Source organism: Neobacillus sp. SuZ13, from assembly GCF_030123365.1.
Classification (GTDB): domain Bacteria; phylum Bacillota; class Bacilli; order Bacillales; family Cytobacillaceae; genus Neobacillus.
In genome coordinates, this window is record NZ_CP126107.1 from 127,844 (window position 1) to 240,000 (window position 112,157).

Genomic DNA, 112,157 nt, shown 5'->3' on the forward strand with positions numbered 1-112,157 from the left:
TAATGGAAAAATACCTTGGTGGAGAAGAAATCTCTAAAGAAGAGCTTAAAGCAGCAATTCGTAAAGGTACTGTTAATGTAGAATTCTATCCAGTAATCTGTGGATCAGCATTCAAAAACAAAGGTGTTCAGCTAATGCTTGATGCAGTTATTGACTATCTTCCATCTCCATTAGATGTACCTGCAATCAAAGGTCATGCTATTGATGATGAAAATGAAGTTATTGAGCGTCATTCAAGCGATGAAGAGCCGTTTTCTGCTCTTGCATTTAAAGTTATGACTGACCCTTATGTTGGTAAATTAACGTTCTTCCGCGTTTACTCTGGTACTCTAGAGTCTGGATCATATGTCCAAAACTCTACAAAAGGCAAGCGTGAACGTATCGGACGTATCCTGCAAATGCATGCAAACAGCCGTCAAGAAATCTCAAAGGTTTATGCTGGTGACATTGCTGCTGCTGTAGGTTTGAAAGATACAACTACTGGTGATACTCTATGTGACGAGAAAAACCTTGTTATCTTAGAGTCTATGCAATTCCCTGAACCAGTAATCCAACTTTCAGTTGAACCGAAATCAAAAGCAGACCAAGACAAAATGACTACTGCACTTCAAAAGCTTCAAGAAGAAGATCCGACGTTCCGTGCACATACTGACCAGGAAACTGGACAAGTAATCATCGCTGGTATGGGTGAACTACACCTTGATATCATCGTTGACCGTATGCGTCGTGAATTTAAAGTTGAAGCTAATGTGGGTGCGCCGCAGGTTGCTTACCGCGAAACTTTCCGTGCTTCTGCACAAGTTGAAGGTAAATTCGCTCGTCAATCTGGTGGTCGTGGACAATACGGTCACGTTTGGATCGAATTCTCACCTAACGAAGAAGGAAAAGGATTCGAATTTGAAAACGGTATTGTTGGTGGTGTTGTTCCTCGTGAATACATCGCTCCAGTTCAAGCTGGACTTGAAGATGCTCTACAACGTGGTGTTCTTGCTGGATATCCACTAGTTGATATTAAAGCAAGACTATTTGACGGATCATACCATGATGTTGACTCCTCTGAAATGGCGTTTAAAATTGCTGCATCTATGGCACTTAAAAATGCTGCTTCTAAGTGTAGTCCTGTTATCCTTGAACCGATGATGAGAGTAGAAGTAGTTATCCCAGAAGAATATCTTGGAGATATCATGGGACAAATTACTGCTCGCCGTGGTCGTGTAGAAGGTATGGAAGCACGTGGAAATGCACAGGTAGTTCGTTCAATGGTTCCACTTTCAGAAATGTTTGGTTATGCAACTGCACTTCGTTCTAGTACTCAAGGACGTGGAGTATTCTCCATGCACTTCGATCACTACGAAGAAGTACCAAAATCAGTTTCTGAAGAAATCATCAAAAAAAATAAAGGTGAATAATTGATTTTCATCCTTTGTTAAAGTATAACTACTATGTAAGAAGTGGAAGTCGTGGGTTTGGGACAACCTTACTCACGGCTTACATAAAAATAATATTAATTAAATTTTTATAATTTAGAGGAGGATTTCCTAATGGGTAAAGCTAAATTCGACCGTTCAAAGCCACACGTTAACATTGGTACAATCGGACACGTTGACCATGGTAAAACAACTTTAACAGCTGCAATCACTTCTGTACTTGCTAAATCTGGTAAAGCAGAAGCTCGTGCATACGATCAAATCGATGGTGCACCAGAAGAAAAAGAACGTGGTATCACAATCTCTACTGCACACGTTGAGTATGAAACTGATAACCGTCACTATGCACACGTTGACTGCCCAGGACACGCTGACTATGTTAAAAACATGATCACTGGTGCTGCGCAAATGGACGGCGGTATCCTTGTAGTATCTGCAACTGATGGCCCAATGCCACAAACTCGTGAGCACATCCTTCTTTCTCGTCAGGTAGGCGTACCTTACCTTGTTGTATTCATGAACAAGTGTGATATGGTTGATGACGAAGAACTTCTTGAATTAGTAGAAATGGAAATTCGTGATCTATTATCTGAATACGATTTCCCTGGCGATGACACTCCTGTTATCAAAGGTTCTGCTCTTAAAGCATTAGAAGGCGACGCTGCTTGGGAAGAAAAAATCTTTGAACTTATGAACGCTGTTGATGAGTTCATCCCAACTCCAACTCGTGACACTGATAAGCCATTCATGATGCCAGTTGAGGATGTATTCTCAATCACTGGTCGTGGAACAGTTGCTACAGGACGTGTTGAGCGTGGTGTAGTTAAAGTTGGTGACGTAGTTGAAATCGTTGGTTTCACTGAAGAGCCAAAATCTACTACTGTAACAGGTGTAGAAATGTTCCGTAAGCTTCTTGACTTCGCTGAAGCAGGAGACAACATCGGTGCCCTTCTTCGTGGTGTAGCTCGTGAAGATATCGAACGTGGTCAAGTATTGGCTAAACCAAAGTCAATCACTCCACACACAAAGTTTAAAGCACAAGTTTATGTTTTATCAAAAGAAGAAGGTGGACGTCACACTCCATTCTTCTCAAACTACCGTCCACAATTCTATTTCCGTACTTCTGATATCACTGGTATTTGTATGTTACCAGAAGGTACTGAAATGGTTATGCCTGGCGACCACATCGAAATGACTGTTGAACTAATCGCTCCAATCGCGATCGAAGAAGGAACTAAGTTCTCTATTCGTGAAGGTGGACGTACAGTAGGTTCAGGTTCAATCACTACAATCACTGAGTAATTTGACACTGCAGCTCCTCTGGTGCTGAGTGGATAATGATCAAAGATATGAAAGCAGATGGATGACGATCCATCTGCTTTTTTTGTTCCTTATATAATGCTTTGACGTGTTTCTTCAATATATATTAACATTCGAAATTATCTTATAACTACACATCTATTTGTATATTTCTGGAGATTGATAATAACTGTTGAAAAAGTGTATATCAGCCGCTATAATAGGAAAAGTGTTCGAAACAGAAACATAAAGAAAAAAATTGTAATAAGTGTTGCGTTTGCTTTATGTTTTATGTATAATAGACAATGTTGGTCTTTGACTGCGATGATGTGAAAGGTTGCTGACACACCCGGCCGCTTTGCCATGGCGAGTGTGTGAGGGAAATTTTCACTGAGAATGTCTATTTAGAAAATAGGCGAATAAAGGAGGGAAAATAATGGCAAAACAAAAAATTCGTATCCGTTTAAAAGCGTATGATCACAGAATTCTAGATCAATCTGCAGAAAAAATCGTTGAAACAGCAAAACGTTCTGGTGCGGCAGTTTCTGGTCCCATTCCGTTACCAACTGAAAAAACTGTTTACACAATTCTTCGTGCGGTTCATAAGTACAAAGATTCTCGTGAGCAATTCGAACAACGGACACATAAGCGTCTAATCGACATCGTTAACCCAACTCCACAAACTGTTGATGCGTTAATGCGTTTAGATTTACCATCTGGTGTTGATATCGAAATTAAACTTTAATCAAAATAAATCATAAATAATTTAGGAGGTGTGACTAATGACCAAAGGAATCTTAGGAAGAAAGATTGGTATGACTCAAGTATTTGCTAGTAACGGTAACTTAATTCCTGTAACTGTAGTTGAGGTAGCTCCAAACGTAGTTCTTCAAAAGAAATCTGTTGAAAGCGACGGTTATGTTGCTGTTCAAGTTGGTTTTGAAGACAAACGTGAAAAGTTAGCTAACAAACCAGAAAAAGGCCATGTTGCTAAAGCTAATACTGCTCCTAAGCGCTTCATTCGCGAATTCCGCGGAGATGACTTAGCAAGCTATGAAGTTGGTCAAGAAGTCAAAGTTGATATTTTCGCTGCTGGAGATATCGTAGATGTAACAGGAATCTCAAAGGGTAAAGGTTTCCAAGGTGTTATCAAACGCCACGGACAATCACGCGGCCCAATGGCTCACGGTTCTCGTTATCACCGTCGTCCAGGTTCAATGGGACCTGTTGCTCCAAACCGCGTTTTCAAAGGTAAATTATTACCAGGACGTATGGGTGGAGAGCAAATCACTGTACAAAACCTTGAAATCGTTAAGGTTGATACAGAGCGTAACTTACTTTTAATCAAAGGTAACGTACCAGGCGCTAAAAAAGCTCTATTAAAAATTAAAGGTGCAATTAAAGCATAGTCACCCTTTTAGAAAGGAGGAACAAAGGAATGCCTAAAGTAGCATTATTAAACCAAACTGGATCACAAGTTGGCGATATCGAACTTAATGATTCTGTATTTGGTATTGAGCCTAACCAACACGTATTATTCGAAGCAATTGTTATGCAAAGAGCTTCATTACGTCAAGGAACTCATAAAACTAAAATTCGTTCTGAAGTACGCGGCGGTGGTCGTAAGCCATGGCGTCAAAAAGGAACTGGACGCGCTCGTCAAGGGTCTATCCGTTCTCCACAATGGCGCGGAGGTGGTACTGTATTCGGTCCAACACCACGCAGCTACGCTTACAAATTACCGAAGAAGGTTCGTCGTTTAGCAATCAAATCTGCACTTTCTTCTAAAGTACTAGAAGAGAACATCTTAGTGTTAGATCTATTAACTTTCGATGCTCCGAAAACAAAAGAATTCAAGACTGTATTAAATGGTCTATCTGTTGAGAAAAAAGCGTTAATCGTTACTGCGGATCTTGATGAAAATGTAGCATTATCTGCACGCAACATTCCTGGTGTTACAGTAGTAACTGCTGATGGAATTAACGTATTAGATGTTGTTAATCATGAGAAATTAATCATGACTAAAGCAGCGGTTGAAAAAGTAGAGGAGGTGCTTGCATAATGGATGCACGCGATATCATTAAGCGCCCCGTTATCACTGAACGTTCTACTGACCTAATGGCTGAGAAAAAATATACTTTTGAAGTAGATGTTAAAGCTAACAAAACACAAGTTAAAGATGCTATCGAAGAAATCTTTAGCGTAGATGTTGAGAAAGTAAACATCATGAACTACAAAGGTAAATTCAAGCGTATGGGAAAATTCGGTGGTTACACAAACAAACGTCGTAAAGCTATTGTAAAATTAACTGCTGATAGCAAAGAAATCGAATTCTTTGAAGCATAAGAACCTATCAAGAAGAGGAGGGAAATAAAATGGCGATTAAAAAGTACAAACCTACCTCCAATGGTCGTCGCGGAATGACTACTTCTGATTTCGCAGAAATCACAACTAGTACTCCAGAAAAATCTCTTTTAGCTCCAGTCAAGAGAAAAGGCGGCCGTAATAACCAAGGTAAGTTAACTGTTCGTCATCAAGGTGGCGGTCACAAACGTCAATATCGTATAATTGACTTTAAACGTAACAAAGATGGCATTCCAGGACGCGTTGCTACAATCGAGTATGATCCAAACCGTTCTGCAAATATCGCATTAATCAATTACGTGGATGGAGAAAAGCGTTATATCTTAGCTCCTAAAAATCTAGTAGTTGGCTTGGAAGTAATGTCTGGCCCTGAGGCAGATATTAAAGTTGGTAACGCACTTCCATTAGCAAACATTCCTGTTGGTACAGTAGTACACAACATCGAATTAAAACCAGGAAAAGGCGGCCAGTTAGTTCGTTCTGCTGGAACAAGCGCTCAAGTACTAGGTAAAGAAGGTAAATACGTATTAGTACGTTTAAATTCTGGCGAAGTTCGTATGATTCTTGCTGAATGCCGTGCTACTGTTGGCCAAGTAGGTAATGAACAACACGAATTAATCAACATTGGTAAAGCAGGTCGTTCTCGTTGGTTAGGCAAGCGCCCAACTGTTCGTGGATCTGTAATGAACCCTAACGATCACCCACACGGTGGTGGTGAAGGACGTTCACCAATCGGACGTAAATCACCAATGTCTCCATGGGGTAAACCAACTCTTGGATTCAAAACTCGTAAGAAGAAAAACAAATCAGATAAATTTATCGTACGTCGTCGTAAAAAATAACGTGATATTCCTACGGTTCAAAGAAAGAACCGTAGAACAGTCACGAAGGGAGGTTCCTTCATGGGTCGTAGCTTAAAAAAAGGACCATTCGTTGATGATCATTTAATGGTTAAGGTAGAAAAGTTGAACGAGACTGAAAGCAAACAAGTTATTAAAACTTGGTCACGTCGTTCTACAATATTCCCGCAATTCATTGGCCATACTATCGCAGTATATGATGGTCGTAAACACGTACCTGTATATGTTACTGAAGACATGGTAGGACACAAGCTTGGAGAGTTTGCTCCAACTCGTGCATACAAGGGTCATGGTAATGATGACAAGAAAACAAGACGTTAAGAGAGGAGGGCATCCAAATGCAAGCTAAAGCTGTTGCAAGAACAGTTCGTATTGCTCCTCGTAAAGCACGTTTAGTCGTTGATTTAATCCGAGGTAAGCAAATTGGTGAAGCTGTGGCGATTTTAAATCTCACTCCTAAGGCTGCTTCTCCAATCGTAGAAAAAGTATTAAAATCAGCTATGGCAAACGCTGAGCACAACTATGAAATGGACGTTAACAATCTAGTTGTAGCACAAGCATTCGTTGACGAAGGACCAACCTTAAAACGTTTCCGTCCTCGCGCTATGGGCCGTGCAAGCCAGATCAACAAACGCACTAGCCACATCACAATCGTATTATCAGAAAAGAAGGAGGGATAAGCTGTGGGTCAAAAAGTAAATCCTGTCGGTTTGCGTATTGGAATCATCCGTGATTGGGAATCTAAATGGTACGCAGGCAAAGACTTCGCTACTCTTTTACACGAAGACCTTAAAATTCGTGAATACATCACGAAGCGTTTAAAAGATGCTTCTGTTTCTAAAGTAGAAATCGAACGTGCTGCAAACCGTGTAAACGTAACAGTGCATACAGCTAAGCCTGGTATGGTTATTGGTAAAGGCGGTACTGAAGTTGAAGCACTTCGTAAAGCATTAAATCAATTAACTGGCAAACGTGTTCACATCAACATCCTTGAAATCAAGAGAGCTGACGTTGATGCGAAATTAGTTGCTGAAAATATCGCTCGTCAATTAGAAAACCGTGTATCTTTCCGTCGTGCACAAAAGCAAGCTATTCAACGTGCTATGCGCGCTGGTTCAAAAGGTATCAAAACACAAGTATCTGGTCGTCTTGGCGGTGCAGATATCGCTCGTGCTGAACATTACAGCGAAGGAACTGTTCCACTTCATACACTTCGCGCTGATATCGACTATGCTACTGCTGAAGCCGATACTACTTATGGTAAGCTTGGCGTAAAAGTATGGATCTACAAGGGAGAAGTCCTTCCTACTAAGAAGAAATCTGTGGAAGGAGGCAAATAATATGTTATTGCCAAAACGCGTAAAATATCGCCGTCAACACCGTGGTAACATGCGTGGTAACGCAAAAGGCGGTACAGAAGTGACATTCGGTGAATTCGGCCTACAAGCTTTAGAAGCTTCTTGGATCACGAACCGCCAAATCGAAGCAGCACGTATTGCGATGACACGTTACATGAAACGTGGCGGTAAAGTTTGGATTAAAATTTTCCCTCACAAGCCTTACACTGCAAAACCTCTTGAAGTGCGGATGGGTTCCGGTAAAGGTGCTCCTGAAGGCTGGGTAGCTGTTGTTAAGCCTGGAAAAATCATGTTCGAAATCGCTGGCGTTTCTGAAGAAATCGCTCGTGAAGCACTTCGACTTGCAATGCACAAACTTCCTGTTAAGTGTAAGTTTGTAAAACGAGAAGAAATTGGTGGTGAATCAAATGAAAGCTAATGAACTTCGTGACCTTACCACTGCTGAAATTGAACAAAAAGTAAAATCTTTAAAAGAAGAACTTTTCAACCTTCGCTTTCAATTGGCGACAGGACAACTTGAAAACACAGCTCGCATTCGTGAAGTACGTAAAGCGATCGCTCGTATGAAAACAGTTGTTCGTGAAAGAGAAATCAGCGTTAACAAGTGATTAATGAAGGGAGGTTCACACGATGAGTGAACGTAACCAACGTAAAGTTTACACAGGACGCGTTGTTTCTGACAAGATGGATAAAACAGTTACTGTACTTGTAGAAACACACAAAAAGCATTCATTATATGGTAAACGCGTTAAGTATTCTAAAAAGTATAAAGCTCATGATGAGCAAAACGAAGCAAAAATCGGCGATGTAGTTCGTATCATGGAAACTCGTCCGCTTTCAGCTACTAAGCGTTTCCGTTTAGTTGAAGTTGTAGAAAAAGCAGTTATTATTTAATTGTTCGGATTAAGCTTCATTCCGAAGGGAGGTTACACACATGATTCAACAAGAATCACGTTTAAAAGTTGCTGACAACTCTGGTGCACGTGAGGTACTAACGATTAAAGTTCTTGGTGGTTCAGGCCGTAAGTTTGCTGGTATTGGTGATGTTATCGTCTGCACAGTAAAACAAGCAACACCAGGTGGCGTTGTTAAAAAAGGTGACGTTGTTAAAGCAGTAATTGTTCGTACAAAGAGCGGTGCTCGTCGTCCTGACGGTTCATACATTCGTTTCGATGAAAACGCATGTGTAATTATCAAAGATGATAAGAGTCCACGTGGAACTCGTATCTTCGGACCAGTTGCCCGCGAACTTCGCGACAACAACTTTATGAAAATCGTTTCTCTTGCTCCAGAAGTATTATAATTTCAAAATCAATTGCCTTTAAGGAGGTGCTTACTGATGCATGTGAAAAAAGGTGATCAAGTCAGAGTTATTTCTGGCAAGGATAAAGGCAAAACAGGTGTAATCCTAGCTGCTTATCCTAAAGATAGCCGTGTACTAGTTGAAGGTGTTAACATTGTGAAAAAACACTCTAAACCTTCTCAGGTGAATCCACAAGGCGGAATTATCAGCTTTGAGGCTCCTATTCATGTATCAAACGTTATGCCTATCGACCCTAAAACTGGTAACCCAACTCGTGTAGGTTCCACAACGGTTGATGGTAAGAAAGTACGCGTAGCAAAATCCGGTGAAGTTTTAGATAAATAGTTTAAAATTTAGAAGGGAGGTACTATAAGTGAACCGCCTAAAAGAAAAATTTGTAAAAGAAGTTACTCCTGCTCTTATGAGCAAGTTCAACTATAAATCAGTTATGGAAGTTCCTAAACTTGAAAAAATCGTTGTGAACATGGGCGTTGGTGACGCAGTTGCAAACGCAAAAGCACTCGACAATGCGGTTGAAGAACTTTCAACAATTACAGGTCAAAAGCCTGTCGTTACACGTGCGAAAAAATCTATCGCTGGCTTCCGTCTTCGTGAAGGTATGCCGATCGGCGCTAAGGTTACTCTTCGCGGTGAACGCATGTACGAATTCTTAGATAAATTAGTTTCTGTATCATTACCTCGTGTACGTGACTTCCGTGGTATTTCTAAAAAAGCATTCGACGGTCGTGGTAACTACACTCTAGGTGTTAAAGAACAATTAATCTTCCCTGAAATTGATTACGATAAAGTAAGCAAAGTTCGTGGTATGGATATCGTTATCGTAACGACTGCTAAAACTGATGAAGAATCTCGTGAACTTTTAACTCAATTTGGAATGCCATTCCAAAAGTAATCCTTAAATAAGGGAGGCGAAAACGTGGCTAAAAAGTCAATGATTGCGAAACAACAACGCACGCCTAAATTCAAAGTACAAGAGTATACACGCTGCGAACGTTGTGGTCGTCCACACTCTGTATATCGTAAATTTAAGCTTTGCCGTATTTGTTTCCGTGAATTAGCATACAAAGGACAAATTCCTGGTGTCAAAAAAGCTAGCTGGTAAAACCCAAGTCTGGGAAGGAGGTAAAAATAATGGTCATGACAGATCCAATTGCTGATATGCTTACTCGCATTCGTAATGCGAACATGGTGCGTCACGAAAAGTTAGAAGTGCCTGCTTCTAATATGAAAAAAGAAATCGCTGAAATTTTAAAGCGCGAAGGTTTCGTACGTGACGTTGAATTTATTGAAGACAACAAACAAGGAATCATCCGTATCTTCTTAAAATACGGTGCTAGTAACGAACGTGTTATTACTGGTCTTAAGCGCATAAGCAAGCCTGGACTTAGAGTTTACGCAAAATCAACTGAGGTACCACGCGTTCTTAACGGTCTTGGTATCGCATTAGTATCAACATCACAAGGTGTTATTACAGATAAAGAAGCTCGTGCAAAACAAATCGGCGGAGAAGTATTAGCTTACGTTTGGTAATCGAGTTTTTGAATGAATGGAGGTGCACTAAATGTCTCGCGTAGGAAAAAAACCAATTGTTATTCCAGCAGGAGTAACAGTAACTTTAAATAACAACACTGTTACAGTTAAAGGACCTAAAGGTGAACTTACTCGTACTTTCCACTCAGATATCACTATCAACGTGGAAGAGAACCTAGTAACAATCACACGTCCTTCTGATGTGAAAGAACACCGCGCATTACATGGTACAACTCGTGCCGTTCTTGCGAACATGGTTGAAGGTGTATCTACTGGGTTCTCTAGAGGCCTAGAGTTAATCGGGGTTGGATATCGTGCTCAAAAGCAAGGTAACAAACTTGTATTAAACGTTGGATACTCTCATCCAGTTGAGATCGAAGCTGAAGAGGGACTTGAAATCGAAGTTCCTGCAAACACAAAGATCGTGATCAAAGGTACTGACAAAGAACGTGTTGGTGCGTTAGCAGCGAATATTCGCGGAGTTCGTCCTCCAGAGCCGTATAAAGGCAAAGGAATTCGTTACGAAGGTGAATTTGTTCGTCGTAAAGAAGGTAAAACTGGTAAGTAATGCCGCATAGGTAAACGAAAGGAGTGACGTAAATGATTACGAAGCAAGATAAAAACGCTACTCGCAAGAAAAGACATGCTCGTGTTCGTGCGAAACTTAGCGGTACTTCTGCTCGTCCACGTCTAAATGTGTTTCGTTCAAACAAACATATTTATGCTCAAGTAATTGATGACATTAACGGAGTAACTTTAGCAAGTGCTTCTACTTTAGATAAAGACTTCGGTTTAGAATCTACAAATAACGTTGAAGCTGCGCAAAAGGTCGGAGAATTAGTTGCTAAACGTGCTGTAGAAAAAGGTATCACTTCTATTGTCTTTGACCGTGGCGGATACCTATACCATGGACGTATTCAAGCATTAGCTGATGCTGCCCGTGAAAACGGCTTACAATTCTAATAGACAAAGGAGGGACACAAAAAGATGCGTCGTATTGATCCAAACAAACTTGAACTAGAAGAACGCGTAGTCACGGTCAACCGTGTTGCGAAAGTTGTTAAAGGTGGACGTCGTTTCCGCTTCACAGCCCTTGTTGTTGTAGGCGATAAAAACGGCCACGTTGGTTTCGGTACTGGTAAAGCTCAAGAAGTACCTGATGCTATTCGTAAAGCCATCGAAGATGCAAAGAAAAACTTAGTCGAAGTACCTATGGTTGGAACAACCATTCCTCACCAAGTAATTGGACGTTTTGGTGCTGGTGAAATCCTTCTAAAACCTGCTTCTGAAGGTACAGGAGTTATCGCTGGTGGACCAGTTCGTGCCGTACTAGAATTAGGCGGAGTTGCTGACATTCTTTCTAAATCATTAGGAACAAACACTCCAATTAATATGGTTCGTGCTACAATTGACGGTTTAAAACAATTAAAACGTGCTGAAGACGTAGCAAAACTACGTGGTAAATCAGTAGAAGAACTGTTAGGATACGGGGGGAAATAAAATGGCGAACAAACTATCAGTTACCCTCACTCGCAGCTTGATTGGCCGCCCAGGCGATCAACGCGAAACAGTTAAAGCTCTAGGATTACGTAAATTAAATCAAACAGTTGAGCACCCAGATAACGCTGCTATTCGCGGTATGATTACCAAAGTTGCTCACCTTGTTACAGTAAAAGAACAATAATTGATTGTTTTCTTTCATAAGGAGGTGCCAATATGAAACTTCATGAATTAAAGCCTGCTGAAGGTTCTCGTAAAGAACGCAAGCGTTTAGGACGTGGTATCGGATCTGGTCAAGGTAAAACTGCTGGTAAAGGTCACAAAGGTCAAAATGCTCGTTCTGGTGGTGGTGTACGTGTAGGTTTTGAAGGTGGTCAAACGCCTTTATACCGTCGTTTACCAAAACGTGGATTTACAAACATCAGCCGTAAGGAATATGCCATTGTAAATCTTGATGCTTTAAATCGCTTTGTTGAAGGTACAGAAGTTACTCCAGAACTTCTTATCGAATCAGGCGTTGTAAGTAACGAAAAAGCAGGAATCAAGGTTCTTGCAAAAGGGACATTAGAGAAAAAGTTGACTGTAAAAGCTCACAAATTCTCCTCTGCTGCTAAGGAAGCTATCGAAGCTGCTGGTGGAAACACTGAGGTGATCTAATGTTCCAGACATTCTCCAATTTTATGCGCGTGGGTGAGATAAGACGTAAGATCATATTCACCCTTTTAATGTTAGTCGTATTTCGATTAGGTACATTTATCCCTGTACCCAATGTAAATGCTGATGTACTAGCTAACCAAGATAAGCTAAGTGTATTCGGTATATTAAATACTTTTGGCGGTGGAGCATTAAAACAATTCTCCATCTTTGCAATGGGTATCATGCCGTACATTACAGCTTCAATCATTATTCAACTGCTTCAAATGGATGTTGTACCGAAATTCACAGAATGGTCAAAGCAAGGTGAATCAGGCCGTCGTAAGATTGCCCAAATTACTCGTTATTTTACAATCGTTCTAGGATTTATCCAAGCATTAGGAATGTCCTACGGTTTTAATAACTTAGCTAGTGGTCAGTTAATTGAAAATCCTGGAATTGGTACTTATTTATTGATTGCGGTTGTTTTAACTGCTGGTACTTCATTTTTAATGTGGTTAGGGGAACAGATAACCGAAAAAGGTGTTGGTAATGGGATTTCTATTATCATCTTTGCCGGGATCGTTGCTGGAATGCCATCCACTATTAATCAAATTTATGTGCAACAATTTGAGAATGCTGGGGAAGCATTATTCTTACGTATTGTTACGGTAATTCTAATCGCATTAGCGGTTATTGCTATCATAGTTGGGGTTATCTTTATCCAACAAGCCAATCGTAAGATACCTATTCAGTATGCAAAACGCGTGGTTGCAGGACGTAATCCAGTTGGAGGACAATCCACTCATATGCCATTAAAAGTTAATGCTGCGGGTGTTATTCCTGTTATCTTTGCTGTTTCATTTATTGTAACCCCAAGAACCGTTGCGTCATTCTTCCCAACGAATGATGTTACACTTTGGATTACTAAAGTCTTTGATTATTCTCATCCAATCGGGATGACTTTATATGCGGCATTAATTATCGCGTTCACTTATTTCTATGCTTTTATTCAAGTTAACCCTGAACAAGCAGCGGAGAATTTACAAAAGCAAAGCGGATATATTCCTGGAATTCGTCCAGGAAAGAGTACGCAAGAATACTTAACGCGTGTCTTATATCGTTTAACTTTTGTTGGTGCAATCTTCCTTGCTGTCATTGCGGTATTGCCAATGTTATTTATTTCAATAGCTAACCTTCCGCAATCAGCTCAAATTGGTGGAACTAGTTTGCTAATCGTCGTCGGTGTTGCACTTGATACGATGAAACAACTTGAAGCACAATTAGTTAAACGTCATTATAAAGGTTTTATTAAGTAAGGTTTTAGGGGCCCAAGCTCCCTAAAACCCATTTAAAGCACGAGGGGGGAACACGTGTGAATTTAGTATTAATGGGGCTTCCAGGTGCCGGAAAAGGTACTCAAGCTGAAAGAATCGTCGAGCAATACGGCATCCCTCATATCTCTACTGGCGATATGTTCCGTGCAGCGATGAAAGAAGGAACAGAACTAGGTTTACAAGCGAAATCATTCATGGATAAAGGCGAACTTGTTCCTGATGAAGTAACAATCGGCATTGTTCGTGAGCGTTTAAGCAAGGAAGATTGTCAAAAAGGTTTTCTTTTAGATGGTTTCCCTAGAACTGTACCTCAAGCAGATGCGTTGGAAAATCTATTAGTTGATTTAAATAAAACAATCAACTACGTAATTAATATTACTGTTGATAAAGAATTATTAATGGCTCGTTTGACTGGACGTCGAATCTGTAAAGAATGTGGATCTACTTATCATTTAGAGTTTAATCCTCCTAAACAAGAGGGTGTATGCGATCGCTGCGGCGGAGAGTTATACCAAAGAGCCGATGATAATGCAGAAACTGTTCAAAATCGTTTGGACGTAAATATCAAACAACAAGAACCATTATTAACTTTTTATGAAACTAAAGGATATCTTCGTACAATCGATGGTCAGCAGGATATTAACAAAGTATTCTCTGATATCGAGCAATTACTTGGGGAATTACATTAATGACCATAAGTAAATCCGTACGAACGACTCTCGACCATCTCTTCACTAAGATTCAAAAGTATGTGAAAGCAAATCGCTTTTCTATTGTACGGAGTATGTAGGACCGAGAGTTGGGCAAGACTTACATGAGGAATTAATTTATTCCTTATTATGTAGAATTTACTTGCGGACAGAAGAAGATCAATATGTTAATATTATAAGGTTGCTATTTGTGTACGAATAAGAAGAGTTGTATTGTATTAAATTCACAATTTTTGAATTGAGAAGGGAGACGAGATCGATGGCCAAAGATGATGTAATTGAAATTGAAGGTAAAGTCATTGAAACATTGCCGAATGCAATGTTTAAGGTAGAATTAGAAAATGGTCATACCGTGCTAGCGCATGTTTCTGGTAAAATACGAATGCATTTCATTCGGATCCTTCCGGGTGACAAAGTGACTGTTGAGCTTTCTCCATATGACTTAACACGCGGAAGAATTACTTACCGCTTTAAATAATGCTTGCACTCCGTACTACTAAGGAGGTTAGGATAATAATGAAAGTAAGACCATCTGTTAAACCGATCTGCGAAAAGTGTAAAGTTATCCGTAGACGCGGCAAAGTTATGGTTATCTGTGAAAACCCTAAACATAAACAAAAACAAGGTTAATTTTGAAGGAGGTGCGCATTTTCTATGGCACGTATTGCTGGTGTAGATATTCCACGTGAAAAACGTGTAGTTATCTCTTTAACATACATTTATGGAATTGGTAAAAACACTGCACAAAAAGTATTAGCAGAAGCTGGTGTTTCTGAAGATACACGTGTACGTGATTTAACAGAAGACGAATTAAACAAAATCCGTGACATCATCGACAAATTAAAAGTTGAAGGTGACCTTCGCCGTGAAATTTCTCTTAACATTAAGCGTTTAATGGAAATCGGCTGCTACCGCGGATTACGCCATCGTCGTGGTTTACCAGTTCGTGGACAAAATACGAAAAACAACGCTCGTACTCGCAAAGGTCCTCGTAAGACTGTAGCGAACAAGAAGAAGTAATCGGCAAAGGAGGTAATTTAAATGGCACGTAAAACAAATACACGTAAACGTCGTGTTAAAAAGAATATTGAATCTGGTATTGCTCATATTCGTTCAACTTTTAACAATACGATCGTAACTATTACTGATGTACATGGTAATGCAATTTCATGGTCAAGTGCAGGTGCGCTTGGATTTAGAGGTTCTCGTAAATCTACACCATTTGCGGCACAAATGGCGGCTGAAACAGCAGCTAAGACTTCTATTGAACATGGTATGAAAACTCTTGAAGTTACAGTTAAAGGACCTGGTGCAGGACGTGAAGCTGCAATCCGTGCTCTTCAAGCTGCTGGTCTTGAAGTAACTGCAATCAAAGACGTTACACCTGTTCCTCATAATGGATGCCGTCCACCAAAACGTCGTCGTGTTTAATTTTTCTGTATAGATTTTGTATCATATGTCTATAATGGGATATGATATTAATTTTTTGCACTCTTACAGAAGATTTATTCCAGTTGTTGTGCACAAAACGGGAACGTATACATGGGGACTTTAATTAGTATACAAACTAATTTGAAGTTTCGACGTTTTGAAGGAGGGTTATTTGATGATCGAAATAGAAAAACCAAAAATCGAAACGATTGAGATCAACGACGATGCCAAGTACGGCAAATTTATCGTAGAGCCACTTGAGCGTGGATATGGTACCACTTTGGGTAACTCCTTACGTCGTATCCTATTATCTTCACTCCCAGGTGCCGCGGTTACATCGATTCAAATCGATGGGGTACTTCATGAGTTCTCAACAATTGAAGGCGTCGTGGAGGATGTAACATCCATCATTTTAAACATTAAAAAACTAGCTTTAAAAATCTACTCTGATGAAGAGAAGACGCTAGAATTTGATGTGCAAGGTGAGGGACCTGTTTTAGCAGGCAATATCACTCACGATAGTGATGTTGAGGTGTTAAATCCAGATCTTCATATTGCAACTTTAGCGTCAAATGGTCATCTTCGCATGCGTTTAACAGCGAAACGTGGACGTGGTTACACTCCAGCTGTACAAAACAAAAGAGAAGACCAGCCTATTGGTGTGATTCCAATTGATTCTATCTTTACACCTGTATCACGTGTTATGTTTCATGTAGAAAATACACGTGTTGGCCAAATGTCCAATTTTGATAAATTGACACTTGATGTGTGGACCGATGGAAGCACTGGACCAAAAGAAGCAATCGCTCTTGGTTCGAAAATTTTGACTGAGCATTTGAATATATTCGTAGGTTTAACCGATGAAGCTCAAAATGCTGAAATTATGATAGAAAAAGAAGAAGATCAAAAGGAAAAAGTTCTAGAGATGACTATTGAGGAACTCGATCTTTCTGTTCGTTCTTATAATTGCTTAAAGCGTGCTGGAATCAATACTGTTCAGGAACTAGCTAATAAGACTGAAGAAGATATGATGAAAGTTCGTAACTTAGGCCGCAAATCACTTGAAGAAGTGAAGGCAAAACTAGAAGAGCTTGGATTAGGCTTACGTAAAGACGACTAGTCAATTGTTAGCTAAATATCCGACTTATGACTTCAACAAAGGAGGGAACCCTTCATGGCATACAGAAAGTTAGGACGCACAAGTGCACAGCGTAAAGCTATGCTACGTGATTTAACTACAGATTTAATTATCAACGAGCGCATTGAAACAACAGAAACTCGTGCGAAAGAAATTCGTGTGACTGTTGAAAAAATGATCACTTTAGGTAAACGCGGTGATTTACATGCTCGTCGTCAAGCTGCTTCATATGTACGTAACGAAGTTGCTGATGCTGAAAACAATACAAGTGCATTACAAAAACTTTTCGCTGATATCGCTCCACGTTATACTGAGCGTCAAGGTGGATATACTCGTATTATGAAAATTGGACCACGCCGCGGTGACGGTGCACCAATGGTTATTATCGAGTTAGTTTAATAGTTATCAACAGACAACAAGGGCGCTGGACAGTTTTGTAACAAACTTGTTCTTTGCCCTTTTTCTGTAAATGAACTCTATATCATGTTAGACTCAAGCCCAAAAGAGTGTTACGATGAGCGTAACTCCAACTAGTTGGAGAAATAAAAAAGTTTGATCGTCTTCCTTTGGTGGACAGATTTAATAAAGCTTTTATTCTGCCGCATCCGTGGATGTGTGATTTGAATTACGACTCGTCTAGCTCATGCACCTCCTCCCATTTCTTTTATGAAATTCCTTTTTTGCAGTTATAACGTTACTGCAAAGGGACGAGGTGCAGGCTTTTTTTTATATGTACAAGAAATATGAGCAGAGAATAGTCTAGCTGAGAGGAGGCATATCCTGATGAAAAATCCAATTGTGACTCTTGATGGAATATCTTTTCAATACGATACACAAGAACGCTATGCTCTTAGTAATGTCTCCTTTGATATATATGAGGGAGAATGGCTGGCAATCGTTGGCCATAATGGTTCCGGGAAGTCGACAATGGCAAAACTACTAAATGGTCTGCAATTTCCCCAATCAGGAGAAATACATGTTTGTGGTATTAAGCTTGATGAACAAACCATATGGGATATCCGTAAAAAAATTGGGATGGTCTTTCAAAATCCTGATAACCAATTTGTTGGTACGACTGTACAGGATGATGTGGCTTTTGGTTTAGAAAATAATGGCATACCTAGAAACGAAATGGTTAAGAGAGTCGAGGATTCGTTAAAGAGGGTCAAGATGGATAAGTTTCTACATCAAGAGCCCCACCATCTATCTGGAGGCCAAAAACAGCGTGTGGCAATAGCTGGTGTTCTTGCATTAAGGCCGTCGATTATCATATTAGATGAGGCAACATCGATGCTTGATCCAAAGGGCCGGGAAGAGGTATTGGAGACGGTTCGACTATTAAAAGAAGAGAAGTCTTTAACCGTTATTTCAATTACACATGACTTAGATGAAGCAGCCAAGGCGGATCGGATTATTGTGATGAATAAAGGGAAAGTTTTTCGAGAAGGGATACCTGAAGAAATTTTCTCCATGGATGAACAATTAGTTCAATTAGGTTTGGATATTCCTTTTTCAGTAAAAATGACGAAATCGTTACGGGACAAGGGTATTGAACTATCGCGACACTATTTATCGGAAGAAGAGTTGGTGACAGAGTTATGGACATCTCGCTCAAGCACGTAGATTATCGGTATCAAGCAAATACTCCTTTTGAACGATTGGCCATTGCGGACGTTTCGATTGATATTCCGACAGGGGTGTATATGGCTATAATTGGTCATACTGGTTCAGGAAAGTCCACCGTCCTCCAGCATTTAAACGCACTTTTGCAGCCAACAAAAGGATCAGTCACGATTGGTGATTATGAAATAAAGGCTGGGCAAAAAAATAAGAATTTGAAGAAGATCCGTCAAAAAGTTGGGATCGTTTTTCAATTCCCTGAACATCAATTGTTTGAAGAAACGGTTGAAAAGGACATTATGTTTGGGCCCATGAATTTTGGCGTTTCTGAGAGTGATGCAAAGGAACGGGCACGGATTGCCTTACATCAAGTGGGCTTAGGCGAAGAAGTCCTTCAAAAATCCCCATTTGATCTCTCTGGGGGCCAAATGCGGCGCGTGGCCATTGCAGGTGTACTCGCTATGGAACCCGATGTTATTGTCCTGGACGAGCCTACTGCAGGGCTAGACCCTAGAGGCCGTAAAGAGGTCATGGATATGTTTTACGATCTTCATAAAGAAAGGAAGCTTTCTACCATACTTGTCACACATAGTATGGAGGATGCTGCAAGATATGCAGACCAAATTGTCATTATGCAGCAAGGGAAGGTTGTTCAAAGAGGGACACCGGAAGAGATTTTTTCATCACCGGTTGAATTGGTTAAAATGGGACTGGATGTTCCAGAAGTGGTTCGGTTTCAACTGAAACTTGAGGACAAATTAGGTATTAAATTAGAGAAAATGTTCCTGACCATTGATGAACTGTCTGCCGCTGTCACTAAGGTGTTAAGTAGAGGTGTTCGTTTATGATGGATAAAATGATTTTTGGGCGCTATGTCCCTGTCGATTCGGTTCTTCATAAGATGGACCCTCGCTCTAAAATAATGATTATCTTTCTTTTTGTCTGTATAATTTTTCTAGCAAATAATGTGGTAACCTATGCACTTATTGGTATTTATACTTTTTTTATGCTCGGTTTGTCGCGAGTCCCTGTGCGCTTTTTGTATGGTGGGTTGAAGCCAGTTATTTGGCTCGTCCTTTTTACATTTATTCTACAGTTGTTTTTTACAAAAGAAGGTGCCCTTTTATATGAACTAGGGCCAGTTAAGATTTATGAGGAAGGGTTAAGACAAGGGATTTTTATTTCCTTAAGATTCTTCTTCTTAATTCTAATGACGTCTTTGTTGACACTGACAACCACTCCGATTGAAATTACGGATGGTCTGGAAACACTTCTACATCCTTTAAATAAAGTTCGTTTCCCTGTTCATGAGATGGCGTTAATGATGTCAATTTCACTGCGATTTATTCCCACGCTTATGCAGGAAACAGATAAAATTATGAAGGCGCAAATTGCAAGAGGAGTAGAGTTTGCGAGCGGACCGTTTATGGAACGTATCAAAGCCGTCATTCCACTGCTAATCCCATTGTTTGTCAGTTCATTTAAACGGGCAGAGGAATTAGCGATCGCGATGGAAGCAAGAGGGTATCGAGGTGGGGAAGGACGAACAAAGTATCGGGAGTTATCCTGGAAAAAAGCTGATTCCCTACAGATGGTCCTTTTAGTTCTTGTAACTATTTTGTTATTCTTATTACGTTCATAATGGAGCGAAGCTATGCCAAGGTATAAATGTATCATTTCCTATGATGGTTCAGGATTTTCCGGTTATCAGATCCAGCCAAATAAGCGGACTGTGCAGTCTGTTTTAGAATCTGTGTTAACAAAAATGCATAAGGGTGAACCAATGAAGGTTTTCGCTTCTGGACGGACAGATGCGGGTGTACATGCAAAAGGACAGGTCGTTCATTTTGATTCACCGCTCCATATTCCGGAGGAAAAATGGGGAAGAGCGTTAAATTCACTCCTTCCAGATGATATTTCTGTCCTGTCTACTGTTACGATGGATGATTCGTTTCATGCCCGTTTTGACGCAAAAGGGAAGGAATACCGCTACAAGCTTCATTTATCTTCAAATAGGGATCCCTTTTTGCGGAAATTTGCTTATCAATATCCATATGTTTTAGATTTGAATTCGATGGAACAGGCAAGTAATTTTTTCCTAGGTACCCATGACTTTACTAGTTTTTGTGCCGCAAGAACTGAAGTGGAAGATAAAGTCCGAACGATTAAAGCGATTGACTTTTCACTAGAGAATGAGTTATTGACGATCCGTTTTGTTGGAAATGGCTTTTTGTATAATATGGTTCGCATTTTAGTGGGAACTTTATTAGAAGTTGGTTCAGGTGATCGCAGCCCTGAGGATATACCAATTATTTTGGAGCAGAAAGACCGAGCGCTCGCTGGTAAAACTGCTCCTGGACATGGTTTATACCTTTGGGAAGTATATTATGAATAAAAAATTTTTAATACAACACAACCTGGTGTAACATTTTCTTGACATATAGACCCGAAGTATTTATTATATTATATGTGTGTGTTTTTAATACCACGATAAAGCCCCGGAAAGTCTTCATCGTGATTGAAAATATATGAATTGAAACTAAGCGCACAAGGGCTTAAGACGTTCATTCCCGGAACAGAATGAATACTGACAGCTTTATAAAAGTGCGAAACTCATAATCTTTATGGATTTAAATTAGGAGGGAAACTCATGCGTACAACGTTTATGGCAAATGCCAACACTATCGAGCGTAAATGGTACGTAATTGATGCTGAGGGCAAAACTCTTGGACGTCTTGCTTCTGAAGTAGCATCAATTTTACGTGGTAAAAACAAACCAACTTTTACACCACATGTTGACACTGGTGATAATGTAATCATTCTTAACGCTTCTAAAGTAGAACTTACTGGTAAGAAATTAACTGACAAGATTTACTACCGTCACACAAATCACCCAGGTGGTTTAAAACAAAGAACAGCTCTAGAAATGCGTACTAACTATGCTGAGAAAATGATCGAGCTTGCTGTTAAAGGTATGCTTCCAAAGAATTCTCTTGGCCGTCAAATGATCAAAAAATTACACGTTTATGCTGGCAGCGAACATCCGCACCAAGCACAACAACCTGAAGTTTACGAACTTCGCGGTTAATAAAGAGGGAGGGAATTAACTTGGCACAAGTTCAATATATCGGTACAGGTCGCCGTAAGAGTTCTGTCGCACGTGTGCGTTTAGTACCAGGCACAGGTAAAATTATTGTTAATGGTCGTGAAATCGAAGATTATATCCCATTTGAAGCGTTACGTGTTGTTGTAAGACAACCATTAGTAGCTACTGAAACTGTTGGAAGCTACGATGTTCTAGTAAACGTAAGCGGTGGTGGATACACTGGTCAAGCTGGAGCAATTCGTCATGGTGTTGCTCGTGCATTATTACAAGCTGACCCTGAATTCCGTCCAACATTAAAACGCGCTGGATTATTAACTCGTGATCCACGTATGAAAGAACGTAAGAAATACGGTCTTAAAGGTGCTCGTCGTGCGCCTCAGTTCTCAAAACGTTAATTTTTACGTATCAAAGACTCTCAAACCTTTTGGTTTGGGAGTCTTTTTTTGCTTGTGGTTATGTTTTTCCAATATAACCAACCTAGTTATGAATTTAAATACTTCAGTCTCTTTTTCAGATAGGCAGTTCTGTCACGAATGAATTGAAAAATTACTTCCGGTTCCCCATCAAATATTTCGATATCCTTTTTTTTGAATGGATCTTGCAGGATATGTGGCCTTAATGCTTGATGCATGGAAGTAACTTTATTTGTTAAATAAGGAACTGTGAACTTAGTTTCCAAGAGTTCTTCTAATATGTTTCTGTAAAGTTTACGAAACTCAGGTACTTGCAGAAGAAGAAAAGAAAGTTGGTTGGTTTCTTTGCCGCCAATAGGAACATAATTATACTTCATAATACTGCCGCTAATTTTCCGGCCCCAAGTGCCATCATAATCCCAAGGAATGATTTCAAATTGCTCTGTGTTGCTGTTACGATAAAGGGCATAGTTATGGGTAAATCCATCGTTATTCATGGTGCAGACTGCGCCTGCCAGCCACTGTGCGTATTTTTTTGTGTCAATGAGATTGAAAATGATCCGGGGAAAGTCAGAGAGTGGTGTGTTATTGACTTTTTTTACTAGTTCAATGAGATATTTATAATCGGATTCATTCCCAAAGGCTTTTTGGTAGCCTGAAGTAAGAGAAGCCTTACGCTTGCCATTCTTTTTATACAGTGAAAAGTTGGCACCACTTCCTACGGCATAAAAAATTGGACCTAAAGGGAGTCCTCTTCTTTTCAAGAACATTTCATCCACGGATTCTAATTTTAGATACACCCCTTTTAAAGAGCCGTTTCTTACTAAATTGATATGTTGACTATCTGGCGATAAGACACCAATGTCTTGAAAAAAGTCGAGAGAAAGTTTGTTACGGAAGAGTGAGGGATCTCTGTATTCTGCATTAAGGTGAAGGATATGGGCATCAGAAACTGTTTTTGGTTCCATGAACTTGATCATATATGACTTTTTACGGAATTCCCGGGTATATGAACCTCGGTAGCAAATCTCAACATTGTAGCGGGTATTACCCACCTGTAAACAGGCAGGAACAGGGATATCGCTCCAAATATCTTTCCTAAGATCTTTTAGATCAGCTTTTTTTATTTCTAAAAAATAAGTTTGAATTTGGTAGGGCATTTGTTCCATAAAAAACACATCCTTAATAAGCTTAATTCATCCTATTAAAGGCGTGTATAAAATGATAAAGATATTGCTCAATTCATTGCAATTTAATTTTTTAAACAAAACGGATGTGAGTTCTTCTTCACATCCGCATTAGTTGACTAGTTGGTTTTTCACTGCATAAAGAGCGGCCTGTGTCCGGTCGGCAAGCTCTAGTTTTGATAAAAGGTTCGATACGTGAGTTTTAACCGTTTTCTCGGTAATAAATAATGCGGCAGCAATTTCTTTATTGCTTTTTCCTTTCGCTATTTCTTTTAACACATCTAACTCTCTTTTCGTTAATTCCTCGAGTAAGTTCTTTGCTTGCTTACTTTTATTCGACAGATTGGCCAGTAAATGCGAGGTAGCCTTTGGGTGCAGCTGGTTTTCTCCGCTAATGATTTTTTTAATCGATGTGACCAGTTCATCAGGCTGGATATCTTTTAATTGGAATCCAGAAGCACCGGCTTCGAGCGCAGGGATGACATGATCTTGATCGGAAAAACTGGTTAACATCATGATTTTAATTTCCGGCAGCTTTTCTTTTATAATTTTTGTTGCCTGGATTCCGTCCATTTCCGGCATGATGAGATCCATTAAGATAATATCAGGTTTTAATAATTGGGCCTGTTCAATTGCTTCTCTGCCATTAGCGGCTTCCCCGATAATTTCAAGGTCTTTTTGTGTTCGAAGAAAAAAGACCAGGCCTCTTCTAACGACATGATGGTCATCAACGATTAGGATCCTTATACTCATGTGAATTCTCCTCTCTAAAAAGGAATGCGGATTTCTATCTCTGTCCCGCTTCCAAGGTTACTCTTTATTAAAAATTGTCCGTTAAGTGATTCTGTCCGCGTTCTCATATTTTTAAGTCCGAGCGTGGGAATTTCTACATTTTCTTTAAAATGGAAGCCACAGCCTTGATCCTTAATGACCATCACAACTTGGTCCTTAGCGGCATGGAATATCAAGTTAACCTCAGTGATCTGGGAATGCTTCTTACAATTAGCTAACGCCTCCTGACCGGTGCGCCACAAAGCTTCCTCGACCTTTCCAGGAATGCACGCTACTCCTGTAACCTCGGTATGAATGGTTAGGCCAAGCATTTCAGCATAACTTCTCAAGGAGCTTACGATGCCATTCTCTAGCCCAAGCGGCCGCAGCTGCCATATCAATGCTCGCATCTCCCCAAGCGCTTCCTGAGCTAAGTCCTTAATATATCCAAACGTATGTTTCACATCTTCTTGTTCAGTCATTTCCACTCCTGCCCTTGCTGTTAAACTGAGGGAAAATAACAGTTGATTTACGGAATCATGAAGATCCCTTGCCAGCCGATTTCGCTCCGCAACAAGTGCGGTTTCCTGTTCCCGCTGGGTAAGTTTAATTCTCTTTAACGCTGTGCCGATTTGATAGGCAACAGCTTCAAGTAAAGCAAGTTCATTCTTGTTGAAATGTGTCTTATAAGGCGAACCAACATTTAAAATCCCAAATCGTTCCTTTCCAGCTCCTAGCGGGACGGTGGCATGATGGGTCAGCCCGCAAGTTTCACCAGCATGTTCTTCGATTGCTTCTTCAATTCGCTTGCATTCCATAATGTTCGTTGCTTTAGTTAATTTTTTATTGTTGTATTTATTGACGCACCAACACCCACCCTGGCACATTCTTTCTTTTTGGTTAGCTGCCAAAGCAGGGGGCAGAGAGTCGTCGGCTGCAAGGTGATGGGTACCTTGCTCATCCATTAAAAAAATCCATCCAGTTTGTAAACCCGTTACTTGGAGGAGTTTTTTCAGCACTCCAGTTAAAATGTCTTTTGTATCCGTTCCTTCGTTTAATAACTCAGCGATTTCTTTTAAAATGCCAATATCTTTATTCTCCTCAGACATTCTATTCCCCTCCACTGTCTGCATTTACTGTAATTATAGCTTATGGATGGAAGTATGACGTTAAAAAGTCATAGATCAGGCTTTGCTTGTAGAAACTCAATAACTTCATTATTTGGCCCTTCATAAAAAAGGGTCTCCCATCCGTTTGTTAACTTGTAAGGACCTTCAATTTTTCGATTGCCATTAAACTGGTCGATGACTTCATTTAGATCATTTACTTCAAAGCATAAATGAGCATGTTTTTCTTCATGACGATTAGAGATCAGTTCCAGCCTGAAATTACCGGCAGTAAGGAACACAATTATTTCCCCCATGAAAAAGATTCGGCATTCTTCTTGAAGCCCTAAGTGCTTTTTGTAAAAAGCTACAGACTCTTCGAGATTATTGACTTCAAGGCCATAATGGTGGAATCGCATGTTTGGAGCCTCCTCGGATTATAAGATTAAATTCATATCTCCAAACTCATGCCATAAATAGCCCGCTTTGATTGCCTGATTATATGCTTGGAGCAAATGCTGTTCTGATACAAAGGCGGAAAGCATATCAAGGTGACTCGCTTGAGGTTCATGAAGACCTGTAATGATGCCGTCGGCTAGTTTTAAGGGATATTGCTGGTCGATGTAGAGATCGGTTGTGCCCGAGAGGACTCCACTTTTGGCTGCACTTTCAAGAGCACGAACTACGGTGGTTCCAACCGCAATGACTCGGTTCCCATTGGCCTTAGTCTGGAGAATTCGTTCCATCGTTTGTTTAGAAATATGGTACTCCTCGACATTTTCTTTAGGTGACTGATGATAGTCATCATCCAGTAAATAGCTTAATCCAGTGTGCAATTGGATAAAGTCCAGCTGGATGTTCAGCCGCTTCAATTTGAAAATTAACTCCCAGCTAAAAGCTCTGCCTGCTGAGGGCATTTCTACGGAACCGGGGTGACTGGCAAAAACGGTTTGATAGTAATCGAGGCCCCATGGCTCGTCGATATATTCATAACGGATTGGCTCGCCGAGGGCATATATCATATTAAATAATTCCGTACCTTTTTTCGTAAATTCAATGATTTTTAATGGGGAATTTCCTTTTTCGGCAATTACCATTGCGGACAAGTCTGGTGAAAATTCGAGCATATCACCCGGTTTGACTGGAGCGGCAATAATTAATGCTTCCCATATATCTTGGCGGCATCGCCTAGCCAGCCGTACTTCTACATGGGGGATGACGGAATTCTTGTTTCGTATCCATTTGGCCTGTAAGACCGCGGGGATGGTTCGACTGTTATTGGCAATGAGCAGGTCCCCGGACTGGAGATAATCTGCTAAGTGGAAAAAATGGTCATGCTTGATTTCTCCCGTAGACCGGTCGAGAACCATCATCCGGACATGATCCCTTCGTATGCCGCGTTTTTCAGGGGGAAGGGAAGCATTTAATTCATTAGGCAGGTGAAAATCTAATGCTCTTGTTGCCATCACAATTCCCCCTCTGCTTGGGCCTCAAAGCGCTTGCCGTTAATTGCCGTTGCCTTGTCTGATGCCAGATAAAGAAAAATTCCGATGACATCTTCCGGCTTAGCTAATGGATAATCGCAGTCGGGGACGGCCGATTGATGCATGTCAGTGTCCATTTCACCGGGATCGACCATGTTTACTCTTATATTTGTGTCTTTTAATTCATCTGCCCATGTCTGGGTGAGGCCTTCCACGGCAAACTTGGAAATTCCGTATGCACCCCATCCTGCATAGCCCGTATGACCGGCTTCAGAAGTTACATTGATAATTGATCCTTCGTTCCGCTCAAGCATGCCCGGAATGACCCTTCTTGTCACAAGGAATGGGGAAACAGCATTTACTCGCAGCACTTCCGCAAAATCTTCTTCTGGGTAATCGAGAAGTAAAGGCATTGGGCTAGGGCCTAGGATAGATGCATTATTAATGAGGACATCAATGTGGCCAAATGCCTCCTCTGTCATCGCGATGAATCGTTCCACATCCCGTGATCTGGAAATATCCGCGGTAACCGCGAGAACCTCAGCACCTAATTTTTGAGCTTCTTCTTTCACTTTTAAGAGCTTTTCTGGTGTCCTTGAGCAGATTGCCAGTTTAGCTCCTTCCTTTGCAAAAGCCAGCGTCAATGCTCTGCCCAATCCCTTTGACGCCCCCGTAATCATCACAACTTTATTATTCATATTGATCTCTCCCTTTGTTTCTTGATGTCTTAAGCATACAGGGTTCTGGAAAATCAGCCTTCGGAAAAAAGCTTGAAGTTTTACTACAACTTTAGGATGAGAAAAGGCGTAAATGAAGGAGATCTCGATTTACCGAGAGAAGTCAAAAAGAGTCTCTGCGGTAAATGGGGGGGTTCGATTTACCGAGAGAAGTCAAAAAGGGTCTCTGCGGTAAATGAAGGAGGTCCCGATTTACCGAGAGAAGTCAAAAAGGGTCTCTGTGGTAAATGAAAGAGGTCCCGATTTACCGAAAGAAGTCAAAAAGGGCCACTGCGGTAAATGAAAGAGGTCCCGATTTACCGAGAGAAGTCAAAAAGGGTCTCTGTGGTAAATGAAAGAGGTCCCGATTTACCGAGAGAAGTCAAAAAGGGCCTCTGTGGTAAATGAAAGAGGTCCCGATTTACCGAGAGAAGTCAAAAAGGGTCTCTGTGGTAAATGAAGGAGGTCCCGATTTACCGAGAGAAGTCAAAAAAGGCCTCTGTGGTAAATGAAAGAGGTCCCGATTTACCGAGAGAAGTCAAAAAAGGCCTCTGTGGTAAATGAAAGAGGTCCCGATTTACCGAGAGAAGTCAAAAAGGGTCTCTGCGGTAAATGAAAGAGGTCCCGATTTACCGATTAAAGGAGAAAATACCCAATAATACAAAGCGCCTCCACAAGAAATGAAAAGGCTTCACATTATCTGAACTGCATACGTATTTAATCAATACAGTTCATTCAAAATACCTATAATGTCGCTGTCCAATTGAATTATAGTTCTGGATAAGTACTCTTCGTATTGTCTTTTTAGACCCAAACCCACACCATTCAAAGACCAGATTAGTTGTAATTTTGATACCAGGAAAAAGCAACACCAATTCCTCCACACACCGTAAGACAGCAGAATCGACTTTTTCCATGTGCCCGCATGTACCACAGACAATCATCATCTTCTCTCCACCAGAAATGATCAGCGAGTGGCACATTCCACATATAATCCCCTTTTTCAGGTGACCAAAGTTATAAGGGGGAAAACGGGTAAAGGGATTGTCAGTTTGGTGCAATGAGATTAGTTGATCAGCAAGCGTTTTATGGCGGTTTGTTAGTTTTGATGGAATTTCATTTAATCTTTTCATCAGACTGTTCAGTTGAGTGGGGTGAATTATTGGCTCTTTTAATGGGGCTTGATATAAGGTGAAATTGGGGTTTACAAAGGTTACGTCGCCTTCAATAGGTAAGTGAAAGCCAAGATCTTTAAGTAAGGGACGAAGGTGCAACTTACTTCGTTTTAATTGATGTAAAGGATTACTAATTTCATCCTTTGATGATTTGGGATAGAAATTTCCTGATTCATACCGATAATCCCCCTCAAAGTTTTTAATTTCATATGGATAAATCGTATGTTGAGAAATAATAAGTGTATCAATTTGAAAAAAAGATTTGTTTTGCTCAAGGCCTAAATCATTTAATATGTATAAATCATTTTGTAACTTCGAAGTTAACTGGTCAAAAAACACTTCCCCCTGGTATCCCTTTTCAAGGTAAGCAAGTCGCTGCTTGTCCTTTAAAGATAAATCCATTCGTACATTCAATAAACTCAGAACTCGTAATTCCTTTGACCTCACACGAGACTTATAATGCGGCATGAGCCACTTCCTTTCCTAAAACACTCCATCTCTTATTTTACAAAAAACAACATAATAATGGTTTGAATTCTTTGTTAACAATTTAGAGATCCACCCGATAAAAATTGGCAACTTAAAACTTTGCATTTCTTCTGAACCCTAGATAAAGAATAGTTCTAAGAGGTGAAAAGTAGTGACAGTAATTACGACCTTTAAGGAAAAAAAACGGGAAAAACAAATAAAATATGAACGATCAGTTCTCCGGGAACTTTCGATCAATACATTAAAAGAACGAGTCCAACAATACTTTGGTTCAACAAAAATTGTTTCCAGCCTCATCATGAATACAGGAATTGAAGAAGCATGCTATGACATTGCCCTTGAAGCCTTTTTATTGGGAGCAAAATATAGCAAGTTTGGTTATCATGGCGAAAACCTTGATGATGTTCGAAAACGCTGCTACCGAGAAGAAAAACACCTTATTGATACGTTATATAACTTTTTCCTTTATTGGGGAAGCGGTGAAGAAGGCGCCATGAGTGAATCACTTTATTACCTATGTGAGCAGTATATCCATATCTGGTGGAGAGAGGGCTTTGAAAAAGGACAAAGACGCCACAAGCTCCGTCTGCACTAAGGTCTGGCATTTCTTCCTGTTCTAAATCCCCCCTTTGTCCCATATAGTTTAGAGAATAGGGACGAGCGGGAAGGAATGATTGGGGTGTCGAAGCGAAGACTGAAAATAATTAGTTTTATAGTAGGCTTATTTGTCTTATTTTTCGTTTTACAGTACGACTTTGCTGAGGATGACTCGTTGAATGCGTGGAATCTTCCATTGTCGGGAAAAATCATTTTACTTGACCCGGGCCACGGCGGGCCAGATGGCGGTGCAGGAACGGGTCAAACTTTAGAAAAAGACATTGCCTTAGAGATTACAAAAAAAGTCCGGGATTACTTGCAAATGCAGGGAGCCCTTGTCATTATGACCAGAGAAACAGATACCGATTTAGCAGCACCTGATACAAGGGGCTATAGTCGAAGAAAAGTAGAAGATTTAAAAACAAGACTAAAAATGATCAATGAGGGCGATAATGACTTTTTTGTCAGTATTCATTTAAATGCCATTCCTTCTTCGAGGTGGAGCGGGGCTCAAACCTTCTATGCACCACAATATAAGGAGAATGCAGAGGCAGCCAAGTTTATCCAAGATGAGCTGCGGACAAATTTAAAGAACACGACGCGTAGAGCGAAACCCATTAATAATGTCTATATCTTAAAAAATGCGAAGAAACCAGGTGTTTTAGTTGAAGTTGGCTTTTTGTCCAACCCTGCTGAAAAAGAAAAGTTAAAAAAGGATTCTTATCAGGAGAAAGTAGCCATTTCCATCTATCAAGGAATCACTCGATATTACACGAATGAAAAAGAACTAGTCGAACCAGAGTATTGAGGGTGAGAAATCACCTTCTATTTTTTTGAATGTCTAGCTCCAACCCCCTAGCGGCTAGTGTCCTTCGCTCTCCGCCCTACGATAAGTCAACATCAAATCGCCTCCGGCTCTTCGTGATGTCTAGCTCCAGCGCCTAGGGGCTCGGGGTCATAAGCCAATCCGTCAAGAAGGTTAAAGAGCAACCTTCTCGCCGGCTCCTCTTATGCCTGTCGCCCCTGGGCAAGGCGCTTCCGCATTTCTGCTTTCCTTTATCTCAGTTGGAGCGCTCCACAAGGGAGGCTTCGGCAGCATAAGCATCGCACGAAGATAGAGCGTTAGCTCTTTTGAGGAGGCCATACGCCGCTGACCAGGGGGCTTGCGCTTTTCTTAAATAAAGCGGATAACTAATTAAAAATACGTGTGATTCATTTAACTGTTTCTTAACTTGGTTATGATATACTGAGAGATGGAAACGAATTCAAAATGTGAGGTGCTTTTTATGTTAACAGAGGAAAGAATCTATGAGGTTCTTGGCAGCCTGAAAGAACCATTTTTACATAAAACATTAGCTGAATTAAATGCTATTGTGGAAATAAAAATCAAAGAAGAAAAAAACCATGTCAGCGTAAAAGTGGCAATCGCGAAAACTGGTACGGCGGAGCAGCTCCAATTACAAACACAAATTGTTAATTTGCTAAAAGAAGCTGGGGCAGCAACGGTTGGAATCCGCTTTAGCGAACTCCCTGAAGAAGTTTTAGCTGCTCATCGCCATGCGGAACCAGAAAGTAATGATACAAACTTACTTCATTCAAATAAAACAACCTTCATTGCGATTGCAAGTGGAAAAGGCGGTGTTGGTAAATCAACTGTGTCAGTGAACCTTGCTGTCGCTCTTGCACGCCTAGGCAAAAAGGTTGGCTTAATTGATGCCGATATCTATGGATTTAGTGTGCCTGATATGATGGGAATTACACAAAGACCTGTAGTCAGAGGAGAAAAGATTATCCCTGTAGAACGTTTTGGCGTTCAAGTCATTTCCATGGGCTTCTTTGTTGAAGACAATTCGCCAATTATTTGGCGTGGACCAATGTTAGGGAAAATGTTAAACAGCTTCTTTAGTGAAGTAGAGTGGGGCGATATCGACTATCTATTATTAGATTTGCCGCCAGGTACTGGGGATGTGGCTTTAGACGTTCATACTATGCTGCCGGCATGTAAAGAAATTATTGTTACTACTCCGCATCCAACAGCAGCCTTTGTTGCAGCACGTGCTGGTGCAATGGCACTGAAAACTGACCATGAAGTCCTTGGTGTCATTGAGAACATGGCATACTTTGAAAGTAAAGTGACCGGTGAAAAGGAATACGTATTTGGCCAAGGCGGCGGCGATAAATTAGCGGAGGAATTGAATACTGAAGTTCTTGGCCGTTTGCCACTTAACCAGCCGGATTGGAATGACGAAGACTTTGCTCCATCGATCTATCAAGAAGATCATCAGACTGGAAAAATTTATTTAGAAATCGCTGAAAAAGTAACTGCCTTACTTAAAAAATAAATTGATGCAAAAAGAGAAGCCCTTCCCTGCTGGAAAAGGCTTCTCTTTTTTAGATAAATAATTTACCTCAGCTCCCTGTGTCGGTTTTAGTGCCGCCGTCGGAACCTTGGCTTTTACTAGCGGATTTGCTATTCGCTTCTTCTGCTGCCTTTAAGAGTAATTCTTGTATTTTTGCTTTAAACAAGGGACTATCTACTGTTTCTGTTATAACTTTCTGAAGATGAGACCGGTACTCTTTACTTTTTAATGCATCTGCCATCTCTTTTTGAATTTCCGGCTCTTTAAAAACCTCAATCATCATTCCTCTATATTCGGGGTCATTCATTAATTCCTTCAGTAATTTTTTGTTTTCAGCCTTCAAGTTTTTTGAAACGCTTTGTGCGAATTTAGGATCACTAAATGTTTCTTTCCAATAATCTTTTGCTTTATCTGATGTGAGAGTTTGCTGGATCGTATCAGAGACTACTTTTTGATCCATTACCAGTTTTTCCTTCATGCCATCACTTGACATTACTTCTTGGAGTGCTTTCTTCCCATCATCCGTTTTAAGAATATCAACAACCATCTTTTTCGTTTGTTCGTAATCAACTTGCCCTCCGCCGCTGGATTCATTGGAAGAACAGCTTGTCAAGAACACCAAGATGGGCAGGAGGCACAATATGCTTTTTGCTTTCATTAATAAGCCCCTTTCACATAAAAATCCTTAAGTTTAGCATGTTGTAACTTGTGAAAGATTATTCGTATGGAATTATAAATTATGGATTTTTCAAATTTGGCTTGGTACAATCATAATGTTGATTATTTTTGTATTTTGGAGGTTTATAGTGTGACAAGCCGTAATTGGGTAAAATTATTTTTAAACACATTATTAGTGGGCGGACTCACAACGGCTATTGTGGGCTTTATTGTTCGCTGGAATGAATTTGAGCCCTATTTTACTGAATTTAAACTCATTGATATTTTGTCCACATTAATTTGGTTAATTGTCATGGGCTTTTTGTTTAGTGTCATTAGCCAAATGGGCTTTTTTGCATATTTAACAGTTCACCGCTTTGGTTTAGGGATCTTTAAATCTGTTTCATTGTGGAATGCTGTTCAAATTGTTCTTATTCTTTTTGGTTTATTTGATTTAGTGTATTTGCGATACGAAAATTTTGCTGACCCGAGTGATTCTGTTCTCCCGTACTTTGGTCCAGCTATCATCCTGTTGGCAGCTGCGTTGGCGGCAGCGTGGTATAAAGTTAAACAGACCAATCGGGATGCGTTTATTCCTGCCTTGTTCTTTATGATTGTGGTTACATTAGTTGAGTGGGTACCAGTCCTTCGTGTAAATGAACACAGCTGGCTTTACCTCATGATGTTTGCATTAATAGCATGTAATGCTTATCAGCTTTTGATTTTGCATAAATTAAACCTGCAATCACAGCAGGAAAGACAAAAGAGGGCAAGCCAAGCCCAAAATAATAAACCTTTAAATAAGAAAAAGACAAAAAAACCGTCCATATAAAAGTTGGACGGTTTTTTTCTGTTTATCTAATTTCTTTTGAACTGGCCTCACCGTTAGCGATCATTTCTGAAACGGAAACAAGCTTAAACCCTTTTTGGCGAATATCCTTTAAAATCAACGGCAATGCTTTGGCCGTTTGTTTTGCTGAATCGGAAGCATGAAGTAGAACAATATCGCCTTTGTCTGCTTTATCCACATTTTTGACAATGACTGGGATCCCGGGATTATTCCAGTCTTTTGAATCTACACTCCAATGGACTACTGTATATCCATATCTTTTGGCAATTTTTAAAGTCCGCTCATCAAAATGACCGGTTGGAGCGCGTAGTAATTTAATATCTTTCACATTTAGTTTCCGGAAGGCTTCTTGTGCTTTTGAGATATCTTGGCCAATTTTTACATCTTCTAAGTCACGATAGTCTTTGTATTCGTAACCAAGAATACCAATTTCATAGCCATCCTTTATGATGCGGTTAACAATGTCAGGGTGTCGCTCGGCCCAGGAACCAGCTAAGAAGAAAGTAGCTGCTTTTACATTTTCCTTCTTTAAGGTATCTAAAATAGGCTCTGCCTTTTCATCGCCCCAACCGATATTAAAAGTAAGTGCAAGACCCTTTTCCCCTCTATAAATGGCTTTCGGACCATCCTTTGCTGAAAAGACAGGAATTTGTGTAAGGTTCTCCATGTAGAGAAACCATGCAGTAAAGAATGCTGCAATTAAAATAAGTGAAATGCTCTTCAAAGACTTCCCATTAAATACAAAAAAGAATTTCATCGTCCCCACCTCGTCCAATACTGTCCTTGTCTCAACCTATGCGGACTTTTTTTTAAATATGATTAGAAAATCTTTTAATAAAATCTCAATAATTGGAAATTACTACAATAACTAGATAAATCGCTGGAGGTTATTCAATGTTTGGACTTCTAATAAACGAAAAAGAAGTAAAAGAAATGGAATACCTTATTAAAAGAGAGATGGATGAAATCCTTTTTGATTTAAGAGATGATCGTATCGATCATATAGTAAAGAGAGCAATGGAAGAAAGATATAAAGTATTGTTTACCCTTTTTCGCAGGGTGGCATCTCCACATGATTGTCTTAAGTATATGAGAAGAGGAAAGAAGGATAGGAAAAAGGGGTAAGGAAAAAATCATTTTTTTGTGCAAGAACCGTTGACAATAAATAAGTATCTTGGTATATTAATAAACGTCGCTGCTGACATAAAAAAACTTCAAAAAAGTTGTTGACATTATGTTTTGTGGATGATATATTAATAAAGTCGCTTTTGAGCGATTGAACAAATTGTTCTTTGAAAACTAAACAAACAAAATCGTGCAAACAAACAATAAATTTTAGTTTCTTTTAAAGAAGCTAAGCCAACGTAACAAATGAGCTAATCAACTTTCTTGGAGAGTTTGATCCTGGCTCAGGACGAACGCTGGCGGCGTGCCTAATACATGCAAGTCGAGCGAATCAATAGGAGCTTGCTCCTGTTGGTTAGCGGCGGACGGGTGAGTAACACGTGGGCAACCTGCCTGTAAGACTGGGATAACACCGGGAAACCGGTGCTAATACCGGATAATCCTTTTCCTCTCATGAGGAAAAGCTGAAAGTCGGTTTCGGCTGACACTTACAGATGGGCCCGCGGCGCATTAGCTAGTTGGTGAGGTAACGGCTCACCAAGGCGACGATGCGTAGCCGACCTGAGAGGGTGATCGGCCACACTGGGACTGAGACACGGCCCAGACTCCTACGGGAGGCAGCAGTAGGGAATCTTCCACAATGGACGAAAGTCTGATGGAGCAACGCCGCGTGAGCGATGAAGGCCTTCGGGTCGTAAAGCTCTGTTGTTAGGGAAGAACAAGTACCGGAGTAACTGCCGGTACCTTGACGGTACCTAACCAGAAAGCCACGGCTAACTACGTGCCAGCAGCCGCGGTAATACGTAGGTGGCAAGCGTTGTCCGGAATTATTGGGCGTAAAGCGCGCGCAGGCGGTCCTTTAAGTCTGATGTGAAAGCCCACGGCTCAACCGTGGAGGGTCATTGGAAACTGGGGGACTTGAGTGCAGAAGAGGAAAGCGGAATTCCACGTGTAGCGGTGAAATGCGTAGAGATGTGGAGGAACACCAGTGGCGAAGGCGGCTTTCTGGTCTGTAACTGACGCTGAGGCGCGAAAGCGTGGGGAGCAAACAGGATTAGATACCCTGGTAGTCCACGCCGTAAACGATGAGTGCTAAGTGTTAGAGGGTTTCCGCCCTTTAGTGCTGCAGCTAACGCATTAAGCACTCCGCCTGGGGAGTACGGCCGCAAGGCTGAAACTCAAAGGAATTGACGGGGGCCCGCACAAGCGGTGGAGCATGTGGTTTAATTCGAAGCAACGCGAAGAACCTTACCAGGTCTTGACATCCTCTGACACTCCTAGAGATAGGATTTTCCCCTTCGGGGGACAGAGTGACAGGTGGTGCATGGTTGTCGTCAGCTCGTGTCGTGAGATGTTGGGTTAAGTCCCGCAACGAGCGCAACCCTTGATCTTAGTTGCCAGCATTCAGTTGGGCACTCTAAGGTGACTGCCGGTGACAAACCGGAGGAAGGTGGGGATGACGTCAAATCATCATGCCCCTTATGACCTGGGCTACACACGTGCTACAATGGATGGTACAAAGGGCTGCAAGACCGCGAGGTTTAGCCAATCCCATAAAACCATTCTCAGTTCGGATTGCAGGCTGCAACTCGCCTGCATGAAGCCGGAATCGCTAGTAATCGCGGATCAGCATGCCGCGGTGAATACGTTCCCGGGCCTTGTACACACCGCCCGTCACACCACGAGAGTTTGTAACACCCGAAGTCGGTGGGGTAACCGTAAGGAGCCAGCCGCCTAAGGTGGGACAGATGATTGGGGTGAAGTCGTAACAAGGTAGCCGTATCGGAAGGTGCGGCTGGATCACCTCCTTTCTAAGGATAAAGCTGGACCTGTGAGCCAGACAAAACAGTTTGTGCATCGATCTTTGTTTGTTTAGTTTTGAGAGTGCAATTCTCTCAAACCAATCGTTCTTTGAAAACTAGATAATCGTAATGAAGAAGCAAAGTAAACATCGAGTAATCGCCATTTTAGTTTTTCTCTCTTATTCAAATTAAGAGTTATAAACCTTTTAGGTTAAGTTAGAAAGGGCGCACGGTGAATGCCTTGGCACTAGGAGCCGATGAAGGACGGGACTAACACCGATATGCTTCGGGGAGCTGTAAGTAAGCTTTGATCCGGAGATTTCCGAATGGGGGAACCCACTGTTCGTAATGGAACAGTATCTTTACCTGAATACATAGGGTATTGATGGCATACCCGGGGAACTGAAACATCTAAGTACCCGGAGGAAGAGAAAGCAAACGCGATTCCCTGAGTAGCGGCGAGCGAAACGGGACATAGCCCAAACCAAGAGGCTTGCCTCTTGGGGTTGTAGGACACTCAACATGGAGTTACAAAGGAACGGGGTAGATGAAGCGACCTGGAAAGGTCCGTCAGAGAAGGTAAAAACCCTGTAGTCGAAACTTCGTTCCCTCCTGAGTGGATCCTGAGTACGGCCGGACACGTGAAATCCGGTCGGAAGCAGGGAGGACCATCTCCCAAGGCTAAATACTCCCTAGTGACCGATAGTGAACCAGTACCGTGAGGGAAAGGTGAAAAGCACCCCGGAAGGGGAGTGAAATAGTTCCTGAAACCGTGTGCCTACAAGTAGTCAGAGCCCGTTCATGGGTGATGGCGTGCCTTTTGTAGAATGAACCGGCGAGTTACGATCCCATGCAAGGTTAAGTTGAAGAGACGGAGCCGCAGCGAAAGCGAGTCTGAATAGGGCGTATGAGTATGTGGTCGTAGACCCGAAACCAGGTGATCTACCCATGTCCAGGGTGAAGTCCAGGTAACACTGGATGGAGGCCCGAACCCACGCACGTTGAAAAGTGCGGGGATGAGGTGTGGGTAGCGGAGAAATTCCAATCGAACTTGGAGATAGCTGGTTCTCTCCGAAATAGCTTTAGGGCTAGCCTCACGTAGTAAGAGTCTTGGAGGTAGAGCACTGTTTGGACTAGGGGCCCTCATCGGGTTACCGAATTCAGACAAACTCCGAATGCCAAAGACTTATCCGTGGGAGTCAGACTGCGAGTGATAAGATCCGTAGTCAAAAGGGAAACAGCCCAGACCACCAGCTAAGGTCCCAAAGTATACGTTAAGTGGAAAAGGATGTGGAGTTGCTTAGACAACCAGGATGTTGGCTTAGAAGCAGCCACCATTTAAAGAGTGCGTAATAGCTCACTGGTCGAGTGACTCTGCGCCGAAAATGTACCGGGGCTAAACGTATCACCGAAGCTGTGGATTGACATCTTTGATGTCAGTGGTAGGAGAGCGTTCTAAGGGCGTTGAAGCTAGACCGTAAGGACTGGTGGAGCGCTTAGAAGTGAGAATGCCGGTATGAGTAGCGAAAGATGAGTGAGAATCTCATCCACCGAATGCCTAAGGTTTCCTGAGGAAGGCTCGTCCGCTCAGGGTTAGTCGGGACCTAAGCCGAGGCCGAAAGGCGTAGGCGATGGATAACAGGTTGATATTCCTGTACCACCTCTTTATCGTTTGAGCAATGGGGGGACGCAGGAGGATAGGGTAAGCGCGCTGTTGGATATGCGCGTCTAAGCAGTTAGGCTGAGAGGTAGGCAAATCCGCCTCTCGCGAAGGCTGAGCTGTGATAGCGAGGGAAATTTAGTACCGAAGTTCCTGATTCCACACTGCCAAGAAAAGCCTCTAGCGAGATAAAAGGTGCCCGTACCGCAAACCGACACAGGTAGGCGAGGAGAGAATCCTAAGGTGAGCGAGAGAACTCTCGTTAAGGAACTCGGCAAAATGACCCCGTAACTTCGGGAGAAGGGGTGCTTTTTGAGGTGAATAGCCTCGAAGAGCCGCAGTGAATAGGCCCAGGCGACTGTTTAGCAAAAACACAGGTCTCTGCGAAGCCGCAAGGCGAAGTATAGGGGCTGACGCCTGCCCGGTGCTGGAAGGTTAAGAGGAGGGGTTAGCGCAAGCGAAGCTCTGAATCGAAGCCCCAGTAAACGGCGGCCGTAACTATAACGGTCCTAAGGTAGCGAAATTCCTTGTCGGGTAAGTTCCGACCCGCACGAAAGGCGTAACGATCTGGGCACTGTCTCAACGAGAGACTCGGTGAAATTATAGTACCTGTGAAGATGCAGGTTACCCGCGACAGGACGGAAAGACCCCGTGGAGCTTTACTGTAGCCTGATATTGAATTTTGGTACAGCTTGTACAGGATAGGTAGGAGCCTGAGAAGCCGGAGCGCTAGCTTCGGTGGAGGCGTCGGTGGGATACTACCCTGGCTGTATTGAAATTCTAACCCGCACCCCTGATCGGGGTGGGAGACAGTGTCAGGTGGGCAGTTTGACTGGGGCGGTCGCCTCCTAAAAAGTAACGGAGGCGCCCAAAGGTTCCCTCAGAATGGTTGGAAATCATTCGCAGAGTGTAAAGGCACAAGGGAGCTTGACTGCGAGACCTACAAGTCGAGCAGGGACGAAAGTCGGGCTTAGTGATCCGGTGGTTCCGCATGGAAGGGCCATCGCTCAACGGATAAAAGCTACCCCGGGGATAACAGGCTTATCTCCCCCAAGAGTCCACATCGACGGGGAGGTTTGGCACCTCGATGTCGGCTCATCGCATCCTGGGGCTGTAGTCGGTCCCAAGGGTTGGGCTGTTCGCCCATTAAAGCGGTACGCGAGCTGGGTTCAGAACGTCGTGAGACAGTTCGGTCCCTATCCGTCGTGGGCGCAGGAAATTTGAGAGGAGCTGTCCTTAGTACGAGAGGACCGGGATGGACGCACCGCTGGTGTACCAGTTGTTCTGCCAAGAGCATCGCTGGGTAGCTATGTGCGGACGGGATAAGTGCTGAAAGCATCTAAGCATGAAGCCCCCCTCAAGATGAGATTTCCCATAGCGCAAGCTAGTAAGAACCCTGAAAGATGATCAGGTTGATAGGTCAGAGGTGGAAGCGTGGTAACATGTGGAGCTGACTGATACTAATCGTTCGAGGACTTAACCATTTTAAGGTGAACTCAAAGTTTACAAACTTCTTCTTCATTATCTAGTTTTGAGGGAATGAAAAAAATTAATTTTCCTCTTGAAAAATATAAAAAAGACATTATAATTAAATAGTGTCGAAAATATGGTCTGGCAATTATGGCGAGAAGGTCACACCCGTTCCCATACCGAACACGGAAGTTAAGCTTCTCAGCGCCGATGGTAGTTGGGACACGCGTCCCTGTGAGAGTAGGACGTTGCCAGGCTGTAATATTAATGTTCCGCAGTAGCTCAGTGGTAGAGCTATCGGCTGTTAACCGATCGGTCGTAGGTTCGAGTCCTACCTGCGGAGCCATTTTTATGTAAACTAAGTTTAGCTGTGCTTCCATAGCTCAGTAGGTAGAGCACTTCCATGGTAAGGAAGAGGTCAGCGGTTCGAGCCCGCTTGGAAGCTTACCTAATTTAATAATAGTACGGCCCCTTGGTCAAGCGGTTAAGACACCTCCCTTTCACGGAGGTAACACGGGTTCGAGTCCCGTAGGGGTCATCATTTATATTCGGAGGATTAGCTCAGCTGGGAGAGCATCTGCCTTACAAGCAGAGGGTCGGCGGTTCGATCCCGTCATCCTCCACCATAATTTTATTATGTAAACCATATGCCGGGGTAGCTCAATTGGTAGAGCAACTGACTTGTAATCAGTAGGTTGGGGGTTCAAGTCCTCTCGCCGGCACTTTCTTTTTTTAAATTTAATATGGAGGGGTAGCGAAGTGGCTAAACGCGGCGGACTGTAAATCCGCTCCCTCCGGGTTCGGCGGTTCGAATCCGTCCCCCTCCACCATTATATTTTTAAAAAAATTGGACATACTATTTATTATCACATCATTATTGGGCTATAGCCAAGCGGTAAGGCATCGCACTTTGACTGCGACATGCGTTGGTTCAAATCCAGCTAGCCCAGCCAGAGAGCCATTAGCTCAGTTGGTAGAGCATCTGACTTTTAATCAGAGGGTCGAAGGTTCGAGTCCTTCATGGCTCATATTAAAAAGAGTAAAAAACTTTGGATGATTTTCCAAAGTTTTTTTTTGTTCAGGAAATAATAAATAATTAATTGTGAATGAATTGAAATAGTTCTCTGAATCCAGCTCCAGCGCCCAGCGGCTAGTGTACTTCGCTCTCCGCCCTACGATAAGTCAAGCACGAATGCGCTCCGCTCTTCGTGTTGTCTAGCTCCAGCGCCTAGGGCCTCGGGGTCATAAGCCAATCCGTCAAGAAGGTTAAAGAGCAACCTTCTCGCCGGCTCGTCTTATGACTGTCGCCCCTGAGCAAGGCGCTTCCGCATTTCTGCTTTCCTTTATCTCGGTTGGAGCGCTCCAGTCCATACGCCGCTAAACGGGCGCTTACTCCTTTTGTTCCGTATATTCATACATAATTTTGTCGAGTTGAGTCATCGGTATGAAAGCGGTTAAAATAGAATCATATTGGGTTAGGAGGAATTTATATGAACAAGCTTTCGATTATTGGTATGCCGATGGATTTAGGACAAATGAGACGCGGGGTGGATATGGGGCCAAGTGCGATCCGTTATGCTGGGGTTGTTGAACGCCTAAAGCCGCTATTTGATGAAATACATGATTTAGGGGATATTCCAATTGGAAGACCAGAAGTTGTAGTTGATAAAGAATCCAATTTACGAAATTTAGATTTAGTTGCCGAAAAAAGTGCCTTACTTGCTGAAAAGGTAGATGCAGCTGTAGAGTCTGGTGCATTCCCACTCGTTCTTGGCGGGGATCATAGTATCGCAATTGGTACTTTGGCAGGTGTATCTAAACATTATAAAAATCTTGGAGTAATCTGGTACGATGCCCATGGCGATCTAAATACTGCAGAAACAAGTCCATCAGGAAATATCCATGGAATGCCTCTTGCTGTCAGTCTCGGGTTAGGGCACAGCATGTTAACCGAGATAGGCGGTTATGGACCAAAAGTAAAACCCGAGAATGTAGTTATTATTGGTGCAAGAGCGCTGGATGATGGAGAAAAAGAGTTAATTAAAGAAATAGGTATCAAAGTATATACTATGCATGAAATAGACCGGATGGGGATGGCCGCAGTAATGGAAGAAACGATCGCCTACCTTAAGGATAAGACAGATGGTGTTCATCTATCACTTGATCTAGATGGTTTAGATCCAAATGATGCACCAGGAGTAGGCACACCAGTTATTGGTGGGATTAGTTACCGTGAAAGCCATCTTGCCATGGAGATGTTAGAAGAGGCAAAAATTATTACCTCCGCTGAATTCGTTGAAGTAAATCCTATTTTAGATGAAAAAAATAAAACAGCTAAAGTAGCTGTTGAGCTAATGGGCTCATTATTCGGGGAAAAATTATTATAAACGAAAACAGCTGCACATAATCTGTGCGGCTGTTTTTTTATTTTCAGCTTATTATTAAACCTTTTAGGAGATTTTTGTTAATATTAAAGGTGTTGTAAAATTTTTTCGTTTTTAAACGAAACTTTTCTGTAATCGATACGTATTATCGGTTAGCAGCAATGGAGCTGAGTAACTTAATGGATGCAATAGTAAAAAAGAGAATAAAACAAGTAATCAAGGGTGATCAAGATGCCTTTGGTGAAATTGTTGAATTATATAAAAACAGTATTTATCAACTTTGTTTTCGCATGCTTGGAAATCGACATGAAGCAGAGGATATCGCACAGGAAGCTTTTATCCGTGCCTATGTTAATATCAAATCCTTTAACCAAGATTTGAAATTTTCTACCTGGCTGTTCAGGATTGCCACCAACCTGTGTATTGACCGAATGCGTAAAAAGAAACCAGATCATTATTTAGATGCTGAAGTTGCAGGGACAGACGGCTTAACCATGTACTCACAGATCCCTTCCAACACCCCGCTGCCGGAGACAGAGTTGGAAAGTTTGGAACTGCAGGAAACCGTTCAGAAAGAGATCTTAAAACTGCCTGACAAATATCGGTCAGCAATTGTTTTGAAATATATGGAAGAACTATCCTTACATGAAATTAGTGAAATTCTTGATTTACCCCTGGGAACAGTTAAAACAAGAATTCACCGGGGCCGGGAAGCACTAAGACAACAATTACGATATGTATGATAAGAGGTGAAACTGTCAATGTGTCCAGAGCAAATCATCGAACTAATGCATGAATACTTAGATGAAGAAATTACACCCGAACATGAACGAACCCTAAGAGAACACCTCCAAAGTTGTAAAGATTGTGAAGCGTTATTTAATGAATTAAAAAAGACGATTGCTTTTGTAAAAAGCGTCTCATATATGCAAGCGCCTGATGATTTTACCGCTAATGTATTGGCGCGTTTACCAAAAGAGAAGAAAAAGATTTGGATGCAGCGCTGGGTAAAAAACCATCCCATGCTTGCAGCTGCATCACTATTTTTCATATTAATGATGGGCAGTCTCTTTTCTACTTGGAATGAAGATCGCGAGTTTTCTGTTACAAAGCAAAAAAACTTAGTCGTTCAAAATAATACGGTTATCGTTCCTAAAGGTGAAACGGTCAAAGGCGATGTCATCGTCCGAAATGGCAAATTGAAAATTGAAGGTGAAGTCCAAGGTGATGTAACCGTCATAAATGGAGAAAAGTATTTGGCTTCTGCAGGACATGTAACGGGGCAAATTGATGAAGTAAATGAAGTGTTTGATTGGATTTGGTATCATATTAAAAAGACTACACATGATGTTGTTCAAATTTTTGAAGAGCAACCAGAAACTAAATAAAAAACAAATCACTCTAGCTGAGTGATTTGTTTTTTTACTGAGATACATATAATAGGTACAAGTGGTATTTATGATATAATAAATAGATTGTATTTTATATGTAATTAAGAAAATTACGGAGGAAGAACAATGCCGTTTGCTGATTTCGAAATATGGAAGTATTTAGCTAGTATTGTTGATATTGTCCTCGTATGGTATGTCATTTACAAGTTGATCAATGTGATTAGAGGAACGAAGGCCGTTCAATTACTAAAAGGCATTCTCGTTATTCTTTTAGGCAGAGTTGTCAGCGAGTTTCTAGGCTTCCAAACGTTGAGCTGGATGATGGAACAGGCGATAACATACGGGTTTCTTGCAATTATTATCATTTTTCAACCAGAACTCAGAAGAGCCCTTGAACAATTAGGCAGGGGGAAGTTCTTCTCGAGAAGCAGTACGGTGGCTGATGAGGATCCGGAAAAAGCAGTTGAAGCGATTGTCAAGGCAACCGATTATATGGCAAAGCGCCGTATTGGAGCGTTAATCTCAATTGAAAGAGAAACAGGGATGGGCGATTACATAGAAACTGGTATCCAGTTAAATTCAAATATTTCCTCAGAATTGCTCATTAATATCTTTATCCCGAATACACCGCTTCATGATGGTGCTGTTATTATTCAGAAAAATAATGTCGCTGCGGCCGCCTGTTATCTTCCTTTATCGGAAAGCCCGTTTATATCCAAGGAATTAGGAACGAGGCACCGGGCAGCATTAGGTATCAGCGAAGTCACAGATAGTTTAACTGTCGTTGTGTCGGAAGAGACCGGTAATATTTCACTTACAAAGAATGGAGAACTTCACCGCTCAATCAATCTTGATGAATTAAAGGAATTACTTACGAGTGAATTGTTAATTAACACCAAACCGAAACAAGCTTCTTCAGCTCGTTGGAACTGGAGGGGGAAGAATAATGGATAAATGGATGGATAATTCCTGGTTTATTAAAATTCTAGCGTTGCTATTAGCTGTTCTTCTCTATTCCTCTGTCCCACATACAGGGAAAAAGATAACAGATGTGTATGTTCCCGGAGAACAATCTACGGCGACAATTACCAATATTCCTGTCAATGTTTATTATGATACGGAAAATTTAGTGGTGTCTGGAATTCCAAGCAATGTTGAAATTACCTTAAAAGGTCCACTGACGCACATCCAGACGGCAAAGGCCTTAAAAAACTTTGAAGTATATGTAAATTTAACAAAAGCCAAAGTTGGAAAACAGAAGGTGAAAATAAAGGTAAGAAATCTGTCAGATAAATTGACTGCAACGGTGAAACCAGGCAGTGTGACTGTTTCTGTCCAAGAAAAAATCACCAAGGAATTTAAGGTAGAAGCAGAATTTAATAGGAATCAAATAGATGAAGGGTATTCAGCCGGTACTCCCGTTGTTGAGCCGAGTAAGGTGAAGATTACCGGTGCAAAAAATGTTGTCGATCGAATTAACTACGTTAAGGCAACCTTTGAGGCAAAAAATAAACTGAAAGAAACAATTACTAAAGATGCTCACATCCAGGTACTTGACAAGGACCTAAATAAGTTAAATGTTCAAGTGGAACCTGATACAGTGGAAATTACGATTCCAGTGAAAAGCAACACGAAGACTGTACCAATCAATATTGTTAGAAATGGAACTGCCCCAGAGGGAGTGACAATTGAATCGATTGAAATCGATAAAAAAGAAGCAACCGTCTACGGGAGTGAGAGTGTACTTAATAATACTGAAAAAGTCCGCGTGGAAGTAGATCTTAGTAAAATTACCGATAATACCACACTCACATTGCCTGTTATCATATCGAATGGAATTACCAAGGTAACCCCGCAAACGGTAAAAGCAACGGTTGTGGTTAAAAAAGAAGAAGAAAAAACCCTTTCGGATGTACCTGTTACCATTAAAGGATTAACCGATGAATATGAGGCAACCATTAATGATCCTGAAAATCAGTTGATTGATATCCTTGTTAATGGTCCAGCTTCTAAAGTTACTCGCGTTAAACCTGAAGACTTTAATGTCTTTATTGATGTGTCTAACCTTGAAGAAGGGGATCATGAAGTAGACATTCATGTTGACGGTCCTTCTGCTGTAGAATGGAAACCAACTAAAACATCAGCGAAAATTACGATCCATAAAATTAATGCATAATATCCAGCAATACACATGTTGAAGGAGAGATTTTTAAAATGGGAAAATATTTCGGTACCGATGGGGTACGTGGAGTAGCAAATAGTGAATTAACACCGGAACTTGCTTTTAAATTAGGACGCTATGGCGGATATGTTTTAACAAAGGATAAGGATCGTCCCAAAGTCCTCATCGGACGTGATACCCGTATATCTGGACATATGTTAGAAGGAGCCCTAGTGGCAGGGTTACTATCTATTGGAGCGGAAGTCATGCGTTTAGGGGTTATTTCTACTCCAGGTGTTTCATTTTTAACAAAAGCCTTAGGTGCACAAGCAGGTGTCATGATTTCTGCTTCGCATAATCCAGTCGCCGATAATGGAATTAAATTTTTTGGTCCCGATGGCTTTAAACTCTCCGATGAGCAGGAGTTAGAAATTGAGAAACTTATTGACATGACAGATGATCAACTGCCTCGACCAGTCGGTTCAGAACTAGGGCAAGTCATGGATTATTTCGAAGGCGGTCAAAAGTACTTGCAATACTTGAAAAATAGTGTTGATGAAGATTTTTCAGGAATCCATATTGCTTTAGATTGTGCGCATGGGGCGACGTCGTCGTTAGCCGCACATTTATTTGCTGATTTGGATGCGGATCTTTCCACCATGGGAGCGTCTCCGAATGGTTTAAATATTAATGCGGGTGTTGGTTCCACACACCCTGAAGCATTAGCCGCTTTAGTTAAAGAAAAAGGTGCTGATGTAGGTCTTTCTTTTGACGGTGATGGTGACCGTTTAATTGCCATTGATGAAAATGGTTCAATCGTGGATGGAGACCAAATCATGTATATTTGTGGTAAATATTTAAAGGAGCAAGGTCGCTTAAAACATGGAACCATTGTTTCAACCGTTATGAGCAATCTCGGCTTCTATAAAGCACTAGAAGCACATGGAATCCATAGTGTACCTACGGCTGTGGGTGACCGTTATGTTGTCGAAGAAATGAAGAAAAATGGTTTTAATCTTGGCGGAGAACAATCGGGTCATATTATCTTCCTTGACTATAACACCACTGGGGATGGCTTATTATCAGGGCTGCAGTTAGTCAATATTATGAAGGTTACAGGGAAGAAGTTATCTGAACTGGCTGGTGAAATGAAGAAATTCCCGCAAAAGCTTGTCAATGTAAGAGTTACTGATAAGCATCATGTAACCGATAATGAAAAGGTTAAAGAGGTAATCGAGCAGGTTGAAGCTGAAATGGCTGGTGACGGTAGAATTCTCGTACGACCATCTGGTACAGAACCGCTTGTCCGTGTTATGGCAGAAGCACCAACAGAAGAATTATGCGAATCCTATGTCAACCGAATCGTCGCAGTTGTTAAGGCAGAAATGGAATTAAAAGAAGAATAGAACCCATATAATATGCATAAGGGAACGGTCTCCTTCCTTTATGCATATTTTATTATGTATGAATGATGGCGAATTCCTGATTTTGGTTGACGGGGACACGTAATCATAGTAGTATTAATTTGCTTTGTTTTTTAAAGCAAAATACTGCATAATTTTAACGGAAGGTGGGCAGTGAGAGAATATATTGGTTAAAAAAAGCGCCTGAACTAACCTAATGCGGTGGGTTAGTTGACGAGGAGGAGGAGTATCGAATGTTCGGCGGATACCTCCCGGTTGAAGACGCACAACCGAAAATTTCTTCTTTAAAACACAGAGGCAACTTTGTGCACAAAGAGAAGAAAATGCGCATACTAACAGTAATGTTTTCAGGCAGGTATAGACAGATACCTAATAAAACAGAGATAAGGGGGCAAGCATTAGCCTCCAAAGCATTCTTGCCCCCTATATCAGGGAGGAAATAGAAAATGTGTGGAATCGTAGGATATATCGGAAATAATGATACAAAAGAAATATTATTAAAAGGTTTAGAAAAACTTGAGTATAGAGGTTATGATTCAGCAGGCATAGCTGTTATGAACGAAAATGGAGTTCATGTTTTTAAGGAAAAAGGTCGTATAGCTGACTTACGTAAAATCGTTGATGAAAATATCGCGTCAAATATGGGAATTGGTCATACTCGTTGGGCAACACATGGTGTTCCTAGTAAGGTAAATTCTCATCCTCATCAAAGCACATCTGGTCGATTTACTCTTGTTCATAACGGGGTAATTGAGAACTATGACCTCCTTAAGCGCGAATATTTAGCGGATGTTACATTCACAAGTGAAACAGATACTGAAGTTATTGTTCAGATGATTGAATTATTTGTCAAAGAAGGATTAGAGGTTTTAGAGGCATTCCGTAAAACACTCGCGCTGTTACACGGTTCATATGCTCTTGCATTATTAGATGCACAAGACAACGAAACCATTTTTGTAGCGAAAAACAAAAGCCCGCTTCTAGTCGGATTAGGAAATGACTTTAATGTTATTGCCAGCGATGCGATGGCTATGCTTCAAGTAACGAATCAGTACCTTGAATTAATGGACAAAGAAATTGTTCTAGTTTCAAAAGATACAGTGACCATTCAAAATCTTAACGGTGAAATCATTAGCCGAAAGCCATATACTGCGGAACTTGATGCAAGTGACATCGAAAAGGGTACGTACCCGCATTACATGTTAAAAGAAATTGATGAACAGCCGCTTGTAATGCGTAAGATTATTCAAACGTATCAAAATACTCAGGGTGAATTAACTATTGCTGAGGATATCATTAAAGCCGTGAATGAAGCAGACCGGATCTACATTGTTGCTGCGGGAACCTCTTATCATGCAGGACTTGTCGGTAAGCAGTTCATTGAAAATATTGCTAAAATTCCTGTTGAAGTTCATATTGCTAGTGAATTTGTTTACAATATGCCGCTTCTAACGAAAAAGCCGTTGTTTATTTTCATTTCACAAAGTGGAGAAACAGCCGACAGCCGTGCGGTGCTTGTAAAAGTGAAAGAAATGGGTTACCCAACTTTAACAATAACCAACGTTCCAGGCTCTACACTTTCTCGTGAAGCGGATTATACACTTTTGCTTCATGCAGGACCTGAAATTGCCGTTGCTTCTTCTAAAGCATATACTGCACAACTAGCAGTACTGGCCATTCTAGCTGAAGTAACAGCAAAGAGCCAAAACATTCCTGTTGATATGGATCTAGTTCATGAACTAGGTATTATTGCAAATGCAATGGAAGTACTCTGTGACTCAAAAGAGTTAATTGAGCATATTTCAAGAGAATTTTTATCAGTAACAAGAAATGCATTCTTCATTGGCCGCGGTGTTGATTATTATGTTGGCTTAGAAGGTGCTTTGAAGCTGAAGGAAATTTCTTATATCCAAGCTGAGGGCTTTGCAGGTGGAGAATTAAAGCACGGAACGATTGCCTTAATCGAAGAGGGTACACCAGTAATCGCTCTTGCCACCCAAGAAAGTGTAAACCTAAGTATCCGTGGAAATGTGAAAGAGGTTGCTGCACGTGGAGCAAGCACTTGTATCATTTCAATGAACGGCTTAAATATGGACGAAGATAGCTTTGTCATCCCAGAAGTCCATGAATTATTAACACCACTTATCTCTGTTATACCAATGCAATTAATTGCTTATTACGCAGCTCTGCACCGTGATTGCGACGTTGATAAACCGCGTAACCTTGCGAAATCGGTAACGGTGGAGTAAAAAGACTGTCCTAAGAAACTGTTGATGTCCGTTAAAAACAAAGTTGGAAACTTTAAAACAAAGATGGAAACCAGCACGACTAGAAAAAGGTATCAGCTAATGCTGATACCTTAATTTTTTAGACTAACTGTTTGATGACAACAACGTCGGAAACTGACTTTAAATTGTTTTCAACAATTATCATTAAGAAGATGATCAACTAAGACTCAATCCAATTTCAGGATTGGATCTTTTTTTTAATGAGAATTCGCCTAAGGTAGAAAATTGTCTTTTATAATCCAATGGTTATTTATGTTAAAAAAACTTTGCGAAAGACTGTACTTAAAGTAACGAAGCAGGGTCACAGAAGTGATTACGCTTTTTTATAAAAGAATGATTGAATTGAATATATCAAGAGCGTGTTTGGATTAATCTTTTTTTCAAACACGCTCTTTCTTTTTGTTTGTTAAACAAGGTTATTAGGTTCAATTGATCAAACATTAGTAAGTTACCTAACACTTGGCTGCACCTTAATGTTTCATTGCTATTAATACCTGTACTATCTTTTCATCGGGATTTGGCAAAGAGATTTTTTCAAACGTTACAGGTTAATTTAGGGAATATAGACAGCGATGGTATATGCTATTCGCTGTTTTTTCTTGGGGGGAATTTTTTCGAAATGGAGCATAAGGCCATGAGGTAGGTGTTTCATATCGTGGAGGAAGGCTGGGGGCGCTGACAAGAGCGCCATTTCATGTCTTGCGGGGAATCGAAATGTACCTAGGAAAATCATTTGACTCAAATTATTTTTCTAGTAAATCATTTTAACCGGCCCATATATTCTATATCATATCGATATGAGTTATTTTCCAATGATCATTCTTAATCAGGTGCTCTAAGCTATCTTTATCTTTATTCTTAAAGTAATCAATAATTTGTTTATGCTGTTCATTCATTTGTTCTAATACTGTAAAGAGTTTTTCTTCGTCTTTACTTAAATAAATCTGCCTAACAAAACTATTCTGTAAAGAATCAAGAAGATCAATTAATGTAGAGTTGTAACACTTATCAATGTATATTTTATGGAATTGGTTTTGGTATTTTTGATAATCTGTATAATTTTTCTGAGAAATGGAAAGGTCGATTTTCCTAACCAACTCTTCCATTAGTTCCATGTCATCTTCGGTCAAATTGTCCAGAGCTAAAGTGGCTGCAAAGGCATCTAGTACACCAACAACACTAAAAACATCGAGCTTTTTCTTGGTATCAATTTCTTTAACGATAAATCCTCTTCGAGGAAAGAACTCTAGTAGATTTTCAGAAGCTAGTTGGATTAAGGCTTCCCTCACAGGTGTTCTGCTTACTTCTAATTTCTCGCTTAGTGCTATTTCATTTATCTTTTGATTGGGAAGTAATGTTCCATTCTGAATTTCTGTGGCTATGTAATCGTATACATGATCTTTTAATGATCGGTACCTCTTTTTGATAGTTATTCCCCCCAAAGTTAAAAAAAGTGGAAATTCTTGCTTTTTATATTAGCATGAGCACCCAAATTCTTCAATATCTCTTCAATATCGTCCCAAAGTAACTCATTATCCTTTTTAAATCTATTGTATCCAATTCTTATATGTTATGAATCAATTCATATTAGATTCTTATTTTTGGAAAATTAAAAGAATAGGGAAGAAGCGGACGGTGTTTTTTTAGACCGGCCAATACAAATAAATCTTAATTATTAAAACTAAACAGTTAAATTTTAAAATTTAACATTGAAAATGGAAAAGGTCCATTATATAATCTTCATAGAGATATTTTTCAGACAATTCAGTGTATTATACAATATATTGTATAATTTAAAGTGTTTTAGTAAGAAGGTGTCCAAAGAACGAACCACATTAAAAATAAGATGTGTAAAAAATTTAGTGTAAAGAGGGATTTTTTTAATGAAATTTAGTGGGGATACAAAAGGACATTTTCAAAGTTATAAAAATGAGAGGTGGTAGAAACATGGGTGAAAGAAACTTTAAAGGTATAAAAGACGGTACAAAAGCTGTATGGGCAGGAGAAAAAGAATTTCTTGCTTATAATGCAACCCAAGTTCCTGTGGTGCTTAGTGTAGCCTACAATTACAATGACGTGGATGAGTGGCAAGAGGTTGCTCTCGGAAATAAACCTGGACATATTTACAATCGAATGACAAATCCAACTGTGCAAGCTTTTGAAGAAAAAGTACGAATTCTTGAGGGAGCGGAGGAAGCGATTGGTTTCTCATCAGGAATGGCCGCTATTAGCAGCACCTTATATACATTTTTAAGGCCTGGAGACCGAGTAATATCCGTAAAAGACACCTATGGGGGAACTAATAAAATCTTTACTGAATTCTTGCCGCATATCGATGTAGATGTAACGTTATGCAACACTGGAAATCATGAAGAAATTGAAGCTGAAGTGGCCAAAGGATGTAAGGTTTTATATTTGGAGTCTCCAACCAACCCTACCATGAAAATTACGGATATTAAGAGAATGGTGAGAGCCGGAAAATCGGTGGGGGCATTGGTGGTAATAGACAATACTTTTGCTACTCCTATTAATCAAAATCCAATTCAATTAGGAGTTGATATCGTCATCCATAGTGCCACTAAATTTTTAAGCGGACATGCCGATGCGTTAGGGGGTGTGGTTTGCGGCTCCAAAGAACTGATGAAAAGAGTTTATCACTATCGCGAAATTAATGGAGCAACCATGGATCCGTGGTCAGCTTATCTTATTTTAAGAGGGATGAAAACGTTAAAACTTCGTGTAAGGCAGCAAGAAAAGAGTGCAATGGCGATTGCAAAGTATCTGCAAAAGCAAAAGTTTGTGGAAGCAGTTTATTACCCTGGATTAGAAACACACCCACATCACCAAATTGCAAAGGAACAGATGAAGGGTTTCGGCGGAATATTAAGTTTTGTATTGAAAGATGAAATGGAGGCGATCAAAATTTTATTGCCAAAATTACAATATGCAAACAAAGCTGGAAATCTTGGAGCTGTTGAAACGATATACGGACCAGCAAGAACGACCAGCCATGTCGAATGTACTTTTGAAGAACGGAAAGCTCTTGGTATTCCGGAAGGTTTGGTTCGTATCTCCGTAGGGATTGAAGATACAGAAGATCTTATTTCGGATATAGAACAAGCTTTTTCCCATTTAGAATCGCAATTTCCTGTTAATAACAGCAAGTGAAAATATAACAATGGAAGAGGTATTGAGTATGGCACATAAAATTGCGTTGCTTGGTTTTGGTGTAGTTGGTCAAGGATTTGCAGAAATTTTAGAAGAAAAAGGTGAATTGTTACGCAGCGGACTTGGCTTGGATGCAAAAATTGTTGCCATTTCCGATTTTCTTAAGGGATCTCTTTATCATCCAGAAGGCTTGGATATTGCTAAAGCATTACAAGCTGTAAAGGAAACAGGGAAACTTGATTGTTACCCGGAAAGCCCTGGTTTGGTAAGAGGATGGGATAGTTTTCAGACAATCTGTGAAAGTAATGCGGACACCATTGTAGAAATTACTTTCACAGATGTAAAAACCGGCCAACCTGCCATCGATCATTGTAAAGCAGCATTTGAAAGCAGAAAGAATGTAGTAATGAGCAATAAAGGTCCAGTTTCTTTAGCTTACCAAGAGCTGGTTGAGTTAGCCAGAAAGAATCATGTTCGATGGGGCTTTGAAGGAACCGTTATGAGCGGAACACCTGCATTGAGAATGCCCCTCGTTGCATTGGCAGGAAATAATATTTCCGAAATACGTGGGATTTTAAATGGAACGACCAATTATATTTTAACTAAAATGGAAGAAGGTTTGAGTTATGAGGCAGCATTGGCTGAGGCACAAGCTCTTGGCTATGCAGAGGCAGATCCTACAAGTGATATCGAGGGGTATGATGCCCAATATAAAGCTACTATTCTTGCAAATATTGTCATGAATGTTCCGATGAAACAAGAAGAAGTAGAATGTGAAGGAATTAGTCATCTTACACAACAAGATATCCAATGGGCAAAATCTAAGGGGAAAAAGTGGAAACTTATTGCGAAATGTATAAAAGATGGTGATAAAGTCATCGCAAAGGTAGGTCCCGAAGCGATACCGATTACAGATCCTTTAGCTGGAGTCTCAGGTGCACAAAATGCGATTACATATGATTGCGATTTAGCCGGTCCGATCACGCTTATTGGTGCCGGAGCGGGCCGAAAGGAAACTGGATTCTCTATTCTTATTGATTTAATTAATATTAGCCGCGGTCAATTGTAATCTTTTGCACCATTAAATTACAAAGTGAAAAATTAGTCATATGAGGTGGTTACATAATGACATTTATAGAGACACAGACAAAAGCAAATAAGATGTTTCTAGCTGGAAAGTGGGTATCCCGCTCCAAAAGCATTAAAGTCTTCGACCCCCAAGATAATCGTTTAATCGCAACTGTCCCTGCCGCTAATGAGGAAGATGTACTTCAAACCATAGAGGAGGCAAAAAAGGGAGCAAAAATTGCTGCTGACATGACGACACACGAAAGAATCACGATTCTAAATCGTGCTGCTGACTGGATTTATGAGCATAAAGAAAAATTTGCAACCACGATTGCAAGTGAGGGAAGTAAAACAATTAAAGAGGCAAGAAAAGAAGTATTACGCTGTATTGAGACTCTTCGTATTAGTGCTGAAGAGGCAAGGAGAATGAATGGAGAAACGATTTTATTTGACCAAATGCCGGGAAGTGAAGATCGCATGGGATATTATTATCGTTTTCCTATTGGAATCATTGTGGCGATCACGCCTTTTAACGATCCATTAAACCTAGTTGCACATAAAGTGGGGCCAGCTATTGCTGCTGGAAATGCGATCATCGTTAAACCAGCACCAGCTACACCATTAAGCGCTCTTTTATTGGCAGAAGCATTTGAAAAAGCAGGTTTGCCTCCTAAAGTTTTATCCGTCATTACCGGTTATCCAAGTGACATGGGAGAAAGCCTGATTACCCATCCAGCGATACGAATGATATCTTTTACAGGGGGACTTTCCACTGGCCAAGCGATTATGCAAAAGGCGGGCATGAAAAAGTTCAGTATGGAATTAGGATCGAACTCACCGGTTATCGTTCTAGAAGACGCTGATTTAGAAGAAGCCGTTGAATCAACTGTTTCCGGAGCCTTTTGGGCTGCTGGTCAAAATTGCCTCGGAGTGCAAAGAGTATATGTTCAAGAAGGGATTTATCAGGACTTTGTCGGAAGGTTCCTTACTCGTACTCTAAAGTATCGAGTGGGTAATAAATTTTCAGAGGAAACTGATATGGGGCCAATGATATCAGAAAAGGAAGCCAAGCGAGTGGAGAGTTGGGTTAATGAAGCCGTTGAAAGCGGTGCAAAATTGCTATGTGGCGGCAAACGAAAGGGATCTTTTTATTACCCAACTGTTTTAGAGAATGTACCAGCTGATTGCAAGCTGGCAACGGAAGAAGTCTTTGGACCAGTTGTTACCCTTTATAGTGTTCCTGATCTTGAAACGGCTATTTTTCAATCTAACAATGTGGCTTTCGGCTTACAAGCAGGTATTTTCACTCAAAATTTAAATTATGCTTTGGCGGCTGTACGTAAGCTGGATGTAGGCGGGGTTATCGTAAATGACAGCTCCGATTATCGAATAGATGCGATGCCTTTTGGGGGGGTAAAAGGTTCTGGTATAGGTCGTGAAGGAATTAAATTTTCACTTCAAGAAATGACCGAACCAAAAGTTGTTTGTTTTAAGATTGCCGTTAAAAGATAATAAGACAATTCAGTGGTATAATGCTAGTTTAATAGGAATTGACCTAATAGGTTGGCCGATGGTTACCTATACCAAGGGAGGAAACTGCATGCTACAGGCAAATAATTCTGATCAAAATCAGTTAAAGCGTACAATGAAAAGCAGACATTTGTTCATGATTTCGCTAGGAGGGGTAATTGGAACGGGCCTTTTTCTAAGCACGGGCTATACCATTAATCAAGCTGGACCAGGAGGGACGATTCTCGCTTATTTGGTTGGGGCATTGATTATGTATCTTGTTATGCTGTGCCTTGGTGAATTAACTGTAGCCATGCCGGTAACCGGTTCATTTCAAACGTATGCTACAAAGTATGTCGGTCCTGCTACCGGATTTACCATTGGTGTAATGTACTGGCTTACCTGGGTGGTAACAGTAGGATCGGAATTTACCGCATCTGGTCTATTAATGAAGCGATGGTTCCCTGATACTTCTGTTTGGATATGGAGTGCCATCTTTGCGATTATCCTTTTTCTACTAAATGCCTTTTCAGTTAAATTTTTTGCAGAAGCAGAATTTTGGTTTGCCGGAATTAAAGTAATTACCATTATATTATTTATCATATTGGGGGGAGCCGCGATGCTTGGTTTCATACCAATGAAAGGCCATGCATCTGCCCCGATGCTCTCACATTTTACTAGTGAAGGAGGTCTTTTTCCTAATGGACTGCTTCCAGTTTTAATGGCTATGATTTCCGTAAACTTTGCCTTTTCAGGAACAGAGCTCATTGGAATTACAGCGGGAGAGAGCGAAAATCCGGAAAAAGACATTCCCCGATCCGTTAGAAATGTAATTTGGAGAACCGTTTTCTTCTTTATCGGAGCTATATTTGTATTATCTGGATTAATCTCTTGGAAAGAAGCAGGAGTCATTGAAAGTCCGTTCGTTATGGTCTTTGATAATATAGGAATTCCTTATGCAGCTGATATCATGAACTTCGTTATACTTACGGCTTTATTATCCGTAGCAAATTCCGGTCTCTATGCATCTACTCGTATGTTATGGTCTCTTTCCAACGAAAAAACAATAAGCCCCCTCTTAGGAAAGTTAACCTCAAAAGGAGTGCCGCTTAATGCGTTAATTGTAAGTATGGCAGTAGCCTGTTTGTCGTTATTCTCTAGTGTAGTTGCACCAGATACGGTTTATTTAGTGCTTGTAGCTATTTCGGGATTTGCCGTGGTTATTGTGTGGATGGGAATTGTGTTATCGCAGTATATGTTTCGTAAGCATTTTATTAAAGAGGGGGGGAATATTTCACATTTGAAGTTTCGTACACCTCTTTATCCCTTTGTGCCCATCACTGCTTTTGTTCTATGTTTCGCTTCTTGTGTAGGACTTGCTTTCGATCAAAGCCAACGAATTGCTCTGTATAGCGGAGTACCCTTCATTGCTTTATGCTATTTTTACTACTATATTAAAAATCGTGGAAAGAAGAATCTATTAAATTCTCAAGATGAACTCGATCAGTATATAGAGAATATTAAGTAGAGAGGGTCTGGTGTTAGAGATCCATTAAAATGGAATATACTACTGATACTATCGGGATTGATGTAAAAAACTGTAAATGAAATAAAAAAACGTACAAAATCTTCGGTTGTCAGACTGTTAAGCTAATACTCCAATCCATTGCTGAATGAATTTCACCTTACTTTGGACAGACTTCTCCGCAGGAGAATCTGTCCTTTTTAACCAAATTCATCGTTTCGACTCTACCTATACTCTGTTTAACTTAAGTAACGGCCAAGACATTTTTCCAATTTTGGTCTATATTGATGAACTCAATGAACACTGATGGTCTTGTCCTTTCATCATTTCTACGGGATCACAGAAAATTGACTGTAGCGGAGGTACTACAATGAATCCTATTGAAAACATATTACAGAAATTCCCGCTAGTTATATTAGACGGTGCTATGGCAACTGAGCTTGAGCGTCATAGCTGTGATTTGAACGACAGCCTTTGGTCGGCAACCATACTTATTGAAAATCCGGAGCTTATCAAACAGGTACATACGGATTATTTTACAGCGGGAGCTGACTGTGCTATCACCGCCAGTTACCAGGCAACTGTCGAAGGATTTGCCCGACGCGGTTTAAGCGAGGCTGAAGCACTAATACTCATCAAGAAATCCGTTCAGATAGCCTTAGAAGCACGCGATGAATTCTGGGGAAAATTCGAGAACCGGTCAAACCGGCCGAAGCCTTTAGTAGCCGGTTCAGTAGGGCCATATGGCGCATTTCTTGCTGACGGATCTGAATATCGAGGAGATTATACGTTGACCGAAGATGAACTTATGAATTTCCATAGGCCCCGTATGAAAGCCCTGATTGATGCCGGTGCCGATATCCTGGCCTGCGAAACCATTCCATGTCTGATGGAGGCCAGAGCAATCGTCAGGTTGTTAGAAGAGTTTCCCAGAACCTATGCATGGATCAGCTTCAGTGCAAAAGACGGGCTGCATATTAGTAATGGAACCCCGATTTCTGAATGTGCTGAATGGCTGGATAAACATGATCAAGTGGCTGCCGTCGGCATAAACTGTACGCGGCCCCAGTACATTTCTTCGCTGATAAAAAAAGTGCACAGTCACACAGACAAACCCATCATCGTATATCCAAATTTAGGCGAGCAGTACGATGCAGTCACCAAAACTTGGCATGGGGCATCATCCGAAGAAACTTACGGCGACAGTACGCATCACTGGTATGAATGCGGTGCCCGATTGATTGGCGGCTGCTGCAGGACAAAACCGGAGAATATAACGACCATTGCTGGATGGGCGAGGTAAGGATAAAAAAGCAAGGATTTTGGTGTTAGAGTATTCTCTACATCCCTTATTTTTCCGCTAGTATCTGGTCATGATGCAACAAAAATGTTGGTTCTAGTCAAAAAACTTCAATATAAGTAAATAGTCAGTGATGTAATAATAATGCACGTTGATTCAGAAGGAATCACGATTGATTTTTAATTAAATAAAGCAAGAAATCATATGACTGTAAAGCGCTTTTTCAAGCTTTGCAGTTCTTTCATGTTTGTTGAAAAACTACCCGAAAACGGATGTTGTTTGTGTTTTCAGAAAAAAGATATGGTGGCTTTTGGATGAAAAACACATTAATTCCTTTATCTATGCTTTTCTTGATTCAGATGGGAAAATTCTAAAAATACTAGATATGGTTCCTTGTAAGGAGGATGAATGGAGGGGAAATTACGCCATTAATATCGCTATCGACTCAAAAAGCTAAAAAAATAAGACTAGGATTGTAAACCAGTCTCAAGTAATAAGTCATATATATCTCTTTCCACAATTTCCTCAAACAACATTTTTAAAAAAGAATCATTTAATTTTTGTTCATAAGCGGTTAAATATATATCAATTAGCTCTTCATTAGATAGTGTTTTAAATCGCATTACTATCTCCTTGTTATTCATACTAGAATAATTTTGTGCATATTTATAGAGAATTTTTGTAAGTCTTTATAAAATCCAAGGTGCCTTTTTTATTAAGTTATAAGTAACCGCATTTTACTTTTTATAAAACTAATATCTTTTCATTTATAACCCGTACATAACGTACTAAATATGAATTTATCATAAAAAGCTCTTGGTCATCCTCTAGAACGTTTTTTTACAACTCCTGAATCCACTAACTTTTTTATAGTCTAATGGTTTGCTAACAAAACTTTTTCATTTGTTCCTAACTTAATGGTAGATTCAGTAGGGATCCATAAACCGGTATTTTCATTTCTACCTTGAAGTACATATTTAGGGTTATTTTTCCCCATTCGTGAGGCAGCCAATTTTGAAAGTTCTCCAATTTTGCTGCCGCTTACGCGATTAATAATCAAGCTAAGCTTTGTATCCTTAAACTCGGTTAACATTTCATAATCGGTATTGCTGTCGCCTGCAACAAAGATAGGGCCACATCCTCCTTTATTACTGGCAATTTCATTTATAATGGTTTTTGTTTTTCCTTGACCAGCAGTAATCGGATAATTTTCTTCATAAACAGGCTTGATGTTTCCGGATTCTTTCTTTAATCTCATGCCAAATACGTTTTCTTCCGGAAGGTTATAACCATATTTAGGATTGGATGCGAATACTTCCACTACTTCTTCCATTGAAGCGGATACAACATAAACATCAATTCCATTATTCTGAAACGTGTGCATTAAATTTGAAATTTCAGGTGCCAATCGTAAACCCGTTATATGGGAAATGCTTACTACGCCAGCATCGCCGTGCAACTGTTGCGGACTTGTCAGTTTCTCTTTCGATATGCCTGCACCTAAGTTGAGATCATTAGAATCTTCCGCCAACTGTTTAACTTCTCCAACTGACATGTTTGAAAACAAGTAAAGAACCCATGGATAACTAATGTCAGTACTATACGTATCGCCAATTGCCTCATAAAGGAAATATAGTTTCACCTTAAAATCTTGAAAATAATCTGTGGCGCGAATCTCATCGAGAGATTGATCGCCTATTAATACCTTGTAATGTCGATAAAGATAGTCATAATCCCGTTTTAGATCATTTGTAATCGCTTCTAGCGTTACCAATTCCCCGTTATTGTTTTTATAGGCGTTTGAAAATGGCCCATCTGGAATATTCGTTTTTATGACTGTGTAAAACTCTTCTGGAGTCAGATTAAATTTCATTTGATCAATTTGATAGAAGAAAAGAGCTTCTTCTGTATCATTCATAATGCTCGTATTATCCCAGTCAAATATGGCGTAGGGTTTCTTTTCTGACTTATACCTAGAGCTTTTGGCACCATACTTGTTGATCAAATCTTGAATGGCTTCATATGTATTCGGAGCCCATTTCCCTTGATCCAACATCTGGATAGATGAAAGATTTTCTTTTTTTTCAAACTTTTTATCTTGATCCGCAACCTTTGATTTTTCAGATGTCGCTGAAAACCCTGTTGTCAGAAGCAAGCTGCTGATGACGATACTTCCCACGATGCCTTTCAGTTTTTTTCTTTGCATGAACATTTCCTGTTTCCTCCTTTTAAAGCAAAAAAAGCGCCTTTAACAACAGTCTATTTGACTGCTGCTAAGGCGCCTTTGCCCAGTAATTATTTTATACCTCTAAGATACCATAAATGTGCGAGATTTCAAATATTTAAACTAGTCAGTTTTTTAACTATTCACCATTATTCATAAAAAGAATCCCCACAACAGCCAAAAGTATTTACACCTCGTTCTTGTGGGTTTATACAAAATGGCGTTTGGGAAAAAGATGTATTCGAGTTTAAAAAGTAATATATTAATTTGATATTTCCACTCAACTTACGGATGCAGGAGTTCAATAAGGTGTTGCTGCCGCAGCATCTTTTTTGCTTATTGAGCTACTGGCAGTTAATTCAATAAAAAGACAAATTTAACGCAGATTATAAATGGTATAGAATTCGTAGTCCATTTCTTCATCTGCAAAGTCAAGCACATCAGCAACGACATCAGCGTGCCCTTCCTTAAGGCCTGCCTTATGCAGTTTAGTCTTGATCAAGTTTTTAAAATCTCCTTTTGAATTTTCAGCAAAAGCCCCCCTATATGTCCAATTGAAATATGATCACAGCTGGTTACGAAACGATTATCAGAAGACGAATGAAGACGATTGCTTCTGTTTATCTATTTGTTGGCCTTTTAATAAACGGACTATGGAATCCTCTATATGCCCTGAGATTGCTGCCTCGGCTCTATATACATCCCTTGTCCGGATGGCTTCGATAATTTCCAAATGTTCCGCGGGTGCCTCTTTTTGGTCGACCTCGCCCTTGACATGATAAAAGCGGCCGATATGAAGATGGCAATGCATACCTTTATAGGCCTCACACAAAAATGAGTTTCCGCCAGCATTCATGATCAAAAGATGGAATAGTTGGTCCAAATGAGTGAAATCGAGGATTTTATTATTGGAAGAACCTGAGTTAATGGTAAACATAAGCTCTGTGAGCCGGCTCATTTCTTCCGTCACACTTAAATGATTGGATCGGATAATATTCCTGACCGCATGAGTTTCTAATAAAATCCGGGCCTCTAACATTTTCGCCATATTTTCCGCATCTAAAATATCACTAACCCGATATCCTTTATTTGGTTCTAAAATCACTAAGTTCTCGGAATTCAAACGAGACAATGCTTCCCTGAGGGGAATGGCGCTAATGTTGATTTCCCGGGTTAAATGGCTGATGTTGATTTTTTGGCCCGGCGATAATCTCCACTCGAAAATCATCTCTTTTAATAAATTGTAGACATACTCCGTTGTTTCTCCTCGTTCTTTATCCTTTATCATTGAAATGCCCCTATCTTAAAAAAATTCTATGAAAACGTTTGTAGTTCGATATAGATGTATCAACTAAACTATCTACAGCAGCTTGGCGCTTTTAATCCCTATCATTAAGATAAGACGAAACTTGGTTGATATCAAGATTAGTATTTTTTGGCTGGGTGCTGAAGGAGGAACTTCAAGAGAAAACAATATCATTCTATCTCTGCTAACCTTTATATGATATCCATATCATCGATAATTATATATTATGTTTAGTGAGTTTCGGTAAGATTATATATAATATATCGTCTAAACATTGAACAAACAAGCTTTTTATTTTTAAAAATTAAAAAAAATCCTCTATAAATAAGGGTTTTTATAAAAAACTGAATTTTTTATAATTTAAAATATTTACATAATCGTATATTATGTGATATATTTTTGGAAACATTTATATATCATTTTACACGATAGTAATTTTTTATGGAAACAGAGCAAGGGTACAACTGAAGCTACACATAGTAAAGTGTGAAGCACTGCTGAGTTTTGTACATAAAATGAAAGCGGTTAATCTAAACGGGCTATGTTCTGATTAAAATTTGTCCAATCCCTTAGCGGAGTTACCAAATGAAGTGAAAAGAAAAAGATCTTTATTTTTTCAGAGGAGGAATCTTTAATGAGCACAACGATCAGCAGCAAAAATGCGTTCTATGGCCATTTTATTAATGGGCAATGGATTTCCGATCAAAATACAATCTCGGTTATTAATAAGTATAACAAAGAAGAAATTGCCAGGATCGGCAATGCTTCCCGGAAGATTGTAACTGAGGCGGTAACTAATGCACTGGATACTTTTCATACAAAAAAACTAGATCCCAATCAACGCTACGAGATTTTAATGCGTACAGCGAATATCGCTAAAGAGAGAAAAAAAGAGCTGGCAATGATTCTCGTTCATGAAGTCGGTAAAGTATTGAAGGATGCAATAGGGGAAATTGATAGAGGAATTCAAACATTGATTGCTTCAGCCGAAGAAGCAAAAAGGATCGCGGGTACAGGCGTTCCTTTAGGACAGCCTGGAAATGACAATAAGATGGCTTTCACCGTCCGAGTACCTGTTGGGGTTATCGGTGCGATTACCCCGTTCAATTTCCCATTCAATCTCACCATGCACAAGGTAGCTCCAGCGCTGGCAGCGGGAAACACAGTAGTTTTGAAGCCAGCTGAAGTAACTCCCCTTATTGCATGCAAGATTGCGGAAATGTTTTCCGAAGCTGGATTGCCTGCAGGTTTTCTGAATGTAGTTAACGGGCGCGGCCAGGAAACAGGCCAATATCTTTTGGAAGATGAACGCATTGCGATGTTCACGTTTACGGGGAGTCCCGGGGTAGGGCGACACATTAAGAGCAACACAGGAATTCGTAAGGTTACCTTGGAGTTAGGGAATAACTCCCCTAACATTATCCACAAGGATGTACCTGATATCGATAAGGCTGTTGAACTATGTGTCACGCGCGGTTATGTGAATGCCGGTCAAGCCTGTATCTCTGTACAGCGCATCTACGTCCATAGAGATATCTATGATTCGTTTGTGGAGAAGGCAGTCCATGTTGCACAAAGTTTGAAGGTTGGCAATCCCGAAGATCCTTCCACAGACATTGGTCCCATGATTTCCGAGAAAGAAGCGAGACGAGCGGAAGAATGGATACAAGAAGCCACGCGGCTTGGGGCCATAGCGGTTTATGGAGGAAAGAGGCGGGATTCGATACTGGAACCTACTATATTAATTGATGTGAAACCTGAAATGAAAGTAGTCTGCCAGGAAGTGTTCGCACCGGTGATAAGTATTATTCCTTTCGATAATATCGAAGAGGCTTTCCGTCAGGCCAATGATACGAAGTTCGGCTTGCAGGTTGGTTTCTTTACATCCGATATCACTTTGGCCATGCGGGCAACGCAGGAACTTCATTTTGGCGGTATCATTATCAATGATGTTTCTACATACCGTGCCGACGACATGCCATATGGAGGCGTGAAGGATAGCGGAATTGGCAAAGAGGGGCCGCATTATGCCGTGCAAGAAATGACTGATGAAAAACTTGTCGTTATCAATCTATAGACCTTGGAGGGAAGGAATTTGAGAAATACATGGGATTTTTATTCTACAGAGAGAATTGTATTTGGAAACGGGTCGATCGGGCAATTGGATTCGATCCTTCAAAGATTAAAGGCGAGGAACATTTTGCTGGTTACTGACCCGGGGATAAAAAACGCAGGTATCGTGGACAGGATATCATCATTGTTGGAACAAGCAAACTACGAAACAGTTATATATGATCAAGTCGTGCCGGAGCCACCGGTAGATTCGGCGATGGACTGTTATAAATTTGCTAAATCGCAAATGGATATCGATGCAGTAATTGGCCTTGGTGGTGGAAGCAGCATTGATATGGCAAAGATTGTTGCCTTGTTGGTCGCCCATGGCGGACACCCTCTAGATTATTATGGAGGCGAAAATCAGGTTCCCGGACCGATCGCCCCTCTTGTAGCGATTCCCACAACTGCGGGAACTGGATCAGAGGTGACGTCCGTTGCTGTATTGACCGATGTGGAAAATAACCTAAAAGTTGGTATCTCGGATAATTATCTAAGACCAACCGTCGCTCTTCTTGATCCACAACTAACCGTGGGGCTGCCTGCTTATGTAACAGCTTGTTCAGGAATTGATGCTTTGTCTCATGCGGTAGAGGCCTATACAGCCAAACCTTCTTCATACATCCAAGCAGAAGGAAACATCTTATTCCAAGGTTCGATCCCTATCAGCGATGCACTCGCATACAGAGCGATTGAATTGATTGCCAAAAATCTGCCTCTTGCTGTCCAACAAGGAAGTAATCTCGAAGCCCGTTCCAATATGCTTTTGGGCAGCCTGCTTGCTGGAATGTCCTTTTCCAATGCAGGTACGGCAGCAGCCCACGCATTGGCTTACCCAATTGGAGGGTTAGTGAAGTCACCGCATGGAGAGGTTACGGGGCTCTTGCTGCCGTACGTAATGGAATATAATACAGCTGTAGAAACAGAAAAAATGGTGAAAATATCCCGGGCATTCGGAGTGAACACGGATGGCCTTTCCGATAAGGAGGCCGCGTTGGCTGCTTCGAAGGCTGTGCTTACGCTGCTTAGGGAAATTGGACTCCCAACAAGGTTAACTGAAATCGGGATCAAAGACGAGGATATTCCTGAAATAGCTGAAAAGACCCTCCTGATCGATCGCCTAATCCGGAACAACCCAAGAGTGCCGACCCAACGCAATTTAGAAGAATTACTAAGAAAAGCTTTATAAGTTTAAAAGTAACAGATTCGCTAGTGGCCAGCCCATCCCGGATTCAGGATAAACATATGGCATTAAGCGCTGAAACCTGTTTGGATTCAGTCATATAACAATTTAGTAAGTATCTACAAACCGGGGTGGAAAGAGTTTCGTAATCTAATAGAATAATAACGGAAAGGAAGTTATGATATGTCTCTTATGCCTTTTACATATTTTATGCCGACACGGGTGGAATGTGGTAACGAAATATCTAAAAAAACAGGGGAACTGGTTAAAGATTTAGGTGTATCGAGCGTGCTTATTGTAACAGATAAAGGGGTTAGAGGTGCAGGTCTTTTACAAGGCATTGAGAAATCCCTTGCTTCGGCAAACCTACATTATGAAATATATGATGAGGTAGAGCCAAACCCGTCAGCTGAAACGATCCACCGGGGGACAGAGTTTATTAAGCAACAAAATATTGAGGCAGTTCTGGCTGTGGGTGGAGGAAGCAGCATTGACACAGCCAAGGGAATCGCGGCCATGGCAACTAATCCCGGCCATATCCTGGAATATGAAGGGGTAGGGAAGATTTCCAATAATCCACTCCCAATCATAGCAATTCCGACTACGGCTGGAACAGGTAGTGAAGCCACTAATTCGACAGTTGTAACTAATAAGGAAACCTCTTTTAAATTAGGCGTACTTAGTTCACTTCTTTTTCCAAATCTGGCTATACTGGATTCGGCCCTTATCCTGCGGCTGCCTCAAGAAATTACTGCAGCTACAGGTATGGATGCTTTAACTCATGCGATTGAATCCTATACATCCAAAACAGCTAGCCCTGTTAGCCAGGCCTTCGCGATGCAGGCCATTAAAATGATCGGCGAAAATTTAACACGTTCCTACTTTGTGGGAACGGACATAGAAAGCAGGGAAAACATGCTTGTAGCCTCCCTTTTAGCCGGAGTAGCATTTTCACAGTCCCGCTTGGGTAATGTACACGCCATTTCGCATACATTCGGAGGAGTCTTTAATATACCGCATGGCATCGCAAATGCAGCACTATTGCCTTTTGTTATGAAATTCAATCTGCCGGCATGCGCCGATCAATATAGAGAAATTGCCATAGCTTTGGGACGGGATGTAAGCGGTTTATCTACCGTGCAAGCTGCCGAAAAAGCTATTGAAACTGTCATTGAGATGAATCAATGTATGAATATTCCTCTTAATATTAAGGAGCTTGGAGTCTCATTGGACGTTTTGCCTAAATTAGTGGAAGATTCCATGAGGAGCGGTAATGTATTCGTTAATCCGAGGCTGACGAAGGCATCTGATATCCAATTGATTATTGAGAAGGCTTATGAGGGTGATTTAGAAGGTTTTAATAATAGTAATCGAAATAATAGCGCTACCAAGATTATAGAACCAGCCGTCGTGAATGTATAAAAGCAATCGCTTAGTACACCTCACCTGATAATATATGGAACCAATTTATATTTTCGGATAATAAAAATTTCCCGTAACATGCTTTTTGTTGATTATTATTAACCATAATGAGGTGCTAATATGAAGAAAACAAATGGAAGATGGCTTGTAGTAGTACTCCTTTTCGTCGCTACAACAACAAATTATATGGATAGAGCAATTCTTGGAATTGCAGGGCCCTCCATGATGAAGGATCTCTCGCTATCGGCTGTTGAATTCGGGATATTAGGGTCAGCGTTCTTTTGGTCGTATGCCTTAATGCAGATTCCTGTCGGGGTAATTGTTGATAAATTAGGGGCCCGCTTGACTTATTCCATCGCTATCGTATGGTGGTCCCTCTGTACAGTGTTTACTGGATTTGGCCGCTCGCTTGGCGCACTGATCGGTATCCGCGTTTTAATGGGAATAGGAGAGGCTCCGGCGTTTCCAACCAATACGCGTGTTATTTCGGACTGGCTGCCGACACACGAACGGGGCATTGCCAACGGGATATTTAATTCTGGTACTGCTATCGGGATCGGTATGACAACACCCATATTAGCATGGATCATCCAGAATTGGGGATGGCAAACATCCTTTGTGGTAATTGGATCTGTAGGTTTTGTATGGCTTGCGTTCTGGTTATTCTATTTCAAAAACCATCCACAGCAAAGTAAAATTGCTAATGACGCTGAAGTAGCCTATATCAAGGAGGGGCAATCTCAAGTAGAGAAAGCACCGACAGTGAACATCTCACCATTTAAATTCCTTAAATACAGAAATGTTTATCCAATGCTATACGGATTGTTCGCACATAACTATCTTACTTACTTAATGATGACCTGGCTTCCTACTTATCTTGTGGTCGAAAGGGAAATGACACTTTTAAAAGCAGGATTTTTCACGATGCTTCCTTGGATTATGTCTTTTCTTGGAAATATTCTAGGAGGGGTTTTGTCGGATGCCTTAATTAGAAGAGGCTGGAATTCGATCAAAGCAAGAAAAACTCTTTTAACCATCGGCATGCTATTTCCATTAGCCATTATACCAACTATCTATACTGACAGCGCCATTATGGCACTTACGTATATCTCCATAGCAATCGGTGGTGAGGGATTGGCAGCAGGAATTCTCTGGGCCACTGTTTCGGATGTTGCTCCAAAGGGTGCGGAAGGAAAGCTTGCCGGCTTGCAAAATTTCGTTGGGAACCTGGCTGGTTGGATTGCTCCGGTTGCAACAGGGATTTTAGTAGCGAAGCTTAATAATTTCACTATAGCCCTGATTATACCAGTAGTCATTTGCCTCATTGCTGCTGTGGGATATACCTTCCTTCTTAAAAATGAGAGGATTTCCATGAACACGGAGATTGCCAAAGGAACTAAAGCTTCATGATGGAAATAGGCCATTTCGTTAGTAGATAAAACAACACCTTGTAAGACTCAGAAATATTTTGGACAAAATCCAGCGAAAAAAAGGAGACAAATTCATGCTGAAAACTAGTGGTTTAGTCGATTTAACTGAACTGAAAATGTATGTGAACGGTGAATGGAAAGCAGCACAGAATGGAGAAACTTTTTCTGTTATCAATCCGTCAACAGGTAAAGTGGTTGCTAAAGTTCCAAATGGCGGACGCCAGGAAACACAGCAGGCAATCGCAGCTGCTGAACAAGCCTTTAAATCCTGGTCAAAATTGACCGCGATGGAACGTGCTAAATATCTATTAAAATTACATGAACTCATGCATGAATATAAACATGAATTAGCTGAAATCATGAGTCTGGAAATGGGTAAACCTTTTACAGAAGCGGAAGGGGAAGTGGACTTCGCTGCCAGTTACCTTCAATGGTTTGCGGAAGAAGGGCGCCGGATATATGGGGAAACGATCCCTGCTTCTGCGGCGAATAAAAGGCTCATGGTGATCCGCCAGCCTATCGGAGTGGTTGCAGCCATTACCCCTTGGAATTTCCCACTGGCAATGATGACACGGAAAGTCGGGCCAGCAATGGTTGCTGGATGTACTTCCATTGTGAAGCCTGCCAAACAATCGCCTATTAGTGCGATAGCGTTTGGTAAATTGGTAGAAATGGCAGGGGTCCCTGCCGGGGTAGTAAGTATTGTAACGGGGAATGCAGGTCCTATCTCGGATGAGATCTTTGAAAATCCTATAGTCAGAAAGATCTCTTTTACCGGATCTACGGAAGTGGGCAAAATGCTGGTTACTAAGTCAGCCCATCAACTTAAGAGACTGTCCTTGGAGCTTGGGGGACATGCACCGTTTATTGTGTTTGAAGATGCTGATTTAGAGGAGGCTGCTGCAGGCGCCGTTGCCAGCAAATTCAGAAATACGGGACAGACGTGCGTTTGCGCAAACCGGATTTATGTACACCGTTCGGTCATTGAGAAATTCTCAGAAATTTTCGTGGAAAAGGTGCAATCTCTTAAAGTCGGAAATAGTATAGATCCAAGCGTTCAAGTCGGGCCTCTTGTAAGCAAGGATGGCCTGGAAAAGGTAGAGGAACATGTACATGATGCCCTATCCAAAGGTGCTCGCCTTCTTTGCGGCGGACAAAGAGTTTCAGGGGAATTGGCTGATGGATTGTTCTATGAACCTACTGTACTGGCTGGAGTGAACACGGATATGTTGATTACAAGCGAGGAAACGTTTGGGCCTGTTGCACCAATCATCCCGTTTGATACAGAGGAAGAAGTGATTGAACATGCCAATAGTACCGAGTATGGATTAGCAGCCTATTTTTATACTCAGAATATCAGTCGGGCCGTTAGAGTTTCGGAAGCACTCGAGTTTGGGATCATCGGCATGAACGATGCGATTCCGACAGTTGCACAGGCTCCGTTTGGCGGCATGAAAGAGAGCGGGGTAGGAAGGGAAGGAGGCCATCAAGGCCTTGATGAATATTTAGAAGAAAAGTATATTTCGATGGGTTTTTAACATAAAGGCCAAACATGGCTATATAAGTATCTTAGTTTTTAACAAAACACCAGAGAACGTGCTAAACCATTCCGGTAGACAGCATATTTCACAGTAGAAAGAGGTTGACTCTAAAGCGGGGGGGCAGATTCTCATAACTCCATCTAAACCTTAACATTAATTTTTAGTAACTGGATTTTAGGGGTCTGTGAGAGTCAGAGGCACCCTGAAAGTCAGCCCTAACATAATATAAAAGAGGGATAATATGTATGATTTTTCAATAGTAGGTGGAGGAATCATTGGTTTATCTACAGGCATGGCGCTGACGAAACGGTACCCGGGCGCCAAAATTGTCATGATCGAGAAGGAAAACGGTTGGGCCCATCATCAAACGGGCCATAATAGCGGGGTCATCCATTCAGGTATCTATTATAAACCAGGCAGTTTAAAGGCGGAATTTGCTCGCGTTGGCAACGCTCAAATGGTTCGATTTTGCCAGGAGCACGGTATCGATTATGATGTTTGCGGAAAAGTGATCGTTGCGACAGAACCGGAAGAGCTGCCGCTAATGGATAATCTGTATAACCGGGGCGTTCAGAACGGGCTGAACGTCGTGAAAATCAGTCCAGAAGAATTGAATGAGATCGAACCTCATGTAAGGGGATTGGGCGCCATTCGTGTACCAAGCTGTGGCATTGCGGATTACAAAGGCGTTTCCCGCAAATTCGCACAAATCATCCAGGAAGGCGGAGGTGACATCCGCCTTGACACGAAAGTTGAAAACATCTCTGAAAAAGCGGACCATGTAACGATTGAGACAAATCGGGGCACGATAAAATCACGTTTTCTCATTAACTGTGCCGGCTTGCACAGCGACCGTGTGGCAAAAATGACCGGCATGAATACCGGTATGAAAATCGTGCCTTTCCGCGGTGAATATTATGAGCTGGCACCGGAAAAACGATATCTTGTGAAGCATTTGATTTATCCTGTACCGAATCCGGATTTTCCGTTCCTCGGGGTTCATTTCACCCGGATGATCAATGGCGAGGTTCATGCCGGGCCAAATGCGGTATTGGCTTTTAAACGTGAAGGGTATACCAAGAAAGACATCAATGTTAAGGATTTATTCGAGGTATTAACATATCCGGGCTTCTGGAAGATGGCGATGCCGAATATGAAAGAGGGCATGAAGGAATATGTCCGTTCCTTCAGCAAGCAGGCTTTTTTGCACAGCCTTCAACGCCTGATCCCGGAGTTGACGGAGAAAGACATCATTCCAACTCATGCTGGGGTGCGGGCACAGGCTCTAATGCAGGATGGAAGCATGGTAGATGATTTTGCGATTTACTCGGGGGAAAACTCTATGCATATATGCAACGCGCCATCACCTGCGGCAACGGCATCCATTCAAATCGGAAATGCTGTGGTCGAACGCATTTCAGAGAGTTCCCGAATTTTAGACCAATTAGCCTGAAATAAAAATCACAAGTGCATAGAAAGATCGTTTGGGAATATTGAATATATATTACACTGATGAATAACAAATATATAAAATCATGGCACTGTATACTAAGCCAGGATGTGAAATTTGGGAAAGTGAGATAAACTGCTTTCCCCTTTCTTTTTTCTGCTTTAAATTGATAAAGATGGAAGAATAGTAAATTACAATTAAGACTTGGGAGAGGGTGCTGTGGAGATTACAACAGTTCTGTCAGCTGTAAGCATGATGGCCATCATTATCTTATTTGGAGTGATAATTGGGAGAACCTTCTCTGTTACAGATGACTCAAAACAATTGCTAGTAATCATCATTATCAATGTAGCGGTACCTTCGATTATTTTAAATGGAATATTTCATATCGAAATCAATGATCAATTACTATCAAAAATGTTAACACTATTTTTAATATCGATTCTTTTCAATGCGATTGGTATAGGATTGGGTTGGATAAGTGCCGTAATTTTTGGTTTTCGTACGATGAAATCCAGAAAATTAGCCATCCTGGCAGGTTTAGGGAACACCGGTTTTATTGGCATTCCTGTATGTACATCCTTGTTTGGGCCAACAGGTGGGTTATTAGCGGCGATATTCGATGCAGGGCTGGATGTTATCGTTTTTACTCTTGTTACTGTGCTATTAAATAAGGAAGGAAAATTTTCGTTAAGAAGCCTTAAGGCAATGATTAACGTTCCGATTATGGCTATTTTGGTTGGGATAACCATTGCTGTAATCGGATATGAGCCACCAATACTAGCTAAAAACTTAGCAGCATCACTAGCGGGTCTAGCTGCCCCTTTAGCCATGCTTTACATTGGTTTATTAATATCTGAATTTTTCAAGGAAAAGAAGGTATTACCAGTCCGTTTTATTAGTATTTCTTTACTGATGAAATTGTTAGTGTTTCCATTGATAATGATTGCTGTCTTACAGACGATTCCTCTCACCAATGATCTTAAATTAGTTGCTATAGTCCAGGTATCAATGCCAACTTTCATGCTGGCAACTATCTTATTTGCCCAGTATGGCCATGATGAGGAGACGGCGGTTATGACGACAGTTTATTCCACTATGTTTTCTTTACTCACAATACCGCTCACTGCCTATATGGCAAGTTTATTTTTATAACAGCTATTATACGGAAGCCTCTTATAAACAAGTCCGGCAAATCCAAAAATGTGTTCCTTTTTTTGTTACTTGTCCAATCCTAAAAATCACCTCCTGAATATGATGCTATAAAAATTTTAGGAGGTGGATATATGAGAGACAATAGAAACAGAGATGGACTTGTATGTCCATCGTTTAGAAAAAACGTTCCAGAAATAGCACGAGAATATAGTTTATCTCTATATCAGTTAATACCTTAAGTTTGTCATCGTACTGGGGAGACGGCACAACTTCTTCTTTAGATGGAATGCGGGTTTCAACTCTCCATAGTTCCCGACTTTTTTGTACTTCAAAATGTTGAAAGAAAATACGATCTAGAAAGACTCAATCCGAGACAGGATTGGGTCTTTTGTTTTGCAATAAGGATTGCATTGTAGAACAAGGACTTACTATGTCCGTTACAAGAGTTTCTGAGCGGCATAATCACTTGTTTGTTGAGAAAAACTAATTTTGTCATAATAAAGGTGACAAAGTTAGTTTTCCTCTTTATTGAATGCAGTGGCTTCGTCCTTTACCATGAATAAGGTAAGATAAAATGAAGGGATGTGGGCACATGGCTCAATCTAATATAAAAGTAGCTGTTCAGAAGTTTGGTAACTTCTTAAGTTCGATGGTTATGCCAAATATATCGGCTTTCATAGCGTGGGGATTAATTACTGCACTATTTATTCCTACAGGATTCTTTCCAAATGAAAACCTTTCCAAAATGGTGGGACCAATGGTTACCTACCTGCTCCCACTATTAATCGGTTATACAGGCGGGAAGCTTGTACATGATCAACGCGGGGGTGTCGTTGGGGCGATTGTGACAATGGGTGTAATTGTTGGCGCAGATATCCCAATGTTTCTTGGTGCTATGATCATGGGGCCGCTCGGCGGTTATGTAATTAAGAAATTCGATCAGCTGATTGAAGGTAAAGTCAAAGCTGGTTTTGAAATGCTTGTAAACAATTTCTCAGCAGGGATATTGGGCGGATTCTTTGCTATCTTAGCCTTTTTAGCCATTGGTCCGGCAGTTACTACGTTTACCGGCTGGCTTGTTACGGGTGTCGATTGGCTGTTAGCAACAGGACTTTTACCATTGACAAGTATCATTATCGAACCTGCAAAAGTATTGTTCTTAAATAATGCAATCAATCATGGTGTGCTTTCACCAATCGGTTTGGAGCAGGCAAAAACAACAGGAAAATCCATACTGTTTCTTCTTGAAGCAAACCCTGGTCCGGGGATTGGTGTTCTCTTGGCCTATTGTATCTTTGGAAAAGGGAATGCAAGAAGGTCAGCGCCAGGTGCTGCAATCATTCAGTTTTTTGGCGGGATTCATGAAATTTACTTCCCGTACATTTTAATGCGTCCAATGTTGTTCTTTGCCGTCATCTTGGGTGGAATGAGCGGTGTATTTACCTTAATGCTGTTAGGCGGAGGATTATCAGCTCCGGCATCTCCTGGTAGTATTCTTGCAATTATGGCCGTTACCCCGCCACATGCAAGTACTTATTTAGCGAACATTGCTGGAGTCCTAGTAGCTGGAATTGTATCCTTTGTTCTTTCATCATTTATTTTAAAAACAGGTAAGCAGCAAGTTGAGGATATTGAAGACGCAGCAAGAAAAATGCAAGAAATGAAAGGCAAGAAAAGCTCCGTTGCCAATGCTTTTGCTGCTAATGATGGGGAGCTTCCAGAAGATGTAAGCAGGATTATCTTCGCTTGTGATGCTGGAATGGGATCAAGTGCGATGGGTGCGTCACTTCTTCGGAAAAAGGTTAAGGAAGCCAAGATGAATATTTCAGTTACCAATATGGCGATTAGTAACCTGCCTTCTGATGCTCAAATTGTTATAACACAGGAAGAATTGACACCTAGAGCTCAGAAACAAGTACCGCATGCTTATCATATTTCAGTTGATAATTTCCTATCAAGCCCAGAATATGATAAATTAATCAATCGGTTAAAAAATCCTGAAACAGCTGAGCTGAAGGAAATCGTCGAAGACGCAGAAGCCGTTGTTCCAAGTGGCGCCCCACATACAGATGATGCTTTGCTGCGTGAAGAAAATATTTTTCTTAATCAGGAATTTGCGTCTAAAGAAGAGGCGATTCGTTTTGCGGGTCGAGCACTAGTTAAGGCGGGATATGTGAAGGAAAGCTACATTGAAGCCATGATTGCCCGTGATGAAATGACCTCTACGTATATGGGCAATGATGTTGCGATTCCACACGGTACCGAAGAAGCGAAAAAGGATGTTTTGAATTCTGGGTTTACAGTTTTACAAGTACCCAATGGTGTAGATTTTGATGGGCAAAAGGTAAGGCTGATTTTCGGTATTGCTGGGAAAGATGGTACACACCTTGAAATTTTATCTGGAATAGCTGTCACTTGTTCTGATATGGCTAATATTGAAAAACTGGTTGAAGCCAAATCAACAACAGAAATCATGGATATTTTAAATGATAAATAATAAATAGTTCTCCTATAGCGAATAGAAAAGCAGCAGATGCCGCTTTTCTATTCACTTTTTCCTCGTGTACTATTATCAGAAACGAGTTGATTGCATGTATATAACTTCTAGGGAAAAAGCAATCATTGAATTAATAGTTAAAACATCAGGTAAACATACCGTTACGTCGATTGCAACATACTTAAATGTGAGTGGACGAACAATTCAAAGGGATTTAAAAGCGGTAGAAAAAGTTCTTGATTCATTTGGTCTTCGTTTAATACGTAATATGGAGAAGGGATTTGTAATTGAGGGGAAGAACGAACAAATTTTTCGCCTATTCCAATTTTTAATGGGGAATAATTCAATCGATCAAACACCGCAAGAAAAAAAACTACTGCTGTTAATAACTTTGGTTCAAGAGGAATCCTATAAGATTCAAGTATTATCAAGTAACATTGGTGTCAGTATTGCAACTTTGACAACTTATTTAGATGAATTGAAGGATTGGCTTGGTCGTTTTAATGTGCAAATGACAAGAAAACGAGGTGTGGGGGTCGATATGATTGGCTCTGAGTCATCTAAGCGAAAGGCCCTAGCAAGTTATATTCTGCTTCATTTTAATGAGGAACTGATAGAGAGATTATTTTTGTTGGAAAATGGTAAGTATGATCAAGGAAATATTTTACAGTACTTTCTTCCCGACTATCTTCTTGCCATAGAGCGGTTAGTAAATACTACTTTTAGTAGTTCGCAACTGCGCCTTGCAGATAGTGATTATATAGGGCTTATCGTACATATATGTATTACCATGCAACGGACGGAGGACTTCTTTTTATTAAAGGAAGATGTAGAATTTTCTGATAATTTAACAAATGAGTATCGGCTGATAGTGGATATTTGTAAGGAACTTGAAGCGATTTTCTCGGTCAAGTTCACTGAAGAGGATTTCATCTATTTAGCCGTAATCCTTAAGGGTTCCAAACTTCAGGCAGCGGATGAAGCTCCCTATGACAGTATTGGTCTTAGCAAATTGGTTAGAGCCCTCATACAGGATGTCTCATCCCAGCTGCATGTTGATTTAACTAATGACTTTTCGTTGTATCAAGGACTGCTGGCTCACATGGAACCATCTCTTTATCGAATCAAACAACAAACAGGCTTATTTAACCCTTTAAAAGAAGAAATAATGCGGAAGTATCCATTATTGTTTCTTGCGGTAAAAAATAGTGTGGAAAAGCAGTTGAAAAAGATTGATTCCTTTCCTGATGATGAGATCGCCTTTATTGTCATGCATTTCGGATCGGCGCTTGTTTTAAGGGAGGAAAAATTACCAATCCATGCATTGGTGGTATGTCCGACTGGTATCGGAACCTCTAAAATGCTCGCAAGTAGAGTGAAAAAGGAGATTCCAGGAATTGATCAGATAGAAATCAAATCCATCAAAGAAATCCAGCAAAAAGATCAATTAAAAGACTATGATTTGATTATTTCAACTGTGAACCTTCCGTTTATAGACATAGATTATATTTTAGTTTCCCCTCTCTTAACAGAGGAAAATATAGAGACGATTCGGCAATTCTTGCGCCAAAATATTGATGCACTAACGGAGAAAAAACGATATCTAGGATCTTCACCAAAAGAATCGTTTTCAGCGGAACCAATAACAAAAGCAGGCATTACTGAAGTCTTGCAACAATTAAAAGATGTCCAAAAAAGCATAGAGGCCGTCTTAACTAATTTTCGTGTCAATCGGATGCCTGAAGTAAATGACCATAAAAAGATTATTGAAAGAATGGTACATGCGGCTGAGAAGGAAAAACTGTTAACAAATAGAGAAGATGTACTGACTTCATTAAAAGAGCGAGAAAGTAAAGGCGGACTCGGAATACCAGAAACAGAAATGGCTCTTTTCCATTGCCGGAATAAACATGTTCAGGAGCTTATTTTTCAGATTGTGCATTTGGAACAGCCTTTGCTTGTAAAAGGAATGGATGGAAAGAACATGTTTATTAAAAATTTACTGCTAATGTTGGCCCCTGAGGAATTAGGGGTTAGAGAGCAGGAAATAGTAAGTTTGATAAGTACAAGTTTAATTGAAAATAATGAAGCCATCCAGATTTTTTCATCAGCGAATGAAGAGATGATCCGGGAGAGACTAGAAACGGTCTTTTTGGACTATCTTCATACAAATATTATTAAGGAATGATAAAAAATGAAATTAGCAGTCCATTTTGGAGCAGGGAATATTGGAAGAGGATTTATTGGGGCACTTTTTTCACAGTCCAGCTATCATGTTACCTTTGTTGATATTGCCGAGCAAATCATTAACCAGTTAAACGAAGAAAAGCAATATCAAGTAAAATTGGCAACCGATCAACAAGAAAGTACGATGGTTGAAAATGTTTCCGGATTAAATAATTTGACACAGGAAGAAGATGTAGTGGAAGCGATTAGCAAGGCCACTTATCTCACGACGGCGATTGGGCCCAATATTTTGCCGCATATTGCCCCTTTAATGGCAAAAGGAATAGCTAAACGAGTTAAATCAAACGATGAAAAGTTATATGTGATTGCCTGTGAAAATCAAATTTCAGCAACAGACTTGTTAAAGGGCTATATATTTGACCATCTAGATGAAGAAACAAAGGAAAATTTAGCAGGAAAAGTCTATTTCTTTAATTCTGCCGTTGACCGGATTGTACCGATTCAGAACAATCAGGGCTCGCTAGATGTGCTAGTTGAAACCTATTATGAATGGGTTGTGGAAACAAGTGAGAGTATCCCGCCCGTTGAAGGAATGAAAATTGTCGCTGATCTTGCTCCATTTATTGAAAGAAAGCTTTTTACCGTGAATACCGGCCACGCCACCATTGCCTATCTTGGCTATCTGGGAAATAAAGAAACAATTGATCAAGCATTAGCAGATGGAGACATTCTGAATCAAGTCCGAGCGACTCTTGAAGAGACAGGCGCTTATTTAATTAAGCAATATGGTTTAAATCCTGATGAACACCAGCAATATATTGATAAAATTATTCATCGCTTTAAAAATGCGCATTTAAATGATGCAGTGACAAGGGTAGCTCGTGGGCCTCTCCGTAAACTAGGACCAAATGATCGTTTAGTAAAACCGGCTACAGAGGCGGTGAAAGCTGACCTTCCGTTCACAAATCTTGCAAAGACGATTGCTTCTGCTTTACATTTTGATTATAAAGAAGATCAAGAAGCAGTGAAACTGCAAGCGATGATCCTGGACAAAGGACTACCGACTGTTCTGAACGAAGTATGCGGGTTGGATGAAAATAGTGAAATTTCTAACGAAGTAATTAGACAGTACAATTTGCTCGAGAATTAAGAAAAGGGTCAGTCTCCCACTGCGTTAAAGCAGCGGGGGACTGACCCTTTTTTTCATGTAATTATTTGAATTTTACAAAGGATAATATTTATTAAAATGGGGGATTTTAATATAGTCAATCATAATTTCTTTGGAAGGATGTTTAATATGGAGAAAAAACTCTTAAATTTACTTACATCTTTATGCTTTATTTCCCTGCCATTTTTATTTAAAGGATCAAAAATGAGAGAAACTCTCGTCATTTTTTTCTCAAAAGGAGTATTAGCTACTCTTATTGATGCGTATGTAGTTGGAACAAAAAGAGTTGCATATCCAGTTCGTCCTTTTCCGAAGATTTTTAAAACGAACATTATTTATGACATACTATTTTTCCCGATTTTAAGTGTGATCTGGGTCAAGATTTCTTACAACGATAAATTTTGGAAAATACTATTGAAAAGTCTAATATTTAGTGTTCCTATGAGTATTGGTCAATGGTATATGGAAAGGAATACAAAGTTATTTAAATGGGAAAAATGGACAATCTTCCATACTTTTGGCAGTGTGAATTTTACATTATTTACGATTAGAGGTTTTGTTGGATTACTGAAAGTATTGGATAAATTAAAGGGCAATCAAAAGGTAATTGAAGAATAGGGGTAATGAAGAAGTATGGTCCGGAAATTTTTTATTATCCAGAATAAATTTTAGTTGACAAATTAATTTATTTGTGATATAATATTTATTTATTGACATTGTGTATACTTCTATCATAAAATAAACTCCTAGCAGAGCTATGCTAGGAGTTTTTCTGTTTATTAAGGGATTATGAAGGGGGAACCTGTTTGGAAACTAGGAAGGAAAGCTTGACCGCATTAGTGAGCTGCTTTGCCAGGGGTTATCATGCAACTACCAGCAAAGATCCGATTTTTCATGACTTTATCGCTCATTCGCTTTTAACAAAAGAAGAAAAACAGTTAATCGCCGCCAACTGGGCTAAAGCAATTGCCTTTTTTGATCAAGAAAAAAGCGAAACATTGGAAACGTTTGATGAAAAGCTAATGTGGGTGATGAACAACCAGACCATTCCCCAATTAGTCAGCCGGGCAAGATATGCAGAAGATGGACTTAGGTCTGCAATCGAACGTGGGTTTAAACAGTATGTCATTCTCGGTGCGGGTTTCGATACCTTTGCATTAAGGCAAGAAAAGCTTCCAGAGGATTTTATTATTTATGAAATTGACCATCCGGCAACTCAAGCTTTTAAGATAAACCGTCTCCTGGAGATCGGCATTGATATTCCCCAAAATGTTAGATTTGTCCCCGTAGATTTTAAAAGTGATTCTCTTCGTGCAGAACTAAAGAAAATCGGCTTTGATGAAAAAGAATATAGTTATTTTAGCCTGTTGGGAGTGGTAATGTACCTAGCTAAAAAGGATTTCTACCAATTGCTATCTTCTGTGGCGGAAATGTCCGCAAACGGAAGTTCATTTATCTTTGACTACCTTGATGATACTGCTTTTAATGAAGATTTTGCCTCTAAGAAACTAACCCAAATGAGACAAATTACCGCACAAACAGGTGAACCCATGTTTACTGGATTCGACCCATTTGAACTGGACTTGGAGCTCCAGGACTGCCAGATGTTACTCTATGAAAATCTCTCACCTGCTAATATTGAAGATATGTATTTTAAAGGAAGAGAAGATGGATTGCACGCCTTTGAGCATTTTCATTTTGCTCATCTCGTTGTGAATAAATAGTTATGATCTACAAAGCACCGCTCTGAGCTCCCTAACGGTGCTTTTTGCTATTATTTCCATTTTTTTGCGACCATTTGATACAATCAAGGAGGAGATTAGGGAAGGAGGATTATAATGTTTAAAATTTTTATAATTGAGGATGACAAACAGTTAGTGAACTTGCTGAAAGAGCATTTACATAAATTTGGGTATGATGCAAAGTCTGTTGAAAAGTTTGATACGGTCCGTGAGGAATTTGAGGAATTTGAACCACACCTCGTTTTATTAGATGTGAATTTGCCGAAATATGATGGTTACTATTGGTGCCGGCAAATCCGCAGTGTTTCAACTTGTCCGATTCTCTTCATTTCCGCTCGAGAAGGGAAGATGGACCAAGTGATGGCACTAGAAAATGGAGCGGATGATTATATCACGAAACCTTTTGATTATGAAATTGTTATAGCGAAAATAAATAGTCACTTGCGAAGAGCTTATGGAACTTATGCTAGTGCACGTAATGAGCGGACTACCTCGGTGGAAGGGCTAATCTTGGATGTGGAACGGCTGCGGCTAACATTAAAAGAACAGGAAGTTTAGAATATTAATATTTAATTATTTAGAAAATTCTTGACGCATTATCGTCCCAGGTGTTATTATTTTCCTCTGTGACTCAGGATAGATTAGGGGGGAAATGGTTGATTCATTTACAAGGCATTAGCAAATCCTTCAAGGTTGCCAAACGCCAATCGGGCTTTCGGCAAGCTGCCAAAGCGCTTTTTTATCGGGAACATACGATCATTGATGCACTCAAGGAAATTTCTTTTTCTATTCATCCTGGTGAAATCGTCGGCTACATTGGGCCAAATGGGGCGGGGAAGTCGACAACGATCAAAATAATGAGCGGCATACTGGTGCCTGACACCGGGAATTGCTCAATTATGGGCTTTACTCCGTGGAAGGACCGAGTTCAATATGTGCGGAATATTGGAGTGGTCTTCGGTCAGCGCTCACAGTTATGGTGGGATGTACCGGTGATTGATTCCTTTGAACTGTTAAAAGACATCTACAAGGTCCCACAACAAGAATATCAAACTACGCTCAATCTACTCATTGAAACGCTCGAGCTGCAAACCATCATTTATTCACCCGTCCGTCAACTAAGCTTAGGGCAGCGGATGCGTTGTGAAATAGCAGCTTCTCTTCTACATAATCCCAAAATCTTGTTTTTAGACGAACCAACCATCGGGCTGGATGCTGCTTCTAAAATAGCGGTACGTCAGTTCATTAAAACGATTAATAAAGAAAGGGGGGTCACAGTTATTCTCACCACCCACGATATGAATGATATTGAAGCATTGGCAAACAGAGTTATTCTAATTGGAAAAGGCAGTTTATTATACGACGGTCAGTTAGAGGAATTAAGGAAACAATTTGGCTCTCAGAAAACAATCACCGCTGATTTCCGCAAATGCTCTCAACTTAACGAAATTCAAGGGGCAACTGTGCTCTCGCGGTCACCAGAACGGTTGGTCCTTAGCGTTGATACAGAGCAGCTGAACACATCAGAAATCATTACCCAATTGTCCAATAAACTAGAGTTAATTGATGTTTCGATTGAATCGCAGCCAATCGAGGAAATCATCCTCCAACTTTATAAGGAGTACCAAATATGAGGGTATATCTATCTGTTTTGAAACTGCGGATGAACATGGGCTTGCAGTATCGGACAGCGGCCTTGGCTGGGGTAGCTACTCAGTTTTTCTGGGGGATTATCACAATCATGATTTTTGAAGCCTTTTATGAATATGCTGCCAATACACCGCCAATTTCCTTAAAGGAATTAATTACATACATTTGGCTGCAACAGGCCTTTCTCGTCTTTATAACGATGTGGTTTCGCGATAACGAGCTATTTGAATTAATTACAAGTGGAAATATTGCTTACGAACTTTGCCGGCCTTGTGAGCTATATGGTTTCTGGTATGCGAAGCTCCTTGCTCAGCGATTGTCGAGTGCTTTTTTGCGCTGTTTTCCAATCCTGATAATCTCATTTTTTTTACCAAAACCATATAATATGACCCTGCCCCCAAGTTTCCCTGCCTTTCTATTATTCTTAAGTGCACTCATTCTAGGTCTACTTTTGCTAGTAGCGATCTCGATGTTTTTATATATTTCCGCATTTGTAACCTTGTCCCCGATGGGATCACTGTTAGTATTTAGTGTCCTCGGTGAATTTTTTGCCGGATTAATCATTCCAGTACCGCTCATGCCAGATTGGCTTGAAAAAATAGCGAATGTCCTTCCATTTCGATGGACGGCAGATTTTCCATTCAGGGTTTATTCCGGGCACATCCCACCGCATGACGCTATCAGCGGAATCACCATTCAACTGATCTATCTAGTGGGCCTGGTTTGGTTAGGAAGAGCAGCCCTCAATCGTGTATTAAGGAAAGCTGTTGTCCAAGGAGGTTAACTCAAGGTGAAGATATATATATAAGGTATCTGTTGATTCACTTTAAATCACAAATGCAATACCGGACATCTTTTTGGTTATTATCATTAGGGCAATTTTTTATCCCTTTTACGGTCTTTGCGGGCCTTTACTTTTTATTCGAACAGTTTGGACAAATAAAGGGATGGCAATTCTTTGAGGTGGCGCTTTGTTTCGGGATCATCCATATGGCATTTGCGCTGAGTGAATGTTTTGCCCGCGGTTTTGATAGCTTTTCTAGTCTAGTTCGGAATGGTGAATTTGACCGATTACTGGTCCGCCCGCGAAGTACATTTATCCAAGTTCTCGGGTCCAAGTTCGAGTTTACAAGATTTGGCCGCCTTATTCAAAGTGGGGTTGTATTGGTCTGGGCCTTGGCCAATCTCAACATCGAATGGAATGTCGTAAAAGAGGTCACCTTACTTCTAATGATTGTTAGTGGAGTGCTTATTTTTACTGGAATCTATATTCTAGCTGCCACCTTATGTTTTTGGACGATTGAAGGTCTTGAGGTGGTCAACATTTTTACCGATGGCGGAAGGGAAATGGCGCAATATCCATTAAATATTTATCAAAAGTGGGTGGCTAAATTTTTTACCTTTGTCATTCCATTCGGAACAGTAAATTATCTACCGCTCTTATCTATTTTAGGTAAGAATAGTGGAAATGAAATCTATTCCATGCTCACACCGTTAGCAGGTAGCTTGTTTATTCTTCCGTGTCTTCTTGTTTGGCAATATGGCGTGAAACATTATCGTTCCACGGGTTCCTGATTTAGGAGCCCGTTTGCTTGTTATCAAATAGTGGTGTAAAGCCCCTTATTTCAGAAATGGTAATATAAGCCAAATTTTTCTCTTTTTACTACCATTTCCTAATCCATAGTAGTATAATAAGTATATGGAACAAATGTTCTATTTGGAGGTGAAAAATAAATGGAACCCCGTAAAAAGAACATGAAAGAACAGAAGAAAAAAGAATCGAAAGGTGAAATTGTCATTCGGAAATTTCCGCTCCGTTTAAACAGAGAGGAGAGAAGATTAGTCGATACTTTACGTAAGGAAGCAGCAAATTTGTGGAATGACTGCTTAGATCTCCATTGGTGGCTATATGATGCATATAAGGTTTGGACAAGCGCATCTGAAAAAAAGCAATGGTACAATGCCACCACGCATAAATTACATTCGCAAACGATTCAAGCGATCATCGAGTTACATGAAGAAACCTGCAAAAGAACAAGGGAACTCCGAGCAAAAGGTGAGAAACAGTGGCGTTACCCTTGGAAATACAAAAAGTTTTTTTCCGTTAAATATAAAAAAGCTGCGATTAAATTAACTGGTAATAAGCTCAGGTTTAGCAATGGAAAACAACAATCCCCCTTAGTGATCCCTCAACCGAAACACATTGATTTCCATACGATAAAAAGTGCCGAAATCGTTTGGCGCAAAAATCAATACTGGATGCATCTAGCAATGGAAATACCAAAACAAAAGCAGGTTCAAGGTAAAAAAGAAGCCGGCTGCGATTTAGGAATCATCCATGCGACCGTTTTAAGTAACGGGAAAATTCACCTCATTGTAACAGGAAGAGAACTTCGCTCGTTACAGCGCTACAGAAACAAAAGGTTGAAAGAGATTCAGAAGCTGATTAGCCGGAAGAAGCCAGGTTCGAATAAAAGGCATAAACTTATTTTGCGTAAACGCCGTTTTTTAGAAAAACTGGAACGGAAAGTGGAGTATCTTTTGCATTCTATTTCGAAAATGGTCACGGATTGGTGTGTGGAAAATCAAATTAAAACACTCTATATCGGAACACCGGATGGCGTTCAAAAGAATACGAAAAAGAAAAAGAAAACCCGTATAGAAATTCGTCAACAATTGTCTAATTGGAGTTTTGGGCAATTAATCGAAAAAATAAAATACAAACTAAAACTTCGAGGAGTCAAAGTTCAACTAGTGGAAGAGTCTTACACTTCCGGCACGTGCCCTTCATGCGGAGAATTCCACAAACAATGGAATCGAAATTTCCACTGTCGATGCGGGGCGGAAGGACATAGGGATGTAGTCGGTGCCATTAATATTTTGGATAAGTCTGTAAATAAACAGCTAACGAAAAATCGAGAACTACCTAAAATAGAAGATACAAAGTATCGCCGAGTCCTTTTAGCTCCCATTGTCTCTCACCATCAAGCAAAAATGGATGTGGCGTAGTGCCTATGATTGGGCTTCGGTATGTGGTTTTTCTACATGTCGTAATGAACTGGAGAAGTAGTAGGACCTGGAAGCCCCGGCCGACAGGCGGCTTTGATGAAGGTTTAAAAAAGAATCCCCTGGATTTATCCAAGGGGCTAAGTCAATGGGGAAATTGCAGTGGAATGGAACTTATGGTATATTGGAATAAAAATGACTGAAAAACTAAAATGGTCAGTGGAGGTTGACATGGCAACCGATCGAAGAAAGCTGATTGTAGAAGCAGCAACTAAGTCCTTTTCATTGTTTGGTTATAAAGCAACAACGATGGATCAAGTCGCAAAACTAGCGAATGTAGGCAAAGGGACGATTTACACCTTTTTTAAAAATAAAGAAGAATTATTCGAAGAGATTATTTCAACCTTGGTCAAGGAAATGATTGCTGAGGCAGAAGCCGTCATCCAACCAGAGATATCTTTTGCAGAAAATGTGCATCGGGCTCTTTATCGTTTATTAGAATTTCGCTCCCAGCACCAGTTGATGATTAAACTAGTTCAAGAGGAAACGGAAATGGGGACATTAGCAGTTTCGGAAATGCTGCAGCATGTAGAGGATGAAATCATTGCTTATTTGAAGCAGAAAATGGATACGGCCATTGCGAAAGGGGCAATCCCGGCGGCCAATACTGAAATTACCAGCTATCTTCTGTTAAAAATGTATATTGCCTTAGTTTCAGATTGGGAGAAGCATCATCAGCCATTAAGCTCTAAGCAGATTGCGGAAATCATGAAGGTGTTTTTAGTAAAAGGTTTGTCCATATAAAAAAGACTTGTGTGTTTCCCAAGTCTTCTGGATTATGCGGTGCGTCACTTTTGTGGCGCTTTTGTTTTCTTATTTTACAAGATAGAGATTTTTTGGAGTGGCAGCGACTCTCGGACCATTTTTACGGCTGCCAGTTAGTTCTTCCATTAAGCTTAAAAATGTTCCAAAAAGGTAATTGACCACGGATCCAGCCAGTATTCCAAATCCTAGAGCTGTTAAGAAATAAGCTGTATTGTAACCGCTTGCAAATTGACCTAACAAAATAAGAATAATTCCTAAACCGCTTCCAAAGATTGCTGTTTTCTTAAATGTGAATATACTCTTTAAGTGTTTTTCCTGCATCATCATCAACCCCTTGTAAGAATATTCTATCAATTGTCACAGAATTGTCAAACTCTTTTTGGAAAATTTATTTTTTTTATTTTGTGTATTGACTTCTGCTTTAGGAGGTCGAATTGGAAACGGGGCCTAACCAATTAGGCCCCGGGCATTATTTCTTTGCTAGGTTTTCTTGTGCCATTTTTACCAATTCGCGGACCATACTGCCGCCTAGCCTGCCGCCTACTTTCCCAGCTTGCTCTGAAGTGAGTTGGCCATTATACCCTTTTTTCAATGGAACCCCTACTTCTTTGGCTGCTTCAAATTTTGCATCCTCTGGGTTTCCGGTATTTGCGACTTTTGCCTTCAACGCATCTAAGCCAGTTCGCGCTTCGGGTACAAGGATTTTATTTCTTCTTCTCGCCATTAAAATCCCTCCTTTACGTTAGGATTACCTGAATGTGAAAAATAATCAACAATCACTGGAAAAACCCATATTAATCCAGTATAATAATTGGTAATAAATTCGGAAAAATCAATGATAAAGAGAGTAGTTATCTAAGATGGTCCAGCGATTCAGGGGTGGTGGGAGCCTGAAACAGAATAGATAATGAAGCGCACTTTTGAGATGCATGCCTGAAACTTTGCAGTAGGGTATGCCGGAGGATCCTCCGTTACAAAGGAAAGCTGGTTCTTAATTGAACAATTAGAGTGGTACCGCGGGATTCTAAACTCTCGTCTCTTTTAGTAGAGACGGGAGTTTTTTGTTTTTTATAAAGAAAATAGGAGGTCGAATCAAATGAATTTTAAACAAGAGTTGGCAGCAATTTTATATGACTTGCTTGGGCAAGAGATGTCACTGAAAGACTTGGAACTGATGATCGAAAAACCAAAGAACCCAGACCACGGGGATTTAGCTTTTCCTTGCTTTACGTTAGCGAAGCTAAAAAGAAAGTCACCCAATTTGATTGCCGAGGAATTATGTGGGAAAATTCAATCGCCCATTTTTGAAAAAGTGACTGTGGTGGGGGCGTATCTTAATTTCTTTTTAAACAAAAAGACAGCTTCCGAAAAGGTTATTGGAGATATCCTTGCACAAAAGGGGAAGTACGGTGCACATGCATTTGGGAACGGTGGTGCTGTCACGATTGACATGTCCTCCCCTAATATTGCTAAACCCTTCTCGATGGGGCACTTGCGTTCAACGGTAATTGGTAATTCCCTCGCATTAATTGTTGAGAAATGCGGTTATAAGCCGATTAAAATTAATCATCTTGGTGACTGGGGGACGCAGTTTGGCAAGTTAATCACGGCTTACCAATTGTGGGGAGATGCCGACAAGGTTAAAGCAAATCCGATTAAGGAATTATTGTCCCTTTATATAAAATTTCACGAAGAAGCGGAGAACAATCCTTCCCTGGAAGATCAAGGGCGCAGTTGGTTTAAGAAGCTGGAAGATGGAGATGAACAAGCTTTAGCGCTTTGGAAATGGTTCCGAGATGAGTCATTAAAAGAGTTTTCAAGAATATATGAGTTAATGAACGTACAATTTGACTCGTATGCTGGTGAAGCCTTTTATAATGACAAAATGGGCCGCGTGGTTCAACTCCTGGAAAAACAACACTTACTGGTTGAATCGGAACAAGCACAAGTGGTTGAACTAATCGAGGAACAACTGCCGCCATGTCTGATAAAAAAGTCCGACGGGGCAACCCTGTATGCAACCCGCGATTTAGCCGCGGCTCTTTATCGACAGGAGGAATATCAATTTGTCCAATCCTTATATGTGGTAGGCCATGAACAAAGTCTTCATTTTAAGCAGTTAATCGCTGTGTTGGCCAAGATGGGCTATGAATGGTCGAAACAAATGCACCATATTCCATTTGGCATGATGCTAAAAGACGGAAAGAAAATGTCGACGAGAAAAGGGAAGGTTGTTTTATTAGAAGAAGTCTTAAATGAATCGATTGCAATGGCTCGACATAATATTGAAGAGAAAAATCCTAATCTTTCAAATAAAGATGATGTAGCCAAACAAGTGGGTGTTGGCGCGGTTATTTTCCATGACTTAAAGAATAACCGTATGAACGATATTGAATTTTCGTTAGAAGAGATGCTCCGCTTTGAAGGAGAAACAGGTCCTTATGTCCAATATACCTATGCACGGGCTTGTTCCATTTTACGAAAAGCCGCTGGAAAGCCCCAGTTTAGCGCTGCAACCTACACCAACTTATGGGAGAAGGAATGGAAGGTAACCAGCCTCTTAATGGAATTTGCACCTGCAGTTCAAAGAGCTTGTATCAACTTCGACCCGTCCCAAGTGGCAAAATATATTATTGACCTGGCACAAGCGTTCAATAAATATTACGCTGAAGTTAAAATCCTGGAGGATAGCGTAGAACAGCAGGCGCGGTTAGCACTAGTCTATGCGGTAACGGAAGTTTTAAAAGAGGGGTTACGATTATTAGGATTGGAAGCCCCTGATGAAATGTAGGATAATCAATTTGAACTTCAGCTAAGCAAACGAAAGGGAGGCAAAAAAAGATGAGTGAATTATTATTTAAGCATTTTGAGCTTACAAGAGGAAGATTTGTTAACTTTGTGGGGGATCTAGAAGAAGGAACCGCCGGTATTCAGCCAAATGGATTTAATAATACGATCCATTGGCATGTGGGTCATGTCCTCACAGTTGCTGAGCAATTTATGTTTGGCTTTCCGAAAAAATCAACTCAGCTGCCAGTCAACTATATGCAGTTTTTTGCCACAGGAACGAGTCCAGCTGCCTGGGAAGGGGATGTTCCCTCCGTTCAGGAATTAATCATTCAGTTGCAAGACCAATTAGCACGAATCAAAGAAATTCCAGTGGAGAGCTTTAACCAAAGGTTAAAAACCCCATTCCTAGGTCAAGAAACCTTTGGTGAATTAGCCAATTTTGCGCTTTTCCATGAGGGGATTCATTTAGGACAAATGCAGGCAATGAAGCGAATTATTAAAGCGAACGTAAAGTAGTTTGAAAAAATATGAGTGTGAAAGCATGGGGTCCCAGTAAGGGCTCTATGCTTTTTTATCTTCATAGGCTAATTTTCTTCATTAATCCGACTAATTAGGAAAAGACTATGTAATGATACTTTCGTATTCTTAAAGGAAATTCGAATATCCGTCAAAAATAAAACACTTCATATCAAAAGGGCGTTGTGTTAAAATCAATCGGTAATTCTACTTCAAATGTGGTGGGTGAATCAATTGCTCTCTTCTTTTAAGAGATTCTTAATCGGCCGGCCGTTAAAATCAACGGAACTAGGCGAACAAAAATTAAATATCCTGAAGGCTTTAGCCATTCTTTCCTCCGATGCCTTGTCATCTGTGGCCTACGGGACTGAACAAATTCTGATAGTTTTAGCAACGGTAAGCGTGATCGCCTATTGGTATTCGGTTCCGATTGCAGTTGGAGTATTATTTCTTTTAGCTGCGCTAATCCTTTCCTACCGACAAATTATTTATTCCTATCCCCATGGCGGCGGGGCCTATATTGTTTCGAAAGAAAATATCGGTGAGAAAGCGGGACTAATCGCTGGGGGATCACTTTTAGTTGATTACATATTGACAGTAGCGGTAAGTGTATCTGCTGGTACAGATGCGATAACGTCTGCCTTCCCAGCTTTACATGCGCATACTGTCGGCATTGCTTGTGTCCTTGTTATATTTATTACGATTCTCAATCTGCGTGGAATAACGGAATCGGCGTCGATTTTAGCTTATCCCGTCTATTTATTTGTTATAGCGCTATTTATTTTAATAGGTGTGGGTCTGTTTAAAATTATGACAGGCGATGTGTCACCAACTGTTAAACATGCAGCGATTGGGACGCCTGTTCAAGGTATTACACTGTTCTTATTGCTTCGCGCTTTTGCATCAGGATGCTCGGCGTTAACAGGCGTGGAAGCCATTTCGAATGCGATTCCAAGTTTTAAGGACCCAGCACCAAAGAATGCGGCCAAAACATTAATTTTAATGGGAACATTGCTCGCCTTGTTATTTACGGGGATTACTTTCCTAGCTTATTATTACGGAATATCACCAAAGCATGACGAAACGGTCGTCTCACAAATTGCCAAAGAGACTTTTGGCCGTAATTACCTTTATTTCTTTGTCCAAGGGACAACCGCACTTATATTAGTTCTGGCGGCTAATACTGGTTACTCCGCGTTCCCGTTATTAGCATATGCGCTTGCCAAGGATAAATATATGCCAAGGATGTTTACCATTAGGGGAGACAGACTGGGGTATTCTAACGGGATTGTTTCCTTAGGAGTAGCCTCTATCTTGCTGATTATTTTTTCCAGAGGTCAAACAGAGCACTTAATCCCTCTTTATGCGGTGGGCGTATTTATCCCGTTCACCTTGTCGCAAACAGGGATGATCATAAAGTGGTTAAGGGAAAAACCGGCAGGATGGGTAGCGAAACTAGCTGCTAATCTAGTCGGTGCACTCATCACCTTGGCTGTATTAATTATTTTCTTTTTAACTAAATTTAGCCAAGTATGGTTTGTGATCATCTTTTTACCAATCATCGTGTTTTCCTTCAAACGGATCAATCATCATTATGAAGCAGTTGGCGAACAATTAAGAATCCATCCAGATGATCCTGCGCCGCCGATTGAGGGAAATGTTATTATTGTCCCCGTGGCTGGGATTACTAAGGTTGTTGAAAATTCAATCAATTATGCCAAATCCTTAACGGATCAAATCTTTGCGGTGTATGTATCGTTTGATCGTGAGGATGAAAAGCGTTTCGAAGAAAAATGGCAGCAATGGCAGCCCGATGTAAGGCTGGTTACCTTACAATCACATTACCGAAGTGTAATGATTCCTTTATCGAAATTTATCGATACGGTTGAACATAAGGCAAGCGAAAACAATTATCGGGTTACCGTATTGATTCCGCAATTTATAACAAAGAAAAACTGGCATAATATTTTGCACAACCAATCAAGTTTATTGATTCGTACCTATCTTATTTTTAAAAAGAGGGTTATTGTGTCAACACTGCCATTTCATTTTAAAAAATAGCACATTATATTTTGCGTGTTGATTTCCGCTCCAGGCGCTTAGCTTGGGTCCAAAGGAAATTTTGAGCAAAGCAAAACCACCGGGATTAATCGGTGGTTTTCTTTGTTTTTTTGACTAAAAAATAAATGGCTCCTAGAACAACTGCTCCGATAATGGCGGGCATTACGTAGGGTTGTGCATACTCCTTAATATGTGACCAATTACTGCCTAAGACTTTACCTAGGTAGAGGAACAAAATTGTCCACGGAATAATGGCTGCAACCGTGTAAAGCGTAAATTTGGCTGCTGACATTTTGGCAATACCTGCTGGGATGGAAATTGCATGCCTGACAACAGGAATGAAGCGTGCTGAAAAAATAACTCCGGCTCCATATTTTTCAAACCATTGTTCAGCAATATCGATATGGTGCTTTTTAATAAGCACATATTTTCCGTACTTTTCTAAAAAAGGTCTGCCGCCGTAATAACCGGCCCAATATAAAAATAACTGTGCAAATGTTCCGCCTATAGTCCCGGCAATGACGGATCCGATAAAATTAAGATGTCCCTGCGAAATCATATAACCACCATAGCCTAAAACAATTTCACTCGGGATAATCTCTATCATTAATCCTAAGGCGATGCCAAAATAGCCTAATTGTGATAAAGACTCCAATATTGAATTAATAAATTCTGTCATAGTTCACCTTCACTTAACTATATGTTTATATCTCCTTTCCTAGTGTAAACCAGATTGTCTATTTAAGAAATAAATATGGCCCTTTTCTTTGGGACATTCCTAAAAAATCAAAAAACAATTCACTGATTTTTTTCCTACATAAGATATTTTAAAAACATGGTAGCAATCCCAAAGTAGGTAAGCAGTGAAAAAATATCATTTAAGGTAGTAATTAGAGGTCCTGAGGCAACAGCAGGGTCAATCTTTAAACGAAATAGAATAAGTGGAATAATCGTCCCTGCAAGTGTTCCGATGATTAGCGTGAAAAATAGGGAGCTGCCGACAACTGCGCCTAAAATGAAACTTCCCTGCCAAATATATGCAATCACCGCAATCAGAATAGAGCAAGTTATACCAATAGTAATCCCAACACCCAACTCCCTAGCAATTAATCGTGCAATCACACCTTTATCAATATCGTACGAAATCAATCCTCTAACCACGACTGCCAGCGACTGGGTCCCTGTGTTTCCAGTCATGCCGGCAATCATCGGCATAAAAAAGGCCAGTGCGACTACTTGCTGCAGTGTATCTTCGAAACTGCTGATAATTCTTCCTGAAACCACACCGATAAATAAAAGTAAGATTAGCCATGGGAGCCTTCTTGCGGCTGCAACTAAAGTTTTTGTTTCAAAGTCAATTGATTTCCCTGTTGCTGATAATTTTTCAATATCTTCATTGGCTTCCTTTATCACGACGTCAATGATGTCATCAACAGTGACAATCCCGACGAGGACATTATTCTCATCGACGACGGGGATGGCTATGAAATCATAGCGCTCCACGATTCGTGCTACAACCTCTTGGTCTGTCGTGACTGTAACGGAAATGATCCGTTCATACATAATGGTTCTTATTTTTTCATCTAGCTCTGCTAAGAGTAAATCACGATAAGAAACGACGCCAACCAATTTCCGGTCTTCATCAATAACGTATAGATAGTTAATAGATTCGGCAAATTCAGCAAACACCTTAAACTTATCAACCGCTTCTCTTACCGTAAAAGAGCTGCGAATCCAAACAAAACGATTCGTCATGATTCTGCCGGCGGTTTCAGGGGGATATTTCATAATATCTTGGACAGCATTAGACTCCTCTGTCTTCATTCCTGAAAGAAGGGAATCTTTTTTCTCTGGAGATAATTCATGCAGTAATGACGCTAGGTCATCATTATCCATTAAATCAAGAACCTTACTAGACTTTTCAATTCCTAAAATATTTAATAAGCCAAGCTGCTCTTCCTTTTCAAGCTCTTCCATTAAGTCAGCGAGAACGTCAAATTTTAAAAATAGGAGAAATCGCCCTTTATGCTTTTCAGGTAAATCTTCATAAATCTTGGCGACATCATAGGGCTGGAGTTCATCAAGTATATTTTCAAATTCTGTTTTTCTATTTTCCTTTAATGTTTTTATGATATAAAGACTTAATTCATCTTGAGTCATATCCTTAATCATGGATGAAACCAGCTCCTTATCTTTCTAATGCATAGAATCTAATTTCCTAAAGAAATATAGATGAAAAAGGAAAGTTAACAAATAATAATCCAATAATCATAATTCTAGTATGTGTCAATCAAACTTATTATTTGTAAAAGAATTGAAATAAGCTATTTGGACTATTATTTGATAAAATAAGGAAGTATTGACTAAATCATTTTATGTGTTGAACGGAGGAGTTTTGCTTTGAAAAAGCATCATCAAGACATACAGGATCTCATCTATGTCCATTTAAACCAAACAGACCAGTATGTAATGTCTTCCGGTATCGAATTTGCTGAATTCGCTGCTGCTTTTTCAGGTTCATTAAATCCCTTGCTATTACTTGCGCACCGCTTTGATGATGCTGATTTTAATATGCATACCCAACTTGAATATTGTCCTGATGAAAGAATTAACAAATTGGCAGGGGAAGATGTCTATAGTTACGGGAATTTCTGTTGGATTGACTTTATTGAGGAAGATGTGTTGAATGAACTGACAGGTCAGGAAATCGCTGAACTATTATACTTAGGTCATCTAAAGCACCATCTGAAATTGCCCTTTTATAATAAATTAGGTAACCGTTTTGTTTATTTAGCTCAAGATGATGGCTGGTTTAACAAAACCTATTACCGAAGCTTCAAGGATTTCTTCCATGTTCTAAGTGAAGTGGTAGCAGGAAAACTAGGGGATCTTAAAATCGAAAAATCAATTCTTGGCTTTCGAAAGAAAAAGACCTATCCCCAAGTAAATAAAGAAATCCTTCTGTCCCTAACACCGTTCATTAAGGAAGGGATTTGTATTTCATTACGAGATGCCGACCATCAACGGACGCGAATTGAAATTCCCATCTGGGTGATTGGCGATTTTGCCAATATGGATGATATGGTGGAGGAATATGAGCAAGTTTCATCGAAACCGTGTCATGCAAAAATCATTTTTGATAAAAAAACAAAAGAATGGAAGTTAAACGTTGTCTAAATTTTAGGCTTTAAAAATAAGTCCCACTCCATTTGGGTGGGACTGTTTGTTATGAGAACCACAAGCTGAATAATCCTTCGTTCACGCCTAAGTTATACATATAATAAATTCCGAATAATATGCTGACAATGCCTGCGAAGTTATTCAAATATCTATTCACTTGCTTCCCGGATGTTAACACAAATGGAATTCCGATAACCGTTGAAAAGGTAAGCATTCCAACAATCGTACCACAACCAAAGATAAGGATGTATAATGCACCTTGCCATGCAGTCGAAACGGTACTCATTGTTAATAAAACCATTGCTGCACTGCCTGCAAGTCCATGAATGAGACCGATGAAAAAGGATTTAAGATGGGTACGGCCTTTTGTATCTTTGTCTGGGGTATGATGGGAATGAGGATGACGATGTTTCATAAAAGATAAAAGACTATTTAGGCCGAGACTAACGAGCATGATCCCTACAATAAATTCAAGGCTCAATGCGACCGTATCTGTAATAGTATTTTTGGCGACAATCAATATCATTCCGAAAAGGAAAAGTGTGGCAGTGTGCCCAATTCCCCAATAGACACCAGCAGAGATGGAGCGCTTTATATTTTTTGATTCGCTCACGATAGTGGACACTGCAATAACATGGTCAGGCTCGATCGCATGCTTAATTCCTAGCAAAAAGCCTAATAATAATATCGATAAAAGTGTTCCCGTCATTAACTCGCCTCCAAAAAAGTTTCAACACAATTATACAGGATAAATAAAATAAGTATAGAAAATAGCCAAATAAGCCAGCACGAGTTTTTAAGCAAGCTGTAGCAATCATAAAATATTCTGGTAGGAAAAAACTTAAAAAACTTAGAGGACTACATTTCCTTTCTTTTTAAAATAAGTGTTAAAATATAACCGTGAATGAGAAAATGGAGGTTTCGTATGAAAACAAAATTAGGTTTATTATATGGAGGAAAATCAGCTGAACATCAAGTTTCCCTGCAAACAGCCTTAGCTGTCATTCGGGCGTTAGATCTAGAGAAATTTGATATTCATCCTATTTACATAAATACCGAAGGAAACTGGATTAAAGGGCCGCAATTAAGTGAACCGGTAGAAAACGTAAAGGCGCTAGAATTTTCAGAGGGGAATCAATTATCGCCTTTATCATTAGCCCCTGCGCTTTTTCAAGCTGAAAAGCAGGAAACACTGGATGTGATTTTCCCGTTGTTACATGGACCGAATGGGGAAGACGGAACCGTCCAAGGCTTATTGGAACTGCTAAATCTTCCATACGTTGGCAATGGAGTTCTTGCTTCAGCTGCTGGTATGGATAAAGTTATGATGAAAAATGTGTTTGCGCAGGCAGGTCTTGCCCAAGTGAACTATGTAGCCTTTATTAAAAGTGAATGGGAAAGAGCTAAAGCAGAGGCATACAGCAAGGTCGAAGCGGAACTTGGCTACCCTTGCTTTGTGAAGCCAGCGAACCTTGGCTCAAGTGTTGGTATTAGCAAATGTACCAATCGTGCGGAATTAGAAGCAGCGTTTGCTGAAGCCTTTCAATTTGACCGCAAAGTCATCATTGAAGAAGGTGTTGTTGCCCGTGAAATCGAGGTTGCAGTTCTTGGAAATGATGAACCTGAATGTTCAGTTGCTGGTGAAATTGTTCCGAAGAAGGATTTCTATGATTATAAAGCAAAATATGAAAGCGGAGATACAGCGCTAATCATTCCTGCTGACATCACAAACGAAGAATACGCACAACTTAAAGATATGGCGATTAAGGCCTTTAAATCTTTGGATTGTTCAGGTCTAGTTCGTGCGGATTTCTTTTTGACTAAAGATGGGAAAGCATTGATAAATGAAGTGAATACGATGCCTGGCTTCACGCCGTTTAGTATGTTCCCGCTCCTATGGAAGCACACTGGAGTAGAATATCCGCAATTGATTGAGCGACTTGTTAGTCTCGCCAAAGAAAGACATGCAGAGAAACAACAGATTAAGTTTACTTTCTAAATTAGAGACACGGCGGTAGTTGCCGTGTCCATTTGTATTTAGAAAAGCGGAAGCGCCATGCTCAGGGGCGACAGGCATAAGACGAGCCGGCGTGAAGGTTGCTTTTTAACCTTCAGGACGGATTGGTTTATAACCCCGAGACCCTAGGCGCTGGAGCTAGACAATTAGATAAGCGGAAACACAAAGAAAAGAAGGAGGATACCCATGATAAAACGATCGTTAAAACAGGTTGCTGAGATGATTCCTGCTCAGAATGTTATGATTACGTTTGCTGAAACGATAATCACGGGTGTATGTATAGATTCCCGTAAAATTGAAAAAGGAAACTTATTTATACCTTTTAAAGGAGAACATTCGGACGGACATAAATACGTAGAAGAGTCGATCCGAAAGGGAGCAGCGGCTGCCCTTTGGCAAAAGGATGTGCCAAACCCTCCGTTACACTTACCGATATTGATCGTAGAAAATTGCCTTGTTGCCCTACAGGAATTAGCAAGAAGCTACCGGAAACAATTAGCGGTAAAAGTAGTCGGCATTACAGGAAGCAACGGGAAAACAACGACTAAGGATATGACAACAGGTATTCTATCTACACAATACAAGGTTCAAAAGACAGAAGGCAATTATAATAATCATATCGGTCTTCCGTTAACAGTTTTAGGATTAGACGAGGACACTGAAATTGCTGTTCTGGAAATGGGCATGAGCGGCAGGGGAGAAATTGAGTTCCTAACAAATCTTGCCTGTCCAGATGCTGTGGTAATCACCAATATTGGGGAATCGCATCTTCTTGACCTTGGTTCCAGAGAAGGAATTGCAGAAGCAAAGCTTGAAATCCTCCAAGGATTAAAAGACGGTGGACTAGCCGTTCTTCATGGTGATGAACCGCTCCTTATGGAAAGAATTCAACGGCATAAAGGAAATATCCAAGTTGAGACTTTTGGGAGAAACGACACAAATGATCTATACCCCACTGAAATTGCTCAGTTAGATAATGGGAATCGATTTAGAATCAACACGTCAGAGACTGTGTTTGAACTTCCAGTCCTCGGAACACATAATATTTTAAATGCACTTGCTTCAATGCTAATCGCAAATTATTTTTCGATTCCTTTTGAAAAAATGAATGAGGGACTAGCAAGTATTCAGCTGACCAATATGCGGATGGAGTTAGTAGAAGGGAAGCAGGGAGAAAAAATAATTAACGATGCGTACAATGCCAGCCCTACGTCAATGATGGCTGCAATTGAATTAGTATCGAATCTTCAAGGCTATTCACGGAAAATCCTTGTCCTAGGGGATATGTTAGAGCTTGGCCCACAAGAAGAACAATATCATCAGCAAATAGGAGAAGCCTTAAATGATGAAAAAGTTGATCTCCTGTTCACCTATGGAACGCTAGGACAACATATTGCAAACAAGGCCAAAACGATTTTAGGGCCAGAAAGAGTTTTTGCCTTTACGGAAAAAGAAGCGCTCATTCAAGAATTAAGGCAACATGTAGATCATCAAACGTTAATTCTTGTAAAAGCGTCTAGAGGAATGAGGTTAGAAGAAATCGTGACCGCTTTACAAGTAAATTAAGGAAATTAAAACTGATGAGATCATGAATGATTTCAAGCTGAAAAAAGAAAAATAACAAAGAACCCCTTTGTGCGAGAATGTGCCCTTTCATTTTTGTATTAGACTTTTTGATGAGATATTAAGATTTGTTTGGCAATGTAACAAACTTGTCTTGATTGCAAAATACTAGCAACAGTGGTATGATGTTCATCAACGTGTCTAAAGAACGATGATTAAAGGGCATACTCCTTGAGGGAGGATGTTTTTTTTTGGTAAAATAAAGATGTTACCTATTTACGGCATTTTGATGCGTGTCAGCTCAAGCGCCATGGGGACCTGAGTCGTTTCGGTCCTGCCTAAGATGAAGAATAACTATCCACTTCCATCCTTGTGGATGAAATAAAAACCTATTTCATCCTAGATGATATATATCCTATTTCATCAAGAATTCATTCTTGATGAATCCAAAACGGACTTCACCTTAAGGCCCTCCAGCGCTTTTCGCCTCAATCCGAGCAGGCGCTACCGCTTTTCTGAGTATCAGGCGAAAATATTCAGCTCTCAAAAATATTTTCACATAGATGAAGGAGAATGAAAACATTGACAAAGTTTGAAGAATTAGGCCTAAGTCAGGCTACGTTACAAGCTGTCCTTAAAATGGGTTTTGAGGAAGCAACACCAATTCAGTCGGAAACTATTCCGTTGGGGCTAAAAGGAATTGATTTGATCGGGCAAGCTCAAACAGGAACAGGAAAAACAGCTGCATTTGGAATTCCATTGGTTGAAAAAATTGATACTAGAGCAGATGCGATTCAAGGGATTATTATTGCGCCGACTCGTGAACTTGCGATTCAAGTATCTGAAGAACTTTATAAACTTGGTTCGGGCAAACGGGTGCGTGTACTGCCAATTTATGGCGGGCAAGATATCAGCCGCCAAATCCGCTCATTAAAGAAAGCACCACATATCATTGTTGGTACTCCAGGTCGTGTATTGGATCATATCAACAGAAAAACAATGCGTCTTGATACTGTTAACACAGTCATCCTTGATGAAGCGGATGAAATGTTAAACATGGGATTCATTGAAGACATTGAATCCATCCTTGCTGCAACACCAGAAGAACGCCAAACTTTACTTTTCTCAGCAACCATGCCTGGGCCAATTCAAAGAATGGCTGAAAAGTTCATGAAGGAACCGCAAATTGTTCGTGTGAAAACAAAAGAAATGACTGTACCTTCCATTGAACAATATTACCTTGAGGTTCAAGAAAGAAATAAATTTGATGTGTTAACAAGACTTTTAGATATCCAATCACCAGAACTTGCGATTGTGTTTGGCCGTACAAAGCGCCGTGTCGATGAATTATCAGAAGCTTTAACTTTAAGAGGTTATACGGCAGAAGGTATTCATGGAGATTTAAGTCAGGCAAAAAGGATTTCTGTCCTTCGTAAATTTAAAGAAGGCACCATTGATGTTCTTGTTGCTACAGACGTTGCTGCAAGGGGTCTGGATATTTCTGGAGTTACCCATGTATACAACTTTGACATTCCTCAAGATCCAGAAAGCTATGTTCACCGTATCGGTCGTACTGGCCGTGCTGGTAAAACAGGTGTGGCGATGACATTCATTACACCTCGTGAAAAATCATATCTTGCGGTTGTGGAAAAAACTACAAAACGCAAAATGGATAAAATGAAGGCTCCTACACTTGATGAGGCGTTAGAAGGCCAACAAAAAGCGGTAGTAGAAAAAATCGTTCAAACAATTGAATCAAACAATTTACATTATTATAAAGCAGCAGCCCAAGAATTGCTGGAAGAAAATGACGCATCAACTGTCATCGCAGCTGTATTAAAAATGTTAACGAAAGAACCAGATACAACACCAATTAAGTTAACAGAAGAACAGCTTCCACAAAGAAGAGAAAGAAAGCCGTATAACGACCGTGACCGTAGAAGAAGAGATGACTCTAGAGGTTCAGGTTCATATCGTGGTGATAACAACCGCAAAAAAGCACCTGCAAGACCACGCAGTGGTGAAAAAAGAACTGGCGGCGGCGGGAAGCCATCATCAAAGCCAAGAACATTTAACCATTAATCGAAAAGCGGAAGCGCCTTGCCCAGGGGCGACAGGCATAAGACGAGCCGACGAGAAGGTTGCTCTTTAACCTTCTTGGCGGATTGGCTGTAGACCTTCGAGCCCCTAGGCGCTGTAGCTAGACAGATATAAAAGCATGAACGATTTCGTTCATGCTTTTTTTATATGAACAAAAGGGAATAGTATAGTTAAACACAATTTCCTGGAGTGATGATGATGACGTTGGTACGACTCGGTTATGTGGCAATGAGTGTTGAACTTCAGAATGCCTCCCCCTCGCAAACGATGACATTTGCTCAATTTGAAAAAATAAAAGACCGGGACGCAGCGATTCGTAAATTAGAGAGAATTGCGATTTCGAACTTAGAAAATTGTCTGCGTCTTTTAAAACATAATGCAGGCAATCAAATTCATTTCTTTAGGTTCAGTTCGCGACTCATTCCGCTTGCCAATCATGAGGAATTACTGGATTGGGACTACATCAGCCCTTTAAAAGAAGCACTCAAGAAGCTAGCAAGTTATATAAAGGAACATCCGGCTCGGATTGATTTTCATCCGGACCATTTTGTTGTTCTTAATACGCCAGATAAGGATATCTTAAAAAATTCCTTGAAAACACTCGCCATGCATAAAGCTTTGTTAAAAGGAATGGAGATTGATCCTGAACATCGATGTGTACTTCATGTTGGTGGTGGATATAACGATAAGGAGAAAGCTCTCGAGTTATTTATTCACAATTGGGCCTATGTTTCTCCAGCTATCCAACAAATGATTATGCTCGAAAACGATGATACGACGTTTACGGTGAAAGACACCCTTTATCTTTGTGAAAAGTTAGGCATACCGATGGTGTTTGATTATCATCATCACCTCGCAAACCATGACGAAGAAGAGTGGATGGCGGATTGGGAGCGGATTGTTGCAACCTGGGCCCAGTCTCCGCTGCCAATTAAGATGCATATTTCCAGTCCACGCTCCGAAAAGGATTTCCGAGCACATGCGGACACAATTGACCCTCATATGTTTCTGAGGTTCTTACAGCAAATCAAAGGGACAGTTCCTGAGATTCACTGTATGATTGAAGCGAAGCAAAAAGATGCGGCGCTTTTCCAACTTGCAGAGGATTTGCAAGGAAAAGACGGACTTATGTGGATTGACCAATCGAGTTTTATAATCCAATAAAGGATGGGTAGAGAAGTTGGGCAAAGAAAAAGGGATCGCAGTGAAAGATCATTCGACTGCAAATCCCTGTTATTTTTGCGCTAGTAAACCAATTATGGCAATGATAATAATAGCAGCCCAGATGAGCACTTTCCAAGGGGATTGATAAGAAATACTTTTCTTCCTGTTGCTCGCCCAGTTCGCGGTACCCTTAATCGAATCTGAAAGCTCCTTTTTATTAAAATAGGGAATAGCTCCTAGTAAGAAGCCGCCAAGTAAACCAAATAGGTGGGCAGTAATATTAATGTTCGGTTGCAGGAAGGTCATAATCAAACTAACGACACAAAGGGTAAGGATAATTTGTGAATTCTGTTTGGAAAGCATATGTTTCCGGAACAGAATAATCGCAAGATAATAGCCAAACAGACCAAAAATTGCTCCACTTGAGCCCACATGTGTGTAAGTGAGCGGTTCAAGCAGCAATGTGGCAACATTTGCAATGATTCCTGAGAGAAGATAAATAAATAAAAATCGCCCGCTGCCAAGCATGCGCTCAAGTGCCGGTCCAAATAGTACAAGTGAAAAGCTATTAAAAAGCGTGTGAGAGAATCCGCTATGCATAAAGGTCGGTGTAATCAGCCGCCAATATTCCCCTTCCATAATGTAAAGATTTACTCCAGAAAGATTTTCAAAGAACCAATTGTTTGGGAAGATTGGTAAACTAGTTAACAGATATAATCCTAAATGAATGGTAACAATAATAGAAACAATTGGATAAAGGCGGATAAAATCTCGAAAGCTCTCCGTTCTCGTAAACATCACTTACACCTCCTGAGTCTCATTTTATTTATTGACGAATTTCCATTCTTGTACACTATTACTTATGCTAATCATATAACAAATAGAAGGAAGATGAAGAATGATTAAAGGGATTGGAATCGATATAATTGAACTTTCTAGGATTCAGAATATCCTTATGCGGCAAAAGAAGTTTGTTGACCGCGTGTTAACCCCGAAAGAACGGCGGAAATTCGAGGAGTTATCGGCTGTAAGGAAAGTAGAATTTTTAGCAGGACGATTTGCGGCAAAAGAAGCATTTTCAAAAGCAAATGGAACGGGTATTGGTGAGGAATTGTCATTTCAAGATATTGAAATTGACAATGACAGCTCAGGAAAACCATGTATTGCAAAGCCTGAAGTCCGGGCCCATTTATCCATTTCACATAGTAGAGATTATGCCATAGCACAAGTAACAATTGAAGAAGATTAGGGACATTAATTATTAAAAACGGCTGTGTTGGCACTCTGTTGACCTTCGTTCTAGGCACGAAGACTCCTGCGGGAGTACGGGGCAGGGAAGACCCCGCAGGAGCAAAGCGACGAGGAGGCTCCCCGGGACGCCCGCGGAAAGCGAAGTGCCTGGAACGGAAATCAACAGACTAGTTTAACGCAGCTTAAAAAATAAAATAGCTTGGCAACTTCCTTATCATAATCCCAAAGGTTGTCTCATATATTCATAGGGAAACAGGAGAGACAAGGTCAGCTATGGTCATTTTGGATAGCAAACTCCATTGCCTGACCCCTGCCTTTCTCTTCTCCATAATCATATGAAACGAGACAAGAAGGGGTTGAAGGAATGAGGAAAAAGTTGTTGCTGCTAGTTACAGGGCTAATGGTCATTTTTGTACTAGCTGCCTGTGGCTCTAAATCACAAGGTGATGTGGTCAAAGAGCTAACCGGGAAACTAGATGACTTAAGTGGCTATAAGGTGAATGCAAAAATGACGTTAAAAATGGGATCTGATTCACAAATTTATAATGTGGAAATTTGGCACAAGGATCCTACTTTTTATCGTGTAAATTTGAAAAACGCCCAAAAGGACCAAAGTCAGATGATTTTAAGGAATAACCAAGGGGTATTTGTTCTGACACCTGCACTAAATAAGAGCTTCCGCTTCCAAAGCGACTGGCCGCAAAACAGCAGCCAGGCCTACTTGTATGAATCATTGATTAAGGACATTGTTGCTGATAAAAGTGCAAAGTTCTCTACCACAAAACAATATTATGTATTTGAAACGAAAACTCGTTATCAAAACAATACAATGCTTCCATTCCAAGAGATTAAACTAAATAAAAGCGATTTATCGCCTGCGGTAGTAAAAGTCATGGACCCGGATCGAAATGCCCTTGTTACGGTAGAGTTTTCTAAAGTGAAATTTAATGCCAGCTTTGACAAGGACGACTTTGATATGAAGAAAAACATGACACGTGCGCAGCTTAATTTACCGGCCATGGCAGACGGCGGCGATGATGCCTTTACAGTTATGTATCCAACCATGGAGTTAAAAGGAACCAAATTAATTGAGGAAAAAGAAGTGGCACTTGAAGATGGAAAAAGGGTTGTTCTTACCTACGATGGTAAAAAATCTTTTACCCTTGTTCAAGAAAAAGTTACAGCAAAAACAGCATCCACCAACCCAACCTATGTTGAAGGAGATATTGTTGACTTAGGTATGACGATTGGAGCTGTTTCAGACCACTCAATCTCATGGTCGCATAATGGTGTGGATTACATGATTGCTTCGAAGAGCTTAACTAAAGAAGAGTTAATTGAGGTGGCTGCATCTGTCCAAGGTGAAGCTGTAAAATAAATTATTAGCTAAACAGGCTTATCTTGGGCCTGTTTTTTTGTTTGTTTGTAGAACGGAACAGTAGTATGATAATTTTGTGATAATAAGGAAAAATATTAATTAAAGCTATTAGGAAGTGGAAACATGGAAGAGCAAGGTTTTTTCTATCGTGATACATGGGCCGAAGTCGATTTAGATTGTATATCTGCGAATATTGCCTCCATTAAGAAGCAATTACCTCAAGAGGTGAGGGTGATTGCCGTTGTGAAAGCCAATGCATACGGGCATGGAGATGTTCAAGTCGCAAAAATAGCACTAGAAGCAGGGGCTGCCTATCTAGCTGTTGCATTTATGGATGAGGCGATCGCTCTAAGGAATAAAGGGGTTACAGCGCCTATCCTCGTTTTGGGGGCTTCTCGTCCTGAAGATATCCAAGTGGCAGCAAAATTTGCTATCACCCTTACTGTTTTTCAAAAGGAATGGCTAGAAGAGGCATTGAAATATGTAAAAGCGGATGATCGAATTTCCTTTCATATCAAAGTCGACACAGGTATGGGGAGAATTGGCGTGCGGAGTATACCGGAATTGATTGCCGTCGAACAAATGATTGCTGAACATAACCAATTTAATCTTGAAGGGGTTTTTACTCATTTTGCGACGGCGGATGAACTAGATGAAACCTATATGTACCAGCAACTGACTTTATTCGAAAGTATGGTTACTGCGCTCAAACAAAAACCAGAATATGTTCACTCTAGTAATAGTGCAGCAGCTTTGCGCTTTCCAAAGACTTATTTTAATGCAGTTCGGATTGGGATTGCGATGTATGGATTAACTCCTTCATTGGAGATGGAAGATAAAATTCCCTTCAAGCTAAGGGAGGCTTTTTCCCTTCGAACTAGACTTGTCCATGTCAAGAAAATGCCAAAGGGTGAAAAATTGAGTTACGGGGCAACCTATGAAACTGACAATGAAGAGTGGATTGGGACCATTCCGATTGGGTATGCGGACGGTTGGATCCGTAAGCTGCAAGGGCAAGAAGTACTTGTAAAAGGGACCAGGGCGCCGATTGTCGGTAGAATTTGTATGGATCAATGTATGGTGCGCCTGCCGTATGGTGTTCCAATTGGGACACCAGTCACATTAATGGGCGCTCAGGAAAACCAGTTTATTTCAATCAATGAAATTGCCAAAAAATTAGAAACCATTAATTATGAAGTCCCTTGTATCATTGCCAGTCGAGTTCCGCGTCTTTATAAAAAAGGAGGAAAAGTTGTCGATTTAAAAAATTATCTACTCGAAAATTAATGGCCTAAATGAAGTTTTTTCATCATATTTATGATATTGCGGTGATTTGTGCATAAAAGGGTCTTTTATTGGCTTATAATACAGTAGTATTATAATTAGTCTATGCAATAGGTTCGATTAATGTTATTATTAAATATGGTACAGATAATAAATGAAACTCACTGTGTGAAACAGGCCGAAAGGCGATTCATCATGTGCAGTGGCGTTTATGCATCAGAAGGAATTCTGGTTAGATAAAAATGGTGTGTAGTGATGGTGGAGGTGTATGTTTGTGTCTGAATCCGGCGCAACTACGGAAATCTTAGTGAAGTTACCGCAACATCTTTTAACTGAATTAGATGGTTTTGTGAAACAAGAGAATGTAAACCGCAGCGAGTTTATCTACCAGGCAACAAAAATGTATTTACGCGAACGTAAAAAGAGACAAATTCGCGAGTCGATGAGACGTGGATACATGGAAATGGCTAAGATAAATCTAGGGATTGCATCAGAAGCATTTTTAGCAGAATATGAGGCAGAACACACAGTTGAACGTCTTGTAAGCGGAGGATAATCCTTTGATAGTCAAACGTGGTGACGTTTATTTCGCGGACCTATCCCCAGTTGTTGGTTCTGAACAAGGCGGCGTCCGACCTGTACTTGTCATCCAAAACGACATCGGGAATCGGTTTAGTCCCACAGTGATTGTTGCAGCGATTACAGCTCAAATTCAAAAAGCCAAGCTTCCTACTCATGTAGAAATTGATGCGAAGCGCTACGGATTTGAACGAGATTCGGTCATTCTGTTAGAGCAAATTCGCACAATTGATAAGCAGCGGTTAACCGATAAAATCACCCATCTCGATGACGAAATGATGGAGAAAGTGGATGAAGCCTTGCAGGTAAGCCTGGGTCTCATCGAATTTTAATTTAAAGTACGCTCTTTCTAGAAAGAGCGTTTTTTCATACATATCCTGTTCTCATTCTCAAATTTGCTAAGGCAAGCCATTGTGCTTGCCTATTTTTTTTATAAAAGCTGTGTTAATGGTCAATGTTGATTTTTTAGCTATGTTGATTGGAGTGGAAGGAGCGAGACTCCTGCGGGAGCACGGGGCAGGGGTGACCCCGCAGGAGCGCAGCGGCGAGGAGGCTCCCCGGCACGCCCGCGGAAAGTGAAGCGCCTGGAGTGGAAATCAACAGCCAAGCCTAACGCAGCCTTGATATGATCGGGTGGATGGCCGTTTAATGAAACGGAAAGTTTATTCTGCTACAATAGAATAAAAGGAATGGAGGGCAAGTTTTGTGAATGAAACAATCGTAAAAGATGATCAATTGTTAAAGAAAATTGCTGCTGAGTTAGCAATATCTTTTAAACAAGTAAAAAGTGTTATTTCCTTATTAGATGAAGGCAATACAGTTCCTTTTATTGCTCGATATCGTAAAGAAATGACAGGAGCACTTGATGAAGTCCAAATTAGAAATATTTTAGAACGCTGGCAGTATGTCCAAAACCTTGAGCAAAGAAAAGAAGAGGTTATCCGCATAATTGCTGAGCAAGGGAAATTAACTGACGAACTGAGCGCTTCAATCACTAAGGCTGAAAAGCTTCAAGAGGTTGAAGATTTATACAGACCTTATAAACAAAAAAGAAGAACTAAAGCAACGATTGCGAAGGAAAAAGGGCTTGAACCACTAGCTGAATGGCTACTGACATTCTCAAAAGAATCGATTGAGGAAAAGGCAAAACAATTTTTGTCAGAGGAAAAAGAAGTTCTCTCGGCTGAGGATGCCATTTTAGGTGCGAAAGACATTATTGCTGAACGGGTTTCGGATGATGCCGAAAGCCGAAAATGGATTCGGAAGGAAACGTTTAAGTCCGGTGCAGTTGTATCAGTAGTAAAAGATGCAGAAAAAGACGAGAAAAACGTCTATGAAATGTACTATGAATATGAGGAACCAGTAAATAAAATTGTCCCACATCGAATTCTTGCCCTAAACCGCGGGGAAAAGGAAGACATTTTGCGAGTATCTTTAAAGATGAATTCCGATTTGATCCTTTCCTATTTGTCGAGAAAATGGATTCGGGCCCAGCACTCACCGGCGGCGCCTGTTGTGTTAGAGGCACTGGAGGATAGTTATAAACGATTGATTCAACCCTCGATTGAGCGCGAAATTCGGAGTGAATTAACGGAAAAAGGTGAAGAGCAAGCCATACATATATTCTCTGAAAATCTTCGGAACTTACTTTTGCAGCCGCCGCTAAAAGGTAAAGTGGTTATCGGGGTTGACCCAGCTTATCGGACAGGTTGTAAACTGGCAGTAGTGGATGAAACAGGCAAGGTTCTGAAAATTGATGTGATTTATCCGCATCCACCTGTTTCAAAAACGAAAGAAGCCCGCGAAAAGTTTATTAACATCCTTCGCGACTATAAAGTAGAGATGGCTGCGATTGGAAATGGGACAGCTTCAAGGGAAACAGAACAGTTTGTTGCGGATATCTTAAAGGAAATGGATGAGGAAATTTTCTACTTAATTGTCAATGAAGCCGGTGCGAGTGTATACTCAGCATCTGAACTTGCTAGAGAAGAGTTTCCGAATCTCCAGGTAGAAGAAAGAAGTGCGGCATCTATTGCCCGTCGTTTGCAGGACCCATTAGCAGAATTGGTGAAAATTGATCCGAAATCTGTTGGCGTCGGTCAATACCAGCATGATGTTTCTCAAAAACGATTATCAGAATCGTTACACTTCGTTGTCGAAACGGCAGTTAACCAAGTCGGTGTGAATGTAAATACAGCCTCTCCGTCACTTTTACAATATGTAGCAGGATTGAACAAGACAGCTGCAAATAATATTGTCAAAAAGCGTGAAGAGGAAGGGAAATTTACAAGCAGGGTTCAATTAAAGAAGGTTCCACGTCTAGGGGCGAAAACCTATGAGCAGGCGATTGGGTTCTTACGAGTGTTGGATGGCAAACAGCCGCTTGATCGCACAGGAATTCATCCGGAAAATTACGATGAAGTGAAGAAATTATTAGCAAGTCTCGGATTTACAACCGATGACCTTGGTTCGGAAGAGTTGAAAACAGCCCTAAATGGTTTAGATTTAACATCCGTATCTGAGGAACTTGCCATTGGGGAGCTAACGCTAAAGGATATTATTGATGCGTTGGTAAGACCGGAACGTGACCCTCGTGATGATTTACCTCGCCCTCTATTGAAAAAAGATGTTTTAAAGCTTGAGGACCTTAGCACTGGATTGGAACTGCAAGGTACCGTCCGGAATGTAGTCGACTTCGGTGCGTTTGTCGATATCGGTGTGAAACAGGATGGGCTCGTTCATATATCCAAACTCAGCAACCGATTTGTAAAGCATCCTTTAGACATTGTATCGGTAGGGGATGTTGTCACCGTATGGGTAGACTCGGTTGATATGAAAAAGGGCCGGGTAGCGTTAACGATGCTTGCGCCATCGAAATAGTAGAGAGTACCAGGTTCATTACTATATAAAACAGAATTTCCATGACTGATTGAAGACCATTTCGTCTAGCGATTTGGTCTTCGTTTTTAGTAGAGGTGAATCCAGCACTGTGGTTGCTTGAATTTAAGGCATTGTTATATTCATTGTTGATTTTCGTGTAGGTATGAGAATTCATAGGCGGAGAAATTCCGGCTAATGTATACAGTGGAAACTTAAGAGGCAGATATAAGCGGAGATATTCCGATTAACTGCCCTAAATAAGACAAAATCCAAAGGTTTGGATAATATAAACGGAAAAACTTCCTTTATTTTTAAGGAAATATGGGTATTTCCCAATTTAAACGGAATTTTTCCTTTTATTTTTCAAGCACAATGAAATCAACATTCAGACAAAAAAAGTGCAAAGCCCTAGGATGCTCTGCACTATAAATTCTTCTCCTTTTCTTAGGAGAAGTGTTTCTTTCTGTAAAAGAACCAGCACTGGTTCAACATCTTGATCTGATAGCGATCTTTCTCATAAAAAGCTCTTTTCATTTGGTTTTGCAACCAAGTTGGCATAATAAAACCTCCCGAAAAGTACTAAAGGTATATACACTATATGCTATAATAGGTTGTCATGTTCGCATAGAAAGAGAGGGATCCCAAAATGGAACAACAACAACTTCAATTATTAGTTGAAAAGATATCTGTTGAGTCTTTTGGGAAGCCGTTTTTACATCAAGCATCCTTTAATCCAAGACTAAGATCAACTGGCGGCAGATACCTTCTTGGAACACATAATATTGAGATCAATAGAAAGTATTACGACCAGCTTGGCGAACAAGAATTAATAGGGATCATTAAACATGAACTATGCCATTATCACCTTCACCTGGAAGGGAAGGGGTATCAGCACAAGGACCAAGATTTTAAGCATTTATTAAAAAAGGTTGGCGCACCACGATTTTGTGCACAACTGCCAGATATAAAAGTAAAACGAACCTCGAAAAGGATCCTTCTGTATCAATGTACGAAATGTCACCAATCATACAGAAGAAAAAGAAGCATAGATACTAGTAGATATGTGTGTGGAAAATGCAGAGGGAAATTGACGAAAATAAAAGAAATAACCTTAGGATAAGGGAAGAATTTGAAAAAAAACTTTCTTCAAAAACTATGTTGACTTTCTATCGTATCGTCATTATAATGTAAAGAGTCGATAAGGTAATGCCTTGTTGAAAGAGATTATTCCGCAGTAGCTCAGTGGTAGAGCTATCGGCTGTTAACCGATCGGTCGTAGGTTCGAGTCCTACCTGCGGAGCCATATGGGGAAGTACTCAAGAGGCTGAAGAGGCGCCCCTGCTAAGGGTGTAGGTCGGGTGACCGGCGCGAGGGTTCAAATCCCTCCTTCTCCGCCATATTTTTTAGGCCCCTTGGTCAAGCGGTTAAGACACCTCCCTTTCACGGAGGTAACACGGGTTCGAGTCCCGTAGGGGTCATTTGGGATGGGAAGTGACTTTGATTCATTTCCTGTTTCTTATTCTCAATTTAATTATTATTGGGCTATAGCCAAGCGGTAAGGCATCGCACTTTGACTGCGACATGCGTTGGTTCAAATCCAGCTAGCCCAGCCATTTTTTTAAATCAATAAATATCTATGCGGGTGTGGCGGAATTGGCAGACGCACCAGACTTAGGATCTGGCGCCGCAAGGCGTGGGGGTTCGACTCCCTTCACCCGCACCAATCATTTCACTTGAATTTAATTAATTAGTGTGATATGATTATTTTTGTCGCTAATTATCATGCGGTCGTGGCGGAATGGCAGACGCGCTAGGTTGAGGGCCTAGTGGGGGCAACCCCGTGGAGGTTCAAGTCCTCTCGGCCGCACCAAATTAATTGTTGACAGACAGTGCTGAGTGTGTTATAGTTTAAAAGTTGACTTTTTAAATTAATGCGCCCGTAGCTCAATTGGATAGAGCGTCTGACTACGGATCAGAAGGTTGTGGATTCGACTTCTTCCGGGCGCGCCATATAGACGGGAAGTAGCTCAGCTTGGTAGAGCACTTGGTTTGGGACCAAGGGGTCGCAGGTTCGAATCCTGTCTTCCCGACCATTTTAAATTAATATGCGGGTGTAGTTTACTGGTAAAACCTCAGCCTTCCAAGCTGATGTAGTGGGTTCGATTCCCATCACCCGCTCCAAAACTTCTAATAATTGTTCTTTGAAAACTAAACAAACAAAATCGTGCAAACAAACAATAACTTTTAGTTTCTTTAAAGAAGCTAAGCCAACGTAACAAATGAGCTAATCAACTTTCTTGGAGAGTTTGATCCTGGCTCAGGACGAACGCTGGCGGCGTGCCTAATACATGCAAGTCGAGCGAGACTCTTCGAAGTCTAGCGGCGGACGGGTGAGTAACACGTGGGCAACCTGCCTGTAAGACTGGGATAACACCGGGAAACCGGTGCTAATACCGGATAATCCTTTTCCTCTCATGAGGAAAAGCTGAAAGTCGGTTTCGGCTGACACTTACAGATGGGCCCGCGGCGCATTAGCTAGTTGGTGAGGTAACGGCTCACCAAGGCGACGATGCGTAGCCGACCTGAGAGGGTGATCGGCCACACTGGGACTGAGACACGGCCCAGACTCCTACGGGAGGCAGCAGTAGGGAATCTTCCACAATGGACGAAAGTCTGATGGAGCAACGCCGCGTGAGCGATGAAGGCCTTCGGGTCGTAAAGCTCTGTTGTTAGGGAAGAACAAGTACCGGAGTAACTGCCGGTACCTTGACGGTACCTAACCAGAAAGCCACGGCTAACTACGTGCCAGCAGCCGCGGTAATACGTAGGTGGCAAGCGTTGTCCGGAATTATTGGGCGTAAAGCGCGCGCAGGCGGTCCTTTAAGTCTGATGTGAAAGCCCACGGCTCAACCGTGGAGGGTCATTGGAAACTGGGGGACTTGAGTGCAGAAGAGGAAAGCGGAATTCCACGTGTAGCGGTGAAATGCGTAGAGATGTGGAGGAACACCAGTGGCGAAGGCGGCTTTCTGGTCTGTAACTGACGCTGAGGCGCGAAAGCGTGGGGAGCAAACAGGATTAGATACCCTGGTAGTCCACGCCGTAAACGATGAGTGCTAAGTGTTAGAGGGTTTCCGCCCTTTAGTGCTGCAGCTAACGCATTAAGCACTCCGCCTGGGGAGTACGGCCGCAAGGCTGAAACTCAAAGGAATTGACGGGGGCCCGCACAAGCGGTGGAGCATGTGGTTTAATTCGAAGCAACGCGAAGAACCTTACCAGGTCTTGACATCCTCTGACACTCCTAGAGATAGGACTTTCCCCTTCGGGGGACAGAGTGACAGGTGGTGCATGGTTGTCGTCAGCTCGTGTCGTGAGATGTTGGGTTAAGTCCCGCAACGAGCGCAACCCTTGATCTTAGTTGCCAGCATTTAGTTGGGCACTCTAAGGTGACTGCCGGTGACAAACCGGAGGAAGGTGGGGATGACGTCAAATCATCATGCCCCTTATGACCTGGGCTACACACGTGCTACAATGGATGGTACAAAGGGCTGCAAGACCGCGAGGTTTAGCCAATCCCATAAAACCATTCTCAGTTCGGATTGCAGGCTGCAACTCGCCTGCATGAAGCCGGAATCGCTAGTAATCGCGGATCAGCATGCCGCGGTGAATACGTTCCCGGGCCTTGTACACACCGCCCGTCACACCACGAGAGTTTGTAACACCCGAAGTCGGTGGGGTAACCGTAAGGAGCCAGCCGCCTAAGGTGGGACAGATGATTGGGGTGAAGTCGTAACAAGGTAGCCGTATCGGAAGGTGCGGCTGGATCACCTCCTTTCTAAGGATAAAGCTGGACCTGTGAGCCAGACAAAACAGTTTGTACACGATCTTTGTTTGTTTAGTTTTGAGGGAGCAATTCTCTCAAAGCTTTTTTTAATCGTTCTTTGAAAACTAGATAATCGTAATGAAGAAGCAAAGTAAACATCGAGTAATCGCCATTTTAGTTTTTCTCTCTTATTTAGTAAGAGTTATAAACCTTTTAGGTTAAGTTAGAAAGGGCGCACGGTGAATGCCTTGGCACTAGGAGCCGATGAAGGACGGGACTAACACCGATATGCTTCGGGGAGCTGTAAGTAAGCTTTGATCCGGAGATTTCCGAATGGGGAAACCCACTGTTCGTAATGGAACAGTATCTTTACCTGAATACATAGGGTATGGAAGGCATACCCGGGGAACTGAAACATCTAAGTACCCGGAGGAAGAGAAAGCAAACGCGATTCCCTGAGTAGCGGCGAGCGAAACGGGACATAGCCCAAACCAAGAGGCTTGCCTCTTGGGGTTGTAGGACACTCAACATGGAGTTACAAAGGAACGGGGTAGATGAAGCGACCTGGAAAGGTCCGTCAGAGAAGGTAAAAACCCTGTAGTCGAAACTTCGTTCCCTCCTGAGTGGATCCTGAGTACGGCCGGACACGTGAAATCCGGTCGGAAGCAGGGAGGACCATCTCCCAAGGCTAAATACTCCCTAGTGACCGATAGTGAACCAGTACCGTGAGGGAAAGGTGAAAAGCACCCCGGAAGGGGAGTGAAATAGTTCCTGAAACCGTGTGCCTACAAGTAGTCAGAGCCCGTTCATGGGTGATGGCGTGCCTTTTGTAGAATGAACCGGCGAGTTACGATCCCATGCAAGGTTAAGTTGAAGAGACGGAGCCGCAGCGAAAGCGAGTCTGAATAGGGCGTATGAGTATGTGGTCGTAGACCCGAAACCAGGTGATCTACCCATGT

Annotated in this window: 108 protein-coding genes, 17 tRNA genes, 5 rRNA genes, 1 pseudogene and 1 other annotated feature (2 of these 132 running past the window's edge); of the genes and pseudogenes, 110 read left to right on the forward strand and 21 right to left on the reverse strand. The window is 40.8% G+C overall.

Annotation, left to right across the window (positions count from 1 at the left end; translation table 11 throughout):
• The 37 genes from fusA to rpsI all read left to right on the forward strand — a co-directional run.
• Window positions 1-1,409: the 3' portion of an elongation factor G gene (fusA, locus tag QNH17_RS00650; protein WP_283876958.1), read on the forward strand. 673 nt of this gene lie to the left of the window's left edge; 1,409 of the gene's 2,082 nt are visible here — the last part of the coding sequence; its start codon lies beyond the left edge, outside the window; its stop codon occupies window positions 1,407-1,409.
• Between the two features lie 132 nt (window positions 1,410-1,541).
• The gene (gene tuf, locus QNH17_RS00655) at window positions 1,542-2,729 is read left to right on the forward strand and encodes an elongation factor Tu (protein ID WP_283876959.1); all 1,188 of its coding nucleotides are present in this window, start codon (window positions 1,542-1,544) and stop codon (window positions 2,727-2,729) included.
• Window positions 2,730-3,162: 433 nt separating this feature from the next.
• Entirely contained in the window at window positions 3,163-3,471 is a 309-nt protein-coding gene (rpsJ, locus tag QNH17_RS00660) for a 30S ribosomal protein S10 (RefSeq protein WP_026565521.1), read from the forward strand.
• Between the two features lie 37 nt (window positions 3,472-3,508).
• Complete coding sequence (rplC, locus tag QNH17_RS00665) at window positions 3,509-4,135, forward strand: 50S ribosomal protein L3 (RefSeq protein ID WP_283876960.1); 627 nt, start codon at window positions 3,509-3,511, stop codon at window positions 4,133-4,135.
• 29 nt (window positions 4,136-4,164) lie between these two features.
• On the forward strand, window positions 4,165-4,788 hold the full coding sequence (rplD, locus tag QNH17_RS00670; RefSeq protein ID WP_283876961.1) for a 50S ribosomal protein L4: 624 nt from the start codon (window positions 4,165-4,167) through the stop codon (window positions 4,786-4,788).
• Window positions 4,788-5,072 (forward strand): 50S ribosomal protein L23, encoded by a 285-nt coding sequence (rplW, locus tag QNH17_RS00675; protein WP_144555565.1) that lies wholly within the window; start codon window positions 4,788-4,790, stop codon window positions 5,070-5,072. Before rplD ends, rplW begins: the two co-directional genes overlap by 1 nt.
• A 29-nt stretch (window positions 5,073-5,101) precedes the next feature.
• Window positions 5,102-5,932 carry a 50S ribosomal protein L2 gene (gene rplB / locus QNH17_RS00680; RefSeq protein ID WP_283876962.1) on the forward strand — a complete coding sequence of 277 codons (831 nt, stop codon included), beginning with the start codon at window positions 5,102-5,104 and terminating at the stop codon, window positions 5,930-5,932.
• Window positions 5,933-5,992: 60 nt separating this feature from the next.
• Window positions 5,993-6,271, forward strand: a complete 279-nt coding sequence (gene rpsS, locus QNH17_RS00685) for a 30S ribosomal protein S19 (protein WP_026565526.1) — start codon at window positions 5,993-5,995, stop codon at window positions 6,269-6,271.
• Between the two features lie 17 nt (window positions 6,272-6,288).
• Window positions 6,289-6,630, forward strand: coding sequence for a 50S ribosomal protein L22 (rplV, locus tag QNH17_RS00690; protein WP_026565527.1), 342 nt, complete (start codon window positions 6,289-6,291; stop codon window positions 6,628-6,630).
• A gap of 3 nt (window positions 6,631-6,633) precedes the next feature.
• Window positions 6,634-7,290: a 30S ribosomal protein S3 gene (gene rpsC, locus QNH17_RS00695; protein WP_026565528.1), complete on the forward strand. Its 657-nt coding sequence runs from the start codon at window positions 6,634-6,636 to the stop codon at window positions 7,288-7,290.
• A 1-nt stretch (window position 7,291) separates the two neighbouring features.
• On the forward strand, window positions 7,292-7,726 hold the full coding sequence (rplP, locus tag QNH17_RS00700; protein WP_026565529.1) for a 50S ribosomal protein L16: 435 nt from the start codon (window positions 7,292-7,294) through the stop codon (window positions 7,724-7,726).
• Complete coding sequence (gene rpmC, locus QNH17_RS00705) at window positions 7,716-7,916, forward strand: 50S ribosomal protein L29 (RefSeq protein ID WP_007085282.1); 201 nt, start codon at window positions 7,716-7,718, stop codon at window positions 7,914-7,916. The genes rplP and rpmC overlap by 11 nt, the downstream gene beginning before the upstream one ends.
• A 22-nt stretch (window positions 7,917-7,938) precedes the next feature.
• Window positions 7,939-8,202 carry a 30S ribosomal protein S17 gene (gene rpsQ / locus QNH17_RS00710; RefSeq protein ID WP_144555563.1) on the forward strand — a complete coding sequence of 88 codons (264 nt, stop codon included), beginning with the start codon at window positions 7,939-7,941 and terminating at the stop codon, window positions 8,200-8,202.
• A 40-nt stretch (window positions 8,203-8,242) separates the two neighbouring features.
• A complete protein-coding gene (rplN, locus tag QNH17_RS00715; protein WP_026565532.1) occupies window positions 8,243-8,611 on the forward strand; it encodes a 50S ribosomal protein L14 in 369 nt (122 codons plus the stop codon).
• A gap of 36 nt (window positions 8,612-8,647) precedes the next feature.
• Window positions 8,648-8,956 carry a 50S ribosomal protein L24 gene (rplX, locus tag QNH17_RS00720; RefSeq protein WP_144555562.1) on the forward strand — a complete coding sequence of 103 codons (309 nt, stop codon included), beginning with the start codon at window positions 8,648-8,650 and terminating at the stop codon, window positions 8,954-8,956.
• A 28-nt stretch (window positions 8,957-8,984) separates the two neighbouring features.
• Window positions 8,985-9,524, forward strand: a complete 540-nt coding sequence (rplE, locus tag QNH17_RS00725; RefSeq protein ID WP_026565534.1) for a 50S ribosomal protein L5 — start codon at window positions 8,985-8,987, stop codon at window positions 9,522-9,524.
• A gap of 24 nt (window positions 9,525-9,548) precedes the next feature.
• Entirely contained in the window at window positions 9,549-9,734 is a 186-nt protein-coding gene (rpsN, locus tag QNH17_RS00730) for a 30S ribosomal protein S14 (protein ID WP_007085277.1), read from the forward strand.
• A 29-nt stretch (window positions 9,735-9,763) separates the two neighbouring features.
• Window positions 9,764-10,162 (forward strand): 30S ribosomal protein S8, encoded by a 399-nt coding sequence (gene rpsH / locus QNH17_RS00735; protein WP_218350793.1) that lies wholly within the window; start codon window positions 9,764-9,766, stop codon window positions 10,160-10,162.
• A gap of 31 nt (window positions 10,163-10,193) precedes the next feature.
• Window positions 10,194-10,730, forward strand: a complete 537-nt coding sequence (rplF, locus tag QNH17_RS00740) for a 50S ribosomal protein L6 (RefSeq protein WP_283876964.1) — start codon at window positions 10,194-10,196, stop codon at window positions 10,728-10,730.
• A 32-nt stretch (window positions 10,731-10,762) separates the two neighbouring features.
• Window positions 10,763-11,125 (forward strand): 50S ribosomal protein L18, encoded by a 363-nt coding sequence (rplR, locus tag QNH17_RS00745; RefSeq protein ID WP_098573661.1) that lies wholly within the window; start codon window positions 10,763-10,765, stop codon window positions 11,123-11,125.
• Window positions 11,126-11,149: 24 nt separating this feature from the next.
• Entirely contained in the window at window positions 11,150-11,662 is a 513-nt protein-coding gene (gene rpsE / locus QNH17_RS00750) for a 30S ribosomal protein S5 (protein WP_026565538.1), read from the forward strand.
• Between the two features lies 1 nt (window position 11,663).
• Complete coding sequence (rpmD, locus tag QNH17_RS00755; protein ID WP_026565539.1) at window positions 11,664-11,846, forward strand: 50S ribosomal protein L30; 183 nt, start codon at window positions 11,664-11,666, stop codon at window positions 11,844-11,846.
• 32 nt (window positions 11,847-11,878) lie between these two features.
• On the forward strand, window positions 11,879-12,319 hold the full coding sequence (gene rplO / locus QNH17_RS00760; protein WP_283876965.1) for a 50S ribosomal protein L15: 441 nt from the start codon (window positions 11,879-11,881) through the stop codon (window positions 12,317-12,319).
• Entirely contained in the window at window positions 12,319-13,614 is a 1,296-nt protein-coding gene (secY, locus tag QNH17_RS00765) for a preprotein translocase subunit SecY (protein WP_283876966.1), read from the forward strand. Before rplO ends, secY begins: the two co-directional genes overlap by 1 nt.
• Before the next feature lie 56 nt (window positions 13,615-13,670).
• Window positions 13,671-14,321 (forward strand): adenylate kinase, encoded by a 651-nt coding sequence (locus QNH17_RS00770; protein ID WP_283876967.1) that lies wholly within the window; start codon window positions 13,671-13,673, stop codon window positions 14,319-14,321.
• Window positions 14,322-14,601: 280 nt separating this feature from the next.
• On the forward strand, window positions 14,602-14,820 hold the full coding sequence (gene infA, locus QNH17_RS00775) for a translation initiation factor IF-1 (protein WP_007085268.1): 219 nt from the start codon (window positions 14,602-14,604) through the stop codon (window positions 14,818-14,820).
• Between the two features lie 38 nt (window positions 14,821-14,858).
• Window positions 14,859-14,972: a 50S ribosomal protein L36 gene (gene rpmJ, locus QNH17_RS00780; RefSeq protein WP_000868344.1), complete on the forward strand. Its 114-nt coding sequence runs from the start codon at window positions 14,859-14,861 to the stop codon at window positions 14,970-14,972.
• Window positions 14,973-14,996: 24 nt separating this feature from the next.
• The gene (rpsM, locus tag QNH17_RS00785) at window positions 14,997-15,362 is read left to right on the forward strand and encodes a 30S ribosomal protein S13 (protein WP_026565543.1); all 366 of its coding nucleotides are present in this window, start codon (window positions 14,997-14,999) and stop codon (window positions 15,360-15,362) included.
• 21 nt (window positions 15,363-15,383) lie between these two features.
• Window positions 15,384-15,773: a 30S ribosomal protein S11 gene (gene rpsK / locus QNH17_RS00790; protein WP_024027886.1), complete on the forward strand. Its 390-nt coding sequence runs from the start codon at window positions 15,384-15,386 to the stop codon at window positions 15,771-15,773.
• Between the two features lie 175 nt (window positions 15,774-15,948).
• The gene (locus QNH17_RS00795; RefSeq protein WP_098573648.1) at window positions 15,949-16,893 is read left to right on the forward strand and encodes a DNA-directed RNA polymerase subunit alpha; all 945 of its coding nucleotides are present in this window, start codon (window positions 15,949-15,951) and stop codon (window positions 16,891-16,893) included.
• A gap of 54 nt (window positions 16,894-16,947) precedes the next feature.
• Entirely contained in the window at window positions 16,948-17,310 is a 363-nt protein-coding gene (rplQ, locus tag QNH17_RS00800) for a 50S ribosomal protein L17 (RefSeq protein WP_098573645.1), read from the forward strand.
• Between the two features lie 384 nt (window positions 17,311-17,694).
• A complete protein-coding gene (locus tag QNH17_RS00805; RefSeq protein WP_283876968.1) occupies window positions 17,695-18,534 on the forward strand; it encodes an energy-coupling factor ABC transporter ATP-binding protein in 840 nt (279 codons plus the stop codon).
• Window positions 18,510-19,379, forward strand: coding sequence for an energy-coupling factor ABC transporter ATP-binding protein (locus QNH17_RS00810; RefSeq protein ID WP_283876969.1), 870 nt, complete (start codon window positions 18,510-18,512; stop codon window positions 19,377-19,379). Before QNH17_RS00805 ends, QNH17_RS00810 begins: the two co-directional genes overlap by 25 nt.
• Complete coding sequence (locus tag QNH17_RS00815) at window positions 19,376-20,173, forward strand: energy-coupling factor transporter transmembrane component T family protein (RefSeq protein ID WP_283876970.1); 798 nt, start codon at window positions 19,376-19,378, stop codon at window positions 20,171-20,173. Before QNH17_RS00810 ends, QNH17_RS00815 begins: the two co-directional genes overlap by 4 nt.
• A gap of 12 nt (window positions 20,174-20,185) precedes the next feature.
• Window positions 20,186-20,926 carry a tRNA pseudouridine(38-40) synthase TruA gene (gene truA, locus QNH17_RS00820; RefSeq protein ID WP_283876971.1) on the forward strand — a complete coding sequence of 247 codons (741 nt, stop codon included), beginning with the start codon at window positions 20,186-20,188 and terminating at the stop codon, window positions 20,924-20,926.
• A 255-nt stretch (window positions 20,927-21,181) separates the two neighbouring features.
• The gene (gene rplM, locus QNH17_RS00825) at window positions 21,182-21,619 is read left to right on the forward strand and encodes a 50S ribosomal protein L13 (protein ID WP_026565722.1); all 438 of its coding nucleotides are present in this window, start codon (window positions 21,182-21,184) and stop codon (window positions 21,617-21,619) included.
• Window positions 21,620-21,639: 20 nt separating this feature from the next.
• Window positions 21,640-22,032, forward strand: coding sequence for a 30S ribosomal protein S9 (gene rpsI / locus QNH17_RS00830; protein WP_026565721.1), 393 nt, complete (start codon window positions 21,640-21,642; stop codon window positions 22,030-22,032).
• Between the two features lie 86 nt (window positions 22,033-22,118).
• Here rpsI and QNH17_RS00835 read toward each other — a convergent pair whose 3' ends face one another.
• The 7 genes from QNH17_RS00835 to QNH17_RS00865 all read right to left on the reverse strand — a co-directional run bounded on the left by QNH17_RS00835 (window position 22,119) and on the right by QNH17_RS00865 (window position 28,957).
• On the reverse strand, window positions 22,119-23,219 hold the full coding sequence (locus tag QNH17_RS00835) for a CotH kinase family protein (protein WP_283879397.1): 1,101 nt from the start codon (window positions 23,217-23,219) through the stop codon (window positions 22,119-22,121).
• 129 nt (window positions 23,220-23,348) lie between these two features.
• Window positions 23,349-23,990 carry a response regulator gene (locus tag QNH17_RS00840; RefSeq protein WP_283876972.1) on the reverse strand — a complete coding sequence of 214 codons (642 nt, stop codon included), beginning with the start codon at window positions 23,988-23,990 and terminating at the stop codon, window positions 23,349-23,351.
• Between the two features lie 14 nt (window positions 23,991-24,004).
• Window positions 24,005-25,117, reverse strand: coding sequence for a GAF domain-containing sensor histidine kinase (locus QNH17_RS00845; RefSeq protein ID WP_283876973.1), 1,113 nt, complete (start codon window positions 25,115-25,117; stop codon window positions 24,005-24,007).
• Between the two features lie 68 nt (window positions 25,118-25,185).
• The gene (locus QNH17_RS00850; RefSeq protein ID WP_283876974.1) at window positions 25,186-25,533 is read right to left on the reverse strand and encodes a VOC family protein; all 348 of its coding nucleotides are present in this window, start codon (window positions 25,531-25,533) and stop codon (window positions 25,186-25,188) included.
• 18 nt (window positions 25,534-25,551) lie between these two features.
• Window positions 25,552-26,580, reverse strand: coding sequence for an S-adenosylmethionine:tRNA ribosyltransferase-isomerase (locus QNH17_RS00855; RefSeq protein ID WP_283876975.1), 1,029 nt, complete (start codon window positions 26,578-26,580; stop codon window positions 25,552-25,554).
• On the reverse strand, window positions 26,580-27,296 hold the full coding sequence (locus QNH17_RS00860) for an SDR family NAD(P)-dependent oxidoreductase (RefSeq protein ID WP_283876976.1): 717 nt from the start codon (window positions 27,294-27,296) through the stop codon (window positions 26,580-26,582). The genes QNH17_RS00855 and QNH17_RS00860 overlap by 1 nt, the downstream gene beginning before the upstream one ends.
• A gap of 749 nt (window positions 27,297-28,045) precedes the next feature.
• Complete coding sequence (locus QNH17_RS00865) at window positions 28,046-28,957, reverse strand: nuclease-related domain-containing protein (RefSeq protein WP_283876977.1); 912 nt, start codon at window positions 28,955-28,957, stop codon at window positions 28,046-28,048.
• A gap of 172 nt (window positions 28,958-29,129) precedes the next feature.
• Between QNH17_RS00865 and QNH17_RS00870 the strand changes: the two genes are divergently transcribed.
• The 3 genes from QNH17_RS00870 (at window position 29,130) to QNH17_RS00880 (ending at window position 31,917) form a co-directional block, all read left to right on the forward strand.
• Window positions 29,130-29,573 (forward strand): YbaK family protein, encoded by a 444-nt coding sequence (locus QNH17_RS00870; protein ID WP_283876978.1) that lies wholly within the window; start codon window positions 29,130-29,132, stop codon window positions 29,571-29,573.
• Between the two features lie 84 nt (window positions 29,574-29,657).
• A complete protein-coding gene (gene cwlD, locus QNH17_RS00875; protein WP_283876979.1) occupies window positions 29,658-30,383 on the forward strand; it encodes an N-acetylmuramoyl-L-alanine amidase CwlD in 726 nt (241 codons plus the stop codon).
• Window positions 30,384-30,861: 478 nt separating this feature from the next.
• Window positions 30,862-31,917: an Mrp/NBP35 family ATP-binding protein gene (locus QNH17_RS00880; RefSeq protein WP_283876980.1), complete on the forward strand. Its 1,056-nt coding sequence runs from the start codon at window positions 30,862-30,864 to the stop codon at window positions 31,915-31,917.
• A gap of 67 nt (window positions 31,918-31,984) precedes the next feature.
• On the opposite strand, the gene gerD is transcribed toward QNH17_RS00880, so the two are convergent.
• A complete protein-coding gene (gene gerD / locus QNH17_RS00885) occupies window positions 31,985-32,593 on the reverse strand; it encodes a spore germination lipoprotein GerD (protein WP_283876981.1) in 609 nt (202 codons plus the stop codon).
• A 150-nt stretch (window positions 32,594-32,743) separates the two neighbouring features.
• Between gerD and QNH17_RS00890 the strand changes: the two genes are divergently transcribed.
• Window positions 32,744-33,424, forward strand: coding sequence for a KinB-signaling pathway activation protein (locus QNH17_RS00890; RefSeq protein WP_283876982.1), 681 nt, complete (start codon window positions 32,744-32,746; stop codon window positions 33,422-33,424).
• 22 nt (window positions 33,425-33,446) lie between these two features.
• Here the strand turns inward: QNH17_RS00890 and pdaB are convergent, their stop codons facing one another.
• Window positions 33,447-34,199, reverse strand: a complete 753-nt coding sequence (gene pdaB / locus QNH17_RS00895) for a polysaccharide deacetylase family sporulation protein PdaB (RefSeq protein WP_283876983.1) — start codon at window positions 34,197-34,199, stop codon at window positions 33,447-33,449.
• Window positions 34,200-34,336: 137 nt separating this feature from the next.
• On the opposite strand from pdaB, the gene QNH17_RS00900 reads away from it, so the two are divergent.
• From QNH17_RS00900 to glmS, 19 genes are all read left to right on the forward strand, one after another.
• Complete coding sequence (locus QNH17_RS00900) at window positions 34,337-34,567, forward strand: hypothetical protein (protein WP_283876984.1); 231 nt, start codon at window positions 34,337-34,339, stop codon at window positions 34,565-34,567.
• Between the two features lie 261 nt (window positions 34,568-34,828).
• A 16S ribosomal RNA gene (locus tag QNH17_RS00905) occupies window positions 34,829-36,378 on the forward strand.
• A gap of 200 nt (window positions 36,379-36,578) precedes the next feature.
• Window positions 36,579-39,513, forward strand: a 23S ribosomal RNA gene (locus QNH17_RS00910).
• Window positions 39,514-39,639: 126 nt separating this feature from the next.
• Window positions 39,640-39,756 (forward strand): 5S ribosomal RNA (gene rrf / locus QNH17_RS00915).
• Together the 16S, 23S and 5S rRNA genes with 8 tRNA genes alongside form the textbook arrangement of a ribosomal RNA operon.
• Before the next feature lie 14 nt (window positions 39,757-39,770).
• A tRNA-Asn gene (locus tag QNH17_RS00920) sits at window positions 39,771-39,845 on the forward strand.
• Window positions 39,846-39,871: 26 nt separating this feature from the next.
• Window positions 39,872-39,944, forward strand: a tRNA-Thr gene (locus QNH17_RS00925).
• A gap of 21 nt (window positions 39,945-39,965) precedes the next feature.
• A tRNA-Glu gene (locus QNH17_RS00930) sits at window positions 39,966-40,037 on the forward strand.
• 12 nt (window positions 40,038-40,049) lie between these two features.
• A tRNA-Val gene (locus QNH17_RS00935) sits at window positions 40,050-40,125 on the forward strand.
• Between the two features lie 23 nt (window positions 40,126-40,148).
• Window positions 40,149-40,221, forward strand: a tRNA-Thr gene (locus QNH17_RS00940).
• Between the two features lie 23 nt (window positions 40,222-40,244).
• Window positions 40,245-40,329, forward strand: a tRNA-Tyr gene (locus QNH17_RS00945).
• A 48-nt stretch (window positions 40,330-40,377) separates the two neighbouring features.
• A tRNA-Gln gene (locus QNH17_RS00950) sits at window positions 40,378-40,452 on the forward strand.
• Between the two features lie 2 nt (window positions 40,453-40,454).
• Window positions 40,455-40,527 (forward strand) — tRNA-Lys (locus QNH17_RS00955).
• A gap of 462 nt (window positions 40,528-40,989) precedes the next feature.
• Complete coding sequence (gene rocF, locus QNH17_RS00960) at window positions 40,990-41,886, forward strand: arginase (protein WP_144556145.1); 897 nt, start codon at window positions 40,990-40,992, stop codon at window positions 41,884-41,886.
• A gap of 176 nt (window positions 41,887-42,062) precedes the next feature.
• Complete coding sequence (gene sigW, locus QNH17_RS00965; protein ID WP_283876985.1) at window positions 42,063-42,626, forward strand: RNA polymerase sigma factor SigW; 564 nt, start codon at window positions 42,063-42,065, stop codon at window positions 42,624-42,626.
• Window positions 42,627-42,644: 18 nt separating this feature from the next.
• On the forward strand, window positions 42,645-43,271 hold the full coding sequence (locus QNH17_RS00970) for an anti-sigma factor family protein (RefSeq protein ID WP_283876986.1): 627 nt from the start codon (window positions 42,645-42,647) through the stop codon (window positions 43,269-43,271).
• Window positions 43,272-43,400: 129 nt separating this feature from the next.
• On the forward strand, window positions 43,401-44,228 hold the full coding sequence (gene cdaA / locus QNH17_RS00975; protein ID WP_283876987.1) for a diadenylate cyclase CdaA: 828 nt from the start codon (window positions 43,401-43,403) through the stop codon (window positions 44,226-44,228).
• Entirely contained in the window at window positions 44,221-45,450 is a 1,230-nt protein-coding gene (locus tag QNH17_RS00980) for a CdaR family protein (RefSeq protein WP_283876988.1), read from the forward strand. The genes cdaA and QNH17_RS00980 overlap by 8 nt, the downstream gene beginning before the upstream one ends.
• Before the next feature lie 38 nt (window positions 45,451-45,488).
• Window positions 45,489-46,841, forward strand: a complete 1,353-nt coding sequence (glmM, locus tag QNH17_RS00985; RefSeq protein WP_283876989.1) for a phosphoglucosamine mutase — start codon at window positions 45,489-45,491, stop codon at window positions 46,839-46,841.
• Window positions 46,842-47,305: 464 nt separating this feature from the next.
• The gene (gene glmS / locus QNH17_RS00990) at window positions 47,306-49,108 is read left to right on the forward strand and encodes a glutamine--fructose-6-phosphate transaminase (isomerizing) (protein ID WP_283876990.1); all 1,803 of its coding nucleotides are present in this window, start codon (window positions 47,306-47,308) and stop codon (window positions 49,106-49,108) included.
• Window positions 49,109-49,929: 821 nt separating this feature from the next.
• Here the strand turns inward: glmS and QNH17_RS00995 are convergent.
• On the reverse strand, window positions 49,930-50,589 hold the full coding sequence (locus QNH17_RS00995) for a GntR family transcriptional regulator (RefSeq protein WP_283876991.1): 660 nt from the start codon (window positions 50,587-50,589) through the stop codon (window positions 49,930-49,932).
• Between the two features lie 505 nt (window positions 50,590-51,094).
• Here QNH17_RS00995 and QNH17_RS01000 point away from each other — a divergent pair.
• The 6 genes from QNH17_RS01000 (at window position 51,095) to QNH17_RS29925 (ending at window position 58,091) form a co-directional block, all read left to right on the forward strand.
• Entirely contained in the window at window positions 51,095-52,315 is a 1,221-nt protein-coding gene (locus tag QNH17_RS01000) for a cystathionine gamma-synthase family protein (protein ID WP_283876992.1), read from the forward strand.
• 28 nt (window positions 52,316-52,343) lie between these two features.
• Window positions 52,344-53,384, forward strand: coding sequence for a homoserine dehydrogenase (locus tag QNH17_RS01005; RefSeq protein ID WP_283876993.1), 1,041 nt, complete (start codon window positions 52,344-52,346; stop codon window positions 53,382-53,384).
• Window positions 53,385-53,440: 56 nt separating this feature from the next.
• Entirely contained in the window at window positions 53,441-54,895 is a 1,455-nt protein-coding gene (locus tag QNH17_RS01010) for an aldehyde dehydrogenase family protein (RefSeq protein WP_283876994.1), read from the forward strand.
• An 88-nt stretch (window positions 54,896-54,983) separates the two neighbouring features.
• Entirely contained in the window at window positions 54,984-56,420 is a 1,437-nt protein-coding gene (locus QNH17_RS01015) for an amino acid permease (protein WP_283876995.1), read from the forward strand.
• Between the two features lie 367 nt (window positions 56,421-56,787).
• A complete protein-coding gene (gene mmuM, locus QNH17_RS01020) occupies window positions 56,788-57,720 on the forward strand; it encodes a homocysteine S-methyltransferase (protein WP_283876996.1) in 933 nt (310 codons plus the stop codon).
• Between the two features lie 269 nt (window positions 57,721-57,989).
• Window positions 57,990-58,091, forward strand: a complete 102-nt coding sequence (locus QNH17_RS29925) for a DUF192 domain-containing protein (RefSeq protein WP_481858560.1) — start codon at window positions 57,990-57,992, stop codon at window positions 58,089-58,091.
• Window positions 58,092-58,184: 93 nt separating this feature from the next.
• On the opposite strand, the gene sda is transcribed toward QNH17_RS29925, so the two are convergent.
• From sda to QNH17_RS01040, 4 genes are all read right to left on the reverse strand, one after another.
• Entirely contained in the window at window positions 58,185-58,340 is a 156-nt protein-coding gene (sda, locus tag QNH17_RS01025) for a sporulation histidine kinase inhibitor Sda (RefSeq protein WP_283876997.1), read from the reverse strand.
• 251 nt (window positions 58,341-58,591) lie between these two features.
• Entirely contained in the window at window positions 58,592-59,929 is a 1,338-nt protein-coding gene (locus QNH17_RS01030; protein WP_283876998.1) for an HAD family hydrolase, read from the reverse strand.
• 388 nt (window positions 59,930-60,317) lie between these two features.
• A complete protein-coding gene (locus QNH17_RS01035; protein ID WP_283876999.1) occupies window positions 60,318-60,443 on the reverse strand; it encodes a hypothetical protein in 126 nt (41 codons plus the stop codon).
• Between the two features lie 87 nt (window positions 60,444-60,530).
• Entirely contained in the window at window positions 60,531-61,229 is a 699-nt protein-coding gene (locus QNH17_RS01040) for a GntR family transcriptional regulator (RefSeq protein ID WP_283877000.1), read from the reverse strand.
• Window positions 61,230-61,881: 652 nt separating this feature from the next.
• Between QNH17_RS01040 and QNH17_RS01045 the strand changes: the two genes are divergently transcribed.
• The 18 genes and pseudogenes from QNH17_RS01045 to QNH17_RS01130 all read left to right on the forward strand — a co-directional run bounded on the left by QNH17_RS01045 (window position 61,882) and on the right by QNH17_RS01130 (window position 84,594).
• Complete coding sequence (locus tag QNH17_RS01045; protein ID WP_283877001.1) at window positions 61,882-63,324, forward strand: aldehyde dehydrogenase family protein; 1,443 nt, start codon at window positions 61,882-61,884, stop codon at window positions 63,322-63,324.
• A gap of 18 nt (window positions 63,325-63,342) precedes the next feature.
• A complete protein-coding gene (locus QNH17_RS01050; RefSeq protein ID WP_283877002.1) occupies window positions 63,343-64,548 on the forward strand; it encodes a hydroxyacid-oxoacid transhydrogenase in 1,206 nt (401 codons plus the stop codon).
• A 177-nt stretch (window positions 64,549-64,725) separates the two neighbouring features.
• Window positions 64,726-65,964 carry an iron-containing alcohol dehydrogenase gene (locus QNH17_RS01055; RefSeq protein ID WP_283877003.1) on the forward strand — a complete coding sequence of 413 codons (1,239 nt, stop codon included), beginning with the start codon at window positions 64,726-64,728 and terminating at the stop codon, window positions 65,962-65,964.
• Between the two features lie 120 nt (window positions 65,965-66,084).
• Window positions 66,085-67,374 (forward strand): MFS transporter, encoded by a 1,290-nt coding sequence (locus QNH17_RS01060; protein WP_283877004.1) that lies wholly within the window; start codon window positions 66,085-66,087, stop codon window positions 67,372-67,374.
• 94 nt (window positions 67,375-67,468) lie between these two features.
• The gene (locus tag QNH17_RS01065; protein WP_283877005.1) at window positions 67,469-68,932 is read left to right on the forward strand and encodes an NAD-dependent succinate-semialdehyde dehydrogenase; all 1,464 of its coding nucleotides are present in this window, start codon (window positions 67,469-67,471) and stop codon (window positions 68,930-68,932) included.
• 244 nt (window positions 68,933-69,176) lie between these two features.
• On the forward strand, window positions 69,177-70,388 hold the full coding sequence (gene lhgO / locus QNH17_RS01070; RefSeq protein WP_283877006.1) for an L-2-hydroxyglutarate oxidase: 1,212 nt from the start codon (window positions 69,177-69,179) through the stop codon (window positions 70,386-70,388).
• A 216-nt stretch (window positions 70,389-70,604) separates the two neighbouring features.
• Window positions 70,605-71,540, forward strand: a complete 936-nt coding sequence (locus tag QNH17_RS01075) for an AEC family transporter (protein ID WP_283877007.1) — start codon at window positions 70,605-70,607, stop codon at window positions 71,538-71,540.
• 592 nt (window positions 71,541-72,132) lie between these two features.
• Window positions 72,133-74,037, forward strand: a complete 1,905-nt coding sequence (locus QNH17_RS01080) for a PTS mannitol transporter subunit IICBA (RefSeq protein ID WP_283877008.1) — start codon at window positions 72,133-72,135, stop codon at window positions 74,035-74,037.
• A gap of 64 nt (window positions 74,038-74,101) precedes the next feature.
• Window positions 74,102-76,225 (forward strand): BglG family transcription antiterminator, encoded by a 2,124-nt coding sequence (locus QNH17_RS01085; RefSeq protein WP_349632557.1) that lies wholly within the window; start codon window positions 74,102-74,104, stop codon window positions 76,223-76,225.
• Between the two features lie 6 nt (window positions 76,226-76,231).
• Window positions 76,232-77,374, forward strand: a complete 1,143-nt coding sequence (locus QNH17_RS01090) for a mannitol-1-phosphate 5-dehydrogenase (protein ID WP_283877009.1) — start codon at window positions 76,232-76,234, stop codon at window positions 77,372-77,374.
• Window positions 77,375-77,521: 147 nt separating this feature from the next.
• Window positions 77,522-78,010 (forward strand): CBO0543 family protein, encoded by a 489-nt coding sequence (locus QNH17_RS01095; RefSeq protein WP_283877010.1) that lies wholly within the window; start codon window positions 77,522-77,524, stop codon window positions 78,008-78,010.
• 188 nt (window positions 78,011-78,198) lie between these two features.
• Window positions 78,199-79,116, forward strand: a complete 918-nt coding sequence (locus QNH17_RS01100) for a class I SAM-dependent methyltransferase (RefSeq protein ID WP_283877011.1) — start codon at window positions 78,199-78,201, stop codon at window positions 79,114-79,116.
• Between the two features lie 114 nt (window positions 79,117-79,230).
• Window positions 79,231-79,686, forward strand: a pseudogene (locus QNH17_RS01105) (response regulator); the annotation flags it as partial.
• 104 nt (window positions 79,687-79,790) lie between these two features.
• Window positions 79,791-80,768, forward strand: a complete 978-nt coding sequence (locus QNH17_RS01110) for an ABC transporter ATP-binding protein (RefSeq protein ID WP_283877012.1) — start codon at window positions 79,791-79,793, stop codon at window positions 80,766-80,768.
• Window positions 80,765-81,568, forward strand: a complete 804-nt coding sequence (locus QNH17_RS01115; protein ID WP_283877013.1) for an ABC transporter permease — start codon at window positions 80,765-80,767, stop codon at window positions 81,566-81,568. The genes QNH17_RS01110 and QNH17_RS01115 overlap by 4 nt, the downstream gene beginning before the upstream one ends.
• Window positions 81,569-81,621: 53 nt before the next feature.
• Window positions 81,622-82,359 (forward strand): ABC transporter permease, encoded by a 738-nt coding sequence (locus tag QNH17_RS01120; protein WP_283879399.1) that lies wholly within the window; start codon window positions 81,622-81,624, stop codon window positions 82,357-82,359.
• Window positions 82,360-82,518: 159 nt separating this feature from the next.
• Window positions 82,519-83,793: an RNA-guided endonuclease InsQ/TnpB family protein gene (locus QNH17_RS01125; protein ID WP_283877014.1), complete on the forward strand. Its 1,275-nt coding sequence runs from the start codon at window positions 82,519-82,521 to the stop codon at window positions 83,791-83,793.
• A gap of 228 nt (window positions 83,794-84,021) precedes the next feature.
• Complete coding sequence (locus tag QNH17_RS01130) at window positions 84,022-84,594, forward strand: TetR/AcrR family transcriptional regulator (RefSeq protein WP_283879400.1); 573 nt, start codon at window positions 84,022-84,024, stop codon at window positions 84,592-84,594.
• 69 nt (window positions 84,595-84,663) lie between these two features.
• Here QNH17_RS01130 and QNH17_RS01135 read toward each other — a convergent pair whose 3' ends face one another.
• Window positions 84,664-84,939 carry a hypothetical protein gene (locus QNH17_RS01135; protein WP_283877015.1) on the reverse strand — a complete coding sequence of 92 codons (276 nt, stop codon included), beginning with the start codon at window positions 84,937-84,939 and terminating at the stop codon, window positions 84,664-84,666.
• A 145-nt stretch (window positions 84,940-85,084) separates the two neighbouring features.
• Entirely contained in the window at window positions 85,085-85,339 is a 255-nt protein-coding gene (locus tag QNH17_RS01140) for an alpha/beta-type small acid-soluble spore protein (RefSeq protein ID WP_283877016.1), read from the reverse strand.
• Window positions 85,340-85,441: 102 nt separating this feature from the next.
• Window positions 85,442-85,658: a binding site (T-box leader), on the forward strand.
• Window positions 85,659-85,711: 53 nt separating this feature from the next.
• On the opposite strand from QNH17_RS01140, the gene argS reads away from it, so the two are divergent.
• The 3 genes from argS to QNH17_RS01155 all read left to right on the forward strand — a co-directional run bounded on the left by argS (window position 85,712) and on the right by QNH17_RS01155 (window position 89,982).
• Entirely contained in the window at window positions 85,712-87,406 is a 1,695-nt protein-coding gene (argS, locus tag QNH17_RS01145; RefSeq protein WP_283877017.1) for an arginine--tRNA ligase, read from the forward strand.
• A gap of 50 nt (window positions 87,407-87,456) precedes the next feature.
• Window positions 87,457-87,921, forward strand: a complete 465-nt coding sequence (locus QNH17_RS01150) for a DinB family protein (RefSeq protein WP_283877018.1) — start codon at window positions 87,457-87,459, stop codon at window positions 87,919-87,921.
• A 234-nt stretch (window positions 87,922-88,155) separates the two neighbouring features.
• On the forward strand, window positions 88,156-89,982 hold the full coding sequence (locus QNH17_RS01155) for an APC family permease (RefSeq protein ID WP_283877019.1): 1,827 nt from the start codon (window positions 88,156-88,158) through the stop codon (window positions 89,980-89,982).
• An 85-nt stretch (window positions 89,983-90,067) separates the two neighbouring features.
• Here the strand turns inward: QNH17_RS01155 and uptA are convergent, their stop codons facing one another.
• Complete coding sequence (uptA, locus tag QNH17_RS01160) at window positions 90,068-90,661, reverse strand: undecaprenyl phosphate transporter UptA (RefSeq protein ID WP_283877020.1); 594 nt, start codon at window positions 90,659-90,661, stop codon at window positions 90,068-90,070.
• Between the two features lie 134 nt (window positions 90,662-90,795).
• Window positions 90,796-92,154: a magnesium transporter gene (mgtE, locus tag QNH17_RS01165; RefSeq protein WP_283877021.1), complete on the reverse strand. Its 1,359-nt coding sequence runs from the start codon at window positions 92,152-92,154 to the stop codon at window positions 90,796-90,798.
• A 228-nt stretch (window positions 92,155-92,382) separates the two neighbouring features.
• Between mgtE and QNH17_RS01170 the strand changes: the two genes are divergently transcribed.
• Complete coding sequence (locus QNH17_RS01170) at window positions 92,383-93,159, forward strand: hypothetical protein (RefSeq protein ID WP_026563202.1); 777 nt, start codon at window positions 92,383-92,385, stop codon at window positions 93,157-93,159.
• A gap of 49 nt (window positions 93,160-93,208) precedes the next feature.
• Here the strand turns inward: QNH17_RS01170 and QNH17_RS01175 are convergent, their stop codons facing one another.
• Window positions 93,209-93,871, reverse strand: a complete 663-nt coding sequence (locus tag QNH17_RS01175) for a sulfite exporter TauE/SafE family protein (RefSeq protein ID WP_283877022.1) — start codon at window positions 93,869-93,871, stop codon at window positions 93,209-93,211.
• Window positions 93,872-94,087: 216 nt separating this feature from the next.
• Here QNH17_RS01175 and QNH17_RS01180 point away from each other — a divergent pair, with 216 nt between their 5' ends.
• From QNH17_RS01180 to uvsE, 4 genes are all read left to right on the forward strand, one after another.
• The gene (locus tag QNH17_RS01180) at window positions 94,088-95,161 is read left to right on the forward strand and encodes a D-alanine--D-alanine ligase (RefSeq protein WP_283877023.1); all 1,074 of its coding nucleotides are present in this window, start codon (window positions 94,088-94,090) and stop codon (window positions 95,159-95,161) included.
• A gap of 204 nt (window positions 95,162-95,365) precedes the next feature.
• Window positions 95,366-96,745 carry a UDP-N-acetylmuramoyl-tripeptide--D-alanyl-D-alanine ligase gene (locus QNH17_RS01185; RefSeq protein WP_283877024.1) on the forward strand — a complete coding sequence of 460 codons (1,380 nt, stop codon included), beginning with the start codon at window positions 95,366-95,368 and terminating at the stop codon, window positions 96,743-96,745.
• 579 nt (window positions 96,746-97,324) lie between these two features.
• Complete coding sequence (gene cshA / locus QNH17_RS01190; protein ID WP_283877026.1) at window positions 97,325-98,824, forward strand: degradosome RNA helicase CshA; 1,500 nt, start codon at window positions 97,325-97,327, stop codon at window positions 98,822-98,824.
• A 216-nt stretch (window positions 98,825-99,040) separates the two neighbouring features.
• On the forward strand, window positions 99,041-100,006 hold the full coding sequence (uvsE, locus tag QNH17_RS01195; RefSeq protein ID WP_283877027.1) for a UV DNA damage repair endonuclease UvsE: 966 nt from the start codon (window positions 99,041-99,043) through the stop codon (window positions 100,004-100,006).
• Window positions 100,007-100,075: 69 nt separating this feature from the next.
• On the opposite strand, the gene QNH17_RS01200 is transcribed toward uvsE, so the two are convergent.
• Window positions 100,076-100,804: a rhomboid family intramembrane serine protease gene (locus tag QNH17_RS01200; protein WP_283877028.1), complete on the reverse strand. Its 729-nt coding sequence runs from the start codon at window positions 100,802-100,804 to the stop codon at window positions 100,076-100,078.
• A gap of 100 nt (window positions 100,805-100,904) precedes the next feature.
• Here QNH17_RS01200 and acpS point away from each other — a divergent pair, with 100 nt between their 5' ends.
• The 6 genes from acpS to QNH17_RS01230 all read left to right on the forward strand — a co-directional run bounded on the left by acpS (window position 100,905) and on the right by QNH17_RS01230 (window position 107,378).
• Window positions 100,905-101,255 carry a holo-ACP synthase gene (gene acpS, locus QNH17_RS01205; RefSeq protein ID WP_283877029.1) on the forward strand — a complete coding sequence of 117 codons (351 nt, stop codon included), beginning with the start codon at window positions 100,905-100,907 and terminating at the stop codon, window positions 101,253-101,255.
• A 366-nt stretch (window positions 101,256-101,621) separates the two neighbouring features.
• Window positions 101,622-102,635 carry a LolA family protein gene (locus tag QNH17_RS01210; RefSeq protein WP_283877030.1) on the forward strand — a complete coding sequence of 338 codons (1,014 nt, stop codon included), beginning with the start codon at window positions 101,622-101,624 and terminating at the stop codon, window positions 102,633-102,635.
• A gap of 123 nt (window positions 102,636-102,758) precedes the next feature.
• Entirely contained in the window at window positions 102,759-103,922 is a 1,164-nt protein-coding gene (gene alr, locus QNH17_RS01215) for an alanine racemase (RefSeq protein WP_283877032.1), read from the forward strand.
• 271 nt (window positions 103,923-104,193) lie between these two features.
• Window positions 104,194-104,475: a CopG family ribbon-helix-helix protein gene (locus tag QNH17_RS01220; protein ID WP_007083557.1), complete on the forward strand. Its 282-nt coding sequence runs from the start codon at window positions 104,194-104,196 to the stop codon at window positions 104,473-104,475.
• Between the two features lie 4 nt (window positions 104,476-104,479).
• Window positions 104,480-104,830: a type II toxin-antitoxin system endoribonuclease NdoA gene (gene ndoA, locus QNH17_RS01225; protein WP_007083556.1), complete on the forward strand. Its 351-nt coding sequence runs from the start codon at window positions 104,480-104,482 to the stop codon at window positions 104,828-104,830.
• Between the two features lie 373 nt (window positions 104,831-105,203).
• Window positions 105,204-107,378 (forward strand): Tex family protein, encoded by a 2,175-nt coding sequence (locus QNH17_RS01230; protein WP_283877034.1) that lies wholly within the window; start codon window positions 105,204-105,206, stop codon window positions 107,376-107,378.
• Window positions 107,379-107,822: 444 nt separating this feature from the next.
• On the opposite strand, the gene cmpA is transcribed toward QNH17_RS01230, so the two are convergent.
• Window positions 107,823-107,936 (reverse strand): cortex morphogenetic protein CmpA, encoded by a 114-nt coding sequence (cmpA, locus tag QNH17_RS01235; RefSeq protein ID WP_088085061.1) that lies wholly within the window; start codon window positions 107,934-107,936, stop codon window positions 107,823-107,825.
• Between the two features lie 88 nt (window positions 107,937-108,024).
• Here cmpA and QNH17_RS01240 point away from each other — a divergent pair, with 88 nt between their 5' ends.
• From QNH17_RS01240 to QNH17_RS01295, 12 genes are all read left to right on the forward strand, one after another.
• Window positions 108,025-108,498 (forward strand): SprT family protein, encoded by a 474-nt coding sequence (locus QNH17_RS01240; RefSeq protein WP_283877035.1) that lies wholly within the window; start codon window positions 108,025-108,027, stop codon window positions 108,496-108,498.
• A 108-nt stretch (window positions 108,499-108,606) separates the two neighbouring features.
• Window positions 108,607-108,681: transfer RNA gene (locus QNH17_RS01245), tRNA-Asn, on the forward strand.
• A gap of 3 nt (window positions 108,682-108,684) precedes the next feature.
• Window positions 108,685-108,775: transfer RNA gene (locus QNH17_RS01250), tRNA-Ser, on the forward strand.
• A 9-nt stretch (window positions 108,776-108,784) separates the two neighbouring features.
• Window positions 108,785-108,856 (forward strand) — tRNA-Glu (locus QNH17_RS01255).
• A 60-nt stretch (window positions 108,857-108,916) separates the two neighbouring features.
• Window positions 108,917-108,991 (forward strand) — tRNA-Gln (locus tag QNH17_RS01260).
• Window positions 108,992-109,016: 25 nt separating this feature from the next.
• Window positions 109,017-109,101, forward strand: a tRNA-Leu gene (locus tag QNH17_RS01265).
• Between the two features lie 61 nt (window positions 109,102-109,162).
• A tRNA-Leu gene (locus QNH17_RS01270) sits at window positions 109,163-109,248 on the forward strand.
• Window positions 109,249-109,311: 63 nt separating this feature from the next.
• Window positions 109,312-109,388: transfer RNA gene (locus tag QNH17_RS01275), tRNA-Arg, on the forward strand.
• A 6-nt stretch (window positions 109,389-109,394) separates the two neighbouring features.
• Window positions 109,395-109,471 (forward strand) — tRNA-Pro (locus QNH17_RS01280).
• A 14-nt stretch (window positions 109,472-109,485) separates the two neighbouring features.
• Window positions 109,486-109,559, forward strand: a tRNA-Gly gene (locus QNH17_RS01285).
• Between the two features lie 113 nt (window positions 109,560-109,672).
• A 16S ribosomal RNA gene (locus tag QNH17_RS01290) occupies window positions 109,673-111,210 on the forward strand.
• 204 nt (window positions 111,211-111,414) lie between these two features.
• Window positions 111,415-112,157: ribosomal RNA gene (locus QNH17_RS01295) — 23S ribosomal RNA — on the forward strand (it continues 2,192 nt past the right edge of the window).

Coding starts and splice junctions, on each gene's coding strand:
- alr (WP_283877032.1), top strand. CDS start 102,759: ATGGAAGAGCAAGGTTTTTTCTATCGTGATACATGGGCCGAAGTCGAT.
- rplB (WP_283876962.1), top strand. CDS start 5,102: ATGGCGATTAAAAAGTACAAACCTACCTCCAATGGTCGTCGCGGAATG.
- QNH17_RS01200 (WP_283877028.1), bottom strand. CDS start 100,804: ATGTTTACGAGAACGGAGAGCTTTCGAGATTTTATCCGCCTTTATCCA.
- QNH17_RS01015 (WP_283876995.1), top strand. CDS start 54,984: ATGCTACAGGCAAATAATTCTGATCAAAATCAGTTAAAGCGTACAATG.
- rpsS (WP_026565526.1), top strand. CDS start 5,993: ATGGGTCGTAGCTTAAAAAAAGGACCATTCGTTGATGATCATTTAATG.
- uptA (WP_283877020.1), bottom strand. CDS start 90,661: ATGACAGAATTTATTAATTCAATATTGGAGTCTTTATCACAATTAGGC.
- QNH17_RS01010 (WP_283876994.1), top strand. CDS start 53,441: ATGACATTTATAGAGACACAGACAAAAGCAAATAAGATGTTTCTAGCT.
- QNH17_RS29925 (WP_481858560.1), top strand. CDS start 57,990: ATGTTGTTTGTGTTTTCAGAAAAAAGATATGGTGGCTTTTGGATGAAA.
- QNH17_RS01000 (WP_283876992.1), top strand. CDS start 51,095: ATGGGTGAAAGAAACTTTAAAGGTATAAAAGACGGTACAAAAGCTGTA.
- lhgO (WP_283877006.1), top strand. CDS start 69,177: ATGTATGATTTTTCAATAGTAGGTGGAGGAATCATTGGTTTATCTACA.
- rplN (WP_026565532.1), top strand. CDS start 8,243: ATGATTCAACAAGAATCACGTTTAAAAGTTGCTGACAACTCTGGTGCA.
- QNH17_RS01030 (WP_283876998.1), bottom strand. CDS start 59,929: ATGTTCATGCAAAGAAAAAAACTGAAAGGCATCGTGGGAAGTATCGTC.
- QNH17_RS01005 (WP_283876993.1), top strand. CDS start 52,344: ATGGCACATAAAATTGCGTTGCTTGGTTTTGGTGTAGTTGGTCAAGGA.
- QNH17_RS00795 (WP_098573648.1), top strand. CDS start 15,949: ATGATCGAAATAGAAAAACCAAAAATCGAAACGATTGAGATCAACGAC.
- QNH17_RS00860 (WP_283876976.1), bottom strand. CDS start 27,296: ATGAATAATAAAGTTGTGATGATTACGGGGGCGTCAAAGGGATTGGGC.
- rplF (WP_283876964.1), top strand. CDS start 10,194: ATGTCTCGCGTAGGAAAAAAACCAATTGTTATTCCAGCAGGAGTAACA.
- sda (WP_283876997.1), bottom strand. CDS start 58,340: ATGCGATTTAAAACACTATCTAATGAAGAGCTAATTGATATATATTTA.
- QNH17_RS01180 (WP_283877023.1), top strand. CDS start 94,088: ATGAAAACAAAATTAGGTTTATTATATGGAGGAAAATCAGCTGAACAT.
- rpsE (WP_026565538.1), top strand. CDS start 11,150: ATGCGTCGTATTGATCCAAACAAACTTGAACTAGAAGAACGCGTAGTC.
- rplR (WP_098573661.1), top strand. CDS start 10,763: ATGATTACGAAGCAAGATAAAAACGCTACTCGCAAGAAAAGACATGCT.
- QNH17_RS01150 (WP_283877018.1), top strand. CDS start 87,457: ATGAGTGAATTATTATTTAAGCATTTTGAGCTTACAAGAGGAAGATTT.
- rpsJ (WP_026565521.1), top strand. CDS start 3,163: ATGGCAAAACAAAAAATTCGTATCCGTTTAAAAGCGTATGATCACAGA.
- QNH17_RS01240 (WP_283877035.1), top strand. CDS start 108,025: ATGGAACAACAACAACTTCAATTATTAGTTGAAAAGATATCTGTTGAG.
- acpS (WP_283877029.1), top strand. CDS start 100,905: ATGATTAAAGGGATTGGAATCGATATAATTGAACTTTCTAGGATTCAG.
- QNH17_RS00815 (WP_283876970.1), top strand. CDS start 19,376: ATGATGGATAAAATGATTTTTGGGCGCTATGTCCCTGTCGATTCGGTT.
- QNH17_RS01045 (WP_283877001.1), top strand. CDS start 61,882: ATGAGCACAACGATCAGCAGCAAAAATGCGTTCTATGGCCATTTTATT.
- QNH17_RS01060 (WP_283877004.1), top strand. CDS start 66,085: ATGAAGAAAACAAATGGAAGATGGCTTGTAGTAGTACTCCTTTTCGTC.
- rpsQ (WP_144555563.1), top strand. CDS start 7,939: ATGAGTGAACGTAACCAACGTAAAGTTTACACAGGACGCGTTGTTTCT.
- QNH17_RS01115 (WP_283877013.1), top strand. CDS start 80,765: ATGAGGGTATATCTATCTGTTTTGAAACTGCGGATGAACATGGGCTTG.
- gerD (WP_283876981.1), bottom strand. CDS start 32,593: ATGAAAGCAAAAAGCATATTGTGCCTCCTGCCCATCTTGGTGTTCTTG.
- QNH17_RS00970 (WP_283876986.1), top strand. CDS start 42,645: ATGTGTCCAGAGCAAATCATCGAACTAATGCATGAATACTTAGATGAA.
- QNH17_RS00810 (WP_283876969.1), top strand. CDS start 18,510: ATGGACATCTCGCTCAAGCACGTAGATTATCGGTATCAAGCAAATACT.
- QNH17_RS00850 (WP_283876974.1), bottom strand. CDS start 25,533: ATGCGATTCCACCATTATGGCCTTGAAGTCAATAATCTCGAAGAGTCT.
- QNH17_RS01040 (WP_283877000.1), bottom strand. CDS start 61,229: ATGATAAAGGATAAAGAACGAGGAGAAACAACGGAGTATGTCTACAAT.
- argS (WP_283877017.1), top strand. CDS start 85,712: ATGAATTTTAAACAAGAGTTGGCAGCAATTTTATATGACTTGCTTGGG.
- mgtE (WP_283877021.1), bottom strand. CDS start 92,154: ATGATTAAGGATATGACTCAAGATGAATTAAGTCTTTATATCATAAAA.
- QNH17_RS01055 (WP_283877003.1), top strand. CDS start 64,726: ATGTCTCTTATGCCTTTTACATATTTTATGCCGACACGGGTGGAATGT.
- QNH17_RS00845 (WP_283876973.1), bottom strand. CDS start 25,117: ATGTCTGAGGAGAATAAAGATATTGGCATTTTAAAAGAAATCGCTGAG.
- tuf (WP_283876959.1), top strand. CDS start 1,542: ATGGGTAAAGCTAAATTCGACCGTTCAAAGCCACACGTTAACATTGGT.
- QNH17_RS00835 (WP_283879397.1), bottom strand. CDS start 23,219: ATGGAACAAATGCCCTACCAAATTCAAACTTATTTTTTAGAAATAAAA.
- QNH17_RS01185 (WP_283877024.1), top strand. CDS start 95,366: ATGATAAAACGATCGTTAAAACAGGTTGCTGAGATGATTCCTGCTCAG.
- QNH17_RS01125 (WP_283877014.1), top strand. CDS start 82,519: ATGGAACCCCGTAAAAAGAACATGAAAGAACAGAAGAAAAAAGAATCG.
- cmpA (WP_088085061.1), bottom strand. CDS start 107,936: ATGCCAACTTGGTTGCAAAACCAAATGAAAAGAGCTTTTTATGAGAAA.
- rpsH (WP_218350793.1), top strand. CDS start 9,764: ATGGTCATGACAGATCCAATTGCTGATATGCTTACTCGCATTCGTAAT.
- QNH17_RS00900 (WP_283876984.1), top strand. CDS start 34,337: ATGTTTGGACTTCTAATAAACGAAAAAGAAGTAAAAGAAATGGAATAC.
- pdaB (WP_283876983.1), bottom strand. CDS start 34,199: ATGAAATTCTTTTTTGTATTTAATGGGAAGTCTTTGAAGAGCATTTCA.
- rpmC (WP_007085282.1), top strand. CDS start 7,716: ATGAAAGCTAATGAACTTCGTGACCTTACCACTGCTGAAATTGAACAA.
- QNH17_RS00855 (WP_283876975.1), bottom strand. CDS start 26,580: ATGGCAACAAGAGCATTAGATTTTCACCTGCCTAATGAATTAAATGCT.
- rocF (WP_144556145.1), top strand. CDS start 40,990: ATGAACAAGCTTTCGATTATTGGTATGCCGATGGATTTAGGACAAATG.
- rplV (WP_026565527.1), top strand. CDS start 6,289: ATGCAAGCTAAAGCTGTTGCAAGAACAGTTCGTATTGCTCCTCGTAAA.
- cdaA (WP_283876987.1), top strand. CDS start 43,401: ATGCCGTTTGCTGATTTCGAAATATGGAAGTATTTAGCTAGTATTGTT.
- truA (WP_283876971.1), top strand. CDS start 20,186: ATGCCAAGGTATAAATGTATCATTTCCTATGATGGTTCAGGATTTTCC.
- glmS (WP_283876990.1), top strand. CDS start 47,306: ATGTGTGGAATCGTAGGATATATCGGAAATAATGATACAAAAGAAATA.
- glmM (WP_283876989.1), top strand. CDS start 45,489: ATGGGAAAATATTTCGGTACCGATGGGGTACGTGGAGTAGCAAATAGT.
- rplX (WP_144555562.1), top strand. CDS start 8,648: ATGCATGTGAAAAAAGGTGATCAAGTCAGAGTTATTTCTGGCAAGGAT.
- rplW (WP_144555565.1), top strand. CDS start 4,788: ATGGATGCACGCGATATCATTAAGCGCCCCGTTATCACTGAACGTTCT.
- QNH17_RS01175 (WP_283877022.1), bottom strand. CDS start 93,871: ATGACGGGAACACTTTTATCGATATTATTATTAGGCTTTTTGCTAGGA.
- QNH17_RS01130 (WP_283879400.1), top strand. CDS start 84,022: ATGGCAACCGATCGAAGAAAGCTGATTGTAGAAGCAGCAACTAAGTCC.
- QNH17_RS00865 (WP_283876977.1), bottom strand. CDS start 28,957: ATGCCGCATTATAAGTCTCGTGTGAGGTCAAAGGAATTACGAGTTCTG.
- infA (WP_007085268.1), top strand. CDS start 14,602: ATGGCCAAAGATGATGTAATTGAAATTGAAGGTAAAGTCATTGAAACA.
- mmuM (WP_283876996.1), top strand. CDS start 56,788: ATGAATCCTATTGAAAACATATTACAGAAATTCCCGCTAGTTATATTA.
- rpsM (WP_026565543.1), top strand. CDS start 14,997: ATGGCACGTATTGCTGGTGTAGATATTCCACGTGAAAAACGTGTAGTT.
- rplM (WP_026565722.1), top strand. CDS start 21,182: ATGCGTACAACGTTTATGGCAAATGCCAACACTATCGAGCGTAAATGG.
- QNH17_RS00980 (WP_283876988.1), top strand. CDS start 44,221: ATGGATAAATGGATGGATAATTCCTGGTTTATTAAAATTCTAGCGTTG.
- rplO (WP_283876965.1), top strand. CDS start 11,879: ATGAAACTTCATGAATTAAAGCCTGCTGAAGGTTCTCGTAAAGAACGC.
- QNH17_RS01080 (WP_283877008.1), top strand. CDS start 72,133: ATGGCTCAATCTAATATAAAAGTAGCTGTTCAGAAGTTTGGTAACTTC.
- secY (WP_283876966.1), top strand. CDS start 12,319: ATGTTCCAGACATTCTCCAATTTTATGCGCGTGGGTGAGATAAGACGT.
- rpmD (WP_026565539.1), top strand. CDS start 11,664: ATGGCGAACAAACTATCAGTTACCCTCACTCGCAGCTTGATTGGCCGC.
- rplQ (WP_098573645.1), top strand. CDS start 16,948: ATGGCATACAGAAAGTTAGGACGCACAAGTGCACAGCGTAAAGCTATG.
- rpsK (WP_024027886.1), top strand. CDS start 15,384: ATGGCACGTAAAACAAATACACGTAAACGTCGTGTTAAAAAGAATATT.
- QNH17_RS01095 (WP_283877010.1), top strand. CDS start 77,522: ATGGAGAAAAAACTCTTAAATTTACTTACATCTTTATGCTTTATTTCC.
- QNH17_RS01135 (WP_283877015.1), bottom strand. CDS start 84,939: ATGATGCAGGAAAAACACTTAAAGAGTATATTCACATTTAAGAAAACA.
- QNH17_RS01210 (WP_283877030.1), top strand. CDS start 101,622: ATGAGGAAAAAGTTGTTGCTGCTAGTTACAGGGCTAATGGTCATTTTT.
- rplD (WP_283876961.1), top strand. CDS start 4,165: ATGCCTAAAGTAGCATTATTAAACCAAACTGGATCACAAGTTGGCGAT.
- QNH17_RS01120 (WP_283879399.1), top strand. CDS start 81,622: ATGCAATACCGGACATCTTTTTGGTTATTATCATTAGGGCAATTTTTT.
- QNH17_RS01090 (WP_283877009.1), top strand. CDS start 76,232: ATGAAATTAGCAGTCCATTTTGGAGCAGGGAATATTGGAAGAGGATTT.
- QNH17_RS00805 (WP_283876968.1), top strand. CDS start 17,695: ATGAAAAATCCAATTGTGACTCTTGATGGAATATCTTTTCAATACGAT.
- uvsE (WP_283877027.1), top strand. CDS start 99,041: ATGACGTTGGTACGACTCGGTTATGTGGCAATGAGTGTTGAACTTCAG.
- rplP (WP_026565529.1), top strand. CDS start 7,292: ATGTTATTGCCAAAACGCGTAAAATATCGCCGTCAACACCGTGGTAAC.
- QNH17_RS01140 (WP_283877016.1), bottom strand. CDS start 85,339: ATGGCGAGAAGAAGAAATAAAATCCTTGTACCCGAAGCGCGAACTGGC.
- QNH17_RS00840 (WP_283876972.1), bottom strand. CDS start 23,990: ATGAGTATAAGGATCCTAATCGTTGATGACCATCATGTCGTTAGAAGA.
- rplC (WP_283876960.1), top strand. CDS start 3,509: ATGACCAAAGGAATCTTAGGAAGAAAGATTGGTATGACTCAAGTATTT.
- QNH17_RS01065 (WP_283877005.1), top strand. CDS start 67,469: ATGCTGAAAACTAGTGGTTTAGTCGATTTAACTGAACTGAAAATGTAT.
- rpmJ (WP_000868344.1), top strand. CDS start 14,859: ATGAAAGTAAGACCATCTGTTAAACCGATCTGCGAAAAGTGTAAAGTT.
- QNH17_RS00880 (WP_283876980.1), top strand. CDS start 30,862: ATGTTAACAGAGGAAAGAATCTATGAGGTTCTTGGCAGCCTGAAAGAA.
- sigW (WP_283876985.1), top strand. CDS start 42,063: ATGGATGCAATAGTAAAAAAGAGAATAAAACAAGTAATCAAGGGTGAT.